This is a genomic window from Devosia sp. Root436 (assembly GCF_001426345.1).
Classification (GTDB): domain Bacteria; phylum Pseudomonadota; class Alphaproteobacteria; order Rhizobiales; family Devosiaceae; genus Devosia.
The window spans coordinates 171731-280701 of sequence record NZ_LMEM01000013.1 but is presented as its reverse complement, the minus strand read 5'-3'; the positions used below and the strand labels follow the sequence as shown (position 1 = coordinate 280701).

The window sequence follows — 108971 nt, the reverse complement described above, 5'->3', positions numbered from 1 at the left end:
GTCTCACACCACGGGCATTTGCTTCGGCAATGACGTCGGCCAAGATCGGCAGCAAAACGCGCACTGTCGGCTCCGTTTTTCGTATGCCGAGGCGGAATCGACGCCGCAGCACCGCGCGGGCGGTCCTTCCCAGCATTATGGCGATCTGCTCGTCGCTATGGGTGGGAGTGAGCTTCCGAAGAGCATCGTCCTCAGCGGCAGACCAGTTTCTCACCGGGGGCCCCAAGCGAAGCTTTCGGCTACGCATGTAGAGAGCCTCCCTGGTGCGACCCTTGAGGTGAGCTTCTGCTTTGGCCATATCTGGATAATATTGTCGGAGAATCTTGTCCTCGGCCGACGTCCACTCCCGATAGTGCGCCCGAACACCCAACAGTGCCGCCCGGATATGTATTGAGTTGGCAGTCCGATGCGGCAACTGCTGTATTAAGCCGCGAAAGACGCCCTGGCTGCCATATCGCTCTCGAATGAGATCGTCCTCCCATGGCTCATAATTGCGCCTCATAGGGGTTCAAACCTGGCGCGCAATCGCCCTCCGAGGGCAAGCACTGCTCGGTGGTGGACACCGTGATTTTGCTTGCCCCGCCATCGGCGCTTGGCGAAGTAGTTTCGGCTGCGGACAATCGCGTCCAGTTCGGTCAGCGGCATTCCGAGCGAATGCGCCCGCTGGTATATCTGATCGACTATGGGAATGCCGGAGGTCTTGGCTGACGACTTCGGTCGCCGATGACCACGCTTGTTCGCCGCCAAGCCGATTGCACGCCAGGTGCGTCCGGGGAAGGCGGCCAAAACCTCCTCACGCGTGCCGCTGCGATAAATGCGCAGCCGCAGGATTTCGTTGTCGCTCCATCGCGCGCGGGGCTTTGTGAGGCCGAGCCTAGCCGCCTTGCTGTAAACCGCAGGTTTCGTTCTTCTGGGAAGCACGGGGAACACGGCTCCGTACTCCGGATGCAGATCGACGAGCGGCGCCACCTCTCGGCCCTCCCAGAGGGGGTAACCGTTGGGGGTCACGCCGCGCAGCTCCACCAGCCGCCGCCCCCGCTCAGCGCTCGCCGCGCCTCGTGCAACCCATGAGAGTTCCATGTTCAGCTCCTCCGCGAAGGTGATCGGACACCGGGCGAGCGATTGCGGCAAGGCAAGTTTCGCGATTATGCTCGCGATTCACAGGGGCAGAGGGGACCCGCCTTGAGCTACATCGATTTTATATTGCAGCCCGAAGAGCGAGTGCTGAGCATCGGGAAGATGCACTGGATCACCTATCTCAGGGGGCTAGTTGCCCTTGTTGTTGGTATCGTACTTCTATTCGCAAACGTGGATGCCAACGGCCTTGCTCTTTTCATTCGGCTGGCGGGGTGGGTAATGATCGGCCTCGGGCTGGTCGCTATCGGCCGCTCCTGGCTGGAGCAATTCACTACAGAAATTGCCGTCACCAATCGACGGGTGATCCAAAAGCGCGGGCTAGTCTGGCGCAAGACCGGCGAAATGAACATGGGCAAAGTAGAATCTGTCCAAGTCGATCAATCGATCCTAGGCCGAATACTGGACTATGGAACTATCGCCGTGCACGGCACTGGATCGGGTATTGAAGGGCTTCACCACATTGCCAGACCGCTGCAAGTTCGCAGCGCTATCGTCGTCCGATGACTCCCGGCGATCGCCTTCGCGCAGCTCGGCTCAACGCTGGCTACAAGTCGGCGGCGAAGGCCGCAGCGGCCTTGGGCATGACGGAGTCGGCCTACAGGAGCCATGAGAATGGCACCAATGGTTTCACGGCCGAACAAGCCGAGAGGTACGCTGCGGCCTTCGGCGCCGACGCCGGCTGGCTGCTGTTCGGTGACGAACTGTCCGGTCCTGAGATCACCACCGGCGCTGTCGCGCTGTCGTCGTCGGCGATTCTCGCCGCATTGGTTCAGTCGCTCCACGACAAGGGCGTCCTGTCTGGCGAAGAGACGGTCGAGATATACGAGCAGGCGCTGCTGTTGCTGGAAATGCAGCAGGCCAAGGCCGATGAGAACCCGGCCTATGGCCAGGTGGTGGCCACCGCGCGCGAGTTGATTGAGCAGCACCTCCGACCGGGTGGGTAAAAGTGCGCGAGTGCCGGGACTCTTGGCGCAGATGACGGTATTTGATGACTATGGCCACGATTGAAATACCGCACCCTGCAATTCCTGCTCCGGCCGTGATCTACGCTTTGGGGAAATATCGGCCATACTGGTATCATCGTCAAAATGGTGGAGATGGTCAGTCCTTCCCCACACATAGCGGCAGGCTATTGGATCTGAAGGAGGCGCGTGAAAGTGGATTGTCCTTTTGTCTCAAAGTCCTAACCGATGAGATCAAGGCAACAATTCCATTGGCCCTGGCAGCGGTGCCATCTAGCGATGCAGCGAAGCTCCGGTCCGGCGTTCAGCAGCTTGTCACAAGATTTGCCCCGGTGATCGGCGGTTTGGATCTTGGGAATCTGCTTCTGAGAACGACGTCGATTCCTAAGCTGGCGAAGGGAGGAGATCGATCGATTGGCGTCCATCTGGCAAGCATTGCCGCAAACGACGTATCTCGCACCCAAGGCAGAGTGGTGATGTTATTCGACGACATCGTGACCACAGGAAATTCGCTGGCAGCTGCCCGTCAGATACTGCTCGATGCCGGGGTGGCGGAGGTGATCTGCATAGCTCTGGGTCAGACTAGCTACGACTGACGCGCTCGATAACGTCGGCGGCCGATGTCAAAACCACCACCTTGGGCTTACCGACGAACTTTCCCGGCCACTCAAGGCGGCTGTCCTCGACCACCGATTTCATGATGAATAGCCAGCGGCCCAGGCGGAGACATTCGGCTGCCTGGTGCAGCGTCCCCGACGAATCTGATGCCTCGACGATCACGCTGGCATCGGTCAACTGCGCCATGAGCCGGTTTCGCTTCGGAAAGTCCGACGGCCAGGTCTTCTGGCCAGGCGCGAATTGCGAGATCAGCAAATGCTCGAGCCAGATTTCTTCTTGCAGATCGATGTGCTCGGCAGGGTATGCCTTGTTCAGCGGCGTCCCTATGACCGCAACAGTGTCGCCGCCTACTGCCAGAGCGCCGCGGTGCGCCGCACCGTCTACGCCTTTGGCTAAGCCGCTGGTGACCACTATGCCAGCGGTCGCCAGCTCGCGCGATATCTTGCCGGCGCGGCGCATTCCTTCATCGGAAACGTCCCTCGCCCCGATGACGGAGACCGATGGCTTCTTGAGTAGCTCCAGGTCCCCGGCCCAGTAGATCACGGGCTCCGCTTCGCCGTCTTTGCGAAACAGGTCGGCCTTCGCGTCGTCAACCGGACGGCCGCAGAACTCTAGTAGTTCGTTCAGACCTACAGTCTGAGGGCTGTTTGGCGGACGATACTTGACCCGGCGTTCGGCCGGGGCGTCTTGGCGCTGTGCCTTGGTGCTGGTCATGAACATCTGGTGCCTCTAGCTGCGGCATCGCTGAATGAGAACGTACCGCGATTCTGCCACAGCAACGAGTCTGATACCAGCCATGCCTCGCGCGTATTGCTCTTCCTGATATCTCAACGCCCCGCGGAGGTTGCCAGCGCGAGCAGGTGCAGCAGTGCGGCGCCGATCAGGGCCGCCGCCGTCATGGCCCCCTGCGGTGTACCACCTGCCAGAGGCGCCAACACACCGGTCGCCAGCATGGCAACTGCCAGCCCGTTGAGGAACTGCGCCACCGTCCGCCTACCTTCTCGATCAAGTCTCATGGTTCATCTCCTTGCTGATGTCGCAAGAATAGGCCCTCTGGCGCGGGCGGGGATTTCGGGGATAAGTTCACCGGGCGGAGGTGGCCATGAAGGCACTGGTGGATCGGCTGAGCGCCGAGCTTTCCTCGAAATTCATCCAGTATCTGGAAACATTCATGGTCGACCTCTGGAGCGAGGCCGGCTTTATCGAGTTCCGGTGCGGGTTCACCCTCCGCCGCGACCATGAGTTGCGCCGCTTTACCCTCAAGATACCTGCGGTGGCCGGCGAGACGGATGGTGAACGCGAGCTGCTGATCATCGTCATCTTCGAGCAGATTGAGGACTTGATCGACAAGGCCATAGCCGAACGCAAGGTCGATGCGAATTGACCGGCCGAGTGCCCGACACCGGTCCGAAGTTGCGCGAGCGAGAGCGCTTGGTGCAAAAGCTCCTAGCCGACCTTCAACGGTTCAAGAGCATCCCTGAACACCGGCGCGAAGCCGAATGCGCCGACGAGGGAGAGCAGACTTGCCGGGCATTGCTGCTTGAACTCGGGGTCGAGGCTTAGACCATGTGCAACCTGTATTCGATGACGACGACCACCGAGGCGATCCAGCGCCTGGTCGCCGAGTGGGAGGACGCGATGCGCAATATCCCTGTCCTGCACGCGATCTATCCAGATTATACGTCGCCGCTGATCAAGCAGAGGGACGGCAAGCGGGTGCTGGGATTCGGCCGCTGGGGGCTTCCTTCGCTGAAAGACCCGGTCACCGAGAAGCCCAATCGAGGCAACACGAATATCCGGCATCCATGGTTCGATGACTGGAAAGGATATCTGGGCGTGGAGCATCGCTGCCTCGTGCCTCTCACCCGATTTGCCGAGCCCACAAAGCTGGACGACGGCACCAGCGGCAATGCGTGGTTTGCCTTGGATGAAACCGAGCCGCTGACGTTCTTCGCCGGGCTGTGGACGGAATGGCACGGCACGCGTCGCAAGGACGAAGGGCCGATGGATCACAAGCTGTTCGCCTTCTTCACCACGAAGCCGAACGATGTCGTCGGTGCCGTCCATGAGAAGGCGATGCCGGTTATTCTCAGGACCGACGAAGAGCGCGATGTGTGGCTTCGGGCACCATGGAGCGAGGCGAAGGCGCTTCAGCGCCCCCTGCCCGACGGCGCGCTCCAGGTCATCGCACGGCTGCCGTTGAAGTATGTGCCTGGCCTAGATGAAATCCCCGAGCCGGGCGATCCGCTTCGGCTTTAGCCGATCACCGGCCGAATTTCCTGCCGCCCTTCCTGATCCCTACCCACGGAATCTCACCCGCCATAGCCGCAGTGCGCTGCTCCTGCAGGTGCCGAAGCGTGTCGGCCGGCAGCGGATCGAAGCCAGCACTATGTGTGCCGGCGAAGCCAGTGGCCTTGTTCGCATGTCCCAGCGCGAAGGTGGGGTGATACCAGCCGCAGACGGAGCATCGGAGCCGGGTGGCGAGCCTGTCCCGCCCGTTGTAGAAGTCGAAGCTCCAGCCCAGGTGGAAGGCCAGCAGATCGAGGCGCAGCTGTGCATCATGGGAGCAGACGAAGTAATGGCTGCAGAAGGCGCGGATGCTTCGGCCGGTCGTGCGGAAATCGTCGAGCGTCCTAACCTCGGGGCTGATCGACATCAGTGGAAGTTCCGGCCCGAGGGTAGCGCTGCCGCGACAGCCTCGCCCATGCCGCCCGAGATGGCTCTCATCTGTGGCGTCAGGTCAATGAATTCCCTGGCGATGACATGGGTCACGATGCCTTCGCGCTGCAACTGGCCACGCACGCCCATGACACGGGCACCAAGAACGACCCGCCGATTGGCCTCGAACGTCTTCGGCCAGACGATGACATTGGCAACGCCCGTTTCGTCTTCCAGCGTGGCGAAGATCACTCCGCTTGCCGTGCCTGGGCGCTGCCGCACCAGCACCAGGCCCGCCACGGTGACCGTGCGGCCCGGCTGCATCGTCCGCAGGGCATCGGCCGGCACAATACCGCGCCGGGTCATCTCCTCGCGGAGAAAGCTCATCGGATGCGCCTTCAGGGATATCGAGAGGGTCCGATAGTCGTGAATGACCTCCTCGCCCGGCGGCATGGCCGGCAGGCCACTCTCCTCCTCCGCGCCAGAGGTCGGCGCGCCGCTGGCCTTGAACAGCGGCAGCACATCGGCCCCATATTTACCGATCAGGCCCTTCAAAGCCCATAGCGCATCACGGCGGCTCAGGCCAAGGGACTGGAACGCATCGGCATCGGCCATGGCCTCAAGGACCAACGGCGACAGGCCGGTGCGCAGCCAGAGGTCTCGCACGCTGTCATAGCCACCACGACGACGGGCGATGATGAGATTGGCGTGTTCCGTCCGCAGACCCTTGATCATGTTGAGGCCGAGCCGGACGCCCATAGTGCCCCAGATGTCGTCCTTCATCTCGGCATGACGCGACGCCAGGTAGGCGCCGGTGACATTGCTGTGCTCCATGACGTTTTCGAGGTCGGAGAGATTGATATCAACCGGACGGACATCGACGCCATGCTCCTGGGCGTCGCGGATGATCTGGGCGGGTGCATAGAAGCCCATGGGCTGGCTGTTGAGCAGCGCCGCAGCGAACACGTCGGGATAGTGGCACTTGATCCAGCAGGACACGTAGACCAGCAGCGCAAAGGACGCGGCGTGGCTTTCAGGGAAGCCATATGAGCCGAAGCCCTCGATCTGCTGGAAGCAGCGCTCGGCGAAATCCTTCTGATAGTCCCGCTCCAGCATCCCGGTGATGAACTTGTCCCGGAACACGCCGACGCCACCGGTGCGCTTGAAGGTGGCCATGGCGCGGCGCAGACGGTCTGCCTCGCCCGGCGTGAAGCCGCCGGCGACGATGGCAATCTTCATCGCCTGCTCCTGGAAGAGCGGCACGCCATAGGTCTTCTTAAGGACATGCTCCAGCTCGGGAGATGGAAAGGTTGTCGGCTCCAGGCCCTGCCGGCGTTTGAGGTACGGGTGCACCATGTCGCCCTGGATCGGTCCTGGCCGGACGATGGCGACCTCAATGACCAGATCGTAGAACTCGGATGGCTTGAGCCGCGGCAGCATCGACATCTGCGCCCGGCTTTCGATCTGGAACACGCCGATGGTGTCCGCGCGATGCGTCATCTTATAGGTCCGCTCGTCCTCCTGCGGGACGGTGGCCAGCGTCAGGTCGAGGCCATAGTGCTGGCGCAGCAGGTTGAAGCTGCGGCGGATGCAACTGAGCATGCCCAGGGCGAGCACATCGACCTTGAGAATGCCGAGCTCGTCGAGATCGTCCTTGTTCCATTCGATGACGGTGCGGTCTTCCATTGCCGCATTCGATATGGGCAGGAGATGGTCGAGCCGGTCGCGCGTGATGACGAAGCCGCCGACGTGCTGGCCGAGATGACGAGGGAAGCCGTAGAGGGCCTTGGAGACCTCAAGCACCATGGCCATCAGTGGGTCTTCCGGATCGATGCCGGCCGCCCTGACGCGATCAGGGGGCACGTCGCTCGCGCCCCAGCCCCAATTGAGGCCGCTCAATATCCTGATGGTGTCCTCGCTCAGGCCAAACGCCTTGCCGGCATCCCTGACGGCGCCCTTGACGCGATACGTGATGACATTGGCGGTGAGCCCGGCACGATGCCGGCCGTACTTCTGGTAGATGTATTGCATCACCTCTTCGCGCCGCTCGTGCTCGAAATCGACATCTATGTCGGGCGGCTCGTCGCGTTCGGTGGAAACGAAGCGCTCAAAGAGCAGGTCGACCAGCATGGGGTCGACCTCGGTGATGCCGAGGCAGAAACACACCGCTGAGTTGGCAGCCGAGCCCCTGCCCTGGCAGAGAATGCCACGCTCCTGGCGGGCGAAGCGGACGATATCCTGCACGGTCAGAAAATAGGCGGCGTATTTCATCTCGGCGATCAGGGCCAGTTCATGCGCCAGGCCCTTCATCACCTTGTCGGGGATGCCGTTCGGGTAGCGCCAGCCCGCGCCTTCATAGGCCAGCCGCTCCAAGGTTTGCTGTGCCGTTTCCCCGTTCCCGACCGTCTCCTCGGGATAGATGTAGCGCAGCTGGTCGAGCGAGAAGCTGATCTGGTCGAGAATGATCTGAGACTGGGCGAGAGCGTCGGGATAGTCCCTGAACAGGCGGGCCATGTCCCGGGGCGCGTGGATATGGCGCTCCCCGTTCGCGGCGAGGAGGAAGCCCGCCTGCTGGATCGTGGTGCCTTCCCTGATGCAGGTGACGACGTCCTGCAGGATATGCCGGCCACGCTCGTGATAGAGGGCATCCATGGTGGCCAGCATGGGAACGCCGATAGCCGAGCAGGCGGCGGCCAGCTTTGCCAGCCGGGCCCGGTCGCTGCCGTCATGCCGATAGGTGGCGCCGACCCATACCCTGCCGGGAGCAATGGCTTTCACCGCCTGCGCCGCCATCATCCCGGCCTCGAATGCATCATGGTCCGGCATGACAATCAGCAGGAGGCCTTCCGAGGCGGCCTGGAGGTCGGTTAGCTGCAGGTGGCATTCGCCCTTGGGGGCACGACGATTGCCCAGCGTGAGCAGCGCGCAGAGCCGGCCATAGGCCTCCCGGTCGGCAGGATAGGCGACGATGTCCGGAGTTCCGTCCGAGAAGGCCAACCGAGTGCCAACAACCATGCGGAAATCGGGAAACTCTGCCTTCAGGTCACGCGCCGCGGCATAGGCCCGAACCACGCCCGACATGGAATTCCGGTCGCAGATGCCAATGCCGGCGAGGCCCAGAGATGCGGCCTGCGCCACCATCTCAAAAGGATGCGAAGCGCCCCGCAGAAAGGAAAAGTTGGTGGCGGCCACAAGCTCCGCAAATGCGACCATGATTGACTCTCTCGCCGTTTGTTCTCATTCTGTTCTCGTGCTGAGCGACAGGAAGAGTCAAGACGGAGGTCGATCAAATGAATGGTCAGTGGATAAAGGTGGCGGCGCCCCTGCCCTATGAGCATGGCCATGCCTGGGGCGGACTGCTCATCGTCGATGCCTATGACATGGAGGATGGCCTGTTCTTCCCCGACCAGTTCGAAATCCGGCATCTGGCCTCGGCCGAATACATGCTGGAAGTGACTGCCCCATTCGAGCGGGTCAAGGAAATCGCGACGGACCTGGCCAATATCGCGGACTGGGCGGCGATGAGCACGACGGATGAGACGTTGCTGCAGGCAAAGCTCATGGCCTTCAGCGCCGGCTATCCGGGCGAAGTTGCGTTGTTTACGGACTGGGCGATGCCTGACGAGATGGACCTGATCGTGCCGTACGGGGGCCACTAGGCCGCCGACTCAGTCTATCTTCCGGTCCATGACTATCGAAGAACTCACGCCTGAAGCCGTCGCCCTGCTCCGCAGCCTCGTCAACAATTCTCACGCCATCGAGGACGGTCCATTGCTGGACCTACTGAGGGCAGACAGGCTGGTAATGGGGTCGCCATCCAAGACGCACATCACTGCGTCTGGGAAGCGCCTGTTGGCGCAGTATGAGGCCGCACGGGACTGATCTGGAACCTGATATCGCCTCTTGCGTTTATCGACCGTCGGAGTTCTTCAAGCCCGCTCCGACGGCGGCCGGGAACGTCCGGACGCTAACGTTCTTGGCCGCCGCGTTCGATTAGGGCTTGGCTTCATCATAGACGCATTGACTGTCAGAGATTCTGACTCCCCGGCCTGTTGTCCCCCTGGCCGGGGTCTTTTTATGGCCCGCCCATAACAGCCTTTGCGACGAGCTGGCCGATCCACTTGACCCCTTCCAGGATCAGCCCGCCCATGAACAGCCATATGATGGCCAGCACCATCAGGATGCCCTTGGAGCGCTCCATCAGGCTTCCGACCCGCTGGAAGACAGGGTCCATGTTGGCGACTGCCCCCTCGACCTTGCCGACCCGGCCGGAGAGATCATGAACCTCCCTCGCCGTCTTTTCCTGGGCTTCGTGCATGCGGGCCCGGCTGTCGCTTGACCGCTGGTCCTGGCTCTTGAGCAGGCTGATGACTTCCTGCATCTGGCCTTCGAGCCGTCCGATGGCGCGCTGGGTATTGTCGTCGGTCACTGTTCCGTCCTTGGGCTTGGCTGGGGTACGGCGGCGCGGCGTGGTCATGCCGCCCTGCACGCAGCGAGCTTCTGATAGTGCCGGTCCAGTTCGACCGCCCAGGCATCCACGGCGCTATCGCCAGCGGCTTGCAGGGCGTCTACGGCGGCCACGGGCGGCGGGGCAAGCGGCGGGCAGTCAACGACCGTGTGCGTCGTCTGACATGCCCCTAAGACGGTCGTAACTGCCAGCAGGATCGATAGCCTGACGGTCGATTTCATCGTAGTGCTCCTGAAGGTTGTCGCGGCGCTTCTGCTGCTCCGCCTCGATATGCTCGATGCCGGCACGCCGCCCCTTGAGGAATGCGATGCCGATGGCGACGATGACGGCCCCAGCAATGCCGAGGCCGATCTTGATCTTGGTCCAGAGGCCGATCATCACCAGTCCTCCGGGATCGGCGGCAGAGGCACGGTCTGGCCAGCGAGGGCATGGGTGCAGTCACCGAGGAACTGGATCCGGCCATTGGTCACGAACGAATGGCAGATGGCGCATTTGAACGGGGCGGGCTTGCCCGTGCGCGCCTCATAGGTGCACCAACAATCCTTGCCCTCCTGCCCGGCGCAGTAGTGCCCGACCTTGACCAGAACCGAAGGCGTGAAGGTGGGAGCATCTGGATTGCCATTGTAGCCCCATACCGGGCCCTGCCCGGCCGCATCACGCTTGATGTTGATCGAATGAGCTTCGTTGCAGCCAGGGCACCAGAAGGCTACCCGGCCGGCGCCGAGATCATCGAGGATTGGAGAAAGTCGGCTCATCGCGTAGCCCTCCGGATCACCAGGAAGGCAATGGTGATGGCCGCAATGACCATCAGGGCAGCAATGGCATATTGGACCGGGCCATTGCCGCTGGCGACCGCCGCAGCGCCGCCCAGCAGTCCGCCACCGGCCGCCATGTTCTCGGGCGTCACCAGTTCCTTGAGCGGATTGCCCGGCTTGGCCTCCACGGTGCTGGTCGAAACGAACGCCCCCTTGGCCCACAGCCCCGCCTCGGCAGCACGGCGGTTGATAAGGCCCTGCATGACCTGGCCGTCATTGTATTTCCAGCGTGCCAGTTGGCCCGGCACGGCGTTGTAGTCGCCGGCATTGAGCTTCTTGAGCAGGGTGGAGTTCGAGAAGCCCGGCTTGCCGCTGCCGCCCATGCCGATGTTGTCGGCGAACGCCACCAGAGCACCGAACTGGTTGTCGGTCAGGTCCACCTTGACCAGGCGCTCCACCTGCGCCGCCGTCTCGGCCAGCCTCGTCGTCAGCAGGCTGGCGGCTTCGGCCTCGGTGATGGTGTCGCCCTTGCGCACCGCGCGGCCCTTGATGCGTGTCTGGCCATAACCGATTGTCCAGGGCGTCCCGTCGCGGGAACCGGGATCGGGATAGGCGTTGGGGCGAAAGCCCTCCCACTGTTTGACGAGCGAAAGCGTTTCCGCATTGACTGTGCGGGCCATGATAGGAACCTCGATTTAGGGGATGGGATTGCGCAGGCAGCCTCCTTTGTTATTGGGAGAAACCCCAATACTTAAAGAAGGGTAATCATTGGGCTTGCCGATCTCACTCTACATAAGGCAGTCTGCCCCCATAAAGGGGGAGACTTTTCATGATGTTTAGGAAAACTGCAATCGCGCTGGGCGCGGCGTCGATGCTGGCCGGATGCGCTTCGGCTCCGAAGGATATAGCACCAACCTACGTTTCAACTGGACTTTACGAGAATCTAAGCTGCACGCAGTTGCGTCAGGAAGCGGAAGGGGTGTCTGCCCGAGCACTGGCCGCTGCTGGCAAGCAAGACCAAAACCGCAGCAGCGACGTGGCAATGACGACCGTTGCTGTGGTGCTGTTCTGGCCGGCGGCTTTCTTCATGAAGGGCGACGGCGCGGCCGCAGCCGAAGTGGCTAGGCTCAAAGGCGAAATGGCTGCCATCGAACAGGTCAACCGCATTAAGAACTGCGGCATCACTTTCGCGGCCACCTAAAGCAAAATGGAGAAGCCTGGGAAATAGCCAGGCTTCTCCATTCAGGCAACCCATGTCGGAGCGAACACGACGCCGTTGTGGTAGAGTGTGTTGAACGCTGCGACGTTGATGTCGGTCAGGCTGGGCTTATAAAAGAAGCCGACCAAGGCGCCGCTGTTGTTGGTGCGGGCAGACTCCATGTAGACATTCGCGCCAGAAGCGATCTCGACACAGTAGGTTCCGCCGCATCCGGTAAGATCGGCCTGCCAGAGCGTCACTTTGGAAAGCTCATCCGCGATTACGGCGCGGTCGTAACAGCCCGTTGCGTTCACCGGGCTGTCCGCCCCGCCCTCTGGCGAGCCGTCGAACAAGGAGCCATTCTGCGCGTTCACGCCCCAGAAACTCTCCGAGACATTTGCGCCAACGCCATCGACATACGAGCCACCATCAACCTGAATGCCGCGATATCCTGCGCCGCTGAAGATCGAGTCACGCGCTGTCACGCGGCATCCCTTGTTTGCCTCGATATTGTCTTCGAGGCAGTTCTTGATGCCCTTGCCGGTTCCGCCGACCTGGAGGTCTGAGCGATAGAGGTCCATGCCCTGGAAGGCGTGCCCATCTCCGTCAACGAGGATGTTCCATGTGATGCCGCTGCAGTTCCTGAGCGACAGAATGTGAGCGCCGTCACCTGCCGCCTCTCCCGCTGACGTGCCATCGGGGTAATTTGGTGCGGGCGTGAAGCTCCCCGAACTGGTGAACTTTCCGCCCGTGCCCTTGTTGACGCGGAAGGACTGGAAAACCCCGCCGAACGAGAGTGCAGGTCGAGTGCCGGTCGGCCGCGTCGCGAACTTGCCAAGAACCTCTGGCGCACCGCTCGCCTGGCGGAATTTCCGACGGTTGCCCTCGACGCTGAGGTCGATGCTCTCCGCCAGGTTGATGTAGACCTCGGCCAAGTCGCCGTTGAAGGTGGGGGTCTGATCTGCTGCAGAAGTGGGCTCGCAACCAAAACCCCAATCCGTCACGGTGTAGTCGATGGCCGTGTTGGTGACCGTCGGTGCGGCTGCACGATCGTCGATGTCGTTGATGTAGAGTTGTGCCCGGCCGGTCGCCAAGTCCCAACTCGCGAAAACATGATGATATCCGTCAGCGACGTTCCAGACCGAATTGCTCGATATGGACAAGACGAGCGTCCCGGCGGAGTCGCGTCCTTGAACATACCATTTCCCATCCGTGTGGCGAAAAACGGTGAATCTGAGATTGGTGCCATCGCGGCCCCGGATGAGCGGCTGCGCGGAGCTGTCGCCGCCATTAAACTTGGCCCAGAAGCTGACGATGCCCTTCTTGCCATCGACGACACCGGACAGAGCAGCCCCATCGCGCTTACAACGCGTGCCGGCGCCATCCCACCTTGCCGCCGGAAAAATCTTCGGGAAGCTGTCATCTAGCCCGACCACGGCATCGACCGAGTTGATGGTCAGACCAGAAAAGTTGGTGTTTACCAACTCGATAGGCGTCGAGATCAGGTGTCCGCTTTCAATGTTCACGATCACGATACGCCCGGCCTTAAACCGGATCATCGATGCCGCTTCGATCGCCTCCTGGACGGTCGGATAGTCCGTCGGCACATTGATCGTCAGGCTGGACGTGCGCGGCACCACTTGAGCGGCCAGCGCCGTCTCCAACTTCGCGGCGGTGATCGCTCCGTCGGCGACGGTGGCATAGGGGATCGTTTCCCAACTATCGCCGTCCCAATACCGGAACACGCTGCTCGTGGTGTTCCAGTAGATCATGCCGGAGACGGCCCCGCCCGGCACAGCCGCAGCGGCCACCGAGGCCGCCGTGTTGTCCACGAAGCGGCCCAGGAACTTCTGCAACAGCGCCGTAAGGGCGTCACGCGCCTCCTGCGAACTGGCCGCGGCACTGGCGGACGCACCATCCGCGTCGGGATCGCTGATCAGGCGGTATTCATCCCCGTTGTCGACGAACTGGATCAGGCGCCCCGCGGTCCAAAGCCCTGCTGCCATCGCCGCGCCATTGACGTCCAGGATCGGCTTCGGATCGCCGCCATTGATCGCCAGCGTCATGGCCCCGGTATTGTTCACCGCCGGCTGGACGAGGTAGACCACCACCTCGGCAGGATCGATGCCGGGCCGGGTCTCGGCAGTCACCGCATTTGCAGTGCCGCCAACATTGGTCAGGGCGGAGAGCGTGTCGGGGAAACCTCTCTCGCGCACCCATGTCGAGCCCGTCCAACTATAGACGCCGTTGTTGCTCCCAACTGGATCGGACAGCACATAGCCGACCGGGGCGACGCCATCCTCAGCTTCGGGGGTGACAGTCAGCAGGTTGGCCTTGGTGTCGCGCGCAACCACGAAGATGCTGCCGTCGCGAATGCCTTCGAGCAGTTGAATGATCTCGGACTTCTTCGGCTTGAGGCCGGGGACGAAAACGGTGCGGGGGGAGAGCAGCGACATGGATGGCTCCAAACGAAAAAAGCCCGCGCTGACGGCGGGTTGGGCAGGTGTGGCGAAGTGGGGACGCGCTAGGCCGCGATGGCCTTGAGGGTCTTGATCGTGCGGCGGTTGAGCAGATCGGCTGGCAGCAGGTAGTCGCCAGACTTGTCGTCGAGGACTTGCGTGCTGTTGTCGTCGAAGGTGAGGATCAGGTCATGTGTGCCGGATGGCAGCGCGACGGTGATGGCGTCGGCCGCGCGGGTGGCGGTGCTGCTGGTGGTTTCGATGGGCGATGACGCAGCGGGCCCGGCTTCAAGTTGCTGCCCCCAGATGTAGATCGTGCTGCCGGTGGGCCCATCGATATTGGCAGTGAACCGGTCCGGATATACTCGAATGCCCGTACAACCCGCTGGGGTCGTGAAGGTCACCTTGACGCGGGTCCACGCCCCGGAAGTCACGCCGGTAGCAATTGCCTCAGTGACGATCCAGGCACCGGCCGTGTTGTTGTAGATGGCATAGCGGTTGCGAAGCTTAGTCCCGAGGCGGGCGTAGTAGCTGTAGGTGTACTGAGTGCCCTCGGCGACGGGGATGATCTGGTACATCTGGAACGCCAGGGTGCCGTCACCATAGGTAACCATGTCCCCGGTCATGCTTCCGTCAGGGGCAGCGATCACATCGCTAGTCTTGCTCGCCCCCGAAGTCAGCACATATGCGGCATTCGCAATGTCGTTGGACCAAAGGCACAGGTTGGTCGCTGCCGGCTCGATCAATATCCCCACGTCCGTAATGCGCGGCTCATCCGCTGCAAACGGCACCAGCACCCCGGCTGCATTGGGCGCATAGCCGGCGCTGCCCCGATCGCAGGAGAACGCATTATCGAACGCGATCGGCTCCACCAGCCCTCGCCATGCCCGCTGATTCACGAAATCGATGAACATGCTGGCATCGCCTGGCACGCCCGAGGGCCGGAACAGGTAATGATCCCCGTTGCGCCCGCTGCCCTGTCCAATCAGCATTTGATCATCCTCAAGTCACAGTGATAGCGCCGGTGGCGACGGGATCGGCTTCGACGCCAGACCCGTTGATGGCCACCACCCAGCCGTATCGGGTGCCGGCGCTGATGCCCGTGACGATCCGACTGTCGGCAGCGTTGGGCGCGCCATATTCGGTCGCGGCAAGGGTAGCCGCCCCAAAGACATTGGCGGTGTGCCAATAGAGGTGCGAGCCGTGATAGTTGGCGCTGTTCGGGGCCGTCCAGTTGAACGTGATCTGGCCTGCTCCACCGGTTCCCGATACCCCCGTCACATCATTGGGGGGCGTTGGATCGGCGGTTGCGGTCAGAACGACGTAGTCGGTCCAGTTCGACGAGGCTCCCGTCGACCAGGTTCTCGCCCTCGCACGATATTCGACCCCGTCTGCCAGATAGGTGCTGCGCACCTCTGTCTCGCCAGCCACGCCGAGCGCCGATTGCACCGGCCCGCTCGCCGTCGGCTGCCATTCCAACTCGTATTGGAACAGGTCGTTCTGGAAATCGACTATCGCCTTGATGAACGCGGCGGACGATCCGCCACCGACCTCCTCGACCTCGACAGTGGGCGAGAAGCCCTCCGGTACGGGGATATCATCGCGTTCCACCGGCAGAACATTCGCGCCCGGCACGCCTTCTTCGGTCGTCGCATCGAACGCATAAAGCGTCGATGGCACCACGATGCCCTCAAACTCGTATGTCAGGTTGCGCAGTGACAGAGTCGGGCGCCCCGTGATCTCGATCACCGCCTCGGTCAGCTTGGGCGGCATATGCACCCGGATGAACCGGCGATATGGCACCTGCCGTGCTGGCTCATAGTGCGCCAGGATACGCACACGGGGCGCACGAGCCCGGACGTAGGCCAGCTTCTGCAAGCGCGACATGTGATTGTGCCGCTTCACCGCCTGATTTTCGACCGTCTTCGTTCGCTCGTCGTCGCTTGGATAGGGAGCGCCATAGATGGCGGCATCGACGGTGTTGTATCCTTTTTCCGGATCGGTAAAGCGGCCCCGCACCGCCAGCACGTTGCTAGCTTTACGCTTGTAGGGGTCGTAGTTCAGATTGATGATGTCGTTGGCGGTTAGACGGACGTCAGGCTCGACAAATTCCCCCGCGTGAACCCCAACCTTGCCGTCGGCGCGCTCGTAGATCAAGAGATCGGCTGCCTGATCCATCAACCGGCCAACATTCACAGGGTCATTGTTCGCCCTGAACCACATGCCGCCGTGGTAGCGGGGCTCGTCGTCTCCTTCGCGGTTCTGCACGGTCTCGTCGCACACGTCGGCAGCGTGGGCCCAATCGGGGGCGTGGAGCGCATTAATCGTCAGCTTGGCGCCAACCGGGTGGGCCAGGTGCCAATAACGGAACACCGCGAAGTTCTCCGAATATCCCGCCTCGGCGGTCCGCGGATCGATCAGCCCATCGTGCCCCTCGCCCTCGGCCGAGTGCTGGGGCATCCCCGAAGGATAGGTTTTCTGCAGGCTCTCGGTATCAACCGATTTGACCGCCATCATGACGGTGGCCCGCCCGTCGCCACGGTGGTCGTTGGTCCAGATCGTCGGAAAGGCGGCGACGATGTTGGCATAGGCGGTGGAGGCCGCGTCGCCCAGACGGGTGAGGATCGTCACCTTGTTGTTGAAGTGTGCCGGCGCGCTGACGGTATTCCCGCCGCTGAGCGTTGCCGGCTCGTCATGCAGCCAGTGCTGGGTGAAGCCCTTGATGTGGTGCCCGGCCCAGACCGTGATGTGGTACGCGGTGCCACCCTTCTCTTCCAGAAAGGCATAGTCGCCGGCCTTCTTTACCTTGCCCAGTACATATACGAGCGGCGGCACCGATTGCTTGAGGTTGAACTTGCCATCTTCCGGCTTTGGAGCCTCAGGCTTTGCCGGTTGGAACGCCGCGCTGACCAGGTATGCGGCGCCGGCCAGCAGCAGATAGGACGCCCCCAGCGCCACCGGCACAGCGATAGCGGCGATGGTCGCCAATGGAATACCCAAGGCTCCCAGGCCCTGGATCACCCAAGGTAGGATTGCGCCGGCAATAGCAGTTGGCATCTAGACCCGCCATATTCCAAGGGGTGTCACTACGAAGGGCGACCACATCGGACCGCTGCGTGATTGCCAGCGAACCATCCAGCGGCGCCCGTTCCAGATCGCCGACCACTGCCGGTCTGGGTTCGATTTGGAGCCGACCACGGCAACGGCGCCGAGCTCTGGTTCGGCAAGCACCTTCAGGCGTGCCATTGCCGCACAGGCAGCCACCACAGCGGCAAGATCGCCGCGCTGGGCAATCAGGGCCCGGCACTCGGCTTCGGTCGTGTAAGTGCCGCGCCACGCCGATGCGGGGTCTTCGTGGCCGTTCTCAACGCACCAGTCCGCCACCATCAAGGAGCAGTCGGACGTGCCCCACTCGAACGGACGAGAATGCGTCAGCCGAATGAAGGTCTCCAGCCGCGCCATGCGCTCCACCAGGCCATCCTCGCCGTGGTGCCGGCGAATGATCCGCACCACTGCGCGCGACATGCGTGGCCTATCCTCCGCCGCCTCGATCAAGGCGCGGGTATCGAAACGAGTCCAGTTAGGCATCAACTGAACCGGGGCCAGACGATGGTCTTGTCAGCGAGGCCGGCGATGCGCTCGGCAAATCGGTCGTTCGGCGCGCCGGGATTGAGGATTGCCGAACGTGCCTTCTGATCCACGTCCGACAGCACCCCGCCGCTGGTAAGCGTGCGCAGGTCGAAGCGGTTCGTCACCTCGAGCGTGATCGTCGAAACAATCCCCTCTTCCATGGCGGCATCATCCATCGGCATATTGTCGATGCTGCCCGTGAAACGAACTTCGACATCGCCTTCGGGCTGGTCCCATTCGTCCAGGGGCTGGATGCTCAGTTGCACCGTGCCGCCAATGACGTTCCCGGCTTCCAAGTCTTCGAAGGCCAGCCCGGCGCCTTCCTCATTCACCCCCGATACCGAGAGCAGCAGGGTGACCGCCTCGCCGTTCATGGCGCTCTCAATCTGATCAAGCCCGTCATTCAGCCGAACGCCCTGCCAGAGTTCGCCATTGGCATCGAGATAGGGGCCGGAACCATCCCACAGACGGAACGTGGCGCCATTCGGGAAGTCGAGTTTGACCAGAACCTTGATCGATTTGACCGCCATCTATGCCGCCTCAAGCGCAAGGTCGTTCCAGACGTCGACGGCCTCGACGAAGTTGATCGTTGGCCGCGGCATGCCAGCGCCGGGAAACTCCAGATCCATTTCAGCATCGGTCGCAAGGCGACACAGCACCGTCGGCTTGTCCGCTTCGAGCCACGCGTCTGCCGGGATAGCCTGCCGAATGGCAGGGAACACCGGGACGCGATATGTGTCCCCCCCGGTCTGCTCAATGACCGCGCCAGTTTCATACATGGCGTGCTGGTAGCTGAACCGGATGCCACCGGCCGTCGGCGCGTCGACCAGCCGAAGTGTCACGATCGTTGAGGACAGCGGCGCGAAGGCCGCCATTTCGATATGCACGCGGCCCTCTGAGTATAGCGTATCATCGTCAAACGGCGTGTCGTCATCGTGCGGGTAGAGGCCCGGAGTGAAGTCCTGAAAGCCCTCGGCGGCCCAATAGCGTGTCGAGCAGATCGGAACTGCCACCAGCCCGGCCTGACCGCCCAGATATGTCCGAAGTTTCGTCCACGCCCGCGCCTGGTCGGACTGCTGTCCGCGGCGAAAGATGATGTTCTTGTAGCTGCCGATCCAGAAGCCGCGATCGGTCCGGGTAAAGCGGGACAGACCGCCCAGCGTGCGACCACCGGAGCGCGTGAACGGCCGGGGATCGAAAGGCGATGCCTGAGGCGTCAGCAACTCGGTCGGCCAGTGGGTGAAATCGACATCAGACACGATAATCGCTCCCGCCCCGCTGCTGCTGGTAGCGCGCCAATGCAGCCGGCGCGGCCTTGTTCGCCTGACCCACTGAAGCGGTCATGATCTGCGGCGCCGCCTGTGCGACCACCCGTCCGGATATGTCCGTCACATAGGCACTGAACTTCTCGTCATCGGACACGACGTGAACTGTCAATTGCTGCGACGCTGCGGCTGCGGACGGCAACGTCGGCAGCCGCAGGTCTACAGGCACCTTCCCACCGGCCGGGAGCGGGATAACCGCCTCCTGGCCATGAACAACGCCGCGAGCTTCTCCCCGGCGACCACCAGTGTTGGCCGTGCCGCCCGCGAAGCCCAGAAAGCTCAGCGGATTGAACCCACCCGCTTTCATGCCGCCGCCCAGAAGATTGAGTCCGATGTTCAGCAGGTTCTTGCTGAGGTCCTTGAAGACGCTGTTCAGCACGTCGCCTGCGTCCTTACCCTCGAGGAACCCGTCGATGATCGTGTCGAGAGCATCCCGGCCTGCCTGACCCATCGCATCGGCACTTTCCGCGACGAGGCCCTGCGCTTCTGCAAGGCGCGCGGCCTCGGCCGTCGCACGGGCGTAACCGCTGGCCAGCGTATCGATCTGCTGCTGTCGCTTCTCGTCGAGCGGGAGACCGGCCTCCTTGGCCGCATTCTCCAGTTCGATCTGGGCGTTGAGGCGTTCGACCGCAAAGCCGTAGTCGTTGACCAGTGGGTTGAGTTGGGCGAGCAAGGTTGTCTTGCGCTCCAGGGCAGCGGTTTCCCGTTCCTGGGCCGCCACAGCCTCATTGAAACGATCGAGGCTGGACTTGCCACCGCCCCCGCCACTGGTGCCGGTAGTCGGTCGATATTGCGGATCGTTGACACTGATCGGTCCGGCGCCATCCACCACAACTGTCAGAGGGGTTGGAGGTGTTTCACCAGCCAGTGCGCGGGCAAGCGCTTCGTCCTGCGGCGTCTTGCCGATCATTTCGAATGTTCGGGTAACGACCCGGCCCGCGGCACTGCTGTTGGCGACCAAACCAGCGCCGCCAGTCAAATTGTTTGTCGCAACAGCGGCGTCAAAGCCGAAACGTTCAAGGCCGGTGATGCGCGAAATCTCGTTGGCAAGCCCCTGGGCCGCGGCGATGCCATCATTCATCCCAGCAATGAACGTCTGGAGCGGACCGACGATATTGTCGAGAAACACTGCCAAGTCAGCAATGCCATCACCTAGGTTGACGATACCCTCTGCCAGAAGGGCGCTCGCATCGGTGCCCTTGTCGAAGTCGCGCGCAACATCGATCAGGCGCGTCTGCAGGTTCTCCATCGCCTGCGAAACCGTCAGGGTGGAGTTGGCAACCTTTTCCTCAAGTATCTGGGAACCCGCAAGGAAACCGTCAAACAGCGCCTTCGAAGATAGGTTGCCCTCCAGCATGATCGCGCGCAGCTTGGCGACTGAACCTTCAGCTTCGCGAATGCCGGCTGCCGCGGCTTGCAAGATGGTCGGGGCGCCCTCCTGGATGCTACTAAATTCTTCGGCGCGAACGGTCCCAGAACCGAGCGCTTGGCTCAACTGCATCAAGGCTCCAGACGCTTCCTGCGCGGATTGGCCTGACGCACGAAGGGCCATAGCTACGCCATTCGCGAAGGTCTCGATTTGGGCGCTGGATACCCCAAGTTCGTTCTGAACAAGGGCAATGCGTCCGTAAAGGGTGACTAGACTTTCCAGCGGCGCCGCGTTGCGCAGGGCGGAATCCCGCAACCGGTCATAGACCTGTTCCAGTTCGGCGCCAGCAAGCCCGGCGACCTTGAGGCTATTTTCAATTCGGGTTGCGCTGTCGATAAGCTGCGTCGCGCCGCGAACGGCCGCCGCTGATGCAAAGGCGACCGCGATACCGCGCTGGAGTCCCACAAATCCGCTTTCGAGCTTGCGGTTCATGCTGGCGAAGCGGTTTTCCATGCGCTTGGCTGCTGTATTGGTTTGCCCTACCGCCCGCTGCATGGCGCGCTCGTATTTGGTGATGCTGGCCTCGAGCGAGACCACGAGGCGTTCGATGTCAGTGGTCGCCATCTATTGAACCTCGAATGTCACCACGCCGGCCGGCACCAGATGGGCGCCTTCGAGCACATAGGTCTGCGTTGAGAGGATGGCTCCTGACGCCGCCTCAAGCTCCTGCATCCGCTGCCAGATGCGGTCCTTGTCGTCTTCGCTGAGCTTGTTGCCCTGCTTAGGCGAATTGGCTTCGACATAGCCCTGGAACGCCGTCCAGAACTCCCACACCGACGACGCCTTCACGTCTTGGACCGTCCAGCCCATCGCCGCGCCCAGGCCGTAGATCAAGCCGAATCGCCACTTTCCGTCGGGGAGGCCGTCGAGCTTTTGCCCCTCGCCCTCCCCCGAGGTTTTTTTAGCGGTTCGTCAGGAGCCCCCTGCACTCCAGCCGCCACGATGGCATAGGCCAGCATGACGTTTTCCATCGGCGGACGGCTCTCCACATAGGCTTCCACCAGCTTGAGCGCATTGGCCGGTTCCAGCCCTCCGCCGATCAGCCCCAGGCGAATGGCGGCACTGATGTCACCGATGCGCCAATGCTTGCCGCCCAGCCGCTCGATCAGGAACAGCGGGCCGCAGTCGGTCGCTTCCTGGAGCAATGCCAGTTCGCCCCAGCCCAGCCGGAACGTGTATTTGCCATCGGCCCAAGACAGCGGGCCGATCGATGCGTCTCGGCTCATCAGCTCGAAGCACCGGACGTGCGGACCATCTCGCCATCGCTCTGCATGGAAATGTTGACCGTGACGCGCCCGGTATTGCTCGGGGCGCCGAACTGCGCGCTTTCCAGGTGCATCAGCCCGGTCCAGGTCCAGGTCGTCGTGGGAAATTCGAGCTCGATTTTCACCGGTACTGAGTCCGCGCTTTCCGCGGCATCGGCCCACGTCTCGACGGCGGCTTCGGCAAGGACGCCCTCGCCTTCCACGGACATGCTGAGGCTGGTGGCATCACGGCCCAGCCAGTCGATCGCCGTGGGGTCGTCGCAATCGGGGATATTGACCTCTTCCAGCCCCTTGCTGATCGTCAGGGACTTGGAGGTTAGGCCGCAGGGTGCGGCATAGACAATAGGGCCCGAACCGGAGCCCAGCAGGATGCGGAGAAGCCCGCCTTTGGTCGTTACTGGCTTTGTCATCAAGTGTCTCCAATGAAAAAGGCCCCGGTGCGGGGCCTATAATGGTTTCAGGTCGGCGGAGGCCGCCTACAACAGGAAGACGCGTTTAGCGCCCTTCTCTAGGTTAGCCTCCGACCAGAGAGGGCGGAGGTTCGTCAGGGCCCAACACGCACGAAAGTCGGGGTCCTGTTCGCTCGAATAGGTGAACATCGCTCGAGGCAGTATGTGATCTACATGCCAGTCGCCAATGTTCGCCCATGACATTCCCGGCAAGAACTGCCGCTCTAGGTGAGCCATAAGGTCGCTGATCGAGTATCCGACCAGTGCCTCCCAAGCTCTCCCGCCTTTCACTCCCGCCAGCCCATTGCGCACCAGTTGCCCCATCCGGTGGTCGAGCCTGTGTCTAGGGTTTTGCCGCCGCTTCCTCGTGTACTGGCGATGATAGTCTCGGCTCCACTCTCTCCTCTGCGGCGTATCGCGCCGATCAGCGCTATGCCTCCGCTGCTGCTCCGCCGCTCTAGCTGGATGGGCAGCACGGAACCGCGCAGTCTTTTCCCGGTTAGCGATCACCCGGCATTCGTCGCACCATTTGGCCGCTGGTCCAGTAGCGATGAACGGGGCACGACAACCTGCACAGGCTCTTTCTTTGCCCACGAGCACTGCGCCTCGCGCTTGTCGCTTCACCTTGCGCTGTGCCTCTTCACCCTTCCGGGCACAAGACTGGCCGCAATATTTGGTCGCTCCCTTTGGAAGCGGAGTGCCACATCCCGGTATAGAACAAGTGCCAATCATACCGGGATTCTAGCGTGAAAACCGAAGAAGACAAAGGCGCACTCATGCTTGAGTTGTTAGTCGAGCAGGTCGACCTGACCGGTGAACTGCATCACGCCATGGTTGATGGCGGGATTGGGATCATCGAGGATGCGGCGAAGCTCCAGGCTCAGCGAGACCAGTCCATGGGACGGCAGGCTCAGTTCGACATTGTGCAACGCCCTCTTCACGGCGTCGCAAATCTTGCGACACTGCGCCGTGCCATAGGCTTCACCGTTGCCGCTGGACCAGATGTCCCATTGGATCGTGATCTCTTCGGCCTCGAAGCAGTCGAAGGTCTCAGGGATCATCGTGTCCGGACCCAGCGAGATGTAGGGAAAAGGCACGTTGGGCGTGCCGTTCTGTTTTTCTGGCACACGGTCGTAGACGCGATTTCCGACGAAGGCGGTGACGGCCGAGGACGCCTTGAGTGCATCCATCATCGCCTTGATCAGCTCAAAGCTGGCATCGGCCATGTCAGCCTCCCGCTGCCGCCCGCTTGGCGGACTTGTTGATCGCTCGTGTCACCCGCCCCTTCACCCGACGGCGCACAGCGCGCCATGCTGGGTAGAAGAAGGGCTGCGCTCGCGTACCCGGATGGTCGCTCCCGGCGAACCTGCCCTCATTTTCGTGGGGCGACGTGCCGAATTCGACCCAGCGAGCATAAAAGGCCTGGTTGTTGCCGGCATAGATCGTGATACGCAGATTTCCCGAGCCCCTCACCTCACCCAGAGTCATCGACCCTTCGGGAGCGGCGCCCCAGGTCCAGCCGATAGATTCGGCCAGGTCACCAGAGGCGCGCGGCACCAAAGACTTTGCCAGCGCCACGACCTCCGCGGCGCTGATTTCCATCGCCTTGCGGATTTCCTGCTCAGCCAGTTGCGGCAGGCGCTTGAGCTTCTTCCGCAGGCTCGGCAGACCAAGGACTGCCATCAGCTCGGTGCTCCACCCTCTTGGGCAAGGAATTCAAGCCACTGCCGTTTACCGTCAGGATCGGCAAGCGGCGACAGGACGTTCAGCACCCGGTTCGAATTACGCGCATCGACCAGCCGCCATGCCGGCGTGACATCGAGCAGCCATGCCGCCCATCGCACCGTGATAACGAAGGGCTGGCGGCCGTCCAGCCGGGCCGCTGTCACGCCCTCCCCGCCTGTGCGCGGTGCCATGCCAGCCGCTATTGTCTGCACCGTCTCGAAGTCGCCACCCGGCACTTGATTGCCGTAGCCATCATCGACGGTCGGACGGTTCTGAAAATGAAGGCGATAGCGCAAGGCCCCGTGCCGGCGGTTACCATCAGGCATTGTTGTCTGCCTTCTTGCGGCGCTTGCGAGCGAGCGTTGCACTGATGCCTGCTGGTGGGGCGCCTGCCCCGACCACCTGCTCAGCCTTGCCGAGCGCAATGGCCTTCTCAGCGCACGCTATGGTCACATAGTAGGTCTGACCTGCCCTATAGGCGATCGTAGCCATCGGGCTGGGCTTCCAATCCCAATCAACCAGAAAACGAATGCGCCGGCCGTGCTGTGTCATGGCTTCACCTATGCGAAGGACGGATCACGACGCCGCCAGAGCAGCGCGGCGATCGGGTTGCGGGCATCGAAACCAGTAATACCGGAGAGACCCGACAGTATGGCCATGCTCTCTTCGGTGTCATCGAGCAGGCACCGCACCGCGATGACGATGGCGGCCGACACCTCCTTGGGCACGGTATCGTGCGTCCAGGCAGGATCTGGCGCGGGCTGGATGAAGCCGAGAACGATAGCCTCAGCCTGGGCGATCTTCAGTTCTATATCATCGAGCCGACCAGTTTCCTCGCCGCCGTCACCCGACAGATCGCCGCCGACATCGGCTTCCAGATCGAGCCGCAGCGCATTGTTGACTTCCTCGACAGTGACAAGGCTCATTTGGTCAGGTCCTTGCCGTTCTGCCCCTTTTTCACGGCCAACCGCCAACCGCTATCAGGGGTATCGGGCTTGCTGGGATCATCCTTCTGGGCAATCCAGTACGAGCCGCCCCAGGTGACGCCATTGCCCTTCCGATAGGTGCCACCCTCGCGATAGACGCCACGGTCAAAGACCACAGGTAGGGCAAAGTCCTTGGATGCCTCGCCTTGGACGAACCGGAGCGACACCCCCTCTTCGCCCTCGATCAGATCGAGGTCATCGAAGCCGAAGCCATCCCGGCCGGCGGAGCCATCCTTGCCCGGAGCCCCATCAGTCCCATCGCTACCCACAACGACATCGAGTTCCTTCACCCGCCCATCGGTCATGGTCAGCACCAGGACGCCTTTCCGGTCGATGATGGCATCGGCCAAGCCGACGCCATCCTTGCCGTCGGCACCATCCCGGCCGGGAGCACCATCCTTGCCATTCATGCCGGGAGCACCATCCTTGCCATCGGCGCCCACCGCCCCGTCTTTGCCGTCGATGCCGTCGCGGCCATCCTTGCCGGCAGCAGGCGGGTTTGCAGCGAGGTATTCCGCGACAGCCTTTGCGATGTCTTCGGCCGAAACCGGCTCAGCATCCTTGCCGTCCTGGCCAGGCTCGCCATCCGCACCGTCTTTGCCATCAGAGCCGTCCTTGCCGTCCACACCGTCGCGCCCATCCTTGGGCACCGGCATGTCGGCGATTTGCTGCTCCAACTCTGCGAGGCGGTCGACGAGCGGCTGCACCGACTTGGAGATCAACGCGCCGATGACCGGGGCCATGCCCTTCATCAGAAGGGAGAGTTCCTTTTCCTTCATCAGGCGGCCCTTTTCGGCTTCGGCAGAGCGAGCAGTGGCGTGATTTCCTTGAACTCGGCTTCAAGGATCGACTTGGCTGCATCGGCTAGCGCATCGCCCGATACTTCAGGCTCTGGATCCGGCTCAGTGGACGGCGGCACCGGAGCCTCAATAGGCTGGGCATCGCGGCGCGCCAGCCATTCGAGGCTGTGATCTTGTTCCTGCATATAGACGGTGTCGCCACCCTCTTTCGGAGGCAAGTTCAGGCGCTTGCGCTGCTCATTGGGCGTCAGTTTGCCTTTGGACTTCTCGAGCACGTCCATCTGCGTGCCGCTATCCATGCGCAGGAGATTGTCGAGGTCGAACTCGGTGCCCAGCATTTCCCCGGTGGCCAGGCCCTCATCAAGACAAAGCTCTATGCTCTCGATGTGGACCTGCAGGCACTGCGAATAATACTCAGTGTTAAGCGCCTGGACGTTGTTATAGGTCGGCTGGGCACCGATCCCGATCTTGTAGGGCGGCACATGATAGGTCGAGCAAACCACCTCGGCCGACCACTTGAGCTGCTCGACCATCTGGGAGTCGGTGGCCTTGGCCGTCATCTGCTCGAACTTGAGATTGTCGCCTAGCACCGCGATCTTGCCGCGGTTATTGCCGCTGAACTTGCTTTCCCAGCTCTCTTTGAGCCGCGCGGCGGTATCGTCGCCGATATGACCGGGCGCCAGCAGCACGCCGCCTGGCATCGACCCGTTCTCAAAGAACAGCGCCGAATTGTTCTGGATATTCAGGCCCTGCGTGGCGGCCAGGCCATTGGCGAAGATCGGAGACAGCCCCACCAAGGGGTGAAACATGCAGTTGAACCGGTCGTGGATCATCTCCCGTGCGGGCACTATGACGCGATCGGGAAGCCCGGCCAACGTGTCAGTGCTCAGTTCGTAGAAGACGTCACCATTGTCGGCGACAAGAGGCTTCACCCGCTTCGGGTCCAACACATGGAGAGCGACCACGACACCGCGACCATCGCGAGCCTTGAGCACATACGAGTTGCCGAACTGGAGCTTCGACAGCACCCAGCTTTCGAAGAACTGTATCCGGTTCTGATAGCCGTTTGGCTTGCGCAGCACCGGCGAATAGGCGGGCTTCTTCACCTCATTCCAGATGCCATCATTATCCTGCTGGACCAGCATGATGCGCAGCTTGGCAATATCGGAGGCGATGAGGGTCTGGCAGGCGAAGACCGCATGGAAGGAAAGCACGCTTTCCATTTTGACTTCGACATTGCGCTGAAAAGCGCCGGCATAGACCTCGCGGATTAGCGGCCACCAACCGCGATTTTGGTTCACGGGAGACACGAGCTTCTTGCTGGGCGCGCCTGCATCGGGAACGCGCGCGGAGCCATTTGGACGATAGTCCGACGCGGTTGCGCGCTGAATTTCGAGGCCGAAAATCTTCACGCTGCCTCCTTCGTGCGTCCGCACCAGGTCACATCATCAAAGCCGATGGATCGCGCGATCCGGTCGGCATGGTCATCGTCATGGGCAATGGCGAGCACGTCGCCCGGCCAATGTTCGGCGGCCTCGGGAGAGGCGATCACCGCAGCGTAGTCAGCCCCGTCTAGGGCTTGTTCGACATCGACCCAGAGCGTGGGGCCATAGCCCAGGATCAGGCATTTGCCAGTCGTCGCGATTTCGTATCGGCATCGATCCGGGAACCTGGCAGCGATCCACCGGCGAAAGCTATGCGACCGCGCGACGTCATCAGAAATGGACAGTATGTCGGCGGTGGCCGACGGCTCGCCCCAGAGGCGTGCCTTGACATCGCCGCGGCGCGCGGCCGGTGCCGGGTGCAGATTGTGGTACAAGGTCCGGAGCAGATATCGGTGGCCCTCGAAACCCTCCACCATTTCGAGAAGACGCTGCGCGTCATAGACCGTCGGCGTGTGCAGGCCGAACCAGAGCGGATCGGCAATGCCTTTCGACACCAGGATATCGCGTGTGCTCTCGATATAGCTTCGATACTCCCCCGAAGCCTCACCACTGCGCAAATATTCGGCGATCGTACCACGGTGCTCGTGTCGAAAAACCCACGGACGCAAGACGAAGATGTCGTCGTGCATGACGACGAACTGACCCTTGATATCGCCTGCCCAAATTGCAGCAACGATATTGGCCGTCGATGACTGATACCGATCGTCAATTCTCGCCTCGGGGACGTGCTGCACGGCTGGGCCGATGATGAGTGGCTTGTCGCCGGCAACAAAAACCCTGTCGTGTGGCACATTGGCCAGCGAGCGAAGCGAGTAGCGCAGTTCCAGATCATCCGGCGCGCTCTTGTAGGGATAGACGATATCCATCGTCAGGAAGCCAGGGCCTCATCGATCCGGCGCTGCAGCTCGCCGGCCTTCCAGCCAGCAAAGGGCTTCTTCCCCACGAGCGTCTGATAGTCGGCGCGCAACTTGTTCAGCGCACCCTTGTCGTCATCCGACGTCTTGGCGGCCACCTGCTTCGCCTTCTCGACAATGGCCGGCGGCGGGGCATCAATCGAACCCGGCATCCGCATGGGCCGGGCCTTGCCAATGGCCACCAGCACTCTGGCATCACGATTGTTCGCCTCGAACTCGTCGCCCGCCATCATGCGGCGAGTGGCGTAGCGCAGGCCCTTGGTCGCGATCAGCTTGGGCATTTTCAATCTCCACGAGAAAGGGCGGGCATCATTGCCCGCCCTCAAAGAAAGACCTTCGCCGATTACGGCGAGGTGGCTTCCGAGCCCCACTCGGCCGCGGTGATGGTGGCAACGCCGGTCGGACGGCGACGAGCCCAGTTGATGAACTTTTCGACGCGGATCGCCATGGAGTTCGTCTGGAACATCGACACCAGAGTAGCTTCGACCGGATCGGCGCCCGTGGAAGTTCCCGTCGGGTTGTCGACCATCTGCAGGGAGGCTTCGCCCGACATGTCGACGTTCACACCGCCATCATCGGCCAGCCACACGTCGCCGGCATTGACCAGCGTGATGGTGGTGCCCGCGGCTTCCGACACGATGACGGGCAGACCCATGAAGGTGCCGCCATTGACGGTGACGCCCGGGAATTCCGACTGGCCGAGGGCATTGACCATCATGGCCAGGCCGAGGGCATTGGAGCCGGACATGATCCAGACACCGGAAGTCAGCGGGTTCTTCGCCTGGACGAACACCAGCATCGCGGCGCGGGCATCGGCCCGGATCGCATCAGCATCGCCACCAGTGGAAGCTGCGGTGCCGGTGATGCCATTGGTGATCGACGCGGGCTTGGCGCCGGCCGAACCAGCATTGGCCGGGTCGATGAAGGCCGAGTCTATGGCCTCGATCACAGCAGCGGTGAGATCGTCGCGAAGGGCGATTTCAGCACTCGGGGTCGAGAACCGCAGCGCCTGCAGAGTGACGGCGGCAAGGCCGGCGATCGTCAGGGGTGTCAGTTCGGTGCGGCTCCAGGTCGGCTTGGTCATCGGCTTGGCCGATCCTTCAGCAGGCCAGTAAGCAGTGCCGCCAGAAGCCTGGGTCACCACGGGATAGTAGAACGGCACACGGCGGAGAGCCGGGACACCATTCTGGCCGAACTTGCCGACGATGGTCTGGTTGCGCAGGAACTCGACATAATCGGCGATGCCCGCTTCGTTGCCGAAAAGGGAGGCGTCGGTGGTCGAATTGACGGCCGAGATATTGGCCTTCTGCACCAGTTCCACGATGTGCGGATCACGCTCGCCATACTCGCTCTTGGCGATCTCGACGGCCGGCGTGCCGGTCTTCTTGCCCAGAATCATGCAGCGCGCGAAACGAGCGAACTGAATGCCGGGGGCAGGCTTGGCGGCCTTGATCTGGGCCGGGACGCGGCTGTCGGTGCCGGTCTTCAGGGTCTGGCCGTCGACGGGCTTTGCGCCTTCGCCGAGGGCCTTTTCCATCGACTTCATGCGCTTCAGGTGGTCGTCGATCTCGGCAATGTCAGCGGAGTTGCCGTCGAAGGCTTCCTTCTGTTCCTTGTCGAGGGTCGAGCCATCTTCGGCCGCCTTGGTCATGATGGCGTCGTTGGCGGCGACGAGCGCGGCACGCTTCTGTTCGAAGGCCGCGATCTGTTCTGCAATTTTGCTCATGAGAGTGTCCTCTTGATCGAGCGGATGATGAAGGGTTTCGCCCGATCGCGGGCAGGAGCATCCAGCTTGACCACACGGCCCTCCTTGCCGGTCGCGGCAGGGTCGGCGTCAGCAGGATTGGGTTCGGCGCCGGTCGCTGCTTTCAGCGCCTCGGCGTCGTATTGCTTGATGGATTGAATGGTGGCATCGGCATTGGCCGGGATGGTCACAGCCGAGAGCTCGAGCCATTCCCATTTCTCGAAGATCATGCCCCAGGAATTGGGGATCTGCTCGGTGTCGATGCCACGGAAGCCGATGGACAGCCCGCGAACCAGGCCGGCCTTGATGTATTTCCAGGCCTTGTCGATATCCTCGTGCACGCCCTGGGCGATTTCCGCGACAATTTCGATGCCCTTCTTCGAAACCTTCGCTTCAATGACGTGGCCGATCGGCTGTCGGCTGTCGTGCTGGTAAAGGAACGGGATGGGCAGCGTGAAGACCGCGCCTTCAGGCATGACGATATCGCCCGCCCTATCCGTCTTGGGCGTAGAGGCGATGCCGGTGATACGGCGCGACTCTTCGTCAATCTCCTTGATCTCAAGGAGACTGTAGGCTCGGGTCATGGTCATGGAGGTTTCCCCTCGGGGTCAGACGATGATCATCTGGTATTCCTTCGCCCGGTGAGCCGCAGGGTTGCGGCTCATCTGGGCGACGGCGTTGAACAGTGAGATGGCAGGGTCAATTTTCGCGTCGCCGGCCGTTGCCTTCGTCGCTCGAATAGTTGTCGCCATCTGCTCGATTTTCAGGTTCGGCACGCACCACTGCATCAGCGGTCCGCCGGCATGCTTCAACTGGCCGCTGGCCAGGTATCGCTCGGTGGTCTTGATGGCTCCCATCAGGTAGCCGCCCTGCTGCTGGCCGATCAGCAACCCAGCCTCCTGGGTGACGCCGATGTTCTCCATTGCGTCGATGATCTCGCTGATGCCGGATGGATCGACCACCACGCCGCCCAGCAGGTTGGCGTTCTTCAGGTCTTCGACGATGCGGGTGACAGCCAGGACGTCGCCCAGGGGCTTGTTCAGGATCGTCAGTTCGCGCGCAGCGGCGATATCTTCGAGGACCGTGGCGATCGACTTGCGCCGCTGCAGCACGATGCGCTGGCAGTACCCATGCGACCATGCCAGCCAAGGCTTCACCTTCAGCCGGTGAATTTCGCCGGTTAGCTCGTCCTCGATCGCAACCTCGATCTGGCGCGTCTCTCGGCCCAGAACAGTCATGCCGAGAAGGTCATCGAGGCCGCCCCCATCGAGGCCCACCACCACGACCTCACAGCGGGCCTTCAGGCGCTCCAGCGCTGCCCAGTGGGGCACGGAAGCCAGTTCCGGGTCCTCAGCTGCCAGCCAGTGGTCGGCGCCCGGCCAGCGGCCCGCCCTGAGGTTCAGCCCGATCTCGATGTTCAGGTGCTTGGCCAGGAAGGTCTGGATGGTGTCGCCATCCTCGTCTTGGCCCGCTTTGACCTGGGCCAGCTTGCGCTCGAGCCATGACTGGCGAACCGAGCGGCCCATATTCGGGTTCGTCACGTAGAAGTTGGCCGGATCGAGGTAGGCCTTGCTGGCGATCATCGATGGCGGGAACTCGTATAGCACCGGCAAGCTGCGCGCATCTTCGATCTCGCCGTCGCGCACGCCCCGGAAATAATCGAGCTTTTCCTTGAACACGCCAGCGGGCTGCGCGTCGGACATGGTCGAAATATAGATCACGAAGCCTTCCGGCCGGGAGATGAGCCCGCCCGTGGCTTCCTGCAGCATACCCGCGGCGTTCGCCTTCTTCCCGAACAGCCAGAGTTCGTCGATCAGCACGAAGGCGGCCTTCTTGCCCGACGCCGTCTTCGAATCCGCCGAGATCACCTTGAGCACAGCGCCCTTGGTGCGGTGCGTGATCTCCTTGGTATTCCGGTTGACGTGCAACAGGTCCACCAGGTCCGGATCGGCATCGACCATATCGGCCGCCGGCTTGAAGGCGTTGTCGGCCACTTCGCGCGTCGGTGCCAGGATCAGCAGCTCCTGGCTGTCACGCCAGTTGCGGATCAGCGCCGTCAGCATGATACCGGCCACGATGGTGCTCTTGCCGTTCTTTTTCGACACGAGCAGGAAGAATTCTTCGATGAGCCGTTGCCCAGTCTCAGCCTCGTAGGCGCCAAAGACAGCCCGCACGAAATCGAAGACGAAGGGCTCGCAGGCCTCGCCGAATGTCGGCTGCCCGGCAACATCCACCATGCGCAGCGACTTGAATACCGCCAGCGCCGCATCGGCTTCTGCCGGGAATAGCGGCTCCATGGCGATCAGCGACTGTCGCGCAACTATACGCTGCTCCCAGTCGAGGCAGGATGTCGACCAGGTGCGGTCGGTCACTTGCTATGGACCAGCCGCGGGCCCGGAGGGGGCGCGAACTTGCCACCCTCAGCGACCTCCTCGGCCGCCTGTTTCTGAATTTCCTTCTTGCCTCGCTTGAGAGCGGACGCCGGGGTCGCAGCCGAAGCCGCTGGCGCCGTTTCTCGATCCTTCAGGCGCTCACCTGCGGCCGAAGCGGTTACGAGCTCCAGCGCCTTCTTCTGAGCCGAGACGTTGCCGGCCATTGCCGACTGGTGCAGGGCCAAGAGCAGTTCGGCGCGGGTCTTGGCCGTACCGACGTCCAGCTCATGCGAAAAATGCTTGCGCAGCGTCGGCGCGCTGATGCCGAGCGCAGTCGCCACCGCGTCGTCGCTCATCCCACCAGCCTTGAGAACGCGGACTTTCCTGCGCTCTTCGTCGTCGGGCGCATAGGCCCGTCGACCGCTGTTTTTGTTTCCGGCCATGCGTGAGATTTCCGGGTGTGAAAATAAAATATGCCAATGAGCGTGTCGCGGGTCCTGGGCGGCGACCCCTTCGGGCCTTTGACCACCCCCCCCCTTCATCTGATGGGGTAGACCTGCCTCTGCTTGCCGCACTTGGTGCACGCCTCACTGCGGCCTGGCACCAGCGCTTGGAAGCGTGTTGCCTTCCACTGGTGACGGCAGAAGAACTCGCGGATGCGGGCCAGCATCAGGCTAGCGCCTTGGCTTTATCTTCAGGGCCGATCACCACGAACGGGCCGCGCACACCAGCGTTGTGACGCTCGCTCGCGCTCAAGGCGGACCTGATGCGATCAGTGGGGCACTCGCTCGATGTGGCGTGCAGGGCGCCAAGGGCAATGCTGCCGCCGCACCCACATGCGGCATAGCCGTCGAGGTTCTCGCCAACCTGATAGTCGCCACCGATCTCGAACAGCCTTCCCTCATAGCCCACGAGGAACTGACCGCCTTGCTCGCGCTCGTTCTCCTTGCTGGCATAACCGCCGTCCTTGAAGCACTGGCGCAGCGCATCGACGAAGCTCGTCACCATGTAGACATAGACGTCCTGGTCGGCGTGACGCTTGGGCGGCTGAAAGCGATGGGCCAGCAGCTGCCCCATGCGGAATGACGAAGTGTATCCCATGACGAAATCGCCATTGCGGAACACCTTGGGGTCCGATCGCACCATGAGGTCGTAGCCGGCCACACCTGCACTATCGCCACCGATCCAGACCTTGCCCTTCTCCACGACGCCTACGATGCAGGTCATATAGCTCTCCGCTCTTGTGATTGCGCCTCGCTGTCGTGCCATTCCCTCCGCGTAGGCCGCGAAAGCAGCGAGTTCTGAAGTGCATGGATGTGGAAACGAAACTCGTTGGCGTCGTCGGGATGTTCCACAGGCAACGCGACAAATGCGTTCCAAGCCTCGACTAGCTTCTGCATGACGGCACGCTCTTCGTTGGTCATGAGGGCTTTCGCTCTTCCCGTTGGGCTTCCGAGTCGTGCCATTCCTTGGACACGGCCTCGAGGTTGCTCATGTCCCAGAACAGCCGCTCATCGCCCTTGTGCGGTACCTTGTGGTGGACGACTGGGCTATCCGGCGCCGGCGCTTTGCCGGTCAGCAGCACGCCTGTGTGCTGGCAGGTGTAGAGATCACGGGCCAGCACCTCTTGGCGCAGGGCCTGCCACCTTGCTGACTTGTACCAGCCGCGCACTGTGGCATCTGGGCTGTAGCGGGTGTCTCGCACCTGGCGGGGTGTTGAGAGGCGAGGCTTCGCCGTGCCGATGCGGTTGCCCAGGGTCTTCACCACTTGCCATCCGCGCAGCCGTCGGCGAATGCTTCATGACGAGGGTTTGGGAGGACGGGCATGGGCTACAAATTATTTCCCGGCGCGGTGCCATCAGAGTACGTGCTGGCGACGATTTCCTTGGTGGATGACCTGCCGGTGGCAACCCTCACAACCGGAGGGCCTGCCGCCGAAGGTGCCGATTACATCTTTGTACCAATCGAGCCTATGCCAGTCCCTCAGGCTCTCCAACGTGGAGCCGCAACAGCCGCGAAGGCGAGGAAGCCATTCTTCATCCGTCTTCAAGACGGCACGGAGTGGAATGCGGATTGGGGCGCCGCTCCAACCGCATAAGCAAATCCATCCTGCCACCCGTGAAGGCTTGGCACTTGGCGATATGTTTGTTCTAGTCGGCTGACATTTTGGAGGGCGAATGACACAGGGCGAAATCGAGAAGGCGAAACTACACGCGAACTACTGGAATGGCTTGGCCATAACCACGATGGCCATTGGCGTGCTGCCGCTGTTTCTAGAAACTGGGTCACAGCACCCAAACCCCGACCTTGCCGAGGTGATCATTCAGGCATTCGGGCGCCTCGCGTTCGCCGTTCCCCTCAGTCTGCTGTTCCATGCTGTCGCCATCAGATCGGTCCGAGGCATCTAGCCCCCTGCCTGTTATGCCAAGGAATGGGGTTGGGCCGACGGTGCGGCGACCCGTTGCCGAAGGCAGTGTGCAGGGCCTAGGGTTACCGCCCGGCCAGGAACAGACAGGGTTTCCACTTTGCCAATCGTAAGAATAGAGATCGCCAAGGGCGTCGCTTCGGTCGATCAGAAGAAGGCCGTGATACGGCGCATGACCGACGTGCTGGTCGAGGAGCTGGGACGCAACCCGGAATACATCTTTGTCGTGATCGATGAGGTGGAAACCGACAACTGGGGGCGCAAGGGCCAGAGCCTGACAGAACTATGGTCACAAGCTCAGGCCGAGCCCAGCAACGATTAAGATGGTCGATCATGCTGCGCAGATCTCTCAACCTACCAGCGACAGGTGCATTTATCGGCCCAGGAGTGCCACGGTGTCACGTGCTTTCGGAGAGTCCGTTGGCATCTGGGCATCACCGCCGAATCGAGTTGACCAATATCTGCTCACAATAGGCCTCGATGGTGAGCCCCGCGGTCGCGGCGGCACCGGCCAGGTGTGCCCGATCGCGCTGGCTGAGCGGAACCACGACCTGCGGCGCGCGACCGTCGTGGCCATAGGCCGATAGATCCCAGAGCGTCCACATTCGCCGGACCGTCTCTGGACGGTCGTCGATCCGTTCGGCGATGGAGCAGGAACTGTAGCCGCGCCCGGTGAGGAACCCGATTACGCCGGCCCTGGCATTGGTCCATCGCTCGACGAACGCGGCACCTCCGCGTTGCCTGTCGGTGGCAAACGACGAAGTGCGCGGCAAGCTCTCTGCAAGCATCAAACCACCATCCATGTGCGTGTCAGGGGAAGGTGGCGATGATCATTGCAGAAGTCCAGAAATCTAAGCCTTCTGAGCAGTTTCGCGTCAGCGACGTGGCTCTAGCCATGCCTCGATGCCATCTCGATTTAGTCGAACCGCTATCTTGCCCGCGGCACTATCGACATGGCGATAGAAGGATCGCTTCGCCCACCTCAGTTGCTCGCACCGCTGGCGAAGAGTTTTCTGCCTGATGCCGAGATCCTTGCCGACCTCGTGCAGCACCCACAGAACGAGCTTGGGTCGATGCTCATCATCGAGGGTGGCGAGCCATGCCGGGTGTTCATCGGTGCCAAGCACTACCGCTTCGGCCTGGCTGATGTCCTGCGGCGTGACCCGCGCCGGGCGTTGCTTCGCTCCGGCGCGCAGGAACGCCAGTTGGTCATCGTTCAGAAGTCGGATCAGGGCGACCTCCTCCGGGTTCTTGCCGCGGAATATCTGCTGGACGGCGCGCGTCGGGCCGACGCGAGGCGTGGTGCGCTCTATTGTGGCGAAGGCATCGACCAGCGCCTCCTTGACTGTGTCGGGCGTCCACAGTGGGCGATCGATGAGGGCGTATGGCGGGACATGGAGGTTCAAGTCTGGCTCCTGATGGCGGTGACCATTTCGGCGATGAGGTGTAAGGCCAGGTCATTGCCGGCCAGGTTGGGATGATCGAGATAGGTGGCCACGATCTGGGCAGCGCGCGCTCGCTCAGCGCTGACCACCCCTGCAGCCGCGCCAATCAACTCGGCCAATCGTCCCTCGAACAAAATCGACCATCTTTCATAGTCATCGCCGAGCGCCCTTGCGGAATGCATGATGGCCCATCGCCGGTCAGCGTAAACGGAGAAGTCCTCGCACTCGGACCATGCCAGAAATGCGTCCCTCGCCGATGCGTCGGCGGCGACTTGGAGCCAGTCGGGGGTCGCTGATTTGGTCATTCGACCACCTCGTTATCTTGGACTGTTTCGTCACGATCACTGGTGTTCTGGACTGTTTCGTCACGATCACCCTTCTTCCTTATAAATATATCTGGGTGGCTGTGACGTGTTAGTCCGAGACGCCGCCGCTCCTCGAACCAAGCGGTGCGGGTTTTGCCTTCAGCAATCCAAGGTTTAGTGGCCTGGAATGATGCTGAGCGGGGCTTACCCCCGCGATCAGCACGGCGTTTTGCACTTCGTTCTCGGGCCGTGGCTCGGCGCCGATCATCGGCGGGCTGGTCGCAAGCATCGATAAGTCGCCTGACCTCGTGCTCTTCACGCTCGGCAGCGGTGAGCTGAATCATCTCGCCAACCAATGCTGAACTGAAGGTCAAGGCGCCGGCCGCTCGCGCGGCGGCGACCTCGCGAACCACTGGCTCCAAGATGGTATCAGGAATATCGATGCCGACACGGAGGCAGTGCCTGGTCACCGACCGTAAATTCACGGCGGTATCAACGCGGGCAGAGACATAGCATATGGCCCTTGCCCAACCGTCGAGGCCACCTATCGCAAGACCCTCGCGCTTTCGCGCGCGGTAGATGCGGGTGAGATATTTTCTCAGTTCAAGACCCATGATTTCATCAGGTGTATAACGGGGCGGAGTTGACCTGCTCACTGCGTGCCCCTCCCGATGTTCAAGAGGTCAAACCTATATTCGTTTGTAGTCTGTCGGTTCGGCCTAACCCAAGTAACCCACCCTGCCTTGCGTAGCTGCGCCAAGCACGACGAGGTATAGCGAGCGCTGATGTGAAGCTCCTCGGCGATTTCTGCGATTGACGGATCAGCCACAGGTGCCGCGCTGCGTGCCATGTATACGGCCAGCCACACACCCACCCGAAATGCAGAAGGTGAGAGCCTCCGGTCAGCGAGCATCCCGTTGATCAATTTGTCCGTCGTTGAATGATCAATGATCATTGCGCGCCACCGATTCCACTCCACCGCTTGGCCAGCATCTTCTCCCGAACCGATCGCTTCTTTGGCCGGGCCAGCGCCATCATTCGGCGATAGGCGGCGACCAGTGCCACCCGCCCGCCGGCTGCGAAAATGCGACGGCCTATGTCTTCGACAACCCGTCGATCGGCATCGTTGGTCTGGCGCTCGATGCGGAACAAGGCCAGGTCGAGCGCCTGGTCAAATTGCATCGTCGGGTCACCACGACGGGCCAACTCAGCGTCGTAGATGCCGAGCATCAAGCGCTCGCCATGGTGGCCGCCACCTTCGGAACAAATCGACACGAGCTGATCGATTTCGGTGGCTAGCAGGTCATCTGGCAAAGACCGGATACCGTCGGCCAGCGGCCCGATGGTTTCATCGAAGCGCACCAACGGCAGCGAGAACCAGGGGGCCCGTTGGCCGGGCTTCCCGCCGGCGAGGATTTCGGAAGGCCGCTTCATGAGCTCACCTTCGAAGTGTCCAGCACCACGCCGATCTTTTCGCCCTGTTTGACGAAGTCGACGCCGGCACGCCGCAGGGCGCGGATCACCAGGACGAGGCTGTCAGCCTTAAGCGGCACCGGGCCATCGGCCGTCTCGGCCCGCGTGATGGACGAGACCGATATGCCGGCGGCCTTGGCCAGATCGGCGGCGGACCAGCCGAGCAAAGCCCGGCCGGCGCGGATTTGAAAAGGACGGATCATGGCCCCACTCCAAACAGGACAAGGACGACTGCAAAGTCGATGGCGAGGGCGCCGAGGACGGCCCAGGGCCAATTCGGTCAGCCGGAATTTCATGCTGCCCTCCCTTTGCGTGGCGTGAGCTTGTGGATCGTTGCCGTCGCGCGCTTGTGCTTGCCTGTGGCCTTCGAGGGCTTAGGCATCGCCAGCGGAGGCTCAGGAGCCGGGGAAGCGCTCTGCGCCTCCCCGATGTCCACGCCAGCGAAGAACGTCCGCAGGCGGCTTCGGCTGACGCACCAGCGGCCATTGACTTGGCGGGCCGGCAGTTGCCCCTTGTCGAGTGCTTCCCATGTCTGCCGCGGCGTGCGGCCGATGAAGGCGGCGATTGACGCCACCCCCCAGATCAGATCGTCGGCGAGGGTTTCGGGCCGATCAGCCATTGGCACCCCCCATTTCCTCAAAGAAGCCCAGGGCCGCTTCCAGCATCCGTTCCTGCACATCGGAGACGACACCCTCATCCAGGGCAACTCGAATTGCCTGGTGGACCTCGGCCAGCGATTGTGCCGGCAATTTCCACTCGTTCAGCACGGCCCTTGGCGGGCCATAGGTGCAGGCGATGACCTCCTGCTCCAGCGCATTGGTCACCACGTCCGGCGTTGCGCTGTAAGCGGCGAGGCCGGCACGATAGTCGGCGATGGCTTTGAGCAGCGGGTCAGACATTGATGCCTCCCGCCTTGGGCACCCAGCCGGCGAGGTCGATCATCGGGTCGTAGTCGTTATGCTCGCCAGTGCGATGATTGAAGGTCCGCATGCGGTCAACTAGCATGGTCCGCGGGCTACCATCCCGCATGCGCTCATTGACGCGCCAGAAGCGCTCGGCGCGCAGGAAGGGCTCGGGGTGATCCCATGGGTTCGAACTGATATACAGGCGCCACCCATCGCAAGGGCCGGCGGTGTCGGTGATGAGCTTCACCAGCTCCGCAACATGGTGGTCGATCTGCTCTTGCGCTGACTGGGCCTCGTTCGCTTCGGTGGGGACCGCCAGCGCGACAGGGATGCCAGCGGCAGCGCCGATGAACGGCAGAGCCTGGATCATAAGGCGGCGGGTGATCATGCTCATGACCGCAGCCCCCCAACGTTTGCTCTCAGTGCATCGAACAGGGTCTCGACGTCCCAATTGTTCATTTCGAAGCTGGGCTTGCCGCGAATGTAGGCGCGCTTTTCAGCCTCATCGCGGGGCGTGGCGGGCTGAACCAGCACCAACGCAATGGCGGCCACCTCTTCGGCCCGCCAAGCTGCGGAGAGCGCCTTGTCAGCTGCGGAGTAGCCGGAGCGATATTCGATGCGCTTCTTCCGCCTCAGCTTAGCTTCAAGCTCATCGCGCAGGCCGGCGAATTTCACACGGTAGGCCTCGGCTTCTTCAGGACGATGCAGCGCGAGGCCCAGCCCTTGCCACTGCTTGCTGTGACGCTCAATGTCATCGACATCGTAGGCGTAGATCGGGGCCCCCGGGTTTCCACCCATGGCAACGTACTGACCCACCTGAACCCGGGGGCGCCATTCGTAGCGAGGGTTTGCCTCCATTCGGGCCTGAGCGGCGTTACGGCGCTCAAGAGCCTGATCGACAGCTTCGCTGGCACGCCGATGAAGGTTGATGGCCCGCAGCACCAGATTGGTTTCCTGGTGGAAGCACCATGACTGGTCAGGCTGGCCCGAATGAATTTTGACCGACCAGCGGCCGAACGTGACCGGAGCCATGGCCTGGACGGCGCGCTCGATGTGCACGGCCGCCAGCGCCAACCCCGAGAGGCCAATCGTCTCAGGATCATCGGCACCTGGCGCTGCGGCAAGGGCCGGCACTGTAGCAGCACCGAGAGCCGCCGAAGAAAGTGCCGCCCCCATGCCCGTCAGTGCAACACGCCGCGACATTCCGGGCTCGACCGGGCGGGCTTCCCCGCGCGGGCCGCTCACTTCGCACCCCCTTCCACCGGCTGGCCGGGGAAGGCGATCACCGTCTGAGCAGAGTGCTTGGCGATGTGCTGGTCAATCAGTGCCTTGCCGCGATCCTTGAGCCATGCGCGGACAGCAGTGGCGCGGTAGAGGTGGACTTTGCGATCGAAGTTGATGCCTCGCATGTCCATCTGACGATGGGTCTCGATGCAGAATGCCACCAGGGATACCGTCAGGCGGGCGCTGAGCGACTTCTGGCGAGGGACTGGGCCGTTGACGCCGGCGAGGGCATAGACGCCGCTTACGGCCACCCAATCGCCGGCAACGAAAGCATCAGGCTCGAGCGCTCGCCGGGCGAGAGCGAGCACCTGGCCAACCGACCTATCGAGCGTCGCCAAGCTGCCGATCACCATCTTGTCCCGCTCACGCGAGGCCATGAAGCGATCGTCGAGATAGGACTTGAGGGCGCCGATCGGATTGCCGGCCAGTTCCTTCACCGCCTTGATCAGGGCGCCGCGTGTCCCGTGACCTTCGCGGGCAATGAGGTCGCGGACGGCTTCGATGTCGGTACGAGCGCGGTCGGCGAACTCGATCAGGTCGAATTTCGCTCCACCGTGGAGCGAAATTCCGCCGCGCAGATCGATCCACTCGTCCACGACTGCGGCCATGAACTTGGGAGAGAGTTTGGCGACCACGACATAGGTGTCGCGCTCGATCAGCCGATAGGCGGTGGTGTACTGGGCCTTTCCCTTGGTATCGAGGAAAGACGTTTCCTCAATTTGAGGAAGCGTCATCACACCTGCATCGGCAAGGGCGACGATGGTGCGTTTCACGTTGTCATGGCGCTTGTGGGTGAGCTTGGCGATATCGCTGCTCGACATGGTGAGGGGGTGTTCGTCAGGGCGTAGAAGTTCGGCCTGCGAACTGCTATATGCAGATTGCATCTTGTTGACTTTCAATGATGTTGGGATTGCTGCCTGCCAGGGCAGCGGTTCATTCGGCCGGGGTAGCGGAAGCTGCCTCGGCCGATTTGTTTTGAGGTAGCGCCTTGAGCATCAGCTCGCGCACCGCGGCCGCACGGCTGGGGATGCGGTTCTCGTACCGATAATCATCGATGCGATTGATCAGCCCGGGCTCGATCATTAGCAAAAGCCGCTCCGTCTTAAGTTCGTTGGTGTCCATAACTTCCATCACTTCCATTAGGAATGGAGGTATGGTTAGCGGGGTTCATTCAACTTGTCAACAAAGTGATGGAAGTTCCATCTATTGAGGTTCTTCCATGACTGCCCTATGTTTGAGGCTCAATCTGGGGACCGAGAGTTGGCCAAGGACGAACTGAAAACGATCAAATTTCAGATGATGCTGTCCGAATCGGAGGCGAGAGCGCTCGACGATTGGGGCTTCGCGCATCGCATAAGGTCCAGAGCCGAGGCTATCCGCCGTCTTTGCCAGATGGCACTCATCTACGATGATAGGGCAGACGGGATGCAGGAACTTGCTGCTCGGATTCACGCATCCGAACCCAAGCGGCTGACAGCAAACCAGATCGCCGACATCGCAATCCCCTTAGCCGGCGATGTTCAGATGCTCGGCAAGGCCAGAGCTATCTATGGCGACGGTGACCAGGCGGTGGCTATGGATCGTATCGAGACGGTAAGGGAAGGCCTTAAAAACGCGAGGGACAAGCGGACTGCCGCTCTTGCGGCGCTGGATGAAGGCAAGACCAAGTGAGCGTCCGCAAACGCCTCTGGACGACTAAGGGCGATGAAATCCTGGCAGGTTCCTTCAGGCGCTGTAACAAAATGTTCACAAAGAATGCCTTGCAACCAAGGGCCGTCTCAAGCATATATCTCCCCAACAAGACCCGCCACGCCTCGGACGGAGCCTCGGCTTCGTACTGCGCACCCCGGCGGGTTTCTTGTTTCTGGCCTCTGGTGACACGATGAAGTTCACCAAGCCCTCCCTGACCATCCAGCGGCAGATCGAGAAGCTCGAAGGACGCGGCATGTCAGTGCCCGACAAGGGCAAGGCCGACCATTACCTGCAGCACATCAGCTACTATCGATTGAGGGCGTACTGGCTTCCATTCGAAGTGCCGGCGCAGGTTGACGGTGAACACAAGTTCGCCGACGGAACTTCTCTAGACGACGCCATATCCCTGTACGTCTTCGATCGCCAGCTCAGGCTCCTGGTCATGGACGCGATCGAGCGCGTTGAAGTTTCACTTCGTGGCGCGTGGGCCTATCGGCTGGCCATCCAGTACGGCCCGCACGGTTACCTGGACCCAGCCCTCTACGCCCGAAGCGACCAGTTCGCACGGGCCCTGAATTCCCTGCTCGATGAGATCGACTGGTCCAAGGACACCTTCATCAAGCACTACAAGACCAAGTACGATGACCCTGAGCATCCGCCCATCTGGATGATTTCGGAGATCATGTCCCTTGGGCAACTGTCGAAATGGTACAGCAATCTCAAAGCGCGCGCTGATCGGCAGGCCGTCGCCAAGGTCTATGGCCTTGATGAAAAAGTGTTGGCATCCTGCGCTCACCATCTGACCTATGTTCGCAACATCTGCGCCCATCACGGCAGGCTCTGGAACAAGCAATTCACGGTGACGATGAAGGTACCGAACGCGCCGTCGTCGCTCAGGCTTGCCATGAATCCTCACACCGAACGGCGACTCTACAACACGCTCGCGATGCTCGGCTATTTAATGGGGATTGTGGCGCCGACTTCTGATTGGCGCCAGCGGCTCCGCGAGCTTGTCGCCTCCTGCGATCATGCAAAGCTCGATGCAATGGGCTTCCCCGACAACTGGCTGACATTGCCAGCTTGGAAACCGCCAGCGACAGCCATAGCCAACAATGGAGGGGCCTGATGTCCGTCCGTAAGCGCTTTTTCCCTGACTCCATAGCCGGCCCCAATCAGGCATGGGTTGCGGACTATGTCGACGCCGCCGGCAGGCGCCATCGGAAGCAGTTCAAGCTGAAGAAGGATGCCGAGGCCTACGAGAAGCGAGCCAGCACTGAGGTAGCCGACGGTACGCACATCGCCCCGAGCGATAGCATCACGATCGAAGAAGCGGGGGACCTGTGGATCAAGGCCAAGCAGCGCGCCGGCCGGGAGCAGGCCACCATCGCCCAATACCGACAGCACCTGGATCTGCATATCAACCCGGCAATAGGTCACGTGAAGCTCCCCGCCCTGACGCCGGTGGTGCTGAGCAAGTTCGAGGACGAGTTGCACGACGCCGGACGCTCGGCCGCCATGATCAAGAAGGTGATGGTCAGCCTGGGCAGCATACTCGCGAACGCGCAAAAGCGCGGCCACGCCGTGAGGAACGTAGTGCGGGACATGAGGGGGCTGGGGAATGGTGCCGACGCGCGCGCAGAGAAGCGCGCCAAGGGCAAGTTGAGGGTCGGGGTGGACATTCCCTCGCCCGACGAGGTCAAAGCCTTCCTGGGACATCTGCGCGGCCGATGGCGCCCGCTGATGCTCGTGGCAGTGTTCGGCGGACTGAGGGCCAGTGAGCTGCGGGGCCTGGTCTGGGATGATGTCGATCTGGTCAAGGGCGGCGTGTACGTCCGCCAGCGCGCGGATCGGTACAACGCGATTGGCCGGCCGAAGACAGAAACCAGCGAGCGCTATGTCTCGCTGCCGGCGCTGGTCGTCAACGCTCTGAGGGAATGGCGGCTAGTCTGCCCGCGGAAGGACACCGGCAAGAAGGGCGACGCTGGGCAGCCGGCAAAGGTGCTACAGCTCGTGTTCCCCAACGGCCAGGGCAAGGTCGAGAGCCTGGCCAACATCATCAATCGCGGGTTGTGCCCGGCGATGGTGCGGGCTGGTGTGACGGTGGACACCGGGGAGGTCGATGCGGAGGGAAAGCCGGTGCTCGCCGCGAAATATACCGGCATGCACGCCCTGAGACACTTCAACGCCAGTTGGCTGATCAACTCGACGAAGGCCGGCGGGTTGGGCCTGTCGCCGAAAGAGGTCCAGGAGCGGCTCGGGCACTCGTCCATCGTCATCACGATGAACACCTACAGCCACCTGTTCGAGCGACTAGACGACGGCAGCGAGATGAGCGCCGCGGCGGCGGCGCTACTGGGATGAAATGCGGAGGGCTGGTCATGCACTGCTGATGCAGAATGACGCTCTGGCGGCGGTACGTGCGCGGCAAATGAGGTTGGTGTTTCAGCCCGCGAATGGGTAGCGCGTGAAGCGCTTAAACATCGCCATGAGCGTAACCGACTTCGAAAATGTTTGACGGGCCAGCACCGCAAGTTCGGCTGCTCGCACTTGGCAATCTGACGCGCGCTGAAAGTCGGCTGTGCGCGTGGGGCTACGGAAGTCTCCGCCAGATAGAGAATCCAGAAACAGCGCCAGACTTTGCACCAGGGGCATCATCTCATGGACGCGAAGTCGGCCGAATACCAACAGGGAGTGATGTTGCAGGTAGGTCTGCCCGCCCAGTATTTTTGCTTCAAGTCGGAGGCGGTTATCGTCATTGGCGTCGAGTAGCCAGTAATCGGTGCCATCCTCTGCGACGGCCATCACCTGCTCGATAAAGTGCTTAAAGGTTTCCCAGTGGTCATCGCGGCTGGACTTGAGCCAGGCCAGGATCAGCGCAGAGCACGCCCCAAAGAGCGCGGCGAGGACAAGTTCAGAGAACCGCCCGCCCGTCACGTCTTAGGCTTAGCCTGGTCGATGTAGCTCCAAGTGAGAACCTGAAAAGTCTGGTAGAGAGACGACGCTTCAATCACAAGCCACTTGCGCAGATCGGCCTTAGTGAAGTGCCCCTCACGAACGAGGCCGCCAAAAGCCTCTTCCAGGAAGGATGCGGGATATCCGGCTACGCCGTCGAGGACGACAGTTACAGGGCGACCCGCTGTACGCGCAGCGTCAATGGCATGAACGAGGTAGTCCTCTCGGAACTCCTCGCCACTGTTGTCGCCATCGGCGCGATATCTGCCGCCGGGAAAGCGCGAGAAATCATCGGCAATAATGATCGGTGATGCGGCCGCTGGATGAGCGGTCATAGCCAAAGGTCCCATATGATGAGCGTTCCTGGCATTGGCGAACTCAAGTGCCATGATTGCGGCTTCCTTCCAGTTTCCTCACGATACGCGCCATTCCTACTCAAAATATGAAGGATGCCATGCTGGCAGTGAGAAATAGCCTCGCGCACAACTGGCAGCCCTTTACCGCGATGCGATGATGAAGTCGAGGTCCAGCCGTGTCGCATGGCAAGGCGTATCTTTGCATGGTCTGAGATCGGGTCATCATCATCAAATGCCCCTTTGGTAAATCTCTTCAATACCCGGTTGACATAATTGTGGCCCGCCCATTGAGAATCACGATGAGCGGCAAGGCTCCCGGGAATGGAAATTCCTTGATCGTAAACGACCAGAGAGAGCTTGCGTTCCGCTTCCGTAATCGCGCCGGTGAGCCACCAGTTAGGCTGCACAGGGTTTGCCGAGCTGAAGTCGACGGGATAGGCGTGACGGCGAGTGTTCTCCGTTGCCTCGATAAGCGCTGAATACAGCTTTATGGTCCGAGCCACTGTTTCGTCCCCGGTAAGGCAGCCTGGATGGGCGGCAATCAGGTAGTCGAGCAGTTTTTCGACGAGTTGGCCTAGCTCCACCGACTCCACTTGCGCGCTTGAATTGAAGCGCTCTATCCGCGTTAGTGGGTCGGACAGGGCTATCACCTCATTTGAAGGTAATCCCAAAATCTCAAAGAAGCCAATGCGGCCTAGAGTGTCCCTGACGCTAGGGCTCCAGTCCGCAAGGTTGTACACATGCGTCGCGGACTGAGACAGCGTGCGGTTTCTGTCGTAGAGCGCTGCAACGACCAGTGCTGCCTCGGGCGTCATCTGTTTGATCATCGCGAAGTCGCTGTACGACAGGCCTCGAACCCGCTTGATCCTGCGTCCTTGGGCGCGTCGGCGCGTGATCCTGGCCAAGTGCCTACTGCTGCGCGAGAACGAGTTCGACAGCCACTCGAGGAATTCTGCATTCTCGACTGCGAAGATGGGAGGCACCGGCATCGCCCGTGCCTCCTTCGGCGAAGTGTAGTAGCCTGCCGGCATTTTGCGGCGGTTGGACGTCGACCGCTGAAGCGTGCTTAACGCCGGTCGTCCTTTGCGCCGAATAAGGAGGACAAGTGCACGTCGGAGATAACGAGCGTAACGGCGCCGAACCTGCGCTGCGTCCCTGAACTGCCTATCCGACGATCGCTTTTTCACAGGGCCGGCTTCCCTTGGGTAGCGGGCTCAATATGCGTCAAGGTCGTTGAAGTCAAACAATCGACCGGTCAACGGCAGCGTGATCCGCGCCAACGCTTCGCGCCCGCAGCTCGAGGCTGCCGCCGCTGCCCACAGCGAGGGCGATCGATTACATCGGCCATGAGTACCGACTATAGACCATTCGATGTGCCATTTCATGTGACATGGATTTACCGGGGCCGGAAGTGACCGCCCGGAATCGCTGGGGTTTGCGCGTGGCGCACGAATGTCACACGGGGCGGTGCTCGATAGGACCAATGCCACCTACAACTATTTGAGTTTATTTAAGAAATAGGTGGTGCCCGGGACCGGAATCGAACCAGTGACACGCGGATTTTCAATCCGCTGCTCTACCAACTGAGCTACCCGGGCAATGGCGGAAGTCCGCCTCGGCTGAAAGCCATCGGCCTTATAGGGGATGGGTTTTGGCCACGCAAGCGGGAAAAGGGTATGTGGACAAGGAGTTTGCGTGGGCGGGTGGAGACCTCTGCCGCAGCGGGCCGCAGCCCAGTGGCCTTCGTGGTTCGACGGGCTCACCAAGAGGTCTTCGAAGGCCTAAAAGTCCTCGTCATCGAGCTTGGGCAGGTTCGGATCGTCATCGGCCACGGGCTCGTCGTCCCGGGCCGGAATGACATAATTGCCTGATAGCCAGCGGTTGAGATCGACGTCGGCGCAGCGTTTGGAGCAGAAGGGCTTGAACTCTTCAGTCGCGGGCTTGCCGCAGATCGGGCATTTTTTGGCCGTGGGCATCAGACGCCTGACAGCGTGGACTGGTTGAGCCAGTTGAAATGGACCGGATAGCCCTCGCCGGCGAGGAGCTGGGCGGTTTCCATCAGCGGCAGGCCGACAACGGCGGTATAGGAGCCGGAAAGCTTGACCACGAAAGCGCCGGCAATGCCCTGGATGGCATAACCACCCGCCTTGTCGCGCCACTCGGCGCTGGCCAGGTAGGATTCCATCTCTCTGTTAGAGAGGCGCTTGAAGCGCAGGCGGGTTTCGACCAGGCGCTGGCGTTTGGCGCCGGAGGGCGTGAGCACCGTCAGGGCGGTATAAACGCGGTGAGACCGGCCCGAGAGCAGGCGCAGGCACTCGGTGGCCTCGTCCATGGTCTCGGCCTTGGGCAGGATGCGGCGGCCAACGGCGACCACAGTGTCCGCCGCAAGCACGATCGCGCCCTGGCCGAAACCGGCGGAGCGGGCCTTGTGCTGGGCGGTGAGAGCCTTGAGGTCGGCGAGGCGGATGGCCAGCTTGCGCGGCAATTCGCCCTTTTCGGGCGTCTCGTCTACATGGGCTGGCACCAGATGCTCGGGCTCGATGCCGATCTGATTGAGCAAGGCGAGCCGGCGCGGCGAGGCGGAGGCCAGGATCAAATCCGGACGGCTGGCCATCTCTGCTGCCTTTATTTGAAGCGGTAGGTAATACGGCCCTTGGTCAGGTCGTAGGGCGTCATTTCGCACAGGACCTTGTCGCCGGCCAGGACGCGGATACGGTTCTTGCGCATGCGGCCGGCGGTGTGGGCAATGATCTCATGCTCGTTCTCCAACTTGACGCGGAACGTCGCATTGGGGAGCAATTCAGTCACCACGCCCGGAAATTCGAGCACTTCTTCCTTCGCCATACTGTCTCCTGATAGACCCATAGGGGCATAGCTTGCCGGCCACGGGTCGGAAAGTGGTCTCTACCTACTTCAATTCAACGGATTTGTGAACCACCGGAAACCAGAGGTTCGAGGCGGGTGCGCACCTGCTTGCGCAGGCTGTCGCGCAGTTCGCGATAGGCGTTCAGCACCAGTTCGCGATTGCCCTCCACCAAAGACGGATCCGCTGTCGTCCAGTGTTCGACCGCGCCGGCTTCGAGACCCTTGCGGGTCACGGCTTCGGGCGCGTCTTCGGAGAGGGTAATGACCAGGTCGAAGTGGTTGGCAACCAGTTCGTCCAGGATATGGGGCGTGTGCACGCTCATATCAATGCCGATCTCTTCCATCACCTCGTGCACGAACTGGTCGGCCTTGCCGCCATTGACGCCCACCGAGCGGGCGATGATGCGGCCGGGAAAGGCCTGGCGGGCCAAAGCCGCGGCCATGGGCGAGCGCACCGAATTCATCGAGCAGACGAAGAGCACCGAGGGCAGTTCGCTCGTCGCCTCGTCGATCCTGCTGGCATAGGGCTGCACGGCGCAGATGAGGGTGAACAGGCGCCGCGCGGTGTTGAGATCGACGATGATCTTGTTGGTCAGCCGCGTGCGCAGCAGTTCGGCCGCCTCGTTGTGCATGCCGCGGCGCGCCATGTCGACGGTTTCGATCTGGAAGGGCTGGGCCGAGCGGATGGCTTCGTAATAGGCGTCGCGGATACGGAAATAGTCGCGGATCAGCCGGCGGAACGGGGTGAGCGACAGATAGTGCGCGGCGATGGGCTGGAAGGTTTCGGGGTGGCGCACATCGAGCACGATGGAATTGCCGATGATCGACATATGCAGCGCGAAGGGCCCGGTGGCCGTGACGCGGGCGGGCCGGAAAGTGTTTTCTTCCAGCAGGTCATAGATGGCGATGCGCCATTCATGCACCTCGTCGGGATTGATCGAGGTGATGGTATTGGGGTCGAGCGTCACGGTGACCAGGCGATCCGTATTGGTGGGTTTCGCCTGGCTTTCCATCGAAATGCTCAACGGTTGAGCCTTATCGATACCGACCGACCGTGGCCGTCGAGGCCTTCCACCTCGGCCAGGGTGACCGCCGCCTCGCCCAGCGCGGCCAGCGTCGTCGGATCGCAGCCCAGGATGGAGGTGCGCTTCATGAAGTCGAGCACGCCCAGACCCGAGGCGAACCGCGCGGTGCCGGCCGTGGGCAGGACGTGGTTGGAGCCGCCGACATAATCGCCGATGGCCTCGGGCGTGTGGTGGCCGAGGAAGATTGCGCCGGCATGGCGGATGGCGGGCAGGATGGACTGCGGATCGTCGAGCGCCAGTTCGATATGCTCGGAGGCGATGCGATTGGCGAGGGCAACGGCCTCGGTGAGCGAGGAAACGGTGATGATGGCGCTGTGGACCTCCCAGCCCTCGCGGGCATTGGCCGGATTGGGCAGCAGGTCGATCTGCCGGTCCACCTCGGCGGCAACCGCGTCGGCCAGCCCCTTTTCGGTGGTGACGAGAATGGAGCGGGCCCCTGCCCCGTGTTCGGCCTGGGCGATGAGATCGGCGGCAACCCATGCGGGGTTGGCCGAGCCATCGGCGATGACCAGCACTTCTGAAGGGCCGGCGATCATGTCGATACCGACCTTGCCGAAGACCTGGCGCTTGGCCGACGCGACGAAGGCGTTGCCGGGGCCGACGATCTTGTCGACCGGGGCAATGGTTGCTGTGCCATAGGCAAGAGCCGCGACGGCCTGGGCGCCGCCGACGCGGTAAATCTCGGTAACGCCGGCCATCTTGGCGGCGAGCAGGATGGGGGCGGCGATCTGCCCGCCCGGCGTCGGCACCACCATGGCGATGCGCTCGACACCGGCCACCTTGGCGGGCACGGCATTCATCAGCACCGAGGACGGATAGTTGGCGAGGCCGCCGGGCACGTAGATGCCCACGGCATCGACCGGGGTCCAGCGGGTGCCCAGGATGACCCCCAGCGGGTCGGTATAGATGTGGTCGGCGGGCTTCTGCTTTTCGTGATGCGCCCGGATGCGGTCATGCGCCGTCTGCAGCGCCGCGCGGACCTCCGAGGTGACGCGGGCGGCCGCCTTGTCGATCTCGGCTTCGGAAATGCGCAGGTCGGCGGCGGTGAAATGGGTGCGATCGAACCTGTTGGTCAGTTCCACCACTGCCTCGTCGCCACGCGCCCGCACATCGGCGATGATGCCGGCGACGATATCGCTGACGTCCTGGCTGGACTCGCGCTTGCCGTCGAGCAGTTCCTGGAATAGCTGCTCGAAATCGGCATCGGCGCTGTCGAGGCGAATGGGCATCAGCTGTCCTTAGTCGAGGGCGTGGGCGGGTTTGGCCGAGGCGGCCCAGACGGCGCCGAGATCGGAAAGGCGCGCTTCGAGACATTCGACGCCCAGCCGCACGGTGCCGCCACCGGCAAAGCTGAGTTCGACAATGCCGGCCGGTCCGTCGATGGGCTTGAAGGTGATGGCCAGCAGTTCCAGCACGCCTTCGGGCGCGGCGGGATCGAAGCCATTGGTGACGACGGACTGCACCGCGTCGAAATGCAGGGCGGCACGCCTGCGCAGGCCCTTGTCGCGGCGGCCTTGGCCCGATTCCCAATCGAAGCGGTTCATCAGCAGCGCAAAGCGGCGGTCGCCGCGCGCATAGCCCATGTCGGCGACGCGCACGACGGCGTCCTGCGCATGGGCGGAAATGACTTCGAGGTCTTCGGTATCAAGCGCAAGCAGCTTGAGGTCGGTCATAGGCGGCGGCCCCGTTTTTCTGTCGCGCCGGCTGGAACCGGCCGGCGCTGGTGGCATGAAACGACCCTATCTGGTCATGCCGGCCCCGATCTACAAGTTTGACGACGCATGGGCAATGCGGGCTGTGGAAAGCGGCATGCGGAAGCGCCGCCTGGATCGCGGTTGTCATGGATGGGCGGACCCCGAGACGGCTGACGCCCCTGAGTAATTAATAGTGAGACGGAAGCCGTCTCGGGGCGCCGGTTTTTGGAGCCCCGGCGCCCTCCGCCACTGTTCGCCTGCAGGCCGCCCATGCGGAGGGATGGGGAGATGATACGCGCAGTTCTGGCGAGGGGGATAAGATGGATAAATCCATCGTCGCTTCCCCAACCACCGTGTCATCCCGGCCTTGAGCCGGGATCCATCCTGAGATGGTGGGGCAGGTGGTCGGACGATCCACCTTGCGGCCGTGGTGCGATCTCGAGATGGATCCCGGCTCAAGGCCGGGATGACACCGAGGGTGGGATGGCAAGGTGCCTATAGGCGACCGTGCCGGCAGTTCCATTCCCCGTCCAGTTGCACTTGTAAATAACTGACCAGTCAGTTATTATACGTGCATTGGAGAGCGCCCATGACCGAGACCACCAAGAAATTCCGCCGCCGGGCCGAGGCACGGCCAGACGAGGTGCTGGATGCGGCGCTGTCGGTGTTTGTGGCCAAGGGTTTCGCCGCGGCCAAGGTCGATGACATTGCCCGGCAGGCAGGCGTGTCGAAGGGCACGGTCTATCTCTACTTTCCCTCCAAGGAGGCGCTGCTGGAAGGCATCGTGCAGCGCGCGGTGTCGCCGATTGCCGATCGTGCGGCTCCCGACATGGCCCAGTTCGAGGGCGACCCGCGGGTGCCGATCACCCGGCTGCTGCACATGCTGTGCGGGGCGCTGACGCAAGCGGACACCATCGCCATACCCAAGCTGATCCTGCGCGAGGTGATGAACTTTCCTTCTATCGCCGAGATGTATCGGCGCAATGTGCTGGACAAGGTGGTGCCGGCACTGACCGGGCTGATCGCCCGCGGCATCGAGCAGGGCTATCTGCGGCCGGTGGACCCCGAACTCACCATCCGCTCGGTAGTGGGGCCGATCATCGCCCATATCGCGCTCAGCGAAATCTTCGACGTCAGGCCGGCCGACGGGCTGGCGATGGAGCGGCTGGTGGAAAACCATATCGACATCCTGTTTCGCGGCATCAGCGCCGATCCGCAGGAGGCACCGAAATGAACGAGTTCTTTGCCGGCGTGATGGCCGCCATCATGTCGCTGCTGCCGGGCGGGGCCAGCGAGCAGGCGGGCTATCCCGGTTATCTCGAAGCCGACTATGTCTATGCCGCGCCGGTCAGCGCCGGGCGGATTGCCAGCATTGCGGTGGCCGAAGGGCAGGCGATCGGGGTGGGCGACACGCTGTTCGCGCTCGATGACGCCCAGCAGCAGGCGCTGCTGACGGCGGCGCAGGCGCGGGTCGAAGCGGCGCGGGCGACGCTGGAAAACCTCGAAACCGGCAGCCGCGTCGAGGAAATCGACGTCATCCGCGCCAATCTCAGCAAGGCGCGGGCCGACCTGGTGCTGGCGCAATCCAACTTGGCCCGCAGCGAGAAGCTGCTGGCCGCGGGCACGGTTGCCCCGGTGCGGGTGGAACAGGATCAGGCGGCGCTCGCCGCGGCCGAAGCGCAGGTGGCGCAACTGACCGCGCAGGTCAACGTGGCCGAACTGCCGGCGCGCGATGCCCAGCAGGTGGCGGCGGAGGCCAATCTGGCCGTCGCGGCAGCCGATGCCGACCGGGCTGCGCTGGATCTCAGGGACCGGCAGAGCCTCGCCCCGGTGGACGGCACGGTGGATCGGCTGTTCTACACGACGGGCGAGATCGCCGTGGCGGGTGCGCCCATCGTCTCCATCCTGCCCGACGGAGCGCTCAAGGCCCGGTTCTTCGTGCCGGAAGTGGAGCGCTCGGCCCTCTCGGTGGGCCAGGTGGTGAGCGTAAGCTGCGACGGCTGCGCGGCGATGACGGCCACGGTGACCTATCTGGCCAGCGAACCGCAGATAACGCCGCCGGTGATCTATTCGCGCGAGGAACGCAGCCGGCTGGTCTATCTGGTCGAGGCCGGGATCGCAGAGCCGGGCAAGCTGCGGCCGGGGCAGCCGGTGACGGTGACGCCATGACCGGCAGCAGCGTCATCGACGTGCGGGGGCTGACCAAAAGGTTCGGCGACAAGACGGTGGTCGACCATTTCGACATCGCGGTGCCGCGCGGCGCCATCTATGGCTTCCTGGGGCCCAACGGCTCGGGCAAGACCACGACGATCCGCATGATCTGCGGGTTGCTGACGCCCGACGAGGGGGAAGGCACCTGCCTCGGCTTCGACGTGCGGCGCGACGCGGCCCGGATCAAGGAGCGGGTCGGCTACATGACCCAGAAATTCTCCTATTACGAAGATCTCTCCATTCGCGAAAATCTCGATTTCGTGGCCCGCATGTACCGCCTCGACCGGCGGCGGCAGCGGGTGGATGCGGCGCTTGACGAACTGGGGCTGGCCGACCGGCAGAAGCAGCTCGCCGGCTCGCTGTCGGGCGGCTGGAAACAGCGGCTGGCGCTGGCGGCCTGCCTGCTGCACGAGCCCGACCTGCTGCTGCTCGACGAGCCGACCGCCGGCGTCGACCCCAAGGCGCGCCGCGACTTCTGGGACGAAATCCGGCGCCTCTCGGCCAGGGGCGTCACGGTGCTGGTTTCCACCCACTATATGGACGAGGCCATCCAATGCGACTTCATCACCTATATCGCCTATGGAAGAAAGCTGATCGACGGACCATCGTCGGAGATTCCCGCCATGGTGGGGCTGGTCACCTATCGCGTCTCGGGGCCGGACATTTCCGCTCTCGAGGCCGAACTGCAGAAGGAAGACGGCGTCGAGCAGGTGGCCCGCTTCGGCGCTGTGCTGCATGTGTCGGGCACGGACAGGGCGAAGCTGGAAAGCGTCGTCTCGCGCTATCGGGCGCGCGGCACCCATGAATGGACGGAAAAGAAGTCGGAACTCGAAGAGGCCTTCATCTACCTGATGGCGGGGGCGCGGGACAATTTCGCCCGAGACGCGGCATGAGGTTTTCATTCGCGCGCCTGTTCGCCGTACTCGCCAAGGAATTCATCCAGATGCGCCGCGACCGCATCACCTTCGGCATGATGATCGGGCTGCCCATCTTTCAGTTGCTGCTGTTCGGCTACATCATCAATTCCGATGCGCGGCACCTGCCCACGCTGGTCGAACTCAACGATACCGGCCCGCTGGTCCGCTCCATCGTCTCGGGCATGCAGATCTCGGAATATTTCGACATCCAGGGGGCGGTGGCCGGCGTGGACAGCGGTGAAAAGGCGCTGCGCGACGGCACCGCGTCGTTCGTCGTGGTGTTTCCGCAGGATTTCGAACGCGATATCGTGCGCGGGCTCAAGCCCACCCTGCTGGTGACCGCCGATGCCTCGGACCCTTCGGCCGTCGGTGGGGCGGTCGGGGCGCTGAGCGGCATTGTCAGCCGGGCCATGGCCGAGACCCTTTCGGGGCCGCTGGCCCGGCTCGCGCCAGCGCCACCGCCTTTCGACGTGGCCGTGCACAAGCTCTACAATCCGGAAGGGCGCACCTCGACCAATATCGTGCCGGGACTATTGGCCATCATCCTGTCCATGACCCTGGTAATGATGACGGCAGTGGCCATCGTCAAGGAATCGGAGCGCGGCACCATGGAGATGCTGATCGCGACGCCGGTACGGCCGCTCGAAGTGATGCTCGGCAAGATCGTGCCCTATGTCTTTGTCGGCTACGTGCAGACCGCCGTATTCCTGCTGGCTGGCCTCACCCTGTTCGAGGTGCCGTTCGAGGGGTCGTGGTGGGCTTTCTTTGTCGGCTTCAACCTCTTCATCGTGGTCAATCTGGCGCTGGGATTCCTCATCTCGGCCGCGGCGCGCTCGCAGATGCAGGCCATGCAATTGTCGATGTTCACCATCCTGCCCTCAGTGCTGCTGTCGGGCTTCCTGTTCCCGTTTGCCGCCATGCCGGGCTGGGCGCAGATCATCGGCAGCGCCGTGCCGGCCACCCATTTCCTGCGGGTGGTGCGTACCGTCATGCTCAAGGGCGGCGATATCGGGGATGTCGCCGGCGAGATGTGGGCGATGGTCGCGATCCTGATCGTGATCTCGGTCGTGGCGATGCTGCGCTACCGGCAGACGCTGGATTAACCTGGCGGGGATAGTGGCCCTCGGGTCGAGCCCGAGGGCGTTACGGTGAGTTGAGTTCGGGCGTTCAGCCCGCGACGCGCTCGATTTCCGCGCCGCAGCGGCCGAGCTTTTCTTCCAGCCGTTCGAAGCCGCGATCGAGGTGATAGATGCGGTTGACCACGGTCTCGCCCTTGGCGGCGAGGCCGGCAATCACCAGCGACACCGAGGCGCGCAGGTCCGTTGCCATGACCTGGGCGCCCTTGAGCTGGGCCTTGCCGCGCACAGTGGCCAATTGCCCGTCGACCGAGATATCGGCGCCGAAGCGGGCGAGCTCGGCCACGTGCATGTAGCGGTTCTCGAAGATGGTTTCTCGAATATGGCTGGTGCCCGAGGCCATGGTCATCAGTGCCATGAACTGGGCCTGCAGATCAGTGGGGAAACCGGGAAACGGATCGGTCTCGACATCGACGGGCTGGATGCCATTGCCGTTGCGGCGCACGCGCAGGCCTTCGGGCTCGACGCTGAGCGCGACCCCGGTACGGGCCAGGGTGTCGAGCGCCGCCTGCAGGTGTTCCGGGCGCGCGCCCTTGAGCAGCACGTTGCCGCCCGTCATGGCGGCGGCCATGGCGAAGGTGCCGGTTTCGATGCGGTCGGGGATCACGTCGACGGTGGCACCATGCAGCCGCTCCACGCCCTCGATGGTCAGCGTGCGCGTACCGATGCCCGAGATTTTCGCACCCATGGCGACGAGGCATTCGGCGACATTGGTGATTTCGGGTTCCTGAGCAGCATTGTCGATGACGGTGGTGCCGCGGGCGAGCGTGGCGGCCATCAGGATGGTGTGCGTGGCGCCCACCGAGACCTTGGGGAAGGTGATATGGGCGCCGACCAGCCCGCCCTTGGGCGCCCGGGCGACGACATAGCCTTCATCGATATCGATCTCGGCGCCCAGCGCCTTGAGGCCGAACAGGAACAGGTCGACCGGCCTGGTGCCGATGGCGCAGCCGCCCGGCAGGGAGACGCGCGCCTCGTGGCAACGGGCCAGCAGCGGCCCGATGACCCAGAAACTGGCACGCATCTTGGAGACCAGATCGTAGGGCGCGGTGGTGTCGACGATGTCGGCGGCATGGAAGGTCATGCGCTGGCCTTCGCCTTCCTCGCCGCGGCGGCGGCCATGCACGGCGATATCGACGCCGTGATTTTCGAGGATACGCTCGAGCTGCTTGACGTCGGCCAGGCGCGGCACATTCTGCAGCACCAGCGGCTCATCCGACAGCAGGGAGGCGATCATCAGTGGCAAAGCGGCATTCTTGGCGCCCGAAATCGGGATTTCGCCATTGAGTTCATTGCCGCCGATCAAACGGATACGGTCCATAGTCTCGTCCTATATGGCGGGCGTTGCCGCCCTCTTACCTGGGAATGGAGCCAGACCAAGTCTTTGTCGCCACGTAAGCCAGACCCGCCGCACTCAGTGCTAGAGAATTCGATAGTCGCCCGAAACTGGTTTACGGTTTATTGACCGTATCGGTTCCGGGGCCCTGTTGGGGATCGGGCGCCTGGCGCTCCGAACCGGCGCGCGCCTTGGCCTGCCCCTTGCGGCGCTTGAGGTTCTCACGCAGCTTTGCGGCCAATCTTTGCTCACGCAAGGCGGCCTGTTCGGATTTGCTCATGGTATCACGGGGAATCGCATTGCCCTCGCGTCGGTTGATAGGCGCTTTTTAGCCTTGCGTCGAGGTTTGGCCTATGGCAAAGGAGCCCCCGTCGCGCCGGGCTTGCTTGCCCCGCGGCGCCATATCGGTCGCGCCGCCGCGACCCGATGCTGCCGTAGCTCAGTGGTAGAGCACCCCCTTGGTAAGGGGGAGGCCGACAGTTCAATCCTGTCCGGCAGCACCATTTCAACTCATTGATATCGTTGAGACTCAGCCGCCGGTTCGACGGGTGGGCCAGTTCGTCGCTATGGCCGGATTGCGCAGGCCCCGGGGGAGGTTGCCTGACAGGAGCGTGACGATATTGGACACGGCGAGGTCGACCAGGGCGGCGCGGCTTTGCTTGGTCTGGCCGATCATGTGCGGCGTCAGCAGCAGGTTGGACAATTTGCGCAGGGGGCTATCGAGCGGCAAAGGCTCGGTCTCGAAGACGTCGAGGGCGGCGCCCCTGAGGTGACCTGAGGACATGACCTCGAAAAGCGCGGCTTCGTCTACCAGCCCGCCGCGGGCGGTATTGACCAGGATGGCATCGGGCTTCATTTGCCGCAGCCGGCGGGCATCGATCAGGTGCCGGCTTTCCGCCGTCAGCGTCGTGTGCAGCGTCACGATATCGCTGGTCCGGAGCAGGTCATCGAGCGGCAGCATCTCGATGCCGTCGGGAATATCCCTTGCGAATGGATCGTGGGCCTTGAGCGACAGCTGCCAGTTGGCCAGCAGCCCCGCGACACGCCGGCCGATCTGGCCGAGCCCGATAATGCCGAGCGTCTTGCCGGCAAGCAGTTCGGCGACCGGCAAGGCGGGACGGATGGCGTTCGCATCCATGGTCTGCCGTGCCTGCGGCAGGCCGTAGCTGGAGGCCAGGATCATCATCACCGTGGCCTCGGCCATGCCTTGGATATGCTCGTCGGGCTGGCCGTTGACGATGGCGATGCCGAGCCGGGTCGCCGCCTCGATATCGAAGCCATCTGTTCCCACCCAGGGCGAAACCACCGCGCGTAGCCGCGGCGCCGCCCGCATCACCGCTTCCGTGCAGCGGAAGTGACCATAGGCCAGCAGCACCTCCGCATCGACCAGTGCGGCATCAGGGATCGTCTCTCCCACGCTGTGCCGGATATGCGTGGGGGTGACGCCGGCCCGCCGCAGTGCCGTCTCGATGCGCTCGAAGAATGCCAAGGTGCCGCTCTCGCTCAGCATGACTACGCCCATGCGTCTTTTCCTCCGGAATTGGCCAGGCGCGACGCTGACCGATAATCCCAGTAAAGTCCAGTATGTTGTGCATCGTTCATCAGGATGAACAGTGCACTGATTAGCGCCGCTTATCACCTTGTACGGATTATGCAGGTTGAGCCCCCTGCCCGATGGCGAGACAAGGGGTCGAAGGAGCTTCACGGCATCCTATTCAACCAAGTGGAGCAGTGCATCAATGACGGAAGTATTCGTTGCCAAAACGGGGGAAATGGCCAGTGGCGACCGGCGCATTGTCTCCCATGCGGGCGTGGAGGTCGGGGTCTTCTACTGGGAAGACACATACTACGCCTATTCCAATATCTGCCTGCACCAGGGCGGGCCGGCTTGTGAAGGCCTGCTTATGCATCAGGTCCAGGATGTCCTCCGCCCAGACCGCAGTTTCAAGCAGCAGAAGTTCTCCGAGACGGAGATCAACTTCGTCTGCCCGTGGCACGGCTATGAATACGACCTCAAGACCGGCCGCGTGGTGGCCGATCCCGCACGCCGCCTCAAGTCCTTTCCGGTCCACATTCGTGATGGAAACGTTCATGTCGACATCAATTGAAGTAGCCATCTCCCAGCCGATCACCCGCGACAGCAAGCTCGATGCTGCCATTGATCGGGTGACCACCGCCCTGATCGAGGATGACGGGAGTATTTCCGCGGAGGCCCTGGCGGCCCTCATCACCCACGCGACGCGCTGCTACGTGCAGCGCCTGCAGCAGGGCGAATATTTCAGCCCGTTCCACCCCGATATCGAGATCACCGCCACCGAGGCGATGATCCTCAGTACCGAAGTCCTCAAGAGCGCCGACCTGCAACTGTTCGAACTGGGCATGTGGCAGTCGATGGGCAGCCCCACGTGATCCCCGCGTCGGCAACACGGATGAACCACCCATGACCAAGACCAATTTCAACATCCCCCTGAGCGGCGATCGCAGCATGCCGATCGAGGGCTTCGACACCTCGCTCCACCTCAAGCATGCGGCCGACCAGGCCAAGGCGCGGGGCTTCGACCGCTTTCCGATCATCGACGTGGATTCCCACCACTACGAGACCGAGTCGTTCAGCGAAATCCTCGAATATCTCGATGATCCGGTGCTGCAGCAATTGGCCAAGACAGCCAGCGCCAGCCGGCACGGCGCCTTCGGCATGCTGCCGGGCAATATCGGCTACCAGGACATGGGCGGCCGCGTGGCGCGCTATCCGCTGCGCCAGCTGGAAAAGACCGGCCCCGAGGCGCATCGCGACATCACGCTTACCAAGCGGTGGATGGATGCCCTGGCGGTCGACATCGCCATTCTCTTTCCCACCCCCATGCTCAATCTGGGCCTGCATCCGCAGATCGAGATCGAGGTGGCGCTGTCGCGGGCCTATAATCGCTGGCTGACCGAGAAAATCCTGCCGAACGATCCGCGCCTGCGATCCATGCTCTACCTGCCCTTCAACGACCCCCAGGCCACCTATGAAATGGCCAAGGAGTTCGCAGGCAAGCCAGGCGTGCTGGGTTTCATGGTGACGGCGACGCGCAACCGCGCCGTGCATAACGACGCCTATATGAAGACCTATGCCTTCCTAGAAGAGGCGGGCCTGCCGCTGGGGTTCCACGCTTCCTACAACTGGAACGACCAGACCATGGCGATGATGAACAAGTTCTTGTCCGTCCATGCGCTGGGTTTTGCCATCTCCAACATGGTCCACCTGACCAATTGGGTGATCAATGCGCTGCCGGTGCGGTTCCCCAAGCTCAAGGTGATCTGGATCGAAAGCGGGCTGGCCTGGATTCCGTTCCTGATGCAGCGCCTCGACCACGAATATTACATGCGCAAGTCGGAGGTTCCCTCGCTCACCAGGCCGCCCAGCGATTACATGCGCGAGATGTTCTACACGTCCCAGCCCATGGAGCGGCCCAACGACATCCGCGAGCTGGAGCAGACTTTCCGCATGATCAATGCGCCGACCCAGCTCATGTATTCGTCGGACTACCCGCATTGGGATTTCGACGTGCCAAGCGTGATCTACGACCTGCCGTTTCTCTCCGAGGAGGACAAGCGCGCGATCCTTGGCGGCAATGCCGCCCGGGTCTTCAACATCGACATCAAGGAAAAGCTCGCCAAGAGCATCTAGCGGCCATTTCCGAGGGGAAGACAGCATGCAGACCTATGACATGTATATCGGCGGCGAATGGGTGCCGCCGGCTTCCGGGACCTATCTCGACAGCATCGATCCCTATACCGGCAAGGCCTGGGCCCGCATCGCCCGCGGCAATGCCGAGGACGCCGACCGGGCGGTCGAGGCGGCGCACAAGGCGTTCAGCGACGGCCCCTGGTCAAAGCTGACGGCCACCCAGCGCGGGGCGCTGCTGCGCAAGCTGGGCGACCTGCTGGCCGCCAATGCCAGGCGCCTCGCCGAAATCGAGGTGCGGGACAATGGCAAGCTGATGGCCGAGATGTTCGCGCAGGCCAGCTATATTCCCCAGTGGTACTATTATTTCGGTGGCCTGGCCGACAAGATCCAGGGCGCCGTCATCCCGATCGACAAGCCCGGCGTGCTCAACTACACGCGCCGCGAACCCTTGGGCGTGGTCGTCGGCATCACGCCGTGGAACTCGCCGCTGCTGTTGGCGACCAACAAGATCGCGCCGGCTCTGGCCGCCGGCTGCACCCTGGTCATGAAGCCGTCGGAATATACCTCGGCCTCGTTGCTCGAATTTGCCAAACTGGTCGAGGAAGCTGGCTTTCCGCCCGGCGTCTTCAATGTCGTTACCGGGCTGGGCGCCGAGATCGGCGATCGCCTGACCACCCATCCGCGCGTGGCCAAGATCGCCTTTACCGGCGGGGAAATCGGCGGCAAGGCGGTCTATCAATCGGCGGCGCGCAATCTCAAGAAAGTCTCGCTCGAACTGGGCGGCAAGTCGCCAAACATCGTCTTCGACGACGCCAACCTCAACAATGCGGTCAATGGCGCCATTTCCGGCATCTTCGCCGCCAGCGGGCAGACCTGCATCGCCGGTTCGCGCCTGCTGGTGCAGGAAACCATCTATGACCAGTTCATGGAAAAGCTGCTGGCGCTGGCCCGCACCGCGCAGATGGGCGACCCCAGCCGCAGCGACACGCAGGTCGGCCCGGTGACCACCAAGCCGCAATATGACAAGATCCTCGACTATATCGCCATCGCCAAGTCCGAGGGCGCCACCTGCGTCCTGGGCGGCAAGGCGGCCGATCGCGGCGGCTGGTTCGTGGAGCCGACCATCTTCACCGGCGTCACCAACGACATGCGTATCGCCCAGGAGGAAGTGTTCGGGCCGGTTTTGTCCGTCATCAAATTCAAGGACGAGGACGAGGCCGTGGCTATCGCCAATGACGTGCTCTACGGCCTGGCGGCCGGGGTATGGACGCAGAGCATCGCCCGGGCGATCAATGTCTCCGACCGCCTGCAGGCCGGCGTCATCTGGGTCAATACCTATCGGTCGGTCAGCTATTCCTCGCCGGTCAACGGCCACAAGATGAGCGGCATCGGGGCCGAGAACGGCATCGAGGCGATCGACGAATACCTGCAGACCAAGAGCATCTGGATCAACACGGCCTCGGAAGTGCCGAACCCGTTCATCATGCGCATCTAGGGGCGGCTCAGGAGCGCGGCGACCTGGCCTGACGGTGGGTGTTGGTACTGACCAGCCGCGCTCCCGGCAGGCCCTCGTCGCCCAGCTCCTGCACCGTGTGCAGCAGCACCTCGCGCAAAGCAGTCGCCGCCGGCGACAGCGGGCGTTCGCGCGGAGTGATGAGGCCGATCGAGCGATGGATCGTCGGCTCGACCATCGGGCAATGATGGAAGTGCCGTCCGGTCGAGAGCGACGACAGAGCCAGCGTCGGCAGCACCGATAGCAGCCCGCTTTCCGAGACGATGTCGAGAACCGTGGAGATGCGCGTCACCGAATAGGTCGCTCGTCGACTTATGTCCTCGAGTCCACCGACATCGGCGACGAGATAGGCGATGCCACTCCACTGCACCATCTGCTGCATGCCGTAGTCGGTCAGCTCGCGCCAGCTCATCTGCTGGCGGGTGGCGAATTCGTGGTCCGGCGGGCAGACCAGGTGCAGCTCATCCTCGATCAGCGGGCTGAAATCGAGCGCCAAGTCCTGCTTGAACATCACCGAGACCGCGAAATCCGCCTCGCCCTGCCGCACCCGATCGCCAATGCCGACAGCGTCGACCTCGAGCACATGGATTCGGAGCCCCGGATGGAGCTTGCGGAAGTTCTCGACCACCGCCGGCATGAGCCGCAACAGGGTGGAGGACATGCAGGCCACCGTTACCGAGCCGATATCGGGTTCGCCGGCATTGCGGATGAGATCAACGCCGATGGCGAGATTGTCGAGCACGCGCACGGCATGGGGCAGGAAGGTCTGGCCAGCGCTGGTCAGCGCCACATGCCGCCGGTTGCGCTGCAGCAGCGGCACATTGATGAGAAATTCGATCTGCTTGATCGACTGGCTCAGTGCGGACTGGGTAACGCCAAGCGACTGCGCGGCCCGCCGGAAATTCTGGAACCGGGCCAGCGCCACGAACATCTGCAATTGCCGGATCGTCGGCAAGGCCACCATGGCGGAACCTCATCCACGCCGAACGTTACGGCGCCTCTGCGCCATGGCTAGCACATCGGCACGGCTCAGGCGAAGAACCGCTGGGCGTAAGGCACAGCCTCTATGCCGGTTCCCTTGAACCAGGTGGCCAGCTCGTCATGCCGGGGAAACCACACACCCTCATGACCCTTGAGATAGGCCAGAATTTCGCTGAACACCGACGAGACCAGCGGCCGCCCGCCGAACTGGCTATGCAGCGTCAGGTTGATCAGCGCGCCCGGCTCGTTGGCATAGAGGTAATCGAACGTGTCCTTGTAGGCGTCGAAATAGGCGCGCGGGCTCTGTCTCAACACGCGATTGTCGGCGAAATCGGTATGCGGCAGGCCGATAATGGAGCCCTGCGGTGTCTGCACCACGCGCGGCAGGTCCTCGTCGTTATAGTCGCCGTGCCAGAGGAAGCCTTCGCCCGCCAGCAGCTCGGCCGTATGGTCGGTCGAGGCCAGCACCGGGCTGATCCAGCCCTTGGGCTTTTCGCCCAGATGGGTGACGAACACATCCGAGCAGCGCCGGATCATCGCCAGTTCCTCGTCGCGGCTCATATAGGCCATGAGTGCATCCTGGGTGTAGGAATGCGCCGCGATCTCGTGGCCATCGGCGACGGCCATGCGCATGGCATCGGGGATCAGTTCGATGGATCGCGCATTGGCGCAGATCGTACCCTTGATGCCGTGCTGGTTGAGGATGCGCATGATGCGCCACACGCCGGCCCGCACGCCGTAGGAGGCCCAGGTGACGCCGGCACGGTCATAGGTGCCGGGCTTGAGCGGCGTCGTCATCGGCGAATAGGGCGGCGCCTTGCCGTCCGACCAGCTCTCCAGCAACACGGTGACCATCACGGCGATCTTGCGGTTGCCGGGCCATTGGAACGAAGTCTGGGTCATTTTCTGCATACCTGCGTGGTCGTCGCCCCTGCGGGGTCGGTGGGGATTATCGAAGAACTAGAGCCGGCTCTGCATCGCCTCGACGAAGCGATCCAGCACCGGGCGTAGCGCCATCTGGCGGTCGAGCGTGCCGTTCACCTTGGGCGCGGTGATGCTGATCGACAACAGGCCATCCTCGCGGTGGTCGGTGGTCAGCGCGCGCGCCACGCAGGCTATGCCGGGCAACACTTCCTCGTCGTCGAGCGCATAGCCCTGCTCGCGAATGGTCTTGAGCTCGCGCCGCAGCTTGGCGACGGTGCTGACCGAATTGGGGGTGAGGACGGAGAGCCTGCGCAATCCCACCAGCCGGTTTTCCAGATTATCCTCGGGCAATGCAGCCAGCAGCGCCTTGCCCGACGCCGTGCAATTGGCCGGCACATGGCGGCCGATCTCCGAACGCAGCCCCAGTTGCAACCGGCTGTTGTGATCCTGCCGGGCCAGGTAGACCGCGTTGAGCTGGTCGTCGAGTACGGAAAGCTGGATGATTGCGCCCAGGTCGGCGTCGATGGCGTTGCAGACCTCGTAGAATTCCCGCACCAGGTCGACGCTGGCGACATAGGCCGATCCCAACTGCACCAGCCGGCGGCCGAGCTGGTAGCCCGACTGGCTGCGCCGCACGAACTGCGCCAGCACCAGTTCGGAGCAGATATTGAGCGCGGTGGACTTGGGAATGTCGAGACGTCGGGCGATATCGGCGAGCGAGAAGGCCCGATGTGGCGTGCCCTCGAGCAGAGCCAGCAAGCGGGCCGCCCGTTCGATCGCGGGCACGAGGCCCTTCTGCAGGCCCTCCGGAGTCTCGTTTGCGGGCTGGGCGCTCTGGGTGGTCGTCTTGCTTTTCACGGATTCTCGCGCGCTGGATTGATGTGTGTGGAAGCCCACTCGCCCTGCCGGGCGAATGGGCCGGGTTGGCTTCGGCTATTCGTCGAGCAGTGCCGGGTTGGCCTCGACAACGCCGCGGTAGAGGTCATAGGTCGCCTGCGACAGGGCCGCGAACTCCTCCGGTGTCGATCCGACCGCATCGGTTCCGACCTGGAGCAACTTATCGACCATCTCCGGCTCGTGCATCACCTTTGCGATGGCGGCTGCCACCTTGTCGACAACTTCGGGGGGCGTGCCCTTGGGGGCAAACACCCCGGTCCAGTAGACGTCGACAAGGTCGACCCCGGTTTCCTGCAATGTGGGCAGGTCGGGCAGCACGGCGGAGCGCTCGGCGGTGGTCACGGCCAGGCCCTTGAGGGTGCCGGCCTTGATATCGTTGGAACGCGCGGGCAGACCGTCGATCACCATGCTCACCCGCCCCGAGATAAGGTCGGCCGTGGCCGCACCGGTGCTCTGGTAGGGAATGTGGATGAGGTCGAGACCAGCCTTGGTCTTAAACAGCTCGGTCAGCAGGTGAACGGCGGTGGTATTGCCCGACGAGGCATAGCTGTATTCGCCCGGATGCGCCTTAACCTCGGCGATGAACTCGGCCATGGTGTCGGCGGGGAAGTTGGGGCCCACGACGATGGCCGAAGCGAAGGCCGTCACCTGGGATACGGGAATGAAATCCTCGAACCAGTTATAGGGCAGGTCATCGCGCACGGCCGCCTGGGCTGGACCCGAGGACGAATGGTAGAGCAGCGTATAACCATCGCTGTCCGAACGATGCACTTCGGCCGCGCCGAGCGAACCGCCGCCGCCGCCGATATTCTCGACGATGATATCGGTGCCCAGCTCTTCGCCCAACTTGTCCGCCATGAAGCGCGCGGTCGTGTCGATGCCACCACCGGCATTGAACGGCACGACGAGCCGAATGGGCTTGTTGGGATAGTCCTGCGCCGCCGCCGCACCCGCGCCAAGAAGCGCGAGCCCGGCGCCGAGCGCCACCATGCCGCCCTTGAGCAGCTTGAATTTATTCATGAGTTCCTCCCCTTTGAATGTAGGCCTGCAAATGCTCCGTGAAGAAAGGCGCCGGCTTCAGAATGGTGGTCTGCTGGGCAGTGACCCATTCGCGGGCGTGTTTCAGATACGCCATCCATTCCGGATCATTCGCCAGTTGCTGGCGCTTGTGCGTCCGCTCATCGAGCGAGGCGTAGTACCAGCTCATCACCATCTGGTTCAGCGGCCCGATTTCGGTTGAATAATACCCGACCGGGTTGCCGAGATGGCCAATCTGTACCGCGCGGCCACGCTCCCCATAGTAGTCGAGGAAGGCCGGTGTTGCTCCCGGCTTCAGCGTATAGACGCGCTGCTCAACAAACATCGCGCAAACCTCCCTGCACGATCCCCTGCCCGCAGCGGCGCCGCAGGCCAGTGAACGTCAGTCACTGTATTGAACGGAATTCACCTAAGCAAGCGATAGAATCAAATTTTGCGCACGAACAGCCCGATTTTCCGGACGGATTCGAATGTGATCCCTACATCGAAACGCCATAAACTACTGATATACACATATAAAAATTAAAATCAGGCTTTCATTCTTTTCTCGAATGGTGTTCAGCCTATTGAATATAATTCAGCGCTATTGACAGAACCACTCCCCCAGCCCTAGCGTGATGGCAGAAAAACGAGGGGGAGAAAATGGCCCAGACGGGTTCCCAGGCGCAGGGCGCCAAGCCGGCCGGAATGTCGGATGCGGAGTGGTCGGCACGTATCGATCTGGCCGCCGCCCACCGGCTTGCCGACATGTTTGGTTGGACCAACCTGGTCTACAACCACATTACGCTGCGTGTCCCCGGCGAGAGCAACTGCTTTCTGCTCAAGCCCAACGATGAGTTGTTCAACGAGGTCACCGCGTCCTCGCTGGTCAAGCTCGACCTCGACGGCAAGGTGCAGGACGGCTCGCGCTCGGTGAATGTGGCAGGTTTCAATATCCATACGGCCGTGCTGGCTGCGCGGCCCGAGATCAATTGTTCCATCCACGTCCATACCAAGGCCGGCATGGCCATCTCGGCGCTGGACGTAGCGGTGCTGCCGCTTACCCAGGGCTCGATGCGCTTTTACAACCGCATCGCCTATCATGATTATTACGGTATTTCCGACAAGGATGCCGAACGCGCCCAGATCGCTGCCGATATCGGCTCGATGAAGGCGATGATCCTGCGCAATCACGGCCTGCTCACCTGCGCCCCCGGCATCGGCGAGGCGATGATGAGCATGAAATACCTCATCGACAGTTGCGAGGTGCAACTGGCGGTGCAGGCCAGCGGCGCACCGTTGCGCCTGCCGCCGCCCGATATCTGCGAGCTGGCCGCCAAGCAATGGGACAACCACGACAAGCGTGGCAATGTTGCCGAGTGGGCCGCGCTGATGCGCATGGCCGATGCCTTCGATCCTACATTCCGGCGCTGACGCGCCAGCCGATCCCGGGAGGGTTTCGCTCGTGGTTCTCAAACGCGAAGATGTTCTGACCGGCGGGCTCTGTGTCCTGCTGGGCGCGGGCTTCGCCATCTATGCACTGGTGACGCTCAAGGTGGGCACACCCTCCAAGATGGGCAGCGGCTTCTTTCCTGTCATGCTTGGCGGGCTGCTCGCGGCACTTGGCCTGGTCATCGGGTTTCGTTCCTTGACCAATCCGGGGGCAGAAATCGCCCCGGACGAGGAGCCGCTCGGGGCGATACCGTGGCGGGCGATCGTTACGCTCACGCTGGCGCCGATCCTGTTTGCTGCAACGGTACGCGGCCTGGGCCTGGCCCTGGCAACGGCTCTCTGCGTCGGCGTCGTCTGCTTCGCCAGCCCGCGCATGACCTTGAAGATGGCAATCGGGGTGACCATCGGGCTCACCATTCTCTGTGTCGCCGTGTTCAGCTTCGGCCTGCGCCTGTCGCTGCCGCTGCTGCCCACCTTTATGGGGAACTAGGCCATGGACATGCTGGCCAATCTGGCGCTCGGCTTCGCCACCGCCACTTCCACCGAGCATCTGATCTACTGTTTCGTCGGCGCGCTGCTCGGCACGCTGATCGGCATCCTGCCCGGCGTCGGCCCGACCGCGACCATCGCCATGCTGCTCCCCATCACCTTCACCCTGCCGCCCACGGCATCGCTGATCATGCTGGCCGGCATCTATTACGGCGCCCAGTATGGCGGCTCGACCACCGCCATTCTCATCAACCTGCCGGGGGAAGCCTCCTCGGCGGTAACGGCGATCGACGGTTATCAGATGGCGCGCCAGGGCCGGGCCGGGCCGGCATTGGCTATCGCGGCCATCGGGTCCTTCGTCGCTGGCACCGTGGCCACGCTGCTGGTCGCGGCCTTCGCGCCGATACTGACGCTGGTGGCGATCGAATTCGGCCCTGCCGAATATTTCTCGCTGATCGCGGTGGGTCTGGTCTGTTCGATCGCCCTGGCGCATGGCTCGGTGTTGCGGGCGCTGGCCATGGTGGTGCTGGGCCTCTTGCTCAGCGTCATCGGCACCGACGTCTATTCGGGCCTGCCGCGGTTGAATTTCGGGATGATCGAGCTGTCTGACGGCATCAACGTCATCGCCGTGGCCGTGGGTATCTTCGGCGTGGCCGAAATCCTGCGCAACCTGGGTGGCACTACCACGCGATCCAGCGAGATCAACAAGATCGGCAAGCTGATGCCGACGCGGGACGACCTCAGGCAGTCGGTGGCCCCGATCCTGCGCGGCACCGCTATCGGCTCCATCCTGGGCATTTTGCCGGGCGGCGGGGCGCTGCTGTCGTCCTTTGCCTCCTATGCGCTCGAAAAGCGGCTGGCGAAGCATCCGGAGCGGTTCGGCCATGGCGCCGTCGAAGCCGTGGCCGGGCCGGAAGCGGCCAACAATGCCGGGGCGCAAACCTCGTTCATCCCCATGCTCACGCTGGGCATTCCGAGCAATCCGGTCATGGCGCTGATGCTCGGGGCCATGCTGATCCAGGGCATTGCGCCAGGACCCTCGGTCATCACGCAGCGCCCCGAGCTGTTCTGGGGGCTGATCGCCTCCATGTGGATCGGCAACCTCATGCTGCTGGTGCTCAACCTGCCGTTGATCGGGATCTGGATCCGCCTGCTCAAGGTGCCCTATGAGGCCCTGTTCCCGGCCATCATCATCTTCTCGGCCATCGGGACCTATGCCATCAATGGCAGCGCCTTCGACCTCTACCAGATCGCCCTGTTCGGCCTGCTGGGCTACATGCTCTACCGGCTGAAATGCGAGCCTGCGCCGCTGCTGCTCGGCTTCGTGCTCGGGCCCCTGCTTGAGGAAAACCTGCGCCGGGCAATGATGATGTCCCGCGGCAATCCTGTGATCTTCATCGACCGCCCGATCAGCCTGGGGCTGCTGCTGGCTGCCGCCGCGCTGCTGGTGATCTCGGTGCTGCCCATGATGGTCCGGCGCCGTAAGGAGATCTTCGTTGAAGATTAGTCCCCTTTCCATTCCCCATTCAGGCGGAGACGACCAATGACCCCCTATTCCGACCCCCGGATCGGCCAGCGCGCCGAAGCAATGGAGCGGACCATCCGCACCTATTTCGACGGCTGCAACGAGGCCGATGCGGAAAAGATCATGTCGTGCCTCACCGAGGATGCCGTGCACTATTTCCCCCCCGGCATGTATCAGGGCCCGTTTCGCGGCGCCCGCACCATCGCCGATCGCTGGCTTGGCGCGGTGCAGGATCTCGGCTCCTATTGGAGTGTCGATACGCTGCTTATCGAGCCGGTCAGCTATCGCGCGGTGATGGAGTGGACCCACTTCAAGACCAGGCAGGGCAAGAAGCTGCGCGGCGACGAGTGGTACGGGTTCGATGCGGCCAGCGGCCGGATCAAGGAAATCCGCGCCTATTACGCCTCGCCGCAGGCCGCCGACCTCACCGACCTGGAACTGGGCGGCTTCGACTATGCCGGCCGTGGCTACCCGGCGGCGCCTCCGCCCGGCACGCGCTGACCAATCCATCTGGAGCAACTGAAAAATGACTGAATTCCGACGCGTGCAGATCGATGGGGTGGCGCGGACCGTCACCGTCGAAAATGGCGCCTTCACCTGGATCGACGGCAGCCGGCATGTGGTCGACAATGTCGTACACCTGCCGCCGGCCGTGCCGACCAAGGTGATCTGCGTGCATCTGAACTACCGCAGCCGCCTCGACGAGCTGAAGCGGCAGCAGCCTCCGGCGCCGACCTATTTCTGGAAGTCCGTCTCCTGCCTCAACGGCCATCGCGGCACGGTCGTCCGGCCGGCCAACTGCCGCTTCCTCAATTACGAGGGCGAGTTCGTGCTGGTCGTCGGCCGCACCACCCGCAACATCACGCCCGAGCAGGCGCCCGACTATATTGCCGGCTACACCATCGCCAACGATTTCGGCCTGCACGATTTCCGTGACACCGACGAGAACAGCATGGTGCGGGTCAAGGGCAGCGACACGCTGGGGCCGGTCGGCCCCGCCCTCGTCACCGATTGGGATTTCCGCAACAAGCGCCTGCGCACCCTCATCGACGGTCGCGTGGTGCAGGACGCCAATACCAATGACCTGCTCTGGGATCCGCACTACCTGCTGGCCGACCTGGCGCGCACCATCACCTTCGAGCCCGGCGACATGATCCTGACCGGCACGCCGGCCAATTCGCGCCCGATCGAGCCCGGCTCGACCATCGTGGTGGAAGTCGAGGGCCTCGGCACACTGGAGAACCGCATCGCCTCGGCCGAGATCGCCGTTCCATCCGGCTTCGGCGCGCAGCCATCCACCTCGGACGGCGTGCAGTCGATCGCGCTTGGCAGCGATTTCCGCAAGGCGTGAACGAGGACGAAACCTGCAATGATACTCGAGATCGCCCAGATCGACATCAAGCCAGGCTTCGAGGCGGAATTCGAGGACGGTGTTCGCCGCGCCACGCCGCTGTTCATGCGGGCCACGGGCTTCCAGTCGTTCCAGTTGCGCAAGGTGGTAGAGCGCCCCCAGCGCTACCAACTGGTCGTGCGCTGGGGCAGCGTCGAGGACCACGTCGTTGGCTTTGGCGGCTCAAAGGACTTTCTGGCCTGGCGCCAGCTCGTCGGCCACTGCTTCCAGGATCTGCCCTATGTCGAACATAGCCTCGAGGTTGTCGGCTGGTCCAAGGAGGCTTAGCAGCGGGCCGCAATGAAAAACCGGCGCCCCTTCGAGGGACGCCGGCGACAAGTATCATCTGGTGCTGAAATGCCTGGCGTGACTAGATCCAGTAAGGCGCCACACCGTAGTAGTCATAGACGCGACGGCCATTCTCGGCGGTCCAGAAGTCGTCGTCGTTGTCGTATTTCGGCGCGCCCTCGAGCTGATCCTTGGTCACGTCGACGCGATAGCCGCCCAGGCTTTCGTCATAGTTGAGCTTGGACCAGGGCAGCGGATAGTGGTCGTGCCCCATGCCAAGGAAGCCGCCGAAGCTCAGTACGGCATAGGAGACCTTGCCACTGCGCTTTTCGACCAGAATGCGTTCGATCGAGCCGATATGCTCGCCGCGCGGGTCGTAGACCTTGGTGCCTTCGACCTTGTCGGAAGCAATGAGGTCATGCGTTTCCTTGACGTTGGCATCGCGGTTGCGAATGTCTTCGTAAGCCATTTTCAAACTCCTCTTTGCGTTGCGTGTGTTTGGGAAACGCCACGCAAACCGACCGGTTCCCCGATCCTGAAAAGTGATCGGAGCCGGCAGCGGCAAGAGGACGATCAGGCGACCAGGGTCGGGCGGCTGCGCTGTGGGGTCGGCCCGCGTTCGGCGATGAAGCGCGCGAAATGGTCGAAATCCAATGGCCGGGCAATATGATAGCCCTGGGCGAGATCGACCCGGCCGCCCTGGCGCAGCATATCGAGCCGCGCCGCGGTCTCGACGCCTTCCACGACCAGCGTCCGCCCGGCAGCATGCGCCATGTCGATGGCGTGACCCAGCATCTGCCCCATCACCGAGCCATCGGGGGCCATGGCAAAGGAGCGGTCGAGCTTCACTCCGGCAACGGGCAATTCGGCCAGCGTGTGGATGGACGAATAGCCGGAGCCGAAATCGTCGATATAAGTGGCTATGCCGGCTTGCCACAGCGCCTCGATGGCGGCGAGGGCGCTGCCGCGCTCGACCTCGCTGGTCTCCACCAGTTCGATCACCACGGCGAAGCGATCGGCCAGCGCCAGGAAGCCGCCCAGCATCTCCACCAGCAGCGCCCCGTCGAGGTCGCGCGGGAAGATGTTGAGATTGACCTGCAGCGCCCGGCTCGATGGCGGAAGGCTCGATAGCTCGGCCAGCGCCCGGTTGATGACCATGCGGGTAAAGGCGGCGGTCAGGCCGTTCTTTTCGACGATGGTCAGGAACTGGTCCGGAAACACCATGGTCCCGTCGACATCCCGCCAGCGGGCCAGCACTTCGCAGCCGGCAATGCGGTCGCGGCGCAGGTCCAGCAGCGGCTGGTAGGCACAGACCACGCGCTCGGCCCGGAAATTGCGCAGGAAGCGCGCTTCGAACGACCAGTAGCGCGCCAGCATGGCCCGCAGATATCGCGCCAGCCAGGCCGACAGGACGACGCAGACCAGCAGCGTCAGGCCGAGGATCATGCCGCCCAGGGCGAAGAGGTTGGCCAGGGTGGCCCGCGCCGACAGGCAGTGCAGGCCGATTTCGTCGCAGGCGGTCTGCAGGAACGCGCCGCCCCGCAGGCCGAAGGGACCGGCCGGCGGCGCGACAAGCGAAGCGGCATAGAGACCCGGCTCGCCCGATATGTGCCACCATTTGCCACCGGGCGCACGCAGCACGACCTCGACGCTGAGCCAGCGGGGGATCGTATCGGGAAGCGGGGTACGGGGCACAACCATGCCATGCTCCCCGCGCAGCGCGATGGTTCCCTGGGCGTTGTCCAGGCCCATGAAATCGAGGTCCTTGTTGAACCAGAAGGAGATGCCGAAACGGTCGTTAGAGGCCAGGTCCGGCTCGCCAAGCGCCACCGGCACCGGCAGCATGCCGCCATTGCCGCTGCAGACGATGGCGCCGTTCCGCGCGTAGAACAGCTCGTTGATGCCATCGGGAAGAAAGGCGATGCGGCGCTGCTGCATCGTGTATTCCCGCGAGCAGGGCACGGCCGTCAACTGTTCGTCCATGGCGTCGAAAGTGTTGAGCACCGCCGTCCGGACGCGGGTGTAGCTCACCATGGCGCGGTCGACCTCGGCGCGCAGGTTGGCATGCACCTGATCGGACAGGAACCAGCCCGATCCGGCCAGCAATGCCGTGAACAGCACGGCCCAGAGAACAAAAAACACCAGTCGCCGATGCGTGTCGGCTATCAGTAAACCCGCAAACCTGCCCATGGACGGCCCCCGCCAGCCCGTCCATCTGGCCAACAATTCATCAAATTGAAGTTAAGCCACCCGCCCCTGGCGCAGGAAACGGAACCGCGGCGAGCGGCGCGCATTGACTCGGCAAAGACGGATGTTCCGCTGCCAAAGGAGACGCGCCATGGTTTTTGACAGCCTCCGCGAGCGCATGGGGGGAGACGACAATCTCACCCCGATGCGGATCGCCCATAACACGCTCTTTACCGCCAAGGAAAAGATCGCGCTGCTCAGCCAGCTCAAGGCCGATGTGACCGGCGCCACGCAGGAGGGCACCGAGTTGGGCTTTGACGCCGATGAGATCGACCAGGCCATAGCCGAGGTGCGCGCGGGCGTGCAGGCCGGCATGGGGAGTGAAACCGTGATCAAGGGAGATTTCTGATGGCTACCGCCCCAAAGCAACCGACGCCCACCGTGGCGGAAGTGGATGTGCTGATCGACGAGAATGGCTCGCGCATCGACGTGCCCGATGGTTCGCCCATCAAGGTCGCCGGCGAGCACGAGGCCACGGTTGGCGCGACCGGCCCCACCAACTGGTGGTTCTATGGCGTTATCGGCCTGGCCATCGTCATTGCCGTGCTGTTCCTGATGCAGATGTTCCAGGGCGCACCATCGACCGATGTGCAGCCGGGCACGCCGACATCGGAAAGCGTGGTTGCCCCGGCGGCCGACGACGTGCCGGTGCAGGAGCCGGTGGTGCCGGCCAACTAAGGACATAAAAAAGGCGCGGCCCAGGGACCGCGCCTTCAATAGTGCTGGTCAACCCATCAGCCGTTGATCGGCGCGATCTGGATTTCCACGCGGCGGTTCTGGGCGCGGCCGGCTTCGGTGGCGTTGGACGCGATCGGGGAGGTTTCGCCCTTGCCTTCGATATAGAAGCGGCGCTGGTCGATGCCCTGATTGGCCAGGATCGTGGCGACCGAAACGGCGCGGCGCTGGCTGAGGCTGAGGTTGTAGGCGTCGTCGCCCTGGCTGTCGGTGTGGCCGTAGACGTCCACGATCGACTTGTCGAACTTCTTGAGCACGAGCGCGACCGAAACCAGCGTCGAATTGAAGCCCGGGTTCACCGTCGACTGGTCGGTAGCGAAGGTGATGTTGGACGGCATGTTGAGGATGATGTTCTGGCCGACACGGGTCACCGAAACGCCGGTGCCCTGCAGCTGGGCGCGCAGTTCGGCTTCCTGCTGGTCCATGTAATTGCCGATGGCCGCGCCGGTCAGGCCGCCGACACCGGCGCCGATCAGCGCACCCACACGCGGATCTCCGCCCACGGCAGCACCCACCAGGGCGCCGGCAACGGCGCCACCGCCCGTACCGATCAGCGCGCCGCCGGCGGTGTTGGAAATCTGGGACTGGCCCGTATAGGGATTGGTGGTGGTGCAGGCGGTGAGCGCCAGGGTCGCGGCAATCGCGACCAGAATCTTCGACTTCATTAATTATCCCCCTGAAGGATCATGACAGTGGCCTGTTGGTGACCACTGAATACGGCAGGATGGTGGTGAGGGAAAGAGCCTGAACGGGGAATGAACGGTGCAGGACCGGTCAGCCGCTGGCCCAGCCGCCATCGACGAGGAATTGCTGTGCCGAAATCATGGCGCTGTCCTCGGCCGCGAGGAAGAGCGCCATGCGCGCAACGTCATCGGGATAGACCAGTCCCGCCAGCGCCTGTTCGGCCTCGATCCCCCTGAGCGCGGCGTCATCGATCCAGAGATCGAGCTGGCGCTGGGTGATGGTGGCGCCGGGCACCAGCGAATTGACGCGGATGCCCGACTTGCCCAATTCGCGCGCCATGGAGCGCGTCAGGCCGTGCATCGCCGCCTTGGCGGTTTCGTAGAGCGGGATTTGCGGCGTCATGATCATCCAGCTGATCGAGCCCAAATTGATGATCGAGCCGCGCCCCACCGCGATCATGCCCGGCGCCACAGCCTGCATGGCAAAGAAGGCGTGCCGGAGATTGACCGCCATGCGGTCGTCCCAATAGGCGGGGGTCACCTCGCGCCAATCGTGCCGCTGATCATGCGCCGCATTGTTGACCAGCACCAGCGCATCGCCCTGGGCGGCGGCAAAGCCTGATATGGCGGCGCGATAGGCGTCGATATTGGTGATGTCGCAACTCGCGAACCGCACCGCCTGCCCGGCCTGCGTCAGCTCATGCGCGAGCTTTTCGCCGGCCTCCACCGCAATATCGACAAATCCAACCCTGGCCCCCTGCCCCGCGAAGTTGCGCACCAGGCTTTCCCCGATGCCCGAGGCGCCCCCGGAAATGATCACCGGCACACCGGCAAGGCTGGGATAGGTGGCGAAGGTGCTCATGGTGAAATCCGGAAGCTCACGATCTGCTCCATCTGAGATACCGTCCTGCTTGCCATCGCGCAAGTAGATTTGAGGTACGTACCTCAAATTGACACTCGATGTCGGTGCGCTGTCCCTTCTCCCCTTGAGGGAGAAGGTGCCCGAAGGGCGGATGAGGGGTATTGAACTCCCCCACATTCAGAAGCATGGGTGAGCGCAGACCCTCACCCGGAAAATCCGCTGAACGCGGATTTCCACCCTCTCCCTCAGGGGGAGAGGGGTACCCCCACCCCGCGCGGGCTCACGTCCCGCCGCTCCATCTGCTGCAGCAGCGCCTCAACCTTCTCCACATTGGCCAGGTGCCGCGTCTCCATCGAGAAATTCAGCGTCACGTATTCGCGGCCCGGGCAGAAGGTGACGATATTGGTGGCCGGGTGCCAGGCGCCGCAATAGATCGGCTCCACCATGCCATGGGTCATGGGGCCATAGGTGCGGTGGGGCGGCACCAGGGTCAGCACCACGTGGATGCCGCCATTGAAGCGCCAGAAGCGCTTGCCGGGCAGGAAGGGCAGCACGCGGTTGATGCCGCGCAGGGCCTTGAACATGGCGTTCATCATCACCTGGAACTTGGTGATGTCCTTCTGCTCGATGGCCGCCACCGTGTCGTCCACGGCACGCACATAGTCGACGAAATCCTCGATCACGGCGAACTTGGCTTCCAGTGCCCGCACGCGGAAGAAGTCGTCATCGGCGTCGTTCCGCTTGGTGTCGAGCATCGTATAGGCCGCGCCGATCACCTTCTTGCTCATCGCCTTTTCCTCGCCCTCGCCATTGAGGGCGTGGGTGACGAGCGCGAAGAGCAGCGAGCGCTGGCGCACGCCGAGCTTGTTGGCAAGCTGGCGCAGGCGGTGGCGCTTGAGCGCCAGCGTCTTGAAGCCCCACGGCTTTTCGGCCGGCGCCATGATATTGGCGATGGCGATATAGAGCATGGCCGTAAAGCCACCGCGCAGCACGCCATTGAAGCGCGAGCGCCAACCGACCTTGTTGGCATGATTGGACATGGTGCCGTGGCTGGCCGATTGCGACCGGGTCAGCAGCGCCGAATCGGAGCCCTCCAACAGCGCATGGCTGGAGCGCACCTGGATGACCGAGGCGCGGCCTTGCGCATCGGGGCCACCCCGGCGCACTGCCGCCATGACCCGGAACAGCGGCAGGTCGGGCGCCTCGAAAATATCGGTCGACTTGCCGATCCACTTATCGGGATAGCCGTCCAGCTCATCCACCAATTCAACCGAAGTAATCGCGTCGAGCATATGCTTGGGGAACGGGTGGCCCGGGCGGGCGCCGACAAAGCCATGCGTCAGTTGCGGGGCCAGCGCCACCATCTCGGCGACCAGGTTGCCCAGGCCATCGGAATCGAAGCTGGTGGTGGAAAACGCGGTAAAGAAAACCGTGTCCTGGCCCTGGTAGAGAAACCACTGGAAATCGGTAAACAAGGCCTGCGGATTGCGGCTGACCGCCGCCTGCGCCAGGTCGAGCACTTCGGCGTGTTGACCAGCAAAACTCGAAGACGAAAAACTCTTCACTGAACTCACCCCCCAATGAGCCCGTTCGGGCCTTTTCGCGATGGTAGTCTGAGAGTCAACTTGCTTCAACACTGCGCCTTGGCAACTGCCAATTCGTGAATATCGTCGCGATCCCATGGCAGCGGCAAAGCAACATGCGTCGATCCGGCGCGATTGCCGCATTGGCAGAAGGTCCTTCGCACTTTAGAATGACTCTCATGTTCGCCGTCCCGCCCTTTTGCGCCGGAGCGGTTTGGCAGGGCGCGGCGCGCGTCGAATTGACCTATGTCAATGCGGCTGGCGCCAACCTAGTTATGGCTTGTTCGCCGGCGCGACCTACCCCGCCGACGGCAGGACAAAAGGGACGTTTGCATGGACTATCGCGGCATATTCGAAGATGCGGTGGATACGCTGCGGTCGGAAAAGCGCTATCGGGTTTTCGCCGATATCGAGCGGGTGGCGGGCCAGTTTCCCCGCGCCGTCTATCGCGACGATGCCGACAATATGCGCGACATCACCATCTGGTGCTCCAACGATTATCTGGGCATGGGCCAGCACCCCAAGGTCATCGGCGCCATGCAGGAGACTGCGGGCAAGCTGGGCGTCGGCTCGGGCGGCACCCGCAATATTTCGGGCACCAACCGGCCGCTGGTCGAGCTCGAGCGTTCGCTCGCCGACCTGCACCGCAAGGAAGCGGCCCTGGTCTTCACCTCGGGCTTCGTCTCCAACGAAGCGGCCATCGCCACCATCGCGCGACTGCTGCCCGATTGCGTGATTTTCTCGGACCAGCTCAACCACGCCTCGATGATCCAGGGCGTGCGCCAGTCCGGCATGCAGAAGGTGATCTTCCGCCACAATGACGTGGCCCATCTGCGCGACCTGCTCGCCGCAACCGACCGCAAGCGCCCCAAGCTCATCTGCTTTGAATCGGTCTATTCCATGGATGGCGATGTCGCCCCCATCAAGGAAATCTGCGACCTGGCCGAGGAATTCGGCGCGCTGACCTATATCGACGAAGTCCATGCCGTGGGCATGTATGGCGCGCGTGGCGGCGGCATTGCCGAGCGCGAAGGGCTGATGGACCGCATCGACGTCATCGAGGGTACGCTGGCCAAGGGTTTTGGCACGATGGGCGGCTATATCACCGCCAACAAGGCCATCATCGACGCCGTGCGCTCCTATGCGCCCGAATTCATCTTCACCACCTCCCTGCCCCCGGCCCTCTGCGCCGCGGCCCGCGCCTCGATCGAGCATCTCAAGGTTTCCGACCACGAGCGCCTCATGCACCAGCGCCAGGCCCGCCTCACCAAGGCGATCCTGGCCGATGCCGGCCTGCCGGTCATGGAGACCGAAACCCATATCGTGCCGCTGATCGTGGGCGATGCCCGCGCCGTCAAGGCGGCCAGCGACATGCTGCTCGACAAGCACAATATCTATATCCAGCCGATCAACTACCCCACGGTTCCCAAGGGCACCGAGCGCCTGCGCATCACCCCGACGCCTTTGCATACCGACGAGATGATCTTCGCCCTGCGCCATGCCCTGGTGAGCGTCTGGACGAGCCTGGAACTCCCGCGCGAGCCGGCCGATGCCGCCATCACGGCCAGCAAGCTGACGTCGGGCGACCTGACGCTCCCCACTATTGGCGGCTGAGACGAGTTAGCTGTCGGGACAGGCAGGGCTCATCCGTCATTCTGGCGACAGCAACAGAATGGATGGCATGACCATGGCAGACGATCGGTTCATCCTTGGCGGCACGGGAACGGAGATGTTCTCGGGCATTCCCGTCAGCGACTTCCGCACCGCGCTCGACTGGTACCGGCGCCTGTTCGGCGCCAAGCCGAGCTTTTATCCCAACGAGGTCGAGGCCGTCTGGGCCATTGCCGAGCATCGCTGGATCTACATCATCGTGGATGCCAAGCGCGCCGGCGGCGCGATCCAGACCATCATGTGCAGCGATCTTGAAGGACAGATCGACCAGATCGCCGCGCGAGGCCTCACCTGGAGCCAGCAGGAAATTCCCGGCGAAGGCGTCCGCAAGGTCATGTATTACGATCCCGACGGCAATGAGATCGGTCTCGGCCGCATCCCAGCTGCCTAGCGCGCATCCCTCGGCGGGCCAGGAATTAATGGATAATTAAGCCTATTATTTACAGCATCGGTAATTGTTTAGCGCGGTTGCCATGCACAGAAGCCACTTTCGCAAAACAGTTTTGTCGTCCCGCCAGTGGCTGCTCATGTCAGCGGCGCCATTCGTCGTGGCGCTGGCGACCCTTTCGCCGGCATCGGCACAAGTGGCCATTGGCGGAAACAGCACGCCGCTGGATCCTGCGCTTATCGATGGCAGTGTCGACCTCTATATCGGTACGACCGGTCCCGGTACCCTGACCATTCCCAACGGCAGCTCATTGACGAACAATAGCGCTTACGTCGGTCAAGATGGGGGCGGCATCGGCGTCGCGACGGTCTCGGGTCAGAATGCGCGGTGGGACAGTCAGGGCGACCTTGTCATCGGGCAATATGGCGATGGAACGCTCGATATTCTTGCCGGCGGGCACGTCAGCGGGGCGACAGGCTATATAGGCGCCAGCCTGGGCGGCGTCGGCGTCGTGACGGTTTCAGGCGAGGATGGCTCAGGCAATGCTTCCACCTGGTATCTCCAGCAAGGTCTGAACATCGGCGAGGAGGGGACAGGTACCCTGAACGTCGCGCAGGGTGGTCATGTCACCACGGATGGGCGGGTCAGCGTTGGCTCCTGGGGTACAGGCAGCATTGCGCTGTCCGATGGCGCCACACTATCGAGCCATGACGCCATCCTTGGTATCACCGGCTATGGAGAGGCAGTCCTGGCATCGGGCGCGGCCTGGACCGTGGCGGACCAGTTCACGGTGGGTCTGTTCGCCCAAGGCGTTCTGCGCATCGAAGACGGCGCCAGCCTGACCAGCAGCCAGGGCTATGTGGGTGCCAATCCCGGTGGCGATGGGGATGTGACTGTGACCGGGGGCGCGAGCTGGGAGATAGCCAGCTTTAACCTCGCCCTCGGCAATTACGGCGTTGGGGTGATGACCATCGACGATGGCGCGCGCGTTTACGCCAATGGTGGCGTCGATCTCGGCATATCGGATGCGGCGGCCAGCGGCACGCTGCATGTGCTGGGTATGCCGGGCGCGCACGGGGTTCTGGAAACCAGCGGTTTGCGGGGCGGCATAGGCACCGCAGATGTCACCTTGGATGGCGGCATCGTGCGGGCCACCCGCGACAACGCGAATTTCTTCAGCAACTATGGCGCCCAGCAGGTCACCCTCGACGCCGGCGGCGGCATCATCGACACGAACGGCCACGATATCGGCATCGCTCCCGAAATGACTGGGGCGGGCAGCCTGACCAAGGACGGTTTGGGCACGCTTACCCTGACCGGCGCCAACACCTATGGCGGTGGCACGACAATCGCGGCGGGCACTTTGCAACTGGGCGATGGCGGGACGAGCGGCAGCATCTTGGGAGATGTTGCCAATAGCGGCGTCCTGGCCTTCAACCGCTCGGACGCCGTGACCTTTGGCGGGACCATCAGCGGGACGGGCGGTGTTTGGCAGGTCGGCACGGGACAGACTACGCTCGGCTCCGACAGTTCAAGCCTGTCGGGCACCTCCCGCGTATATGACGGCATTCTCTCCGTCGACGGCACGCTTGGCGGGTCGATGGAGGCCATAGGCGGGCGACTGCAGGGCATTGGCCAGGTGGGCGCAACGACGAATTTCGCCGGGGGTACCATCGCTCCGGGCAATTCGATCGGCACGCTGACGGTCGCCGGCAACTATGTCGGCAATGGTGGTGCGCTCGAAATCGAAGCGGTCCTTGGCGACGACAGTTCGGCCACAGACCTGCTGGTGGTGACCGGCGATACGTCCGGCAGCACCATTGTTCGTGTCATCAATCTCGGCGGCGTCGGCGCGCAGACCAGTGAAGGCATCAGGATCGTCGATGTCGGCGGCGTTTCCGGTGGCGATTTCACGCTTCTGGGGCATTATACCTTCGAGGGGGCGCCCGCCATCGTTGCCGGCGCCTACGCCTATCGTCTCCATCAGGGGGGCGTCAGCACGCCCGCCGATGGTGACTGGTATCTCCGGTCCGCCTTGATCAACGGGGCTACCCCGGCCGGACCGCTTTATCAGGCCGGCGCGCCGGTCTACGAGACCTATGCCACCATGCTGGGGAGTTTCAACGAGCTTGAAACTCTGCAGCAACGCGTCGGCAACCGGTCCTGGACCGCTGGTATGATCGAGACCGGTGCCCTGCCTGAAGCGGCTGGCGGCAATAGCGGCATCTGGGGCCGGATCGTCGCCCGTCACGCCAAGATGGATTCCCGATTTTCCACCACCGGCGCCGATTTCGATGTCGGCACCTGGCAATGGCAGGCCGGCGCCGATCGGCAGCTCTATTCGAGCGCGGCCGGCAATCTTATCGGCGGCCTTTCAGCACGATACGGCACCATGGCGGGCGATGTGAAGTCGGTGTTCGGAAACGGTTCGATCAGCACCGCCGGCTATGGCCTGGGCGGATCGCTGACCTGGTATGGTTCGAGCGGCTTTTATCTCGATGCCCAGGCGAACGTGACCTGGTATGACAGCGACCTTTCTTCCTCGACCGCCACGACCAGCCTGGTTTCGGGCAATAATGGCTTCGGCTATTCCCTTGGTGTCGAGGCCGGCCAACGGATCGCGCTTGCTCCGAACTGGTCGATCACGCCGCAGGCGCAACTAACCTATTCCGATGTCGCCTATGATGGCTTCACCGACGCCTACGGCGCCGCGGTTTCGCTGGTCGAAGGCAATGACTTCAATATCCGGCTGGGCCTTTCGGCCGACTACCAGGATAGCTGGACCGATGCGTCCGGCGAGACCAGCCGTGTCCATGCCTTTGGCATTGCCAATCTCTACTACGACGTTCTGCCCGATAGCAGGACCGACGTGGCTGGCGTGCAGCTGGTCAACACCCAGGACAATCTCTGGGGCGGCCTCGGGGTCGGCGGCACCTATGCCTGGGGCGACGATAAATACGCCGTGCATGGACAGGTCGACGTGAATACAGGTCTCGCCAATTTCGGCAGCAGCTTCAGCCTTGCCGGCACGGCCGGCCTCACCGTCAAATTCTAGGGCCGCTGCATGATAGCTCGGCGGCCTGACCGCGGCTGACGGCCCCGAAGTCATCAAGGCTCAAGATCGCCAATCCCCAGCTGAAATTCTTCGAGCGGATATCGGGAATGGCGCGCCACGGGATGTCATGCGAGGGCGGCAGGTGGAGCCTGACCTGTCACAGACCTTCGAGCGCCTGTAAGCGGCGGCGGTTGCAGGTCCATCATCGAGTGGAGCGGCGCCTCGGTCAGAACCGATAGCTCAACCCGGCTCTTACCGAATGAGTCTTGAGCGTCTGTTCATAGGAGGCGTTTATGCCGGTACCGCCGATGTTGAACCAGTCGAAATCGAAGCGGCCGAAATCGCTGTAGCGATATTCGCCGCGCAGGCTCAGGTGATCGGAAATGGCATATTCGGCCCCAAGGCCGATCGTTCCGCCAGCGGCGATACCATTCCACTCCTTGGCAAACGGGCCTGGCAAATAATTGGCGGCGTTGTCGAACCCGGTTACCGCCAGCCCGCCTGTGGCGTAGATCAGCAGCCTGTCGGCTGCTGTCACGCCCAGTCGCACCCGCAATGAGGCTTGCCACTGCTGGGTTGTCTCGAAAATACTCGAAGCGGTCGTGTGCCTACCGGTAATATTGGTCAGTTCCGCATCGGCTTCGACGCCGAGCACTGCTGCGCCGGTCTGGTAGACATAGCCGATATGGCCGCCGCCAGTGAACCCGTCCATGTCGGCGTGAGGAGTGTAGCCCGTCGGCAGTCCCGTTGCCGAAAAGAACTCGGTAACACGGGTCTCTCCGGCCTGATAGCCGCCCTGAACTCCCAGGTACAAGCCCGTCCAGTCGAAATCCGGTACGGCCGGACTATCCTGCGCCAGTGCCGCGCCGCCACTCAGCACTACAAGCAATGGCGCTACAATCCAGATTTTCGACATGGAATCCCCCACCATGAGGAAACATTAGTGGCTTTATCGGCAGGCGTGAAGAGCCAGCCGCCAGGGGAAATCGCTTGGGACGCACGCGCCAATCCAGGACAGGCAGCTTTTCGCTCAAGGCGACGCATACCCGTCACCTTGACCCAACAGCAAGGGAGTCCCTACAAGGTTAGGCATGGCAACAAACATCTGATTAGCCGCACTTGGCGGCATTGAGCGAAGCGCCGTCACCCATTGCGGGGACGCATTCATTTGCCACGCCCTAATCAGAGATTTCGAGTGTCCACACTTTACCTAACTTGCGGCCTTCCCGGCTCTGGGAAGACGTCTCTCGCCAAGTCTATTGAACGGGAAGCATCTGCGCTTCGTCTCACTGGAGACGACTGGATGCATGAACTTTATCCCGGCATCTCCACGCAGGAAGCGGAAACCGGTCCATATCGAGGACGCGTCGAGGCTCTGCAATGGCAGGTCGCCCTGCGCACCGTCAGGCTTGGTTGCAACGTCGTCGTCGACTGGGGTGTATGGTCACGGGCGGAACGTGACACGTGCAGGGAAGACGTCCGCGCCGCTGGCGCGAAGGTCGTACTCTGCTTCCTTGACGTCCCGTTTGAGGCGTTGTGGCACCGGGTTTCGCGAAGAAACACTGCGCTTCCAGCGGGTACGTTCGAAATTTCCCGAACGGATCTGCTCAGGTGGTCGAAACTGTTCGAGCCGCCCACCATGGACGAGATGTCGCTTTTCGATCGACCTGATCACCGGGTGCCAATGTCCTTCGTCTGACGACGCCACAACCGCGCGATGATGGTCGGACGCCATACGGTCCAAAAACAGTGCCGAATGTTCGATCACGGTAGCCCGGTGTCGTGAACGACCAGAATGTCGCAAACCGACTTTGCCATTCTCCACTAAGCACGAATGTCGTGCCTGTATTGCGGCGCTTCGCGCGCGGGCGCTCCACGCCTCCCCTCACACCGCCCGAACTTCGGCGAGCCGCCTGATGGCGTAGTCGTCGCCCCAGCATACCGCGGCCTCCCAGGCGGCCGCGGCCTGGGCGGCGATGTCGTGGGCCTCCCCTTGGAGGCCGGCGGCGTTGTGGGGAAGCACCAGGTCGAGGTCGGGCACGTCGCGATGGGCCTCGTCCCAGTCGATCAGCGCGACCCGCTCCGCCGTCATGCGGATATTGCCGGGATTGTCGGGGTTGCCGTGGACAATGCAGGCCGGGCGCCCGGCGAGCCGTGCCCATGCCGCCCGGCAGCGCTCGGCAGCGCCTGGCGGCATCACCGCGAGGTCGATCCGCGTCCCGGTCTCTTCATGCAGGAGGTCGGTTGACGAGCGCCAGCCCGGGCGCTGCGGCCAGTCCTGCGTCAGGCGATGCAACTGGCGCAGCGTGTCGGCCACGCGCCGCCAGTCAGCCGCCGTTTCGGGCGGGCCGCCTTCCATATAGGTCATGACCGTCAGGCCGTTGGCGAAAAACCGGCCGTCCTCTGTCGGGATCGGCACCGGCACGCTGAGGCCGGCGCGGTCGAGATAGTGCATGAGCCCGGTTTCCCAGGCGAGATCGGCATCGCTCCTGGTGCCGAGGCGACCGACCGCGAGCCTGCCGTGGATGCGCAGGCTCCACACGTCATTGGCCGACCCGCCGGTAAGCGGCTCGATCCGCACCGCGTCCTCGCCCCAAAGCCTGAGCGTTTCCCACCCCACTGACGGCATCTCCAACCGGGCCACTAAAATTCATCCTAGGCCAGGACGCCGGCACGGAACAATGCAGTCCCGCCATCGGGCCCCCGAGCCGCGCGCCAGCCAGCACCGGCTTGCGGCCCCCTGCCCCCGCTCAGCTCGTCAGCACGATCCGCATCAGGTCCGCCGTGTTCCGCGCACCCAGTTTCTCCATCACCCGCGCCCGGTGCACCTCTATCGTGCGCGGGGAAATGCCCAGTTCGCGGCCGGCTTCCTTGTTGGATTGACCATTGGTGATGAGCTGCAGCACTTCGCGCTCGCGCGGGGTGAGCTGGGAGAAACCGCGCACTTCCACCGGCCGGCGGCCGCCCTGCATGGCACCCAGATGCACGTCGCGGCGCAAGGCGTCGCGGATGACGGTCAGCAGGTGCTCGGTATCGATCGGCTTGGAGATGACGTCGGAAGCCCCCAGCTTCATGGCCGTTACCGCCGCTTCGACCTGGGGCATATCGGCCAGCATGAAGACCGGCGTGCCGGTGCGCATGGCCTTGACCCGGCGCAGCAGGCCCAGCCCACTTTCCTCGCCCATGCGCAGGTTGAGCACGACGATGTCGGGCCGACGCCGTTCGAGGCCGACAATGAAATGAGCCGCCTCCAGCGAGAAGGTGGTCTGAAACCCTTCGAGGCGGAACAGCACGCTCAGCGCCTCGCAGGTCGCCGGATCGCCATCCACGATGTGGATCAGCCTGTCCCGATTGAGGAAGGAGTGGTAGTAAATCTGGTCGCTCATGTTGCCCTCTGCCCTGCCAAGTTTCGCTTGGATGCGATCATCGGGCAGCAGGCGTCACCATCGCCGGCATGCCTGTGGCAGCCTGCGACACCGGCCCCCCGTGTGAATCGCAGCGGTAGTTTGCGCTAAGTGTTCGTGCCGTCCGACAAGGACAACACGTAGGATGAAGCACCTAGGTACTAGGTCTATTTGCCTAGTATACGCTTGTCAACGGACATTTTTCCTATTCCCACCGCATGGAAAAGCCGGCCCCGCAAGACCGGCTTTTGTTTCGATCAGCGCGGATTGGCGCGCAGCGCGTCCCGGATTTCAGTGAGCAGGACTTCTTCCTTGCTGGGCGCCGGGGTTTCGGCGACAGGCTCGGCGGCAGCCTTGCGCTTCATGCGGTTGATGCCCTTGACCACCAGGAACAGCACGAAGGCGATGATGGTGAACTTGACCACCGCATTGATGAACAGGCCGATATTGAGCGTGGCAATGCCCGCATCCTTGGCCGCGGCGAGCGAGGGCACCGGCACGTCGCCGGGATTGGACAGCACGACAAACAGGTTGGAAAAGTCGATGCCACCGATGATGAGACCGATGAGCGGCATGAAGATGTCATCGACGATGGAGGAGACGATGGCGCCGAAGGCGGCACCGATGATCACGCCGATGGCGAGATCGATCATGTTGCCTTTGATGGCGAAATCCCGGAATTCCTTGAACATGGCCTAACCCTCTTCTAGTGATCCGTTCTTGCTGACACGGCCGCGCGACAGGCGGAGGCCGAGGATTGATGACCCGGCTGGGAAAAGCAATGGGTCCAGAGTAGGTCTTGCGCAGGTTTGGCGGCGGGCCGATAGTCCCAGCGCGCCGGAGAACCAGGACTGCAAGCCCTATGGCCGCCCACAAGCACGCCGCCGATACCAGCCTGAGGCAGGCGATCGACCACATTCCGCAGGGCATCGCCGTATTCGATGCCGGCCTGCATCTGGTCACCTCGAACAGCCGCTACAATACGCTGCTGATGCTGCCCGTCGCCCTGACCCGGCAGGGCACGCCGCTGTTCGACATCGCGCTCTTCCTGGGCGACCGGGGCGATTTCGGCCCCGGGGACGCGGCGCGGCTGGCCATCGAGCGCATCAACCTGCTCACCGCTTCGCCGACCACGGTGACCCAGCGCCTGGGCAATGCCGGGCAGATGCTGGAATTTCATTCGAGCCGCCTGCCCGATGGCGGGCTGGTCATCAGCTTTTCCGACGTGACGGCGCGGGTGCGGGCCGAGCACGAACTGGAGGGCATGAACCAGTCGCTGGAAGAGCGGGTGGAGGAGCGCACCGCAGCGCTGACCAGGGTCAATTCTGAACTCGAAAGCGCTCGCGCCAAGGCCGATGCCGCCAACCACGACAAGACGCGGTTTCTCGCCGCCGCCAGCCATGACCTGCTGCAGCCGCTCAATGCCGCCCGCCTCTATACCTCGACACTGATCGAGCGGGCGAAATCGACCGGGCTGGCCGATCTCGCCAATTCCATCGAGGCCTCACTCACCGCGGTCGAGGACATTATGGGGGCGCTGCTCGACATTTCGCGCATCGACAGCGGCGCTCTGAAGCCGGCGCCGGCGCCGGTGGCGGGGCGAGACCTGCTCAAGAAGATCGAGGTGGAATTCGGCCCCCTGGCGCGCGAGCGCAGCATCTCGCTGCGCATCGTGGATAGCGATGCCACCGTGATGGTGGACCGCATGCTGGTGGGCCGCATCGTGCAGAACCTGGTCTCCAACGCCATCAAATATACCCAGCCCGGCGGCAAGGTGCTGGTGGGTCTGCGCCGGCGCGGCAACCGCATGCGGCTCGACGTGATCGATACCGGCATCGGCTTCAACCGCGACCAGCACCGGCTGCTGTTCGCTGAATTTTCCCGGCTCGAACGCGGCGCCCGCATGGCGCAGGGACTGGGGCTGGGACTCTCCATCGTGCAGCGCCTGGTGACGGCGCTCGGGCTGACGCTCGAACTCGACAGCCTCGAAGGCCGCGGCTCGCGCTTTTCCCTGTTCCTGCCCGCTACGCGCACCATCCGCGCCACGCCCGAAGCCAGCGTCGCGCCCACCGAAACCAGCTTCGGCACGCTGGGACTCAAGGTGCTGTGCGTCGATAACGAGCGCGCCATCATCGAAGCCATGGAGGGCCTACTGCGCCACTGGGGCTGCGACGTGCGCAGCGCGCTGTCGCTCAAGCAGATCGACCGCGAGCGGCTGCTCGAAGGCTGGTATCCCGACCTGGTGCTGATGGACTACCACCTCGACCAGACCTCCGGGCTCGATGCCATCGAGTGGCTGCGGCACAATCTGGGCGGCCACCTGCCGGCGGCTTTGGTGACGGCAGATCGCAGCCCGGCCGTGCGCGCGCTGGCCGAGGACCGCGGCATTGCCGTGGTCACCAAGCCGGTCAAGCCCGCGGCCCTGCGCGCTGCCATCAGCGGCCTCGCCAACCAGAGCCGCAGCCCGGCCAAGCGCGTGGGCTGATCAGACCGGTGCCCCATCCTCCTCCACCGCGTCATTCCCGCGAAAGCGGGAACGACGGGTGGATGGACGATGTCGAATCCGCCTCTCGCCATTCGACCAGCTTCCGGTACAACCACAATCGGAGGATCATTCCATGCGCTATCTCTGCCTCGTCTGCTTCGACACCACCCTGCCCGACACGCTGCCGCCGGCCGAATGGGCGCAACTGGTCAAGGACTCGGCCGAATACGATCGCGAACTGCAGCGCCAGGGCCATTTCATTGCCGCCGAGGCGCTGATGTCGCCCGATACGGCCACCACCGTCCGCCTGCGCAATGGCAGGATGAGTGCCACCGACGGCCCTTTCGCCGAGCTCAAGGAGCAGGTGGCCGGCTTCATCCTGATCGAGGCGGCCGACCTTAACGAGGCCATGCGGATCGGCGCCAACATCCCGCTGGCCCGCATCGGCTGCGTCGAAGTACGGCCGGTGATGTGAACGACGCCAGGGCCGCCATCGAGGCCGTCTATCGCGCCGAAGCGCCGCGCGTATTGGCGACGCTGATCCGCCTGCTCGGCGGCTTCGAGCGGGCCGAGGAAGCCCTGCACGATGCCTGGCTCGCCGCCCTCGATAGCTGGCCCGAGAGGGGCGTGCCGGACAATCCGCGCGCCTGGCTGGTCTCGGCCGGGCGCTTCAAGGCCATCGACCGCATCCGCCGCGAGGCCCGGTTCAACGCTGCCAGCGCCGAGCTGGAACAGCAGATCGAGCTGGCCGCCTTGCCCGAGGATAACGACGCACCCGCTATCGCCGATGACCAGCTCCGCCTGATCTTCACCTGCTGCCATCCGGCATTGGCGCCCGATGCGCAGGTGGCGCTGACCCTGCGCGAGATTTGCGGCCTCACCACCGAGGAAATCGCCACCGCCTATCTCACCAAGCCGGTGACCATCGCCCAGCGCATCGTGCGCGCCAAGGCCAAGATCCGCGATGCCGGCATCCCCTATGCCGTGCCGGGACCGGCGGAACTGCCCGACCGTATCGAGACCGTTCTGCAGGTGATCTATCTCGTCTTCAACGAAGGCTACCTGGCCTCGTCCGGCGCAACACCCCTGCGCACCGACCTGTGCGCCGAAGCGATCCGGCTGGCGCGCCTGCTCGGTAAGCTGATCGAAGAGCCGGAGGCGACGGGCCTGCTTGCCCTGATGCTGCTGCACGATGCCCGCCGCGCCGCCCGCGTCGCCGATGGCGAGATCGTGCCGCTCGACGAGCAGGACCGGACGCTGTGGAACCATGCCCAGATCGCCGAGGGGCAGATGCTGGTCCGGCAGGTGCTGGCCGGGCGCTTCAGCCTCTATTCCGTGCAGGCCGCCATCGCCGCCTGCCACACCGCCGGGGGCAGCGACTGGCCACGCATCGTTGCCTTATACGACCTGCTGGTGCGCATCGATCCATCGCCCATCGTCGACCTCAATCGCGCCGTGGCAGTGGCCATGCGCGACGGCCCGGAAACAGGGCTGGCGCTGATCGACGGATTGGAGATGAACGACTACCGCCTCTGGCATGCCGCAAGGGCGGACCTGCTGCGGCGGCTGGGGCGGATGGATGAGGCTCGGAATGCCTATGAGGCTGCGCTGGCCATGACGACGCAGGAGGCGGAGCGGCGGTTCATTGGGCGGCGGCTCAGGGCGTTGAAAAGCTAGGCCTCCACGGCCAGGCTGATCACCACGTCCGCCCGGTCCTGGGACAGGCATACCAGATCGTAATTCGGCAGGTCGTTCCGCTCGATATGCGCCCGGTTGCGCTCCTCGGTGAACAGCCCTTCCGCGCCATGGCGCCTGAGCAGCCGCGCTTTTACCAGTTCCCGCTCCACATCGATGAACACCGCATAATCCAGCAGCGGCCTCACCCCGGCCCAGGGCCCTTCGGTCAGCAGCAGGTAATTGCCCTCGACCACCAGCATGCGTACTTCGGGCTGCACGGTGAAGGCGTCGTCCACCGTGTCCTCGATCTTGCGCGAATAGCCGGGCCCGCTGACCGCGTCTTTCGCCGTCTTGAGGTGGTGGAGGAAGCTGACGAAATCCGCCCCCTCGAAGGTATGCGGCGCGCCCTTGTAATCCACCTGCCCCATGGCTTCGAGCTTGGCATGCTTCATATGGAAGCCATCCATCGGCACCAGCGCAGCGCTGCCGGGATGGACGGCGTTGAGCATGGTCACGAGTTCCGCCGCCAGCGTCGATTTGCCTGATCCCGGCCCGCCGGCAATGCCAATGGCAATGCGGCGATGCGCCTGACTTTCCAGTTCGAGAATATGCGGCACCAGCCGCGCCAGCGCCTGTTGCGGCGTCAGATGCAGGTGCTCGGGCGCCATCAGCGGGCCTTGCTGAGCCGGATGAGCAGCCAGACGGGCACAACCAGAGCCGCGCCGGTCAGGATGTAGAAACCTATATTGCGGAACAGGCCAAACCCGTCGCGCAGCGTTTCGCGGAGCAGGCTGATGGCGCCGCGGATGACGCCCTGCACGTTGACGCCGAAGACGCTCATGACGAAGCCGACCAGCAGCGAAATGAAAGCGAGCTTGATGATGACGTTGATCGGATGGCCGCCGAAGAAGCGCTCGATACCGGAACGCCGCGTCGCGGTCTGGGGTTGGTCGGTCATGCAGGCCTCCCTGTTGTGGTCCTGGGGGATCATATAGGGTGTTTGCCGATTTGCAGAAGGTGCTTGGTGTCCAGCGCGCGTTCAAATGTGACTCTGACCGTCCCCCACACGCCGCTTCCCCTTCTCCCCTTGAGGGAGAAGGTGCCCGAAGGGCGGATGAGGGGTATGGAGCTATCCAAGAGCATTGAAGCATGGGATGGCGCAGAACCCCTCACCCGGTTCTTCCGCTGGACGCGGACGAACCACCCTCTCCCTCAAGGGGAGAGGGGAGGCATGGTGGCCGGGCGAAGATGACCGCACATCTAAACCCCATCATATCGGACTGGTTCGCCCGCAAGACCTGGTCGCCCCGCCAGCACCAGCTCGACGTGCTCGCCTCCTGGCAGGCCGGCGCCTCGGCTTTGCTCATCGCCCCCACCGGCGCCGGCAAGACGCTGGCCGGGTTCCTGCCCACCCTGACCGATCTCGCCGAAGGCAAGTTCGACGGCCTCCACACGCTCTACATTTCCCCTCTCAAGGCACTGGCGGTGGACGTGCAGCGCAATCTCAATGCCCCCATTCTCGAAATGGGCCTCAAGATCACGGCCGAAACCCGCACCGGCGATACACCCGCATCCAAGCGCGCGCGCCAGCGCAGCAAGCCGCCCCATATCCTGCTGACCACGCCCGAGCAGCTGTGCCTGCTCATCAGCCATCCCCATGCCGAGCTGTTCTTCGGTTCGCTCCGCCGCATCGTGCTGGATGAATTGCACGCTCTGGTCACCTCCAAGCGCGGCGAACTTCTGTCCCTCGCTTTGGCCCGCATTGCCCGGCTGGCGCCGAACCTGCAGATCACCGCCCTCAGCGCCACGGTCGCCCGGCCGGATCTGTTGCGCGACTGGATTGCCAGGCCCGTGCCGGACAAGCCCACCCACCTGCTCACCGCCTCGGGCGGCGCCCCGCCGGTGCTCGAAATCCTTGAAACCGAGCAGCGCCTGCCCTGGGCCGGCCACTCGGCCAATTACGCCCATCGCGACCTCTACGAGGTCATCAAGCGGCACAAGACCACGCTGCTCTTCGTCAATACGCGCAGCCAGGCCGAGATGCTGTTCCAGGGCCTGTGGGCGGTGAACGACGACATGCTGCCGATTGCCCTACATCACGGCTCGCTCTCGGTCGAGCAGCGGCGCAAGGTGGAAAGCGCCATGGTGGCGGGCAATCTCAAGGCCGTGGTCTGCACCTCCACCCTCGATCTCGGCATCGACTGGGGGGACGTCGATCTGGTCGTGCAGGTCGGCGCGCCCAAGGGCAGTTCGCGCATGCTGCAGCGCATCGGCCGCGCCAATCACCGGCTCGACGAGCCCTCCAAGGCCGTGCTGGTCCCCTCCAACCGCTTCGAAGTGCTCGAATGCGAAGCTGCGCTCGAAGCCGTGGCCGAAAACCATCAGGACAGCGAAGACCCGGTTTCGGGCGGCTATGACGTCCTGGCCCAGCACATTCTCGGCATGGCCTGCGCCGGTCCCTTCGCCGCCGAAGATCTCTATGACGAAATCCGCCACGCCTGGCCCTATCGCGACATAGAGCGCGGGCAATTCGACCGGGTGCTCGATTTCGTCGCCACCGGCGGCTATGCCCTGCGCGCCTATGAGCGCTATGCCCGCCTCAAGCCCACCGGGGACGGCAAATGGCGCGTCGCCAATGCGCAGGTGGTCCAGCAATATAGGCTCAATATCGGCACCATTATCGAGGAGCCCATGGTGCGGGTCCGCCTCATCCGCCCGCGCGGGCTCAAGAAAGGCCAGAGCAACAGCCCGATCGGAGCCGGCGGGCGCGTCCTGGGCGAGATGGAGGAATATTTCTTCGGCACGCTGCTGCCGGGTGATACCTTCATGTTCGGCGGCGAAATCGTCGCCTTCGAGGGCATGCGCGACAATGAGGCCTTCGTCTCCCGCGCCCAGGCCAGCAATCCCAAGATCCCCTCCTATATGGGCGGCAAATTCCCGCTCTCGACCTATCTGGCCGAGCGCGTCCGCCGCATCATGGACAGTCCCGAGGAGTGGAAGAAACTGCCCGAACAGGTGGAAATGTGGCTCCGCCTGCAGCGCGACATCTCGGTCCTGCCCAAGCGCGACAGCCTGCTCGTCGAAACCTTCCCGCGCGGCGCCCACAATTACCTGGTCTGCTACCCCTTCGAGGGAAGGCTGGCCCACCAGACGCTGGGCATGCTGCTCACCCGCCGGCTCGAACGCGAACGCGCCCGCCCGCTCGGCTTCGTCGCCTCCGAATATGCGCTCGCCATCTGGGGACTGGGCGATCTCTCCGCCCTGATCCGCACCAACAGGCTGTCGCTCGACGACCTCTTTTCCGAGGACATGCTGGGCGACGATCTCGAAGCCTGGCTCGACGAATCCGCCCTGATGAAGCGCACCTTCCGCAACTGCGCCATCATCTCCGGCCTCATCGAGCGCCGTCACCCCGGCAAGGAAAAGTCCGGCCGCCAGATCACCATGAGTTCCGACCTCATCTATGACGTGCTCTACCAGCACGAGCCCGACCATATCCTCATCCAGGCGACCCGTCGCGACGCCGCCCGCGGCCTGCTCGATATCGAACGGCTGGGCGATATGCTGGCGCGCATTTGTGGCCACATCGTCCACCAGCCCCTGGCGCAAATCTCGCCGCTGGCCGTGCCCGTCATGCTCGATATCGGCAAGGAGCCGATTTTCGGCGAGGGCCGCGAATCGGCTATGGCTGACGCGGCAGATGAATTGATGCGGGAAGCCCTCGGGCGCTAGCCACCTCTCCCTTTGGGGGAGAGGTCGACCCGTCGGGGTCGGGTGAGGGGGCCTTCGGGCAGAGCTGGGACGATTGAGTAGTCTAACAAGAATAGCCGAGGTCACCGAGACGCCGATCTTGCGCTTTGCCGGCCATAATTTCGAACCCCTGCCCTCTGGCGCGCTCTATTGGCACAGCCAACGGACGCTCCTGGTTGCCGACCTGCATTTCGAAAAGATGGCGAGCTTCGCCCGGCGCGGGCAGATGCTGCCGCCCTACGATACCGGCATGACGCTGGCACGCCTCGAAGCCGATCTGCGGCGCACCGGGGCGGCCCGATTGCTCTCGCTCGGAGACACGTTCCATCGCGCCGATGCTAGCAGTCTGCTAACGAATTCGGACCGGATGCGACTCGATGCAGTCACCGAAATGGCCGAGTGCATCTGGCTTTCCGGCAATCACGATCCGGCACCGCACGCCATCGGCGGCTCCTGCCTGCCCCGGCTGGAACTGGCCGGATTGACCTTCACGCATGAGCCGGAGCGCGGCATTGCGGGCCTTGTGGCCGGTCACCTGCACCCGGCGGCGCATGTGTATTTCCAGGGCCGCTCGACCCGCCGCCCCTGCTTCGTCCACGATAGCAGGCTGATGATCCTCCCCGCCTACGGGGCCTCCACGGGGTCGCTCAATATCTTATCCCCGGCCTTTTTCGGCCTGCTAAACTGGCCGTCGGTCGAAGTCACGATGTTGGGGAGAGACCGCACTTATCCCGTCAGCCCGAAGCGGCTGGTGCGGGGATAGTGCCAACTCAGCGCTTGAACAGCACGCCACCGAGCCAGCCGGTGAACAGCGCCAGGACCACGCAGACCAGACCGTAGAGGAACGGCTGCTGCACCGCCGACAGCGCCAGGAAGCGCTCGAAGCCGATCTTGCGCACCGCGAAGCCCTCGGACTTGCGGGCGATGATCTGGCCGTCCTTGAACACATAGGTCAGGGCGATATAGGGGCCAGGCGGGGCGTTGCTGGGCAGGGTCAGCCGCGCCGAATAGAAGTTGTCCGCCGGGAAGTTGACGCCATTCTCCTGCACCCCGAACAGGCCCTCCTCGGTCATCAGCCGCACCAGTTCGCGGCCGAATATGGCGCTCTTCCACCAGTCGGCGCTATTGGCCGCCAGGGTGTGGGATTCGGGCAGGATGAGATTGGTGGTGAGCGTCGTGATATCGGTAATATCGGTCAGCCGTCCGCTCGACAGCACATGGAAGTAGCTGGGAAAATTGCTGAATTCGACCTGATCAGTATTGAGCCAGACGCCGAAGACATTGCTCATCTGACGCGCAACGCGGTTCTGTGTCGGCCCCAACACGACCACCACGACATGGAACGGGCCGGTGACGAATTTATCCTCGGAGCCGGCATCGGGAATGATGGTGCCGAAGAAATTCATGCGTTCGCCCGAAAAGCTGGACGTGATCTCGATGGTCTCGTTGGAGACCTGCGACACCAGCCGTTCGGCGCGGGCCGGAGCGGCCGCCAGGACAAATGCCACCACCAGCAGCAGCAGCCGGCTCATTGGGCCACTCCCGTCACCGCCATGGAAAACACGTCGGCGGGCGCCAGCACCAGCGACAGCCCGAACCGGATGGCCACGGCCAGCACCAGCAAAGCCAGCAGGCCCCGCAGCTGCTCGCCGCGCAGATATTTGCCGGCCGAGGCGCCGAACTGGGCGCCTGCCGTGCCGCCGACCATGAGGCAGAAGGCGAGCAGGATATCGACGCTCTGGCTCTGCACGGCATGCAGGATCGTCGTCGCCGCCATCATCGCCACCACCTGGGCCAGCGAGGTGCCAATGACCACATTGCCGGGCACGCGCAGCAGGTAGACCAGAGCCGGCACCATGATGAAGCCGCCGCCAATGCCCAGGAGCGAACCGACAAAGCCGATGAACAGGCCGATGATCAGCACCGGCAGCACGCTGATATAGAGCCGCGATTTCTTGAACCGCACCCGCATGGGCAGGCCATGGATCCAGTTATGCTGGTTGGGCAGGCGCTCGCGCACCACGATGCCCTTGCGCTGCTTGAGAATGGCGCGGGTGCTCTCGATCAGCATCAGCACGCCGACCGAGCCGAGCAGGACCAGGAAGCCGACCGAAATCACCAGGTCGAGCTGGCCGGCATCGCGCAGCAGGGCAAAGGTCGCGACGCCGCCAAAGGCGCCCAATACGCCTGACAGCACGAGATAAAGCGCCAGATGCAGGTCCACGGCGCCGCGCCGGTAATGCGCCAGCGCCCCCGAGGTCGATGCCGCCACGACCTGGCCGGTGACCGACGCCACCGCCACCGGAGCCGGCACGCCCGAGAAGATCAGCAGCGGCGTCAGCAGGAAGCCGCCGCCGACTCCGAAGAGCCCCGACAGGAAGCCGACCGCCCCTCCGATCCCCACGAGAAAGAAGAGGTTCACGGACAATTCGGCGATCGGCAGATAGACCTGCAAGACCCTGATCCGTTTGAAAATCACTACGCCGCACGACTTTACAGGACCGTACGTCAACAATAGGTCAAGGGTTTCCCACGAACCGCGGGAAACCCTCAATGTCTGGGATTAGGACCCTGACCCGACCGTGTCAAACGACAGTTCGATGTCAGGCGTCAGACGGGCTGGCTCCCCAGCACGGCGAGCAGGCGCGGATTGACGACGCCGATCTCGGTCATGCCGGTTCCACGCTCGAAGGCCTTGATGGCCTCGGCCGTCTTGGGTCCGGTCAGGCCATCGGGCGTGCCCACATCGAAGCCGAGCTTGCCCAGCACCGTCTGCACCTTGGCCACCACATCCCTGGTAAGGATGGCTTCACCCGGATCGAAGCTGGAAGACCAGGTGCCCAGCGGGGCAAAATTGGCCGCCAGGTCGACCGGCTCGGCCGTCCACAGGTCCACTTCATCACCGACGCGGCTCACCGCCTCGGCGGTCAGCGATTTGGCAATGTCGTCGCGGGCCTTGGCGGCATCGGCGTCGCCATTGCGGGCGGCCAGGGAGAACCACTTGTAGGATTGCTCGAAATCCTGCTCGACGCCCAGGCCACGGGCATAGAGCATGCCGAGGTTGAACTGGCTGTCGGTCATGCCGCGCGCCGCCGCCTGGGCGAACCACTCGGCGGCCGTCTCGAACTGCTGGTCGCCCAGTTGTCCGCCGGCGTAGAGCGCCGCCAGATTGTGCATGGCCATGCGATTGCCGGCTTCGGCACCGCGCTGGTACCACAGCTTGGCGATCTCGAAATCCTTGTCCACGCCCTGCCCGGCTTCATAGAGGTTGCCGATGCGATATTGCGCCGGAACGAAGCCCTGCGCCGCGGCGCGCTCGTACCATTTGGCCGCTTCGACCTGATCCTGGGGCACGACGCGGCCCTCGGTATAGATGGCGCCGATCTCGAACTGGGCGCGGGCATCGCCATCGGCGGCGGCCTGGCGCAATTCGAGCGGACCTACGCCCTCGGGTGGCAGCTCGAAGGGCGCGGTGGCAGCGACATCGGGAATGCTGCCCGTCACTTCGGGCACCGTTTCGACCGGAATATCAAGCGGCACGGCCGCGGCGTCACCACCGGATAGCGCCATGAGCGAAGGCGGCATCGGGGTCGTGGCGACCGGCTTGGTGAAGCTCATCGGCTGGTTGGGATTGATCGAAGCGGTCGCGGTGCCGTCGATCATGTCGATGACACGCGGCTCGGGGCGAACCAGGGACACATCGTCGGTTGCCGACGGGATCGCGGAGGGCTGCTCGACCGCGGTCTGGGCTGGCGGCGTTGCCGGCGCGCGGGCGGGAGTCATGCGCTGCATGACCAGGTTCAGCGCCAGCATCGAGACCGCGACCAGCGTTGCGGCCAGCAGCAGCGGGCGGCGATGGCGCGTCAGGAAACTCTGCTTTTCGACCAGTATGTCGGCCTCGGCATCGGTGCCGAAGGCCGGCGCTACCGGCGGAGCCTCGGCGGCCTTGGCCTTCTTCTCCTTGACCGGCCTGGCCGGCTTTTCGGCCTTGGCCACGGGCTGGGTTGCCGCATCGCCGGCCGACGCAGCCGAACCGGGCATCACCCGCGCCAGGGCGCGGCCGATGAGCGAATTGCTGGAGGCAACAGCAGGAGCCGACGCTTCCTGGCGGGCCCGCTGGGCGCGACGGGCCGCCGCAACGAAAGTGCTGGTGCTGCTCTGGCTGACCGGCGCTTCGACCTGTGGGGCCGCAACCGCGGCCGGCGGGGTGAATGGATCCGGATCGGCCTTGGCAAAGCTCGACTGAGGCCGTGGCGGCCGCTCGGCGCTGGCAGGGTCGAATGCCGGGCGCCCCGCAACCGGCGCCTCAGCGGCGGGCGCTGGCGGACGGGCGCCGACCTTGGCGTCGAGCGCAGCACGGACGGGCCCCGTATCCTTGAAGCCGGGATCGACCAGTGGCGCCTCGTCCACCGGATTGGCCGGCATCAGGTCGCTCTTGGCTGCAGATTTGGGGCCTGACAAAGCCGTCAGCATGGCCTCGAGCCGGCTGCGCTCTTCATCGGGCGGCTCGGCCTTGCGCTGCTGCACGGGCGGGGCCGCCGAAGGCGCTACGGCGGCAGGCTGCTCGCGGCTGCCCAATACGGCCTCGAGCCGGGTCAATCGCTCGGCGGTGTCCTTGCCGGCAGTGTTGAACAGCGCAGCCATGCGCTTTTCCAGCGCGGCCATGCCGTCTTCGCTCATGCCGCCAGTGGCGGCGGAGGCCGATTTGGCGACCGCCTCGGAGGTGCGTTCGGCCACCATGGCGGCGAGCGTCTCATAATCCGGGGTCTTGCCGGCGGATTTGATCAGGCCGGTCAGCCGATCTTCGATGCTCTTGAGGCTGTCGGGGCCGAACATGGCGACCGGGGCCGGCGCCTTGCGGGTCACGGCATCGCTGGTGCGCTCGGCGACCAGGGTGGCCATGGCCTCGATATCGGCCGGGTCGGACTGGCTGGAATAGAGCTTGGCCAGATCATTGAGTTGCGCGCCGGTCTCGTCCATGCGCGCCATCAGCAGCTTGAGCTGGCTTTCCACCTGGCCGGAATCGGCGGGCGCCATGCGGTCCGACAGGGCCTCGATCTGACTTTCTATGCGCAGGAAGCGCGGCTCCATGCCCGCCATCACCGCATCGCGCAGCGAGGCTATGTCCTGCTTGAGGCCGGCGACGTCGCCATTTGCGGTATCGAGGGTGCCAATGCGGGAGGCCAGGGCATCGACCTGGGCCACAAGTTTGTCCGGCGCAGCCTTGCGGTCCTTCATCGCCTGGGTGAAGGCGGCCATTTCGCTGGTCAGGCGCTCAAAATCGCCGGAGGACAGCGCGACATTCTTTTCGATGGAGTCGATGCGATCGTAGACGTTGCGGACGCTTTTTTCGATGGCGTGCATCGTCGGGGCGAGCGTCTCGGCCTTGGCCGGCTTTTCGGCGGCCTTGCGGTCCTCGCGCGCGATCTCGCGTTCCATCTGCTGGGCCTGCAGCTCGGCCAGCTTGCCCACGGTTACCGAAACGTCGTCGAGTCGATTGTTGATGGCTGACAGATCGACGCGCGGGCCGCCTTCGATCAGGGCGGCCAGGGCGCCGATCTGGGCTTCGAGGCGCTTGACCTGCCCGGTCTCGCCGACCGCGCCGGCCAGCAATTCGACGACATGGGTCAACTGCTCGACCTGGGCCGCGACCTCGCGCACGCTGCCATTGCCTGTCCGTTGCGACTTGAGTTCGCCTTCGAGATGCTCCAGCCGGCCGGAGAGGCCGCCCACCAGCGAGCTCAGTTCACGAAATTCGGGCATGTCCGCGGCGCGACGGCCAAGGGCGGCGGCCGGAGCCGACATCTGGCGGCCACGGATTTCGGCAATGGCGCTGCTCAGGTCGTCTTGATCATGATCGGCCGGACTCAGGTCGTCGCGCTCGGTAAAGCGATCCACGGCGCGCTTGACCGTCCGCAGCGCCTCGCGCCGGCGCATCGCCGGCTCGGGCCCCACGACCTGATCGCGCAGATTGCGGACGCGGCGGGTGAGGCCGGACAGCGCCGGCTCGGCCCGCTGCTCCTGAACGTAGTGGCCTTCGACCTGATCGAGCAGGGCGACGAGTTCGCCGCGCAATGCCTGCCATTCCCCGGCCTGCGGCTCCGCTGCCGGCTCGGACATCTCCGTGAATTGGTAGGCGCGGGCCATGGTTAGTCCCTGTCATGAAAGGCGGACCCCTCGCGATTCAACACGAAGGTATGACGGTCACTCTTGGGAAAACATGGTAAAGAACCCGTTAAGTATTGTCGCAATATGCAAGTGCCACAGCCTGAAAGACCTGATTTCGTAGTCATACGAGGTTGGCGATTCGGGGCTTTGCGTATGCCGTTCAATCTGGGGAGCCACATGACCCGCCGCCGCATCATCATCGTCGACGATCACCCGCTGTTCCGGGCGGCATTGCGGCAGACCCTGTCGGGAGGCGATGCCACCGTCAGCGTGGAGGAAGCGGGCGATCTCAACGGGCTGAGCGCGGCGCTCGACGCCGATCGCGATTGCGATCTCGTGCTGCTCGATCTCAACATGCCGGGCGTACGGGGCTTTTCCGGGCTGCTGCTGCTGCGGGCACAATATCCCGATATTCCGGTGATGATCATCTCGGCGGTCGAGGACGGCACGGTGGTCCGCCGCGCCTTCGAGCTGGGCGCCGCGGGCTATCTTCACAAATCCGTGGGGCCGACCGAAATTCGCCGCGCCATCGAGACGGTGCTGTCGGGCGAGGTCTTCGTCCCCGAGGGCACCGCGTTAGGCAGCGACGACGACCATACCGCGCTGATGCGCCGGCTCTCGACGCTGACCCCGCAACAGGTGCGCGTGCTGATGATGCTCAGCGACGGACTGATGAACAAGCAGATCGCCTACGAGCTTTCCATTTCGGAAGCCACGGTCAAGGCGCATGTCTCGGCCATCCTGCAGAAGCTGGACGTGGACAGCCGCACCCAGGCGGTGATCGCCGCGGCGCGGATCGAAGACGGTCAGTTCGAGGCCCTGTTCTCGATTGGCGGGGAGAAGGCTTAGCATCGCGGCACGCCCTCATGGTGAGGCGGGAGCGCAGCGACCCTCGAAACACGCGGGCGTGGCACCAGGCTTGTCAGGAAATCGTCGCCTTACCCTTCGCCCAGTCGTCCACCTTCGTTCCCACCAATTGCCCGATATTGGTCTTGCCCTCCGCTCGCACGGCGGCGACAAGCCCGCGCTTGAGGCGGTCGAGCAGGTCGAGCCCGCCAAACACCATGGCCGAATAGAGCTGGATTGCGTTGGCGCCGGCTTCGATCTTGGCCAGGGCGGTTTGTGGAGAATGGATGCCGCCGACGCCGATGATAGGCAGATTGCCCACGCGCTGGCGCGTCTGGGCCAGGCGCCGGGTCGAGAGTTCGAACAGCGGCTTGCCGGACAGGCCACCGGCCTCGGCGGCATTTTCGAGGCCCGCCACCGCGTCGCGGGTGGTGGTGGTGTTGGAGACGATCAGGCCATCGAGATCGGTCGCCAGCACGACGGCGGCGACGGCGTCGAGCGCCGCCTCATCGAGGTCGGGCGCGATCTTGAGGAAAACCGGCACGCGCGTTTTCGCCTTGGCGCGGGCGGCAAGCACCTCGCCCAGCAGGCGGCGCAGGGCCTCGTCGGCCTGCAGGTTTCGCAGGCCGGGCGTATTGGGCGAGGACACGTTGACCGTCAGGTAATCGGCCAGGTCGGCGAAGCGCTTTACCCCCAGCACGAAGTCGGCGACGAAATCGGCACTGTCCTTATTGGCGCCGATATTGACGCCCAGGGCCGCTGGAACCCGCTGCCCCCTGAGCCGCGCAAGGGCGGCATCGTGGCCCTCATTGTTGAAGCCCATGCGATTGATCACGCCTTCGACCGAGCCCACCCGGAACAGCCGGGGCTTGGGGTTACCGGCCTGCGGGCGTGGGGTAACGGTGCCGATTTCCACCATGCCGAAACCCATCAACGCCAGGGGGCGGGCAACCTCGGCATTCTTGTCGAAGCCAGCGGCCATGCCCACCGGATTGCCCAACTCCAGGCCACAGAGGCTGGTGCGCAGTTCGGCGCCATCGGGATGGCTCTGTTCGGGCGCGAGGCCCAGCCGCAAGGCTGTGAGCGTTGCGCCATGGGCGGTCTCGGGGTCCATCTTGAGCAGGGTTTCACGGGTCAGGTCCGCGAGAGCCGGTATGCGCAGCAGCGGCGAAAATGCCGAGAGGATCATTGGACGGCCTCGGGCAAGGTGCAGGAGCCGTCTGCCGCAACCTGCAGCGGTGCCTCCCAGGCGATAGCCGCCGCCGGCAGCGGTCCGCCGTAAAGATGGGGAAAGAGCGCGCCGCCGCGCGACGGCTCCCACACCAGGCCGGCGCCCAGGTCGCTGCTGCGAACAGCCAGCAGCACCAGCCCGCTCTGGCCGGCAAAGTGTAGGCGGAGCGTTTCGGCCAGCTGCCCGGCCGTTGAAAAGTGCATGTAGCCGTCGGCGGCATCGATGGGCATGCCGGCAAAAGTGGAGGCGGCGCGCGCAGGCGCAAAGGCCGCTTCGGTAGCGATCTTGTAGACGAATTCAGGATTGCTCATGGGCGCGAACCTAATGGCGCCGGCAAGAGGCCGCAAGCGGAGCCCGGCTCTTTACAAGACAAACTTGGATCGGTAAGAATAGGATTTAATTCCGTAGATAAGATACATTTCCTTGGTTGGTCATTTGCCATGCTGTCACACAGAGCCATCTGGGACGGGATCGACGCCCTCGCGCGCCGCCATGGCCACTCGGTCTCGGCGCTGGCCAAACTCGCCGGGCTCGACGCAACCGCCTTCAACGTCTCCAAGCGCGTCAGCAAGGATGGGCGCGAGCGGTGGCCCTCGACCGAGAGCATTTCCAAGATTCTCGAAGCTACGGGGGAGAGCTTTGATTCCTTCCTCTCCGGTACCGGCGCCTTCCTGCAGCTGAACGACAACCTGCCCAATCGCACCGTGCCGCTGCTCGGACTGGCACAGGCCGGCTCCGGCGGTTTTTTCGACAGCGCCGGCTTTCCCGCCGGCCAGGGCTGGGACGAGATCGCCCTGCCCTCGCCCGGCGAAGGCGGCATTTATGCGCTCGAGGTGCAGGGCGATTCGATGGAGCCTCTCTACCGGGAGGGCGACCGCATCGTGGTGTCGCCCACCGAGCAGGTGCGGCGCGGCGACCGGGTGGTGGTCCGAACCCGCGATGGCGAAGTGATGGCCAAGATCCTCGCGCGCCAAACCGGCAAGCAGATCGAACTGCACTCCATCAACCCGGCCTATGAGCCGCGGCTGTTTGAACTGGGCGAGATCGAATGGATCGCCCGGATCATCTGGGCCAGCCAGTAGCTACCAATCGTCCAGCGCAGGCAACGCTTTGTCGGCCTGGCAGGTGGCCAGCGGCAGGCGCTTGCTTGTGCCGATGGCCAGCACCCGGCCTTCGGCTGGGTCGGTGACCACGGTCATGCAGGCGCAGCCATGGCCATAATAGCGGCCCGTCGAAATGAACTCATCGGTATCGAAACCCGGCACCCGGTCCATGACGGCGGTGACAACAGGATTGTCGTCACCGTGGGCGGACAGCGTCCAGGTGCGATCGCGGTCGATCAGCCACCAATTGCCCGGCGCCGGATGGGCCAGCCAGCCGCAGCGGCGCTCGAACGGGCCGGCGGGCTCCGGGCAACGGACCATGGGCAAAGCCGTCCCCATGCCGAAGCCTTCGGGATGGAAGATCAGCATGTCGCTATCGGCAACATATTCGTAGTTGGTGACTTCGCCTTCCTGGAGGAAATGAATAGTGCCGTCGGCCCCATCCTCGGGCGAGAAGAATACGTCATCGATCCTGCCATCGGCATAAACCAGTGTCGTGGCCGAGATCACCATGGGCGCACCAATGGCGTTGCAGCTTAGATTCTTGCCCACCCACTTGCCCTGGATGGCCTCGGGAACATCGTCGCTGGCGGCATAGGCAGGCATGCTCAATGCCAGAAGCAGGAAAACAGCAAGCAAACGCAAGGCAATCTCCCTTGTTTCAGCTCGCTTTCACGAACTTGCCGGCAAGCGCATCGGCGATGAGCTTGCGCGTCTCGGCCACGCCGAACAGGGCAATGAACGAGCCGAAGCGCGGGCCCTGATCGTCGCCGAGCAGTACCTGGTAGATGGCCTTGAACCAGTCGCGCAACGGCTCGAACTGGTGGATCTTGCCGATCTCGTAGACGAGGTCCTGCAAAGCGCCGCCATCAGTGGAGCCGATATGGGCTTCGAGCCGATCATGCAGATCCTGCAAGGCCTTACGCTCCAGGTCCGTTGGGGAACGATAGACCTTGGACGGCTTCACCTTGTCGTTGAAATAGCGCACGGCATAGCCGGCCAGCTTGTCGATCTCGGGATGCGTGGCGGCGCTGGCGCCATGCAGGTAACGCGAGATGAAGCCCCACATCACCTTGGTATCCTCTGCATTGGCCGTGGCCACCAGGTTCAGCAGCAGTGCGAAACTGAGCGGGACATGCGGATTGGGCACTGCGCCGTAATGGACGTGGAACACCGGATTCTCGAGCCGTGCCGCGACATCCTGGGCCTGATAGCCTTCGATGAAGCTGTAATATTCGTCCACCGCCCGCGGAATGACGTCGAAATGCAGGCGCTTGGCGGTGCGCGGCTTCTGGAACATGTAGAGCCCCAGGCTCTCATTGCCGGCATAGGTCAGCCATTCGTCGATGGTCAGGCCATTGCCCTTGGACTTGGAAATCTTCTGGCCTTCGGCATCGAGGAACAGCTCGAACACATAGTGCTCGGGCGCCTTGCCACCGAGAATTTCGCAAATCTTGTCATAGACATGGGCATTGGTCTGGTGATCCTTGCCGAACATCTCGAAGTCGACATCCAAAGCTGCCCAGCGCATGCCGAAATCGGGCTTCCACTGCATCTTCACATGGCCCCCGGTTACCGGGACGGTGGTATCGCGGCCATCCTCATCGGCGAAGGTGACCGTGCCGTCCTTGGCGTTGACTTCCTTCATCGGCACATAGAGCACGCGTCCCGATATCGGGGAGATAGGCAGGAAGGGGCTGTAGGTGGCCTGGCGTTCGGCGCCAAGGGTGGGCAGCATCACCTTCATGATGTCGTCATAGCGCTCGACGGCGCGCATCAATACGGGATCGAACTTGCCCGAGCGGTAGTAGTCGGTAGCGCTGGCGAATTCGTAGTTGAAGCCGAACGTGTCGAGGAAGCGGCGCAGCATGGCGTTGTTGTGGTCGCCGAAGCTGGCATACTCGTTGGTCCACGGGTCGGGCACCGAGGTCAGCGGCTTCTGCAGATGCGGCTCCATGGCTTCCTTGGAGGGCACATTGTCCGGGATCTTGCGCATGCCGTCGAGGTCGTCGGAAAAGCAGATCAGCCGGGTCGGAATCTGGTCGCGCGTCAGCAGCCGGAAGGCGGTGCGGACCATGGTGGTGCGCGCCACCTCGCCGAAGGTGCCGATATGGGGTAGACCCGAGGGGCCATAACCGGTCTCGAACAGGGCCTCGCCCTTGCCCGATTTCTCCAGGCGCTTGACCAGTTTCCGGGCTTCCTCAAACGGCCAGGCGCGGGCAGTCTGGGCGGCGTCGAAGAACGCGGGGTCGAGCGGGGGCAACGGAGCGGGCGACAAGGTCAGGCCTTTCAGGGAGAGGAGGTCTCGGTGTGTTGCATCCCGGCGCGCCAACGTCAACGTTTTCAGGGCCGGCGCTTGCCAAGGCCGCGCGACGCGCCTAGCTATCGAGGCACAGACCAGACCGGGAATGCCTGATGTCCAATGCCGCCCATGACGCCCTCATCCACCTGATGATCGTTGCCGCCTCGTCCGACAGCGCCATGACAGACAAGGAACTGGTCCGTATCCAGACCCTGATCGGGCGACTGCCGGTCTTCGAGGGTTTTGACAAGAACCGGCTGGCCGCAGTGGCCAATGCCTGTGCCGACAAGCTCAACGGACCTGGAGGCCTCGACCAGGTGATGGACGACGCCATTGCCGTGCTGCCAGCCAAGCTGCAGGACACCGCCTATGCGGTGGCTGTGGAGGTCGCATCGGTCGATCTCTATCTCGAGCAGGAGGAATTGCGCTTCCTCGAATTGCTGCGCGACAAGCTCACCCTCGACCGGCTGACCACCGCCGCCATCGAAACGGCCGCACGGGCGCGGCACCGGCGGATGCCGGGCGCCTAGTAGAAGCCCACCGGGAACCAGCGCAGGTAGAGTTCGTCCAGCGCGCCATTGTCCTTGAGCCTGACCAGGGCCCAATCTATGGCATGGCGCACCGCGTCCTGCCCGGCGGGAACGGCAATGGCGAGACCTTCACCGAACAGGTTCGGGCGGAAATAGGGTTGCCCGGCAAAGCCGCAGCAGGTCAGGTTTTCGTTGAGCCAGAACGAGGCACGCATGGCGTCGCCGAAAAACGCATCGGCATCGCCGCTTTCGAGGGCCTCCAGCGCCTCGATCTCGCTGTCGAAGCCAAGCTGGGTCACCTCGGGCAGGTAGCGCGTGAGGAAGGCCTCATGCGCGCTGCCGCGCCGCACGGAGACGGTCTTGCCGGCAAGGGTGGCGGGATCGAATGCGCCGATATCGGGCGCCCGTGCAACGAAGCGGCCCGGCAGCGCCAGGTAGATCGACGAAAAGTCGAACAGCAGGCCATTCTCCTTGCTCATGGCGAGCCCGGCGATCAGCGCGTCACCCTGGCTGTCGCTCAGGGCATTGGCCGCCTGCTCCCAGGGCCAGGCCTGGATGGTGCAGGCGACATTGACTTCGACACAGATGCGCTTGGCCAGATCGATGTTGAAGCCGATCAGCTCGCCCCCGGCATCGCGGAAGTTGAACGGGGGGAAATCGGCGGTGGTGAGGAAGCGGATGGCCGGCACCGGCGTCAAGCTGGGCAGGATTTCGCGGGCGCTGGGATCGGAATGGTAGGGCAGAGCCTGGGCCAGGGCGGGCGTGGTAAGGAGGACAAGGGCAAGAGCAATTGCTCGGTGCCAAACCCTACCCCCACCCTCGATCCCTCCCCACAGGGTGGTGCCACAATCACCGCGCATCGTCATTTGCGTCAAACCTGGTCCAGCCCATACATCAGGTCGGCAATTAGATCGTCGGGGCTTTCCAGCCCCACCGACAGGCGCAGCAGACCGGGGGTGACGCCGGTTTCCAGCCGCACCTCCTCGGTGAAGCGGGCGTGAGTGGTGGTGCGGGGATGGGTGATGAGCGACTTGGCGTCCCCCAGATTGTTGGAAATCAGGATCACCGCCAGGCTGTCCGACAGGGCGAACGCCCCCGCCTGGCCACCCTTGACGTCGAGAGCGATGATGGTGGAGCCGCGCTGCATCTGCCGCTTGGCCAGTTCGTATTGCGGGTGGCTCTTGTGGTGCGGGTAGATGACCCTGTTGATCTTGGGGTGCGAGGCAAGCGCCTCAACCACCTTTTCGGCGCTGTCGGTCATCTGGCGGATGCGCAGCTCGTAGGTTTCCAGCCCCTTGAGCAGCACCCAGGCATTGAAAGCGCTGAGCGTCGCGCCGGTCTGGCGCAGGAAGGTATGGACATCCCCCTCGATTAGGGCCTTCGAGCCCAGCACGATGCCGCCGAGCACCCTGCCCTGTCCGTCGACATGCTTGGTGGCCGAATAGGTGACGAGATCGGCGCCAAGCTGCAGTGGCTTCTGGTAAAGCGCGGTGGAAAAGACATTGTCGACGATGAGCCTGGCGCCATGGGCGTGTGCAATGTCGGCGACGGCCTTGATGTCGACCAGTTCCAGCGTGGGGTTGGTTGGGGTTTCGATGAAGACGACCTTGGTATTGGGGCGCATGGCGCGGGCGAAATTCTCCGGGTCGCGGCCGTCGACCAAGGTCGATTCCACGCCAAAGCGTGGGGCGAAATCTTCCACCACATAGCGGCAGCCGCCGAACAGCGCCTGTGCAGCCACGATGTGGTCGCCGGCCCGGACCTGGCTCATCACCGCATTGGTCACGGCGGCCATGCCCGAGGCAAAGGCGCGGCCGGCTTCGGCGCCCTCGATCAGCGCCATGCGCTCCTGAAACACATCGACGGTGGGATTGGCGAAGCGGGAGTAGTTGTGACCGCCGGGAATCTTGTTCTGGAACAGCAGCTCGGCATGTTCGGAGCTGGGATAGGAATAGCCCGAATTGAGAAAGATGGCCTCGCTCGTCTCGTTGAAATCGGTGCGCTTGTCGCCGCCATGGACCATCTGGGTCGCGGCGCCGCGCCGTTTGGGATCGAGGAGGGGGTTCTTATCTCTGGACATGGTCACGCCTTCAAAAACAAAAAACCGGCACCCAAAAAGGGCGGCCGGTTCCCACGACGGTCTTTAGCGATTTCTTTTAAGTGGCTGCAAGCGACCGGCCAAATCACCACTGGACTGTGATGTAAGGCCAATTGTCTGTTGGCGTCAATTGGAAGGGTTGCTAGGGGATAGCCACGGTTTCCGCGGGACGACACAGCATGGACAAGCAACTGGCCTGGCCGCAGGGCGTGTTTCCGGCGCGGCTGATCGAAAAGCTGCACCGGCAAGGCTCCATCCAGGCGGCCCGTCCGTTCGACGCAGACCAGGTGCAACCGGCCAGCCTCGACTTGCGGCTCGGCGACGTCGCCTATCGCGTGCGCTCCAGCTTCCTGCCCGGCCCCAGCCATTCGGTGGCCGAGCGCATCGAGGCACTCAAGCTGCATGAGATCGACCTGACGCGCGGCGCCGTGCTGGAACGCGGCTGCGTCTATCTGGTGCCGCTGCAGGAAAGCCTCGACCTGCCCGAAACGGTCAGCGCCTCGGCCAATCCCAAGAGTTCCACCGGGCGGCTCGATGTTTTCACCCGCGTCATCGGCGACCGGGCGCGCGGGTTCGATCAGATGCCCGATGGCTATACGGGTCCGCTCTATCTCGAAGTCAGCCCCCGCACCTTCCCGGTGCTGGTGCGCACCGGCTCGCGGCTCAGCCAGATGCGCTTCCGCTCGGGCGACAACCGGCTGACAGTGGCAGAGCACCAGGCGCTGCACGCCTCCGATACGCTGGTCTTCAACAACAATGTGCCAGTCGGGGAAGGCGTGGCGCTTTCCATCGATCTCAAGGGGGAAGGCCGCAACGGGCTGATCGGCTTCCGCTCCCGGCGCCATACGGCGGTGGTCGATGTCGACAAGAAAGCGGCGCTCGATGTGCTCGATTTCTGGGATCCGCTGACCAATCGCGGCCGCGAGGAACTGATCCTCGATCCGGATGAATTCTATATCCTGGTCAGCGACGAGGCGGTGCATGTGCCGCCGACGCACGCTGCCGAAATGGTGCCGTTCGATCCGCTGGTGGGTGAATTCCGCGTCCACTATGCCGGCTTTTTCGACCCCGGTTTCGGCCATTCGTCGGCGGGCGGTGCCGGCAGTCGCGCCGTGCTCGAAGTGCGCAGCCGCGAAGTGCCGTTCCTCCTCGGGCATGGGCAGACCATCGGGCGGCTGATCTATGAGCGGCTGGCCGAAGCGCCGGACCGGCTCTATGGCTCTGCCCTGGGGTCGAACTACCAGGCGCAGACGCTCAAGCTCTCCAAGCACTTCAAGCCCTATTCGGGCTAGAAGAACAGCGCGTCGAGGTCGGTCTCTTCCGCATCCTGGCTGGTCGGCTCGGATTCCATGGCCGGCGCTGCATCGGCGCCAAAGAGCTGTTCGTGAATCCGGCGTTCGGCATCCATCGTATAGCGGGCGCGGTGGGCCGAAAGCATGGTGGCAATGGCCGGGGTTTGCTCTGCTGCGGCCATGGGCGGGCATTCGCTCACCAGCTGCATTTCCAGGTCGCGCATGGTTTCGGAAATCGCGGCCTGACTGACAAAGGTTTCGGCCGCATTGCCCAGCAGTGCAATGACATTGGGGC

Annotated in this window: 126 protein-coding genes, 2 tRNA genes, 2 pseudogenes and 1 riboswitch (2 of these 131 running past the window's edge); of the genes and pseudogenes, 43 read left to right on the top strand and 87 right to left on the bottom strand. The window is 63.3% G+C overall.

All coding sequences use genetic code 11. The annotated features are described in order from the left end of the window. Together ASD04_RS16155 and ASD04_RS16150 are read right to left on the bottom strand one after the other, a co-directional pair. Positions 1 to 502, bottom strand: the 5' portion of a protein-coding gene (locus tag ASD04_RS16155) for a hypothetical protein (RefSeq protein WP_056259229.1). Its footprint begins 134 nt before the window's first position; the window shows 502 of its 636 coding nt (coding positions 1-502); it begins with the start codon at positions 500 to 502; its stop codon lies beyond the left edge, outside the window. Then, entirely contained in the window at positions 499 to 1131 is a 633-nt protein-coding gene (locus ASD04_RS16150) for a hypothetical protein (protein ID WP_156461290.1), read from the bottom strand. Before ASD04_RS16150 ends, ASD04_RS16155 begins: the two co-directional genes overlap by 4 nt. A 51-nt stretch (positions 1132 to 1182) precedes the next feature. On the opposite strand from ASD04_RS16150, the gene ASD04_RS16145 reads away from it, so the two are divergent. From ASD04_RS16145 to ASD04_RS16135, 3 genes are read left to right on the top strand one after another with little or no spacing between them, the layout of a single operon-like run. After that, the gene (locus ASD04_RS16145; protein ID WP_156461289.1) at positions 1183 to 1641 is read left to right on the top strand and encodes a PH domain-containing protein; all 459 of its coding nucleotides are present in this window, start codon (positions 1183 to 1185) and stop codon (positions 1639 to 1641) included. After that, entirely contained in the window at positions 1638 to 2081 is a 444-nt protein-coding gene (locus ASD04_RS16140; RefSeq protein WP_056259221.1) for a helix-turn-helix transcriptional regulator, read from the top strand. Before ASD04_RS16145 ends, ASD04_RS16140 begins: the two co-directional genes overlap by 4 nt. Positions 2082 to 2125: 44 nt before the next feature. Further along, entirely contained in the window at positions 2126 to 2695 is a 570-nt protein-coding gene (locus ASD04_RS16135) for a phosphoribosyltransferase (RefSeq protein WP_156461288.1), read from the top strand. Here the strand turns inward: ASD04_RS16135 and ASD04_RS16130 are convergent. After that, positions 2682 to 3431, bottom strand: coding sequence for a DNA-processing protein DprA (locus ASD04_RS16130; RefSeq protein ID WP_156461297.1), 750 nt, complete (start codon positions 3429 to 3431; stop codon positions 2682 to 2684). The genes ASD04_RS16135 and ASD04_RS16130 overlap by 14 nt on opposite strands. Positions 3432 to 3544: 113 nt before the next feature. Beyond that, a complete protein-coding gene (locus ASD04_RS16125; protein WP_056259216.1) occupies positions 3545 to 3733 on the bottom strand; it encodes a hypothetical protein in 189 nt (62 codons plus the stop codon). 86 nt (positions 3734 to 3819) lie between these two features. Between ASD04_RS16125 and ASD04_RS16120 the strand changes: the two genes are divergently transcribed. Together ASD04_RS16120 and ASD04_RS16115 are read left to right on the top strand one after the other, a co-directional pair. Continuing rightward, a complete protein-coding gene (locus tag ASD04_RS16120; protein ID WP_056259213.1) occupies positions 3820 to 4101 on the top strand; it encodes a hypothetical protein in 282 nt (93 codons plus the stop codon). 182 nt (positions 4102 to 4283) lie between these two features. Next, positions 4284 to 4976, top strand: a complete 693-nt coding sequence (locus tag ASD04_RS16115) for an SOS response-associated peptidase (protein WP_082531280.1) — start codon at positions 4284 to 4286, stop codon at positions 4974 to 4976. 4 nt (positions 4977 to 4980) lie between these two features. Here ASD04_RS16115 and ASD04_RS16110 read toward each other — a convergent pair whose 3' ends face one another. After that, positions 4981 to 5373, bottom strand: a complete 393-nt coding sequence (locus ASD04_RS16110) for a hypothetical protein (protein WP_056259211.1) — start codon at positions 5371 to 5373, stop codon at positions 4981 to 4983. Then, entirely contained in the window at positions 5373 to 8588 is a 3216-nt protein-coding gene (locus ASD04_RS16105; protein ID WP_056259209.1) for an error-prone DNA polymerase, read from the bottom strand. Before ASD04_RS16105 ends, ASD04_RS16110 begins: the two co-directional genes overlap by 1 nt. A 77-nt stretch (positions 8589 to 8665) precedes the next feature. On the opposite strand from ASD04_RS16105, the gene ASD04_RS16100 reads away from it, so the two are divergent. Further along, entirely contained in the window at positions 8666 to 9034 is a 369-nt protein-coding gene (locus tag ASD04_RS16100) for a hypothetical protein (protein WP_056259206.1), read from the top strand. Positions 9035 to 9450: 416 nt separating this feature from the next. Here ASD04_RS16100 and ASD04_RS16090 read toward each other — a convergent pair whose 3' ends face one another. The 4 genes from ASD04_RS16090 to ASD04_RS16075 all read right to left on the bottom strand — a co-directional run bounded on the left by ASD04_RS16090 (position 9451) and on the right by ASD04_RS16075 (position 11278). Then, positions 9451 to 9852 carry a DUF1515 domain-containing protein gene (locus ASD04_RS16090; protein WP_056259201.1) on the bottom strand — a complete coding sequence of 134 codons (402 nt, stop codon included), beginning with the start codon at positions 9850 to 9852 and terminating at the stop codon, positions 9451 to 9453. A gap of 129 nt (positions 9853 to 9981) precedes the next feature. Continuing rightward, positions 9982 to 10221 (bottom strand): hypothetical protein, encoded by a 240-nt coding sequence (locus ASD04_RS16085; RefSeq protein ID WP_056259197.1) that lies wholly within the window; start codon positions 10219 to 10221, stop codon positions 9982 to 9984. Further along, entirely contained in the window at positions 10221 to 10598 is a 378-nt protein-coding gene (locus ASD04_RS16080) for a DUF6527 family protein (RefSeq protein ID WP_056259195.1), read from the bottom strand. The genes ASD04_RS16085 and ASD04_RS16080 overlap by 1 nt, the downstream gene beginning before the upstream one ends. Next, positions 10595 to 11278 (bottom strand): lysozyme, encoded by a 684-nt coding sequence (locus ASD04_RS16075; protein ID WP_056259191.1) that lies wholly within the window; start codon positions 11276 to 11278, stop codon positions 10595 to 10597. The genes ASD04_RS16080 and ASD04_RS16075 overlap by 4 nt, the downstream gene beginning before the upstream one ends. 149 nt (positions 11279 to 11427) lie before the next feature. Here ASD04_RS16075 and ASD04_RS16070 point away from each other — a divergent pair, with 149 nt between their 5' ends. Next, positions 11428 to 11799, top strand: a complete 372-nt coding sequence (locus ASD04_RS16070) for a hypothetical protein (protein WP_056259187.1) — start codon at positions 11428 to 11430, stop codon at positions 11797 to 11799. Between the two features lie 41 nt (positions 11800 to 11840). Here ASD04_RS16070 and ASD04_RS16065 read toward each other — a convergent pair whose 3' ends face one another. From ASD04_RS16065 to ASD04_RS15940, 25 genes are all read right to left on the bottom strand, one after another. Continuing rightward, positions 11841 to 14252 (bottom strand): LamG-like jellyroll fold domain-containing protein, encoded by a 2412-nt coding sequence (locus ASD04_RS16065; RefSeq protein WP_056259184.1) that lies wholly within the window; start codon positions 14250 to 14252, stop codon positions 11841 to 11843. Positions 14253 to 14320: 68 nt separating this feature from the next. After that, positions 14321 to 15247 (bottom strand): carbohydrate binding domain-containing protein, encoded by a 927-nt coding sequence (locus ASD04_RS16060; RefSeq protein WP_056259182.1) that lies wholly within the window; start codon positions 15245 to 15247, stop codon positions 14321 to 14323. 10 nt (positions 15248 to 15257) lie between these two features. Further along, positions 15258 to 17243 (bottom strand): hypothetical protein, encoded by a 1986-nt coding sequence (locus tag ASD04_RS16055; RefSeq protein ID WP_244488339.1) that lies wholly within the window; start codon positions 17241 to 17243, stop codon positions 15258 to 15260. A 69-nt stretch (positions 17244 to 17312) separates the two neighbouring features. Beyond that, positions 17313 to 17780, bottom strand: coding sequence for a hypothetical protein (locus ASD04_RS16050; RefSeq protein WP_156461287.1), 468 nt, complete (start codon positions 17778 to 17780; stop codon positions 17313 to 17315). A 62-nt stretch (positions 17781 to 17842) separates the two neighbouring features. Continuing rightward, a complete protein-coding gene (locus tag ASD04_RS16045) occupies positions 17843 to 18415 on the bottom strand; it encodes a hypothetical protein (RefSeq protein WP_056259173.1) in 573 nt (190 codons plus the stop codon). After that, positions 18416 to 19144 (bottom strand): hypothetical protein, encoded by a 729-nt coding sequence (locus ASD04_RS16040; RefSeq protein ID WP_056259170.1) that lies wholly within the window; start codon positions 19142 to 19144, stop codon positions 18416 to 18418. Then, positions 19137 to 21203 carry a tape measure protein gene (locus ASD04_RS16035; RefSeq protein WP_056259166.1) on the bottom strand — a complete coding sequence of 689 codons (2067 nt, stop codon included), beginning with the start codon at positions 21201 to 21203 and terminating at the stop codon, positions 19137 to 19139. The genes ASD04_RS16040 and ASD04_RS16035 overlap by 8 nt, the downstream gene beginning before the upstream one ends. Further along, positions 21204 to 21473: a hypothetical protein gene (locus ASD04_RS16030; protein ID WP_056259162.1), complete on the bottom strand. Its 270-nt coding sequence runs from the start codon at positions 21471 to 21473 to the stop codon at positions 21204 to 21206. It lies immediately after the preceding gene. Next, entirely contained in the window at positions 21470 to 21865 is a 396-nt protein-coding gene (locus ASD04_RS16025) for a gene transfer agent family protein (RefSeq protein WP_056259160.1), read from the bottom strand. Before ASD04_RS16025 ends, ASD04_RS16030 begins: the two co-directional genes overlap by 4 nt. Next, a complete protein-coding gene (locus ASD04_RS16020; protein WP_056259155.1) occupies positions 21865 to 22314 on the bottom strand; it encodes a phage tail tube protein in 450 nt (149 codons plus the stop codon). Before ASD04_RS16020 ends, ASD04_RS16025 begins: the two co-directional genes overlap by 1 nt. Positions 22315 to 23141: 827 nt before the next feature. Beyond that, entirely contained in the window at positions 23142 to 23579 is a 438-nt protein-coding gene (locus ASD04_RS16010; RefSeq protein ID WP_056259150.1) for a DUF3168 domain-containing protein, read from the bottom strand. 1 nt (position 23580) lies between these two features. Continuing rightward, a complete protein-coding gene (locus tag ASD04_RS16005; RefSeq protein ID WP_056259147.1) occupies positions 23581 to 24036 on the bottom strand; it encodes an HK97-gp10 family putative phage morphogenesis protein in 456 nt (151 codons plus the stop codon). Next, positions 24036 to 24404 (bottom strand): head-tail adaptor protein, encoded by a 369-nt coding sequence (locus ASD04_RS16000; RefSeq protein ID WP_056259144.1) that lies wholly within the window; start codon positions 24402 to 24404, stop codon positions 24036 to 24038. Before ASD04_RS16000 ends, ASD04_RS16005 begins: the two co-directional genes overlap by 1 nt. Continuing rightward, positions 24397 to 24630 carry a hypothetical protein gene (locus tag ASD04_RS19520; RefSeq protein ID WP_156461286.1) on the bottom strand — a complete coding sequence of 78 codons (234 nt, stop codon included), beginning with the start codon at positions 24628 to 24630 and terminating at the stop codon, positions 24397 to 24399. Before ASD04_RS19520 ends, ASD04_RS16000 begins: the two co-directional genes overlap by 8 nt. Before the next feature lie 8 nt (positions 24631 to 24638). After that, positions 24639 to 25004 carry a hypothetical protein gene (locus ASD04_RS15995; RefSeq protein ID WP_056259141.1) on the bottom strand — a complete coding sequence of 122 codons (366 nt, stop codon included), beginning with the start codon at positions 25002 to 25004 and terminating at the stop codon, positions 24639 to 24641. After that, positions 25001 to 25843, bottom strand: a complete 843-nt coding sequence (locus tag ASD04_RS15990) for a collagen-like protein (protein WP_056259139.1) — start codon at positions 25841 to 25843, stop codon at positions 25001 to 25003. Before ASD04_RS15990 ends, ASD04_RS15995 begins: the two co-directional genes overlap by 4 nt. Further along, a complete protein-coding gene (locus tag ASD04_RS15985) occupies positions 25843 to 27276 on the bottom strand; it encodes a phage portal protein (protein WP_082531279.1) in 1434 nt (477 codons plus the stop codon). The genes ASD04_RS15990 and ASD04_RS15985 overlap by 1 nt, the downstream gene beginning before the upstream one ends. Next, positions 27273 to 28175, bottom strand: a complete 903-nt coding sequence (locus tag ASD04_RS15980) for a hypothetical protein (protein WP_056259136.1) — start codon at positions 28173 to 28175, stop codon at positions 27273 to 27275. Before ASD04_RS15980 ends, ASD04_RS15985 begins: the two co-directional genes overlap by 4 nt. A gap of 2 nt (positions 28176 to 28177) precedes the next feature. After that, positions 28178 to 28504, bottom strand: a complete 327-nt coding sequence (locus tag ASD04_RS15975; protein WP_056259132.1) for a hypothetical protein — start codon at positions 28502 to 28504, stop codon at positions 28178 to 28180. 62 nt (positions 28505 to 28566) lie between these two features. Next, entirely contained in the window at positions 28567 to 29949 is a 1383-nt protein-coding gene (locus ASD04_RS15970; RefSeq protein WP_056259128.1) for a phage major capsid protein, read from the bottom strand. After that, complete coding sequence (locus ASD04_RS19750) at positions 29946 to 30557, bottom strand: HK97 family phage prohead protease (protein ID WP_056259125.1); 612 nt, start codon at positions 30555 to 30557, stop codon at positions 29946 to 29948. Before ASD04_RS19750 ends, ASD04_RS15970 begins: the two co-directional genes overlap by 4 nt. Before the next feature lie 18 nt (positions 30558 to 30575). Further along, positions 30576 to 32339: a terminase large subunit gene (locus tag ASD04_RS15960; protein ID WP_244488338.1), complete on the bottom strand. Its 1764-nt coding sequence runs from the start codon at positions 32337 to 32339 to the stop codon at positions 30576 to 30578. Beyond that, a complete protein-coding gene (locus tag ASD04_RS15955) occupies positions 32336 to 32782 on the bottom strand; it encodes a hypothetical protein (protein WP_056259122.1) in 447 nt (148 codons plus the stop codon). Before ASD04_RS15955 ends, ASD04_RS15960 begins: the two co-directional genes overlap by 4 nt. Positions 32783 to 33008: 226 nt before the next feature. Next, positions 33009 to 33566 (bottom strand): hypothetical protein, encoded by a 558-nt coding sequence (locus ASD04_RS15950; protein ID WP_056259119.1) that lies wholly within the window; start codon positions 33564 to 33566, stop codon positions 33009 to 33011. Positions 33567 to 33759: 193 nt separating this feature from the next. After that, positions 33760 to 34107, bottom strand: coding sequence for an HNH endonuclease (locus ASD04_RS15940; protein WP_156461285.1), 348 nt, complete (start codon positions 34105 to 34107; stop codon positions 33760 to 33762). Positions 34108 to 34164: 57 nt separating this feature from the next. On the opposite strand from ASD04_RS15940, the gene ASD04_RS15935 reads away from it, so the two are divergent. The 3 genes and pseudogenes from ASD04_RS15935 to ASD04_RS15925 all read left to right on the top strand — a co-directional run. Continuing rightward, a complete protein-coding gene (locus ASD04_RS15935) occupies positions 34165 to 34437 on the top strand; it encodes a hypothetical protein (RefSeq protein ID WP_056259113.1) in 273 nt (90 codons plus the stop codon). A gap of 79 nt (positions 34438 to 34516) precedes the next feature. Further along, on the top strand, positions 34517 to 34747 hold the full coding sequence (locus ASD04_RS15930; protein WP_056259111.1) for a hypothetical protein: 231 nt from the start codon (positions 34517 to 34519) through the stop codon (positions 34745 to 34747). 108 nt (positions 34748 to 34855) lie between these two features. Then, a pseudogene (locus ASD04_RS15925) lies at positions 34856 to 35086 on the top strand (4-oxalocrotonate tautomerase family protein); the annotation flags it as partial. A 112-nt stretch (positions 35087 to 35198) separates the two neighbouring features. Here the strand turns inward: ASD04_RS15925 and ASD04_RS15920 are convergent. The 12 genes from ASD04_RS15920 to ASD04_RS15865 form a co-directional block, all read right to left on the bottom strand. Next, on the bottom strand, positions 35199 to 35537 hold the full coding sequence (locus ASD04_RS15920; RefSeq protein ID WP_162245148.1) for a hypothetical protein: 339 nt from the start codon (positions 35535 to 35537) through the stop codon (positions 35199 to 35201). 102 nt (positions 35538 to 35639) lie between these two features. Then, complete coding sequence (locus ASD04_RS15915) at positions 35640 to 36170, bottom strand: hypothetical protein (protein ID WP_056259103.1); 531 nt, start codon at positions 36168 to 36170, stop codon at positions 35640 to 35642. Next, a complete protein-coding gene (locus ASD04_RS19515; RefSeq protein WP_156461283.1) occupies positions 36167 to 36328 on the bottom strand; it encodes a hypothetical protein in 162 nt (53 codons plus the stop codon). Before ASD04_RS19515 ends, ASD04_RS15915 begins: the two co-directional genes overlap by 4 nt. Before the next feature lie 182 nt (positions 36329 to 36510). Next, the gene (locus ASD04_RS19510) at positions 36511 to 37128 is read right to left on the bottom strand and encodes a hypothetical protein (protein WP_156461282.1); all 618 of its coding nucleotides are present in this window, start codon (positions 37126 to 37128) and stop codon (positions 36511 to 36513) included. A 337-nt stretch (positions 37129 to 37465) separates the two neighbouring features. After that, positions 37466 to 37948 (bottom strand): hypothetical protein, encoded by a 483-nt coding sequence (locus ASD04_RS15900; protein WP_056259095.1) that lies wholly within the window; start codon positions 37946 to 37948, stop codon positions 37466 to 37468. Continuing rightward, entirely contained in the window at positions 37945 to 38190 is a 246-nt protein-coding gene (locus ASD04_RS15895) for a helix-turn-helix transcriptional regulator (protein ID WP_056259092.1), read from the bottom strand. Before ASD04_RS15895 ends, ASD04_RS15900 begins: the two co-directional genes overlap by 4 nt. A gap of 89 nt (positions 38191 to 38279) precedes the next feature. Beyond that, positions 38280 to 38606 carry a hypothetical protein gene (locus ASD04_RS19745; RefSeq protein WP_056259089.1) on the bottom strand — a complete coding sequence of 109 codons (327 nt, stop codon included), beginning with the start codon at positions 38604 to 38606 and terminating at the stop codon, positions 38280 to 38282. Then, a complete protein-coding gene (locus ASD04_RS15885) occupies positions 38599 to 38886 on the bottom strand; it encodes a hypothetical protein (protein ID WP_056259086.1) in 288 nt (95 codons plus the stop codon). Before ASD04_RS15885 ends, ASD04_RS19745 begins: the two co-directional genes overlap by 8 nt. Next, positions 38879 to 39286 carry a hypothetical protein gene (locus ASD04_RS15880; RefSeq protein ID WP_156461281.1) on the bottom strand — a complete coding sequence of 136 codons (408 nt, stop codon included), beginning with the start codon at positions 39284 to 39286 and terminating at the stop codon, positions 38879 to 38881. Before ASD04_RS15880 ends, ASD04_RS15885 begins: the two co-directional genes overlap by 8 nt. Then, the gene (locus tag ASD04_RS15875) at positions 39283 to 40095 is read right to left on the bottom strand and encodes a hypothetical protein (RefSeq protein WP_156461280.1); all 813 of its coding nucleotides are present in this window, start codon (positions 40093 to 40095) and stop codon (positions 39283 to 39285) included. Before ASD04_RS15875 ends, ASD04_RS15880 begins: the two co-directional genes overlap by 4 nt. 38 nt (positions 40096 to 40133) lie before the next feature. Further along, positions 40134 to 41075 carry a Rha family transcriptional regulator gene (locus tag ASD04_RS15870; RefSeq protein ID WP_156461279.1) on the bottom strand — a complete coding sequence of 314 codons (942 nt, stop codon included), beginning with the start codon at positions 41073 to 41075 and terminating at the stop codon, positions 40134 to 40136. Positions 41076 to 41109: 34 nt separating this feature from the next. Then, positions 41110 to 41298, bottom strand: a complete 189-nt coding sequence (locus ASD04_RS15865) for a hypothetical protein (RefSeq protein ID WP_156461278.1) — start codon at positions 41296 to 41298, stop codon at positions 41110 to 41112. A gap of 138 nt (positions 41299 to 41436) precedes the next feature. Here ASD04_RS15865 and ASD04_RS15860 point away from each other — a divergent pair, with 138 nt between their 5' ends. The 3 genes from ASD04_RS15860 to ASD04_RS15850 all read left to right on the top strand — a co-directional run bounded on the left by ASD04_RS15860 (position 41437) and on the right by ASD04_RS15850 (position 44229). Next, positions 41437 to 41847 carry a hypothetical protein gene (locus ASD04_RS15860; RefSeq protein ID WP_156461277.1) on the top strand — a complete coding sequence of 137 codons (411 nt, stop codon included), beginning with the start codon at positions 41437 to 41439 and terminating at the stop codon, positions 41845 to 41847. A gap of 211 nt (positions 41848 to 42058) precedes the next feature. Continuing rightward, positions 42059 to 42994 carry an Abi family protein gene (locus ASD04_RS15855; protein ID WP_056259308.1) on the top strand — a complete coding sequence of 312 codons (936 nt, stop codon included), beginning with the start codon at positions 42059 to 42061 and terminating at the stop codon, positions 42992 to 42994. After that, entirely contained in the window at positions 42994 to 44229 is a 1236-nt protein-coding gene (locus ASD04_RS15850) for a site-specific integrase (protein ID WP_056259071.1), read from the top strand. Before ASD04_RS15855 ends, ASD04_RS15850 begins: the two co-directional genes overlap by 1 nt. An 81-nt stretch (positions 44230 to 44310) precedes the next feature. Here the strand turns inward: ASD04_RS15850 and ASD04_RS15845 are convergent, their stop codons facing one another. The 11 genes and pseudogenes from ASD04_RS15845 to ASD04_RS15800 all read right to left on the bottom strand — a co-directional run bounded on the left by ASD04_RS15845 (position 44311) and on the right by ASD04_RS15800 (position 50799). Further along, positions 44311 to 44802, bottom strand: a complete 492-nt coding sequence (locus ASD04_RS15845; RefSeq protein WP_056259067.1) for a hypothetical protein — start codon at positions 44800 to 44802, stop codon at positions 44311 to 44313. Beyond that, on the bottom strand, positions 44799 to 45209 hold the full coding sequence (locus ASD04_RS15840; RefSeq protein ID WP_200940276.1) for an STAS-like domain-containing protein: 411 nt from the start codon (positions 45207 to 45209) through the stop codon (positions 44799 to 44801). Before ASD04_RS15840 ends, ASD04_RS15845 begins: the two co-directional genes overlap by 4 nt. Continuing rightward, positions 45152 to 46003, bottom strand: coding sequence for a hypothetical protein (locus ASD04_RS15835; protein WP_156461276.1), 852 nt, complete (start codon positions 46001 to 46003; stop codon positions 45152 to 45154). Before ASD04_RS15835 ends, ASD04_RS15840 begins: the two co-directional genes overlap by 58 nt. A 695-nt stretch (positions 46004 to 46698) precedes the next feature. After that, positions 46699 to 46774 (bottom strand) — tRNA-Phe (locus tag ASD04_RS15830). A 183-nt stretch (positions 46775 to 46957) separates the two neighbouring features. Then, the gene (gene yacG / locus ASD04_RS15825) at positions 46958 to 47152 is read right to left on the bottom strand and encodes a DNA gyrase inhibitor YacG (protein ID WP_056259059.1); all 195 of its coding nucleotides are present in this window, start codon (positions 47150 to 47152) and stop codon (positions 46958 to 46960) included. After that, the gene (locus ASD04_RS15820) at positions 47152 to 47790 is read right to left on the bottom strand and encodes a Maf-like protein (RefSeq protein ID WP_056259057.1); all 639 of its coding nucleotides are present in this window, start codon (positions 47788 to 47790) and stop codon (positions 47152 to 47154) included. Before ASD04_RS15820 ends, yacG begins: the two co-directional genes overlap by 1 nt. Before the next feature lie 11 nt (positions 47791 to 47801). Continuing rightward, positions 47802 to 48020, bottom strand: a complete 219-nt coding sequence (gene infA / locus ASD04_RS15815) for a translation initiation factor IF-1 (RefSeq protein WP_035082742.1) — start codon at positions 48018 to 48020, stop codon at positions 47802 to 47804. Between the two features lie 74 nt (positions 48021 to 48094). Further along, on the bottom strand, positions 48095 to 48523 hold the full coding sequence (locus ASD04_RS19915; RefSeq protein WP_280137684.1) for an arsenate reductase ArsC: 429 nt from the start codon (positions 48521 to 48523) through the stop codon (positions 48095 to 48097). A 57-nt stretch (positions 48524 to 48580) separates the two neighbouring features. Continuing rightward, a pseudogene (locus tag ASD04_RS19910) lies at positions 48581 to 49054 on the bottom strand (UPF0262 family protein); the annotation flags it as partial. An 8-nt stretch (positions 49055 to 49062) separates the two neighbouring features. Continuing rightward, positions 49063 to 50355 carry a histidinol dehydrogenase gene (gene hisD / locus ASD04_RS15805; protein ID WP_056259054.1) on the bottom strand — a complete coding sequence of 431 codons (1293 nt, stop codon included), beginning with the start codon at positions 50353 to 50355 and terminating at the stop codon, positions 49063 to 49065. A gap of 9 nt (positions 50356 to 50364) precedes the next feature. After that, entirely contained in the window at positions 50365 to 50799 is a 435-nt protein-coding gene (locus ASD04_RS15800; RefSeq protein ID WP_056259052.1) for a DUF2948 family protein, read from the bottom strand. Positions 50800 to 51409: 610 nt separating this feature from the next. On the opposite strand from ASD04_RS15800, the gene ASD04_RS15795 reads away from it, so the two are divergent. Genes ASD04_RS15795 through ASD04_RS15780 form a run of 4 tightly spaced genes read left to right on the top strand, consistent with a single transcriptional unit; the run spans position 51410 to position 55051 of the window. Beyond that, a complete protein-coding gene (locus ASD04_RS15795) occupies positions 51410 to 52054 on the top strand; it encodes a TetR/AcrR family transcriptional regulator (protein WP_056259051.1) in 645 nt (214 codons plus the stop codon). Next, positions 52051 to 52989 carry an HlyD family efflux transporter periplasmic adaptor subunit gene (locus ASD04_RS15790; RefSeq protein WP_056259046.1) on the top strand — a complete coding sequence of 313 codons (939 nt, stop codon included), beginning with the start codon at positions 52051 to 52053 and terminating at the stop codon, positions 52987 to 52989. Before ASD04_RS15795 ends, ASD04_RS15790 begins: the two co-directional genes overlap by 4 nt. Next, the gene (locus ASD04_RS15785) at positions 52986 to 53924 is read left to right on the top strand and encodes an ABC transporter ATP-binding protein (protein WP_056259043.1); all 939 of its coding nucleotides are present in this window, start codon (positions 52986 to 52988) and stop codon (positions 53922 to 53924) included. Before ASD04_RS15790 ends, ASD04_RS15785 begins: the two co-directional genes overlap by 4 nt. Beyond that, positions 53921 to 55051, top strand: a complete 1131-nt coding sequence (locus tag ASD04_RS15780; RefSeq protein WP_056259040.1) for an ABC transporter permease — start codon at positions 53921 to 53923, stop codon at positions 55049 to 55051. The genes ASD04_RS15785 and ASD04_RS15780 overlap by 4 nt, the downstream gene beginning before the upstream one ends. 64 nt (positions 55052 to 55115) lie before the next feature. On the opposite strand, the gene murA is transcribed toward ASD04_RS15780, so the two are convergent. Together murA and ASD04_RS19740 are read right to left on the bottom strand one after the other, a co-directional pair. Next, the gene (murA, locus tag ASD04_RS15775) at positions 55116 to 56405 is read right to left on the bottom strand and encodes a UDP-N-acetylglucosamine 1-carboxyvinyltransferase (protein WP_056259037.1); all 1290 of its coding nucleotides are present in this window, start codon (positions 56403 to 56405) and stop codon (positions 55116 to 55118) included. Between the two features lie 130 nt (positions 56406 to 56535). Beyond that, positions 56536 to 56700: a hypothetical protein gene (locus ASD04_RS19740; RefSeq protein WP_200940275.1), complete on the bottom strand. Its 165-nt coding sequence runs from the start codon at positions 56698 to 56700 to the stop codon at positions 56536 to 56538. A gap of 148 nt (positions 56701 to 56848) precedes the next feature. Between ASD04_RS19740 and ASD04_RS15770 the strand changes: the two genes are divergently transcribed. Beyond that, positions 56849 to 56923 (top strand) — tRNA-Thr (locus ASD04_RS15770). A gap of 26 nt (positions 56924 to 56949) precedes the next feature. On the opposite strand, the gene ASD04_RS15765 is transcribed toward ASD04_RS15770, so the two are convergent. Further along, positions 56950 to 57942 carry a 2-hydroxyacid dehydrogenase gene (locus tag ASD04_RS15765; RefSeq protein WP_056259035.1) on the bottom strand — a complete coding sequence of 331 codons (993 nt, stop codon included), beginning with the start codon at positions 57940 to 57942 and terminating at the stop codon, positions 56950 to 56952. Between the two features lie 217 nt (positions 57943 to 58159). Here ASD04_RS15765 and ASD04_RS15760 point away from each other — a divergent pair, with 217 nt between their 5' ends. The 4 genes from ASD04_RS15760 to ASD04_RS15745 are packed head-to-tail and all read left to right on the top strand — an operon-like array spanning position 58160 to position 61585. After that, a complete protein-coding gene (locus ASD04_RS15760; protein WP_056259033.1) occupies positions 58160 to 58528 on the top strand; it encodes a Rieske (2Fe-2S) protein in 369 nt (122 codons plus the stop codon). Then, entirely contained in the window at positions 58512 to 58829 is a 318-nt protein-coding gene (locus ASD04_RS15755) for a hypothetical protein (RefSeq protein ID WP_056259029.1), read from the top strand. The genes ASD04_RS15760 and ASD04_RS15755 overlap by 17 nt, the downstream gene beginning before the upstream one ends. A 31-nt stretch (positions 58830 to 58860) precedes the next feature. Continuing rightward, on the top strand, positions 58861 to 60090 hold the full coding sequence (locus tag ASD04_RS15750) for an amidohydrolase family protein (RefSeq protein ID WP_056259027.1): 1230 nt from the start codon (positions 58861 to 58863) through the stop codon (positions 60088 to 60090). Positions 60091 to 60115: 25 nt separating this feature from the next. Next, complete coding sequence (locus ASD04_RS15745; RefSeq protein WP_056259024.1) at positions 60116 to 61585, top strand: aldehyde dehydrogenase; 1470 nt, start codon at positions 60116 to 60118, stop codon at positions 61583 to 61585. Positions 61586 to 61592: 7 nt separating this feature from the next. Here ASD04_RS15745 and ASD04_RS15740 read toward each other — a convergent pair whose 3' ends face one another. The 5 genes from ASD04_RS15740 to ASD04_RS15720 all read right to left on the bottom strand — a co-directional run bounded on the left by ASD04_RS15740 (position 61593) and on the right by ASD04_RS15720 (position 65768). After that, positions 61593 to 62567 carry a LysR family transcriptional regulator gene (locus ASD04_RS15740; protein ID WP_056259023.1) on the bottom strand — a complete coding sequence of 325 codons (975 nt, stop codon included), beginning with the start codon at positions 62565 to 62567 and terminating at the stop codon, positions 61593 to 61595. 65 nt (positions 62568 to 62632) lie between these two features. Further along, a complete protein-coding gene (locus ASD04_RS15735) occupies positions 62633 to 63487 on the bottom strand; it encodes a polysaccharide deacetylase family protein (RefSeq protein WP_162245146.1) in 855 nt (284 codons plus the stop codon). Between the two features lie 57 nt (positions 63488 to 63544). Beyond that, entirely contained in the window at positions 63545 to 64366 is an 822-nt protein-coding gene (locus ASD04_RS15730) for an IclR family transcriptional regulator (RefSeq protein WP_056259020.1), read from the bottom strand. Positions 64367 to 64441: 75 nt separating this feature from the next. Further along, a complete protein-coding gene (locus ASD04_RS15725; RefSeq protein WP_056259018.1) occupies positions 64442 to 65425 on the bottom strand; it encodes a tripartite tricarboxylate transporter substrate-binding protein in 984 nt (327 codons plus the stop codon). Next, a complete protein-coding gene (locus ASD04_RS15720; RefSeq protein ID WP_056259015.1) occupies positions 65418 to 65768 on the bottom strand; it encodes an NIPSNAP family protein in 351 nt (116 codons plus the stop codon). Before ASD04_RS15720 ends, ASD04_RS15725 begins: the two co-directional genes overlap by 8 nt. A gap of 317 nt (positions 65769 to 66085) precedes the next feature. On the opposite strand from ASD04_RS15720, the gene ASD04_RS15715 reads away from it, so the two are divergent. Genes ASD04_RS15715 through ASD04_RS15690 form a run of 6 tightly spaced genes read left to right on the top strand, consistent with a single transcriptional unit; the run spans position 66086 to position 70566 of the window. Next, the gene (locus ASD04_RS15715) at positions 66086 to 66856 is read left to right on the top strand and encodes a class II aldolase/adducin family protein (protein WP_056259013.1); all 771 of its coding nucleotides are present in this window, start codon (positions 66086 to 66088) and stop codon (positions 66854 to 66856) included. A gap of 31 nt (positions 66857 to 66887) precedes the next feature. Then, positions 66888 to 67364, top strand: a complete 477-nt coding sequence (locus ASD04_RS15710) for a tripartite tricarboxylate transporter TctB family protein (protein WP_056259012.1) — start codon at positions 66888 to 66890, stop codon at positions 67362 to 67364. Between the two features lie 3 nt (positions 67365 to 67367). Continuing rightward, positions 67368 to 68870: a tripartite tricarboxylate transporter permease gene (locus ASD04_RS15705; RefSeq protein ID WP_056259009.1), complete on the top strand. Its 1503-nt coding sequence runs from the start codon at positions 67368 to 67370 to the stop codon at positions 68868 to 68870. A gap of 36 nt (positions 68871 to 68906) precedes the next feature. Continuing rightward, positions 68907 to 69389 carry a nuclear transport factor 2 family protein gene (locus ASD04_RS15700; protein ID WP_056259004.1) on the top strand — a complete coding sequence of 161 codons (483 nt, stop codon included), beginning with the start codon at positions 68907 to 68909 and terminating at the stop codon, positions 69387 to 69389. Positions 69390 to 69414: 25 nt separating this feature from the next. After that, on the top strand, positions 69415 to 70239 hold the full coding sequence (locus ASD04_RS15695) for a fumarylacetoacetate hydrolase family protein (protein WP_056259001.1): 825 nt from the start codon (positions 69415 to 69417) through the stop codon (positions 70237 to 70239). 18 nt (positions 70240 to 70257) lie between these two features. Further along, complete coding sequence (locus tag ASD04_RS15690) at positions 70258 to 70566, top strand: antibiotic biosynthesis monooxygenase (RefSeq protein ID WP_056258997.1); 309 nt, start codon at positions 70258 to 70260, stop codon at positions 70564 to 70566. 82 nt (positions 70567 to 70648) lie between these two features. Here the strand turns inward: ASD04_RS15690 and ASD04_RS15685 are convergent, their stop codons facing one another. Together ASD04_RS15685 and ASD04_RS15680 are read right to left on the bottom strand one after the other, a co-directional pair. Further along, on the bottom strand, positions 70649 to 71035 hold the full coding sequence (locus ASD04_RS15685; RefSeq protein ID WP_056258994.1) for a PRC-barrel domain-containing protein: 387 nt from the start codon (positions 71033 to 71035) through the stop codon (positions 70649 to 70651). A gap of 104 nt (positions 71036 to 71139) precedes the next feature. Beyond that, positions 71140 to 72708, bottom strand: a complete 1569-nt coding sequence (locus ASD04_RS15680; protein ID WP_056258991.1) for an EAL domain-containing protein — start codon at positions 72706 to 72708, stop codon at positions 71140 to 71142. A gap of 196 nt (positions 72709 to 72904) precedes the next feature. On the opposite strand from ASD04_RS15680, the gene ASD04_RS15675 reads away from it, so the two are divergent. Then, positions 72905 to 73162, top strand: coding sequence for a hypothetical protein (locus tag ASD04_RS15675; protein ID WP_056258988.1), 258 nt, complete (start codon positions 72905 to 72907; stop codon positions 73160 to 73162). Next, entirely contained in the window at positions 73162 to 73491 is a 330-nt protein-coding gene (locus tag ASD04_RS15670; RefSeq protein ID WP_056258979.1) for a hypothetical protein, read from the top strand. The genes ASD04_RS15675 and ASD04_RS15670 overlap by 1 nt, the downstream gene beginning before the upstream one ends. Before the next feature lie 56 nt (positions 73492 to 73547). On the opposite strand, the gene ASD04_RS15665 is transcribed toward ASD04_RS15670, so the two are convergent. From ASD04_RS15665 to ASD04_RS15655, 3 genes are all read right to left on the bottom strand, one after another. Then, positions 73548 to 74213, bottom strand: a complete 666-nt coding sequence (locus ASD04_RS15665) for an OmpA family protein (RefSeq protein ID WP_056258976.1) — start codon at positions 74211 to 74213, stop codon at positions 73548 to 73550. Positions 74214 to 74322: 109 nt separating this feature from the next. Next, complete coding sequence (locus ASD04_RS15660) at positions 74323 to 75093, bottom strand: SDR family oxidoreductase (RefSeq protein WP_056258973.1); 771 nt, start codon at positions 75091 to 75093, stop codon at positions 74323 to 74325. A gap of 245 nt (positions 75094 to 75338) precedes the next feature. Beyond that, positions 75339 to 76658, bottom strand: coding sequence for a hypothetical protein (locus ASD04_RS15655; RefSeq protein WP_156461275.1), 1320 nt, complete (start codon positions 76656 to 76658; stop codon positions 75339 to 75341). Between the two features lie 351 nt (positions 76659 to 77009). On the opposite strand from ASD04_RS15655, the gene hemA reads away from it, so the two are divergent. The 3 genes from hemA to ASD04_RS15640 all read left to right on the top strand — a co-directional run bounded on the left by hemA (position 77010) and on the right by ASD04_RS15640 (position 81790). Beyond that, complete coding sequence (hemA, locus tag ASD04_RS15650; protein ID WP_056258969.1) at positions 77010 to 78290, top strand: 5-aminolevulinate synthase; 1281 nt, start codon at positions 77010 to 77012, stop codon at positions 78288 to 78290. A 67-nt stretch (positions 78291 to 78357) separates the two neighbouring features. Next, positions 78358 to 78738, top strand: coding sequence for a VOC family protein (locus ASD04_RS15645; protein WP_200940274.1), 381 nt, complete (start codon positions 78358 to 78360; stop codon positions 78736 to 78738). A gap of 136 nt (positions 78739 to 78874) precedes the next feature. Then, on the top strand, positions 78875 to 81790 hold the full coding sequence (locus tag ASD04_RS15640) for an autotransporter outer membrane beta-barrel domain-containing protein (RefSeq protein WP_056259305.1): 2916 nt from the start codon (positions 78875 to 78877) through the stop codon (positions 81788 to 81790). Positions 81791 to 82016: 226 nt separating this feature from the next. Here ASD04_RS15640 and ASD04_RS15635 read toward each other — a convergent pair whose 3' ends face one another. Then, complete coding sequence (locus tag ASD04_RS15635) at positions 82017 to 82706, bottom strand: outer membrane protein (protein ID WP_162245145.1); 690 nt, start codon at positions 82704 to 82706, stop codon at positions 82017 to 82019. A 279-nt stretch (positions 82707 to 82985) separates the two neighbouring features. Between ASD04_RS15635 and ASD04_RS15630 the strand changes: the two genes are divergently transcribed. Further along, a complete protein-coding gene (locus ASD04_RS15630) occupies positions 82986 to 83489 on the top strand; it encodes an AAA family ATPase (RefSeq protein ID WP_056258964.1) in 504 nt (167 codons plus the stop codon). A 186-nt stretch (positions 83490 to 83675) separates the two neighbouring features. Here ASD04_RS15630 and ASD04_RS15625 read toward each other — a convergent pair whose 3' ends face one another. The 3 genes from ASD04_RS15625 to mscL form a co-directional block, all read right to left on the bottom strand. Next, the gene (locus ASD04_RS15625) at positions 83676 to 84410 is read right to left on the bottom strand and encodes a phosphotransferase (RefSeq protein WP_056258961.1); all 735 of its coding nucleotides are present in this window, start codon (positions 84408 to 84410) and stop codon (positions 83676 to 83678) included. Positions 84411 to 84540: 130 nt separating this feature from the next. Beyond that, entirely contained in the window at positions 84541 to 85176 is a 636-nt protein-coding gene (locus ASD04_RS15620) for a LuxR C-terminal-related transcriptional regulator (RefSeq protein WP_056258957.1), read from the bottom strand. A gap of 275 nt (positions 85177 to 85451) precedes the next feature. After that, complete coding sequence (gene mscL, locus ASD04_RS15615) at positions 85452 to 85886, bottom strand: large conductance mechanosensitive channel protein MscL (RefSeq protein WP_056258954.1); 435 nt, start codon at positions 85884 to 85886, stop codon at positions 85452 to 85454. 170 nt (positions 85887 to 86056) lie between these two features. Between mscL and ASD04_RS15610 the strand changes: the two genes are divergently transcribed. From ASD04_RS15610 to ASD04_RS15600, 3 genes are all read left to right on the top strand, one after another. Further along, complete coding sequence (locus ASD04_RS15610) at positions 86057 to 87679, top strand: hybrid sensor histidine kinase/response regulator (RefSeq protein WP_056258952.1); 1623 nt, start codon at positions 86057 to 86059, stop codon at positions 87677 to 87679. A 133-nt stretch (positions 87680 to 87812) separates the two neighbouring features. Next, the gene (locus ASD04_RS15605; protein WP_056258948.1) at positions 87813 to 88154 is read left to right on the top strand and encodes a YciI family protein; all 342 of its coding nucleotides are present in this window, start codon (positions 87813 to 87815) and stop codon (positions 88152 to 88154) included. Then, a complete protein-coding gene (locus tag ASD04_RS15600; protein ID WP_056258945.1) occupies positions 88151 to 89356 on the top strand; it encodes an RNA polymerase sigma factor in 1206 nt (401 codons plus the stop codon). Before ASD04_RS15605 ends, ASD04_RS15600 begins: the two co-directional genes overlap by 4 nt. Here ASD04_RS15600 and ASD04_RS19635 read toward each other — a convergent pair. Beyond that, positions 89353 to 90024 carry a hypothetical protein gene (locus tag ASD04_RS19635; RefSeq protein ID WP_056258941.1) on the bottom strand — a complete coding sequence of 224 codons (672 nt, stop codon included), beginning with the start codon at positions 90022 to 90024 and terminating at the stop codon, positions 89353 to 89355. The genes ASD04_RS15600 and ASD04_RS19635 overlap by 4 nt on opposite strands. After that, the gene (locus ASD04_RS19630; RefSeq protein WP_056258938.1) at positions 90024 to 90314 is read right to left on the bottom strand and encodes a DUF6460 domain-containing protein; all 291 of its coding nucleotides are present in this window, start codon (positions 90312 to 90314) and stop codon (positions 90024 to 90026) included. The genes ASD04_RS19635 and ASD04_RS19630 overlap by 1 nt, the downstream gene beginning before the upstream one ends. Before the next feature lie 290 nt (positions 90315 to 90604). Here ASD04_RS19630 and ASD04_RS15585 point away from each other — a divergent pair, with 290 nt between their 5' ends. Both ASD04_RS15585 and pdeM read left to right on the top strand, forming a co-directional pair. Next, positions 90605 to 93088, top strand: a complete 2484-nt coding sequence (locus ASD04_RS15585; protein WP_056258934.1) for a ligase-associated DNA damage response DEXH box helicase — start codon at positions 90605 to 90607, stop codon at positions 93086 to 93088. A gap of 73 nt (positions 93089 to 93161) precedes the next feature. Next, complete coding sequence (gene pdeM, locus ASD04_RS15580; RefSeq protein ID WP_162245144.1) at positions 93162 to 93869, top strand: ligase-associated DNA damage response endonuclease PdeM; 708 nt, start codon at positions 93162 to 93164, stop codon at positions 93867 to 93869. A gap of 7 nt (positions 93870 to 93876) precedes the next feature. On the opposite strand, the gene ASD04_RS15575 is transcribed toward pdeM, so the two are convergent. The 3 genes from ASD04_RS15575 to ASD04_RS15565 all read right to left on the bottom strand — a co-directional run bounded on the left by ASD04_RS15575 (position 93877) and on the right by ASD04_RS15565 (position 99253). Then, complete coding sequence (locus ASD04_RS15575; protein WP_056258929.1) at positions 93877 to 94638, bottom strand: TIGR02186 family protein; 762 nt, start codon at positions 94636 to 94638, stop codon at positions 93877 to 93879. Next, positions 94635 to 95561 (bottom strand): sulfite exporter TauE/SafE family protein, encoded by a 927-nt coding sequence (locus ASD04_RS15570; protein ID WP_056258925.1) that lies wholly within the window; start codon positions 95559 to 95561, stop codon positions 94635 to 94637. The genes ASD04_RS15575 and ASD04_RS15570 overlap by 4 nt, the downstream gene beginning before the upstream one ends. Positions 95562 to 95716: 155 nt before the next feature. After that, positions 95717 to 99253 (bottom strand): SEL1-like repeat protein, encoded by a 3537-nt coding sequence (locus ASD04_RS15565; RefSeq protein WP_056258923.1) that lies wholly within the window; start codon positions 99251 to 99253, stop codon positions 95717 to 95719. 198 nt (positions 99254 to 99451) lie between these two features. On the opposite strand from ASD04_RS15565, the gene ASD04_RS15560 reads away from it, so the two are divergent. Continuing rightward, complete coding sequence (locus tag ASD04_RS15560; RefSeq protein ID WP_056259303.1) at positions 99452 to 100123, top strand: response regulator transcription factor; 672 nt, start codon at positions 99452 to 99454, stop codon at positions 100121 to 100123. Between the two features lie 73 nt (positions 100124 to 100196). Here the strand turns inward: ASD04_RS15560 and ASD04_RS15555 are convergent, their stop codons facing one another. Together ASD04_RS15555 and ASD04_RS15550 are read right to left on the bottom strand one after the other, a co-directional pair. Continuing rightward, complete coding sequence (locus ASD04_RS15555) at positions 100197 to 101309, bottom strand: quinone-dependent dihydroorotate dehydrogenase (protein ID WP_082531270.1); 1113 nt, start codon at positions 101307 to 101309, stop codon at positions 100197 to 100199. Beyond that, complete coding sequence (locus ASD04_RS15550) at positions 101306 to 101662, bottom strand: DUF952 domain-containing protein (protein WP_056258920.1); 357 nt, start codon at positions 101660 to 101662, stop codon at positions 101306 to 101308. Before ASD04_RS15550 ends, ASD04_RS15555 begins: the two co-directional genes overlap by 4 nt. A gap of 129 nt (positions 101663 to 101791) precedes the next feature. Between ASD04_RS15550 and ASD04_RS15545 the strand changes: the two genes are divergently transcribed. Continuing rightward, on the top strand, positions 101792 to 102433 hold the full coding sequence (locus ASD04_RS15545; protein WP_056258917.1) for a helix-turn-helix transcriptional regulator: 642 nt from the start codon (positions 101792 to 101794) through the stop codon (positions 102431 to 102433). Here the strand turns inward: ASD04_RS15545 and ASD04_RS15540 are convergent, their stop codons facing one another. Continuing rightward, positions 102434 to 103099, bottom strand: coding sequence for a DUF4087 domain-containing protein (locus ASD04_RS15540; protein ID WP_056258914.1), 666 nt, complete (start codon positions 103097 to 103099; stop codon positions 102434 to 102436). A gap of 16 nt (positions 103100 to 103115) precedes the next feature. After that, positions 103116 to 104732 (bottom strand): lysine--tRNA ligase, encoded by a 1617-nt coding sequence (locus ASD04_RS15535; protein WP_056258911.1) that lies wholly within the window; start codon positions 104730 to 104732, stop codon positions 103116 to 103118. A 137-nt stretch (positions 104733 to 104869) separates the two neighbouring features. On the opposite strand from ASD04_RS15535, the gene ASD04_RS15530 reads away from it, so the two are divergent. Then, a complete protein-coding gene (locus tag ASD04_RS15530) occupies positions 104870 to 105286 on the top strand; it encodes a tellurite resistance TerB family protein (protein WP_056258908.1) in 417 nt (138 codons plus the stop codon). Here the strand turns inward: ASD04_RS15530 and ASD04_RS15525 are convergent. Together ASD04_RS15525 and metZ are read right to left on the bottom strand one after the other, a co-directional pair. Continuing rightward, the gene (locus ASD04_RS15525) at positions 105283 to 106152 is read right to left on the bottom strand and encodes a transporter substrate-binding domain-containing protein (RefSeq protein WP_082531269.1); all 870 of its coding nucleotides are present in this window, start codon (positions 106150 to 106152) and stop codon (positions 105283 to 105285) included. The two genes, ASD04_RS15530 and ASD04_RS15525, sit on opposite strands and share 4 nt — an antisense overlap. A 5-nt stretch (positions 106153 to 106157) precedes the next feature. Further along, positions 106158 to 107366 carry an O-succinylhomoserine sulfhydrylase gene (gene metZ, locus ASD04_RS15520; protein WP_056258904.1) on the bottom strand — a complete coding sequence of 403 codons (1209 nt, stop codon included), beginning with the start codon at positions 107364 to 107366 and terminating at the stop codon, positions 106158 to 106160. Positions 107367 to 107410: 44 nt separating this feature from the next. After that, a riboswitch (SAM riboswitch) is annotated at positions 107411 to 107486 on the bottom strand. A 77-nt stretch (positions 107487 to 107563) separates the two neighbouring features. Here metZ and ASD04_RS15515 point away from each other — a divergent pair. Then, positions 107564 to 108676, top strand: a complete 1113-nt coding sequence (locus ASD04_RS15515; RefSeq protein ID WP_056258902.1) for a 2'-deoxycytidine 5'-triphosphate deaminase — start codon at positions 107564 to 107566, stop codon at positions 108674 to 108676. Here the strand turns inward: ASD04_RS15515 and ASD04_RS15510 are convergent. Beyond that, positions 108673 to 108971, bottom strand: partial view of a hypothetical protein gene (locus ASD04_RS15510; protein ID WP_056258899.1) — the final stretch only. The gene runs 1456 nt beyond the window's last position; the window shows 299 of its 1755 coding nt (coding positions 1457-1755); its start codon lies off the right edge, out of view; it ends in the stop codon at positions 108673 to 108675. The genes ASD04_RS15515 and ASD04_RS15510 overlap by 4 nt on opposite strands.

Bases quoted from the DNA above. Each gene is read 5' to 3' on its own strand.
- ASD04_RS16140 (WP_056259221.1), top strand. From the start codon at position 1,638: ATGACTCCCGGCGATCGCCTTCGCGCAGCTCGGCTCAACGCTGGCTAC.
- ASD04_RS16135 (WP_156461288.1), top strand. From the start codon at position 2,126: ATGACTATGGCCACGATTGAAATACCGCACCCTGCAATTCCTGCTCCG.
- ASD04_RS16130 (WP_156461297.1), bottom strand. From the start codon at position 3,431: ATGACCAGCACCAAGGCACAGCGCCAAGACGCCCCGGCCGAACGCCGG.
- ASD04_RS16125 (WP_056259216.1), bottom strand. From the start codon at position 3,733: ATGAGACTTGATCGAGAAGGTAGGCGGACGGTGGCGCAGTTCCTCAAC.
- ASD04_RS16120 (WP_056259213.1), top strand. From the start codon at position 3,820: ATGAAGGCACTGGTGGATCGGCTGAGCGCCGAGCTTTCCTCGAAATTC.
- ASD04_RS16115 (WP_082531280.1), top strand. From the start codon at position 4,284: ATGTGCAACCTGTATTCGATGACGACGACCACCGAGGCGATCCAGCGC.
- ASD04_RS16110 (WP_056259211.1), bottom strand. From the start codon at position 5,373: ATGTCGATCAGCCCCGAGGTTAGGACGCTCGACGATTTCCGCACGACC.
- ASD04_RS16105 (WP_056259209.1), bottom strand. From the start codon at position 8,588: ATGGTCGCATTTGCGGAGCTTGTGGCCGCCACCAACTTTTCCTTTCTG.
- ASD04_RS16100 (WP_056259206.1), top strand. From the start codon at position 8,666: ATGAATGGTCAGTGGATAAAGGTGGCGGCGCCCCTGCCCTATGAGCAT.
- ASD04_RS16090 (WP_056259201.1), bottom strand. From the start codon at position 9,852: ATGACCACGCCGCGCCGCCGTACCCCAGCCAAGCCCAAGGACGGAACA.
- ASD04_RS16085 (WP_056259197.1), bottom strand. From the start codon at position 10,221: ATGATCGGCCTCTGGACCAAGATCAAGATCGGCCTCGGCATTGCTGGG.
- ASD04_RS16080 (WP_056259195.1), bottom strand. From the start codon at position 10,598: ATGAGCCGACTTTCTCCAATCCTCGATGATCTCGGCGCCGGCCGGGTA.
- ASD04_RS16075 (WP_056259191.1), bottom strand. From the start codon at position 11,278: ATGGCCCGCACAGTCAATGCGGAAACGCTTTCGCTCGTCAAACAGTGG.
- ASD04_RS16070 (WP_056259187.1), top strand. From the start codon at position 11,428: ATGATGTTTAGGAAAACTGCAATCGCGCTGGGCGCGGCGTCGATGCTG.
- ASD04_RS16065 (WP_056259184.1), bottom strand. From the start codon at position 14,252: ATGTCGCTGCTCTCCCCCCGCACCGTTTTCGTCCCCGGCCTCAAGCCG.
- ASD04_RS16060 (WP_056259182.1), bottom strand. From the start codon at position 15,247: ATGCTGATTGGACAGGGCAGCGGGCGCAACGGGGATCATTACCTGTTC.
- ASD04_RS16050 (WP_156461287.1), bottom strand. From the start codon at position 17,780: ATGTCGCGCGCAGTGGTGCGGATCATTCGCCGGCACCACGGCGAGGAT.
- ASD04_RS16045 (WP_056259173.1), bottom strand. From the start codon at position 18,415: ATGGCGGTCAAATCGATCAAGGTTCTGGTCAAACTCGACTTCCCGAAT.
- ASD04_RS16035 (WP_056259166.1), bottom strand. From the start codon at position 21,203: ATGGCGACCACTGACATCGAACGCCTCGTGGTCTCGCTCGAGGCCAGC.
- ASD04_RS16025 (WP_056259160.1), bottom strand. From the start codon at position 21,865: ATGAGCCGAGACGCATCGATCGGCCCGCTGTCTTGGGCCGATGGCAAA.
- ASD04_RS16020 (WP_056259155.1), bottom strand. From the start codon at position 22,314: ATGACAAAGCCAGTAACGACCAAAGGCGGGCTTCTCCGCATCCTGCTG.
- ASD04_RS16010 (WP_056259150.1), bottom strand. From the start codon at position 23,579: ATGGCCGATGCCAGCTTTGAGCTGATCAAGGCGATGATGGATGCACTC.
- ASD04_RS16005 (WP_056259147.1), bottom strand. From the start codon at position 24,036: ATGGCAGTCCTTGGTCTGCCGAGCCTGCGGAAGAAGCTCAAGCGCCTG.
- ASD04_RS16000 (WP_056259144.1), bottom strand. From the start codon at position 24,404: ATGCCTGATGGTAACCGCCGGCACGGGGCCTTGCGCTATCGCCTTCAT.
- ASD04_RS19520 (WP_156461286.1), bottom strand. From the start codon at position 24,630: ATGACACAGCACGGCCGGCGCATTCGTTTTCTGGTTGATTGGGATTGG.
- ASD04_RS15995 (WP_056259141.1), bottom strand. From the start codon at position 25,004: ATGAGCCTTGTCACTGTCGAGGAAGTCAACAATGCGCTGCGGCTCGAT.
- ASD04_RS15990 (WP_056259139.1), bottom strand. From the start codon at position 25,843: ATGAAGGAAAAGGAACTCTCCCTTCTGATGAAGGGCATGGCCCCGGTC.
- ASD04_RS15980 (WP_056259136.1), bottom strand. From the start codon at position 28,175: ATGGATATCGTCTATCCCTACAAGAGCGCGCCGGATGATCTGGAACTG.
- ASD04_RS15975 (WP_056259132.1), bottom strand. From the start codon at position 28,504: ATGCCCAAGCTGATCGCGACCAAGGGCCTGCGCTACGCCACTCGCCGC.
- ASD04_RS15970 (WP_056259128.1), bottom strand. From the start codon at position 29,949: ATGAGCAAAATTGCAGAACAGATCGCGGCCTTCGAACAGAAGCGTGCC.
- ASD04_RS19750 (WP_056259125.1), bottom strand. From the start codon at position 30,557: ATGACCATGACCCGAGCCTACAGTCTCCTTGAGATCAAGGAGATTGAC.
- ASD04_RS15955 (WP_056259122.1), bottom strand. From the start codon at position 32,782: ATGGCCGGAAACAAAAACAGCGGTCGACGGGCCTATGCGCCCGACGAC.
- ASD04_RS15950 (WP_056259119.1), bottom strand. From the start codon at position 33,566: ATGACCTGCATCGTAGGCGTCGTGGAGAAGGGCAAGGTCTGGATCGGT.
- ASD04_RS15935 (WP_056259113.1), top strand. From the start codon at position 34,165: ATGGGCTACAAATTATTTCCCGGCGCGGTGCCATCAGAGTACGTGCTG.
- ASD04_RS15930 (WP_056259111.1), top strand. From the start codon at position 34,517: ATGACACAGGGCGAAATCGAGAAGGCGAAACTACACGCGAACTACTGG.
- ASD04_RS19510 (WP_156461282.1), bottom strand. From the start codon at position 37,128: ATGGGTCTTGAACTGAGAAAATATCTCACCCGCATCTACCGCGCGCGA.
- ASD04_RS15900 (WP_056259095.1), bottom strand. From the start codon at position 37,948: ATGAAGCGGCCTTCCGAAATCCTCGCCGGCGGGAAGCCCGGCCAACGG.
- ASD04_RS15895 (WP_056259092.1), bottom strand. From the start codon at position 38,190: ATGATCCGTCCTTTTCAAATCCGCGCCGGCCGGGCTTTGCTCGGCTGG.
- ASD04_RS19745 (WP_056259089.1), bottom strand. From the start codon at position 38,606: ATGGCTGATCGGCCCGAAACCCTCGCCGACGATCTGATCTGGGGGGTG.
- ASD04_RS15885 (WP_056259086.1), bottom strand. From the start codon at position 38,886: ATGTCTGACCCGCTGCTCAAAGCCATCGCCGACTATCGTGCCGGCCTC.
- ASD04_RS15880 (WP_156461281.1), bottom strand. From the start codon at position 39,286: ATGAGCATGATCACCCGCCGCCTTATGATCCAGGCTCTGCCGTTCATC.
- ASD04_RS15875 (WP_156461280.1), bottom strand. From the start codon at position 40,095: ATGTCGCGGCGTGTTGCACTGACGGGCATGGGGGCGGCACTTTCTTCG.
- ASD04_RS15865 (WP_156461278.1), bottom strand. From the start codon at position 41,298: ATGGACACCAACGAACTTAAGACGGAGCGGCTTTTGCTAATGATCGAG.
- ASD04_RS15855 (WP_056259308.1), top strand. From the start codon at position 42,059: ATGAAGTTCACCAAGCCCTCCCTGACCATCCAGCGGCAGATCGAGAAG.
- ASD04_RS15850 (WP_056259071.1), top strand. From the start codon at position 42,994: ATGTCCGTCCGTAAGCGCTTTTTCCCTGACTCCATAGCCGGCCCCAAT.
- ASD04_RS15840 (WP_200940276.1), bottom strand. From the start codon at position 45,209: ATGGCACTTGAGTTCGCCAATGCCAGGAACGCTCATCATATGGGACCT.
- ASD04_RS15835 (WP_156461276.1), bottom strand. From the start codon at position 46,003: ATGATCAAACAGATGACGCCCGAGGCAGCACTGGTCGTTGCAGCGCTC.
- yacG (WP_056259059.1), bottom strand. From the start codon at position 47,152: ATGCCCACGGCCAAAAAATGCCCGATCTGCGGCAAGCCCGCGACTGAA.
- ASD04_RS15820 (WP_056259057.1), bottom strand. From the start codon at position 47,790: ATGGCCAGCCGTCCGGATTTGATCCTGGCCTCCGCCTCGCCGCGCCGG.
- infA (WP_035082742.1), bottom strand. From the start codon at position 48,020: ATGGCGAAGGAAGAAGTGCTCGAATTTCCGGGCGTGGTGACTGAATTG.
- hisD (WP_056259054.1), bottom strand. From the start codon at position 50,355: ATGCCCATTCGCCTCGACAGCGCCGATGCCGATTTCGAGCAGCTATTC.
- ASD04_RS15800 (WP_056259052.1), bottom strand. From the start codon at position 50,799: ATGACCGACCTCAAGCTGCTTGCGCTTGATACCGAAGACCTCGAAGTC.
- ASD04_RS15795 (WP_056259051.1), top strand. From the start codon at position 51,410: ATGACCGAGACCACCAAGAAATTCCGCCGCCGGGCCGAGGCACGGCCA.
- ASD04_RS15790 (WP_056259046.1), top strand. From the start codon at position 52,051: ATGAACGAGTTCTTTGCCGGCGTGATGGCCGCCATCATGTCGCTGCTG.
- ASD04_RS15785 (WP_056259043.1), top strand. From the start codon at position 52,986: ATGACCGGCAGCAGCGTCATCGACGTGCGGGGGCTGACCAAAAGGTTC.
- ASD04_RS15780 (WP_056259040.1), top strand. From the start codon at position 53,921: ATGAGGTTTTCATTCGCGCGCCTGTTCGCCGTACTCGCCAAGGAATTC.
- murA (WP_056259037.1), bottom strand. From the start codon at position 56,405: ATGGACCGTATCCGTTTGATCGGCGGCAATGAACTCAATGGCGAAATC.
- ASD04_RS19740 (WP_200940275.1), bottom strand. From the start codon at position 56,700: ATGAGCAAATCCGAACAGGCCGCCTTGCGTGAGCAAAGATTGGCCGCA.
- ASD04_RS15765 (WP_056259035.1), bottom strand. From the start codon at position 57,942: ATGGGCGTAGTCATGCTGAGCGAGAGCGGCACCTTGGCATTCTTCGAG.
- ASD04_RS15760 (WP_056259033.1), top strand. From the start codon at position 58,160: ATGACGGAAGTATTCGTTGCCAAAACGGGGGAAATGGCCAGTGGCGAC.
- ASD04_RS15755 (WP_056259029.1), top strand. From the start codon at position 58,512: ATGTCGACATCAATTGAAGTAGCCATCTCCCAGCCGATCACCCGCGAC.
- ASD04_RS15750 (WP_056259027.1), top strand. From the start codon at position 58,861: ATGACCAAGACCAATTTCAACATCCCCCTGAGCGGCGATCGCAGCATG.
- ASD04_RS15745 (WP_056259024.1), top strand. From the start codon at position 60,116: ATGCAGACCTATGACATGTATATCGGCGGCGAATGGGTGCCGCCGGCT.
- ASD04_RS15740 (WP_056259023.1), bottom strand. From the start codon at position 62,567: ATGGTGGCCTTGCCGACGATCCGGCAATTGCAGATGTTCGTGGCGCTG.
- ASD04_RS15735 (WP_162245146.1), bottom strand. From the start codon at position 63,487: ATGACCCAGACTTCGTTCCAATGGCCCGGCAACCGCAAGATCGCCGTG.
- ASD04_RS15725 (WP_056259018.1), bottom strand. From the start codon at position 65,425: ATGAATAAATTCAAGCTGCTCAAGGGCGGCATGGTGGCGCTCGGCGCC.
- ASD04_RS15720 (WP_056259015.1), bottom strand. From the start codon at position 65,768: ATGTTTGTTGAGCAGCGCGTCTATACGCTGAAGCCGGGAGCAACACCG.
- ASD04_RS15715 (WP_056259013.1), top strand. From the start codon at position 66,086: ATGGCCCAGACGGGTTCCCAGGCGCAGGGCGCCAAGCCGGCCGGAATG.
- ASD04_RS15705 (WP_056259009.1), top strand. From the start codon at position 67,368: ATGGACATGCTGGCCAATCTGGCGCTCGGCTTCGCCACCGCCACTTCC.
- ASD04_RS15700 (WP_056259004.1), top strand. From the start codon at position 68,907: ATGACCCCCTATTCCGACCCCCGGATCGGCCAGCGCGCCGAAGCAATG.
- ASD04_RS15695 (WP_056259001.1), top strand. From the start codon at position 69,415: ATGACTGAATTCCGACGCGTGCAGATCGATGGGGTGGCGCGGACCGTC.
- ASD04_RS15690 (WP_056258997.1), top strand. From the start codon at position 70,258: ATGATACTCGAGATCGCCCAGATCGACATCAAGCCAGGCTTCGAGGCG.
- ASD04_RS15685 (WP_056258994.1), bottom strand. From the start codon at position 71,035: ATGGCTTACGAAGACATTCGCAACCGCGATGCCAACGTCAAGGAAACG.
- ASD04_RS15675 (WP_056258988.1), top strand. From the start codon at position 72,905: ATGGTTTTTGACAGCCTCCGCGAGCGCATGGGGGGAGACGACAATCTC.
- ASD04_RS15670 (WP_056258979.1), top strand. From the start codon at position 73,162: ATGGCTACCGCCCCAAAGCAACCGACGCCCACCGTGGCGGAAGTGGAT.
- ASD04_RS15665 (WP_056258976.1), bottom strand. From the start codon at position 74,213: ATGAAGTCGAAGATTCTGGTCGCGATTGCCGCGACCCTGGCGCTCACC.
- ASD04_RS15660 (WP_056258973.1), bottom strand. From the start codon at position 75,093: ATGAGCACCTTCGCCACCTATCCCAGCCTTGCCGGTGTGCCGGTGATC.
- hemA (WP_056258969.1), top strand. From the start codon at position 77,010: ATGGACTATCGCGGCATATTCGAAGATGCGGTGGATACGCTGCGGTCG.
- ASD04_RS15645 (WP_200940274.1), top strand. From the start codon at position 78,358: ATGACCATGGCAGACGATCGGTTCATCCTTGGCGGCACGGGAACGGAG.
- ASD04_RS15640 (WP_056259305.1), top strand. From the start codon at position 78,875: ATGTCAGCGGCGCCATTCGTCGTGGCGCTGGCGACCCTTTCGCCGGCA.
- ASD04_RS15635 (WP_162245145.1), bottom strand. From the start codon at position 82,706: ATGTCGAAAATCTGGATTGTAGCGCCATTGCTTGTAGTGCTGAGTGGC.
- ASD04_RS15620 (WP_056258957.1), bottom strand. From the start codon at position 85,176: ATGAGCGACCAGATTTACTACCACTCCTTCCTCAATCGGGACAGGCTG.
- mscL (WP_056258954.1), bottom strand. From the start codon at position 85,886: ATGTTCAAGGAATTCCGGGATTTCGCCATCAAAGGCAACATGATCGAT.
- ASD04_RS15610 (WP_056258952.1), top strand. From the start codon at position 86,057: ATGGCCGCCCACAAGCACGCCGCCGATACCAGCCTGAGGCAGGCGATC.
- ASD04_RS15605 (WP_056258948.1), top strand. From the start codon at position 87,813: ATGCGCTATCTCTGCCTCGTCTGCTTCGACACCACCCTGCCCGACACG.
- ASD04_RS19635 (WP_056258941.1), bottom strand. From the start codon at position 90,024: ATGGCGCCCGAGCACCTGCATCTGACGCCGCAACAGGCGCTGGCGCGG.
- ASD04_RS19630 (WP_056258938.1), bottom strand. From the start codon at position 90,314: ATGACCGACCAACCCCAGACCGCGACGCGGCGTTCCGGTATCGAGCGC.
- ASD04_RS15585 (WP_056258934.1), top strand. From the start codon at position 90,605: ATGACCGCACATCTAAACCCCATCATATCGGACTGGTTCGCCCGCAAG.
- ASD04_RS15575 (WP_056258929.1), bottom strand. From the start codon at position 94,638: ATGAGCCGGCTGCTGCTGCTGGTGGTGGCATTTGTCCTGGCGGCCGCT.
- ASD04_RS15565 (WP_056258923.1), bottom strand. From the start codon at position 99,253: ATGGCCCGCGCCTACCAATTCACGGAGATGTCCGAGCCGGCAGCGGAG.
- ASD04_RS15560 (WP_056259303.1), top strand. From the start codon at position 99,452: ATGACCCGCCGCCGCATCATCATCGTCGACGATCACCCGCTGTTCCGG.
- ASD04_RS15555 (WP_082531270.1), bottom strand. From the start codon at position 101,309: ATGATCCTCTCGGCATTTTCGCCGCTGCTGCGCATACCGGCTCTCGCG.
- ASD04_RS15550 (WP_056258920.1), bottom strand. From the start codon at position 101,662: ATGAGCAATCCTGAATTCGTCTACAAGATCGCTACCGAAGCGGCCTTT.
- ASD04_RS15545 (WP_056258917.1), top strand. From the start codon at position 101,792: ATGCTGTCACACAGAGCCATCTGGGACGGGATCGACGCCCTCGCGCGC.
- ASD04_RS15530 (WP_056258908.1), top strand. From the start codon at position 104,870: ATGTCCAATGCCGCCCATGACGCCCTCATCCACCTGATGATCGTTGCC.
- ASD04_RS15525 (WP_082531269.1), bottom strand. From the start codon at position 106,152: ATGACGATGCGCGGTGATTGTGGCACCACCCTGTGGGGAGGGATCGAG.
- metZ (WP_056258904.1), bottom strand. From the start codon at position 107,366: ATGTCCAGAGATAAGAACCCCCTCCTCGATCCCAAACGGCGCGGCGCC.
- ASD04_RS15515 (WP_056258902.1), top strand. From the start codon at position 107,564: ATGGACAAGCAACTGGCCTGGCCGCAGGGCGTGTTTCCGGCGCGGCTG.